At 64.6% G+C, this 114,865-nt stretch carries 102 protein-coding genes, 3 tRNA genes, 2 pseudogenes and 1 riboswitch (2 of these 108 cut by a window edge); of the genes and pseudogenes, 38 read left to right on the forward strand and 69 right to left on the reverse strand.

What is annotated here, in order from left to right; genetic code table 11:
• Nucleotides 1–54, forward strand: partial view of a PadR family transcriptional regulator gene (locus AC3ANQ_RS15785; RefSeq protein ID WP_488301906.1) — the end only. 267 nt of this gene lie to the left of the window's left edge; 54 of the gene's 321 nt are visible here — the last part of the coding sequence; its start codon lies off the left edge, out of view; it ends in the stop codon at nt 52–54.
• Nucleotides 51–908 carry a hypothetical protein gene (locus AC3ANQ_RS15790; RefSeq protein ID WP_488301907.1) on the forward strand — a complete coding sequence of 286 codons (858 nt, stop codon included), beginning with the start codon at nt 51–53 and terminating at the stop codon, nt 906–908. The genes AC3ANQ_RS15785 and AC3ANQ_RS15790 overlap by 4 nt, the downstream gene beginning before the upstream one ends.
• 98 nt (nt 909–1,006) lie before the next feature.
• Here AC3ANQ_RS15790 and AC3ANQ_RS15795 read toward each other — a convergent pair whose 3' ends face one another.
• The 15 genes from AC3ANQ_RS15795 to AC3ANQ_RS15865 all read right to left on the reverse strand — a co-directional run bounded on the left by AC3ANQ_RS15795 (nt 1,007) and on the right by AC3ANQ_RS15865 (nt 15,489).
• Nucleotides 1,007–1,534: a hypothetical protein gene (locus AC3ANQ_RS15795; RefSeq protein WP_488301908.1), complete on the reverse strand. Its 528-nt coding sequence runs from the start codon at nt 1,532–1,534 to the stop codon at nt 1,007–1,009.
• Between the two features lie 267 nt (nt 1,535–1,801).
• On the reverse strand, nt 1,802–2,737 hold the full coding sequence (gene ppk2 / locus AC3ANQ_RS15800; protein ID WP_488301909.1) for a polyphosphate kinase 2: 936 nt from the start codon (nt 2,735–2,737) through the stop codon (nt 1,802–1,804).
• Between the two features lie 130 nt (nt 2,738–2,867).
• The gene (locus AC3ANQ_RS15805; protein ID WP_488301910.1) at nt 2,868–3,017 is read right to left on the reverse strand and encodes a YegP family protein; all 150 of its coding nucleotides are present in this window, start codon (nt 3,015–3,017) and stop codon (nt 2,868–2,870) included.
• A gap of 132 nt (nt 3,018–3,149) precedes the next feature.
• The gene (locus AC3ANQ_RS15810; protein WP_488301911.1) at nt 3,150–4,844 is read right to left on the reverse strand and encodes a SulP family inorganic anion transporter; all 1,695 of its coding nucleotides are present in this window, start codon (nt 4,842–4,844) and stop codon (nt 3,150–3,152) included.
• A 351-nt stretch (nt 4,845–5,195) separates the two neighbouring features.
• Nucleotides 5,196–6,716 (reverse strand): CYTH and CHAD domain-containing protein, encoded by a 1,521-nt coding sequence (locus AC3ANQ_RS15815; RefSeq protein WP_488301912.1) that lies wholly within the window; start codon nt 6,714–6,716, stop codon nt 5,196–5,198.
• A 510-nt stretch (nt 6,717–7,226) separates the two neighbouring features.
• Nucleotides 7,227–8,675 carry a hypothetical protein gene (locus tag AC3ANQ_RS15820; protein WP_488301913.1) on the reverse strand — a complete coding sequence of 483 codons (1,449 nt, stop codon included), beginning with the start codon at nt 8,673–8,675 and terminating at the stop codon, nt 7,227–7,229.
• 21 nt (nt 8,676–8,696) lie between these two features.
• Nucleotides 8,697–10,151, reverse strand: coding sequence for a glycogen synthase (locus tag AC3ANQ_RS15825; RefSeq protein ID WP_488301914.1), 1,455 nt, complete (start codon nt 10,149–10,151; stop codon nt 8,697–8,699).
• A gap of 408 nt (nt 10,152–10,559) precedes the next feature.
• Nucleotides 10,560–10,778, reverse strand: coding sequence for a hypothetical protein (locus AC3ANQ_RS15830; protein WP_488301915.1), 219 nt, complete (start codon nt 10,776–10,778; stop codon nt 10,560–10,562).
• The gene (locus tag AC3ANQ_RS15835; protein WP_488301916.1) at nt 10,771–10,896 is read right to left on the reverse strand and encodes a hypothetical protein; all 126 of its coding nucleotides are present in this window, start codon (nt 10,894–10,896) and stop codon (nt 10,771–10,773) included. Before AC3ANQ_RS15835 ends, AC3ANQ_RS15830 begins: the two co-directional genes overlap by 8 nt.
• On the reverse strand, nt 10,893–11,213 hold the full coding sequence (locus AC3ANQ_RS15840) for a diguanylate cyclase domain-containing protein (RefSeq protein WP_488301917.1): 321 nt from the start codon (nt 11,211–11,213) through the stop codon (nt 10,893–10,895). Before AC3ANQ_RS15840 ends, AC3ANQ_RS15835 begins: the two co-directional genes overlap by 4 nt.
• A gap of 363 nt (nt 11,214–11,576) precedes the next feature.
• Nucleotides 11,577–11,650 (reverse strand) — tRNA-Ile (locus tag AC3ANQ_RS15845).
• 105 nt (nt 11,651–11,755) lie between these two features.
• Nucleotides 11,756–12,952, reverse strand: coding sequence for a glycosyltransferase (locus AC3ANQ_RS15850; RefSeq protein WP_488301918.1), 1,197 nt, complete (start codon nt 12,950–12,952; stop codon nt 11,756–11,758).
• A 110-nt stretch (nt 12,953–13,062) separates the two neighbouring features.
• Entirely contained in the window at nt 13,063–13,968 is a 906-nt protein-coding gene (locus AC3ANQ_RS15855; protein WP_488301919.1) for a DMT family transporter, read from the reverse strand.
• Complete coding sequence (locus AC3ANQ_RS15860; RefSeq protein ID WP_488301920.1) at nt 13,968–14,591, reverse strand: CDP-alcohol phosphatidyltransferase family protein; 624 nt, start codon at nt 14,589–14,591, stop codon at nt 13,968–13,970. The genes AC3ANQ_RS15855 and AC3ANQ_RS15860 overlap by 1 nt, the downstream gene beginning before the upstream one ends.
• Nucleotides 14,592–14,640: 49 nt before the next feature.
• The gene (locus AC3ANQ_RS15865) at nt 14,641–15,489 is read right to left on the reverse strand and encodes a phage holin family protein (RefSeq protein WP_488301921.1); all 849 of its coding nucleotides are present in this window, start codon (nt 15,487–15,489) and stop codon (nt 14,641–14,643) included.
• A gap of 175 nt (nt 15,490–15,664) precedes the next feature.
• On the opposite strand from AC3ANQ_RS15865, the gene AC3ANQ_RS15870 reads away from it, so the two are divergent.
• From AC3ANQ_RS15870 to AC3ANQ_RS15880, 3 genes are all read left to right on the forward strand, one after another.
• Entirely contained in the window at nt 15,665–16,894 is a 1,230-nt protein-coding gene (locus AC3ANQ_RS15870) for a multidrug effflux MFS transporter (RefSeq protein ID WP_488305344.1), read from the forward strand.
• 65 nt (nt 16,895–16,959) lie between these two features.
• On the forward strand, nt 16,960–17,139 hold the full coding sequence (locus AC3ANQ_RS15875; RefSeq protein ID WP_488301922.1) for a YMGG-like glycine zipper-containing protein: 180 nt from the start codon (nt 16,960–16,962) through the stop codon (nt 17,137–17,139).
• Between the two features lie 60 nt (nt 17,140–17,199).
• A complete protein-coding gene (locus tag AC3ANQ_RS15880) occupies nt 17,200–17,607 on the forward strand; it encodes a hypothetical protein (RefSeq protein ID WP_234750734.1) in 408 nt (135 codons plus the stop codon).
• 78 nt (nt 17,608–17,685) lie between these two features.
• Here the strand turns inward: AC3ANQ_RS15880 and AC3ANQ_RS15885 are convergent.
• A tRNA-Asn gene (locus tag AC3ANQ_RS15885) sits at nt 17,686–17,758 on the reverse strand.
• Between the two features lie 161 nt (nt 17,759–17,919).
• On the opposite strand from AC3ANQ_RS15885, the gene AC3ANQ_RS15890 reads away from it, so the two are divergent.
• Together AC3ANQ_RS15890 and AC3ANQ_RS15895 are read left to right on the forward strand one after the other, a co-directional pair.
• Nucleotides 17,920–18,690 (forward strand): MBL fold metallo-hydrolase, encoded by a 771-nt coding sequence (locus tag AC3ANQ_RS15890; protein WP_488301923.1) that lies wholly within the window; start codon nt 17,920–17,922, stop codon nt 18,688–18,690.
• A gap of 260 nt (nt 18,691–18,950) precedes the next feature.
• Nucleotides 18,951–22,157, forward strand: a complete 3,207-nt coding sequence (locus AC3ANQ_RS15895; RefSeq protein ID WP_488301924.1) for a fibronectin type III domain-containing protein — start codon at nt 18,951–18,953, stop codon at nt 22,155–22,157.
• Nucleotides 22,158–22,375: 218 nt separating this feature from the next.
• On the opposite strand, the gene AC3ANQ_RS15900 is transcribed toward AC3ANQ_RS15895, so the two are convergent.
• Nucleotides 22,376–22,939, reverse strand: a complete 564-nt coding sequence (locus tag AC3ANQ_RS15900) for a hypothetical protein (protein ID WP_488301925.1) — start codon at nt 22,937–22,939, stop codon at nt 22,376–22,378.
• A 204-nt stretch (nt 22,940–23,143) separates the two neighbouring features.
• Complete coding sequence (locus AC3ANQ_RS15905) at nt 23,144–25,654, reverse strand: ice-binding family protein (protein ID WP_488301926.1); 2,511 nt, start codon at nt 25,652–25,654, stop codon at nt 23,144–23,146.
• A 539-nt stretch (nt 25,655–26,193) separates the two neighbouring features.
• Between AC3ANQ_RS15905 and AC3ANQ_RS15910 the strand changes: the two genes are divergently transcribed.
• From AC3ANQ_RS15910 to AC3ANQ_RS15920, 3 genes are all read left to right on the forward strand, one after another.
• Nucleotides 26,194–26,709, forward strand: a complete 516-nt coding sequence (locus tag AC3ANQ_RS15910; protein WP_488301927.1) for a hypothetical protein — start codon at nt 26,194–26,196, stop codon at nt 26,707–26,709.
• Between the two features lie 118 nt (nt 26,710–26,827).
• Entirely contained in the window at nt 26,828–27,853 is a 1,026-nt protein-coding gene (locus AC3ANQ_RS15915) for a COG1361 family protein (protein ID WP_488301928.1), read from the forward strand.
• A 109-nt stretch (nt 27,854–27,962) separates the two neighbouring features.
• A complete protein-coding gene (locus AC3ANQ_RS15920) occupies nt 27,963–28,223 on the forward strand; it encodes a helix-turn-helix domain-containing protein (RefSeq protein WP_488305345.1) in 261 nt (86 codons plus the stop codon).
• A 457-nt stretch (nt 28,224–28,680) separates the two neighbouring features.
• On the opposite strand, the gene AC3ANQ_RS15925 is transcribed toward AC3ANQ_RS15920, so the two are convergent.
• From AC3ANQ_RS15925 to AC3ANQ_RS16005, 17 genes and pseudogenes are all read right to left on the reverse strand, one after another.
• A complete protein-coding gene (locus AC3ANQ_RS15925; protein WP_488301929.1) occupies nt 28,681–29,331 on the reverse strand; it encodes an acetate uptake transporter in 651 nt (216 codons plus the stop codon).
• Nucleotides 29,328–31,181: pseudogene (locus AC3ANQ_RS15930) on the reverse strand (acetate--CoA ligase). The gene AC3ANQ_RS15925 and the pseudogene AC3ANQ_RS15930 overlap by 4 nt, the downstream one beginning before the upstream one ends.
• Nucleotides 31,182–31,329: 148 nt before the next feature.
• Nucleotides 31,330–32,964: a malate synthase A gene (gene aceB / locus AC3ANQ_RS15935; RefSeq protein ID WP_488305346.1), complete on the reverse strand. Its 1,635-nt coding sequence runs from the start codon at nt 32,962–32,964 to the stop codon at nt 31,330–31,332.
• Nucleotides 32,965–33,086: 122 nt separating this feature from the next.
• Entirely contained in the window at nt 33,087–34,403 is a 1,317-nt protein-coding gene (gene aceA / locus AC3ANQ_RS15940; RefSeq protein WP_488301930.1) for an isocitrate lyase, read from the reverse strand.
• A 599-nt stretch (nt 34,404–35,002) separates the two neighbouring features.
• Nucleotides 35,003–35,075 (reverse strand) — tRNA-Asn (locus tag AC3ANQ_RS15945).
• Nucleotides 35,076–35,138: 63 nt separating this feature from the next.
• Nucleotides 35,139–37,061, reverse strand: a complete 1,923-nt coding sequence (gene dnaG, locus AC3ANQ_RS15950; RefSeq protein WP_488301931.1) for a DNA primase — start codon at nt 37,059–37,061, stop codon at nt 35,139–35,141.
• A gap of 57 nt (nt 37,062–37,118) precedes the next feature.
• Nucleotides 37,119–38,429, reverse strand: a complete 1,311-nt coding sequence (locus tag AC3ANQ_RS15955) for a deoxyguanosinetriphosphate triphosphohydrolase (protein WP_488301932.1) — start codon at nt 38,427–38,429, stop codon at nt 37,119–37,121.
• A gap of 114 nt (nt 38,430–38,543) precedes the next feature.
• Nucleotides 38,544–39,725: a tRNA dihydrouridine synthase DusB gene (gene dusB, locus AC3ANQ_RS15960; RefSeq protein WP_488301933.1), complete on the reverse strand. Its 1,182-nt coding sequence runs from the start codon at nt 39,723–39,725 to the stop codon at nt 38,544–38,546.
• A gap of 58 nt (nt 39,726–39,783) precedes the next feature.
• Nucleotides 39,784–40,395, reverse strand: a complete 612-nt coding sequence (locus tag AC3ANQ_RS15965) for a response regulator transcription factor (RefSeq protein WP_488301934.1) — start codon at nt 40,393–40,395, stop codon at nt 39,784–39,786.
• The gene (locus tag AC3ANQ_RS15970) at nt 40,392–41,546 is read right to left on the reverse strand and encodes a sensor histidine kinase (RefSeq protein ID WP_488301935.1); all 1,155 of its coding nucleotides are present in this window, start codon (nt 41,544–41,546) and stop codon (nt 40,392–40,394) included. Before AC3ANQ_RS15970 ends, AC3ANQ_RS15965 begins: the two co-directional genes overlap by 4 nt.
• Before the next feature lie 22 nt (nt 41,547–41,568).
• Nucleotides 41,569–42,345 (reverse strand): ABC transporter permease, encoded by a 777-nt coding sequence (locus AC3ANQ_RS15975; protein WP_488301936.1) that lies wholly within the window; start codon nt 42,343–42,345, stop codon nt 41,569–41,571.
• Complete coding sequence (locus tag AC3ANQ_RS15980) at nt 42,342–43,280, reverse strand: ABC transporter ATP-binding protein (RefSeq protein ID WP_488301937.1); 939 nt, start codon at nt 43,278–43,280, stop codon at nt 42,342–42,344. The genes AC3ANQ_RS15975 and AC3ANQ_RS15980 overlap by 4 nt, the downstream gene beginning before the upstream one ends.
• 106 nt (nt 43,281–43,386) lie before the next feature.
• On the reverse strand, nt 43,387–44,823 hold the full coding sequence (locus tag AC3ANQ_RS15985) for a YibE/F family protein (RefSeq protein WP_488301938.1): 1,437 nt from the start codon (nt 44,821–44,823) through the stop codon (nt 43,387–43,389).
• A 169-nt stretch (nt 44,824–44,992) separates the two neighbouring features.
• The gene (locus AC3ANQ_RS15990; protein WP_488301939.1) at nt 44,993–46,366 is read right to left on the reverse strand and encodes an FAD-binding oxidoreductase; all 1,374 of its coding nucleotides are present in this window, start codon (nt 46,364–46,366) and stop codon (nt 44,993–44,995) included.
• Between the two features lie 132 nt (nt 46,367–46,498).
• A complete protein-coding gene (locus AC3ANQ_RS15995) occupies nt 46,499–47,473 on the reverse strand; it encodes a GNAT family N-acetyltransferase (RefSeq protein WP_488301940.1) in 975 nt (324 codons plus the stop codon).
• Between the two features lie 2 nt (nt 47,474–47,475).
• A complete protein-coding gene (locus AC3ANQ_RS16000) occupies nt 47,476–48,861 on the reverse strand; it encodes a glycine--tRNA ligase (protein ID WP_488301941.1) in 1,386 nt (461 codons plus the stop codon).
• A gap of 82 nt (nt 48,862–48,943) precedes the next feature.
• Entirely contained in the window at nt 48,944–49,951 is a 1,008-nt protein-coding gene (locus AC3ANQ_RS16005) for a DMT family transporter (RefSeq protein ID WP_488301942.1), read from the reverse strand.
• 99 nt (nt 49,952–50,050) lie between these two features.
• On the opposite strand from AC3ANQ_RS16005, the gene AC3ANQ_RS16010 reads away from it, so the two are divergent.
• Nucleotides 50,051–50,281 (forward strand): RNA-binding S4 domain-containing protein, encoded by a 231-nt coding sequence (locus AC3ANQ_RS16010; protein WP_488301943.1) that lies wholly within the window; start codon nt 50,051–50,053, stop codon nt 50,279–50,281.
• Nucleotides 50,282–50,347: 66 nt separating this feature from the next.
• Here AC3ANQ_RS16010 and AC3ANQ_RS16015 read toward each other — a convergent pair whose 3' ends face one another.
• Nucleotides 50,348–51,001, reverse strand: a complete 654-nt coding sequence (locus tag AC3ANQ_RS16015) for an alpha/beta hydrolase (protein ID WP_488301944.1) — start codon at nt 50,999–51,001, stop codon at nt 50,348–50,350.
• 69 nt (nt 51,002–51,070) lie between these two features.
• Here AC3ANQ_RS16015 and AC3ANQ_RS16020 point away from each other — a divergent pair, with 69 nt between their 5' ends.
• Nucleotides 51,071–51,913, forward strand: coding sequence for an SGNH/GDSL hydrolase family protein (locus tag AC3ANQ_RS16020; RefSeq protein WP_488301945.1), 843 nt, complete (start codon nt 51,071–51,073; stop codon nt 51,911–51,913).
• A gap of 66 nt (nt 51,914–51,979) precedes the next feature.
• Entirely contained in the window at nt 51,980–52,375 is a 396-nt protein-coding gene (locus AC3ANQ_RS16025) for a hypothetical protein (RefSeq protein WP_488301946.1), read from the forward strand.
• A 21-nt stretch (nt 52,376–52,396) separates the two neighbouring features.
• Here AC3ANQ_RS16025 and metX read toward each other — a convergent pair whose 3' ends face one another.
• Nucleotides 52,397–53,518 (reverse strand): homoserine O-acetyltransferase MetX, encoded by a 1,122-nt coding sequence (gene metX / locus AC3ANQ_RS16030; protein ID WP_488301947.1) that lies wholly within the window; start codon nt 53,516–53,518, stop codon nt 52,397–52,399.
• Between the two features lie 13 nt (nt 53,519–53,531).
• Nucleotides 53,532–53,647: riboswitch (SAM riboswitch) on the reverse strand.
• Between the two features lie 274 nt (nt 53,648–53,921).
• Here metX and AC3ANQ_RS16035 point away from each other — a divergent pair.
• Nucleotides 53,922–56,345: a S8 family peptidase gene (locus AC3ANQ_RS16035; protein ID WP_488301948.1), complete on the forward strand. Its 2,424-nt coding sequence runs from the start codon at nt 53,922–53,924 to the stop codon at nt 56,343–56,345.
• 221 nt (nt 56,346–56,566) lie between these two features.
• Nucleotides 56,567–57,205, forward strand: a complete 639-nt coding sequence (locus AC3ANQ_RS16040) for a VOC family protein (RefSeq protein ID WP_028266517.1) — start codon at nt 56,567–56,569, stop codon at nt 57,203–57,205.
• Nucleotides 57,206–57,307: 102 nt separating this feature from the next.
• Here the strand turns inward: AC3ANQ_RS16040 and AC3ANQ_RS16045 are convergent, their stop codons facing one another.
• Complete coding sequence (locus tag AC3ANQ_RS16045) at nt 57,308–58,072, reverse strand: CPBP family intramembrane glutamic endopeptidase (RefSeq protein WP_488301949.1); 765 nt, start codon at nt 58,070–58,072, stop codon at nt 57,308–57,310.
• A 100-nt stretch (nt 58,073–58,172) separates the two neighbouring features.
• On the opposite strand from AC3ANQ_RS16045, the gene AC3ANQ_RS16050 reads away from it, so the two are divergent.
• Nucleotides 58,173–58,853, forward strand: coding sequence for a histidine phosphatase family protein (locus tag AC3ANQ_RS16050; RefSeq protein WP_488301950.1), 681 nt, complete (start codon nt 58,173–58,175; stop codon nt 58,851–58,853).
• 9 nt (nt 58,854–58,862) lie between these two features.
• On the opposite strand, the gene AC3ANQ_RS16055 is transcribed toward AC3ANQ_RS16050, so the two are convergent.
• The 11 genes from AC3ANQ_RS16055 to tdh form a co-directional block, all read right to left on the reverse strand.
• The gene (locus tag AC3ANQ_RS16055; RefSeq protein WP_488301951.1) at nt 58,863–59,654 is read right to left on the reverse strand and encodes a DeoR/GlpR family DNA-binding transcription regulator; all 792 of its coding nucleotides are present in this window, start codon (nt 59,652–59,654) and stop codon (nt 58,863–58,865) included.
• Between the two features lie 23 nt (nt 59,655–59,677).
• Nucleotides 59,678–60,517, reverse strand: coding sequence for a class II fructose-bisphosphate aldolase (locus tag AC3ANQ_RS16060; protein WP_488301952.1), 840 nt, complete (start codon nt 60,515–60,517; stop codon nt 59,678–59,680).
• Nucleotides 60,514–61,458 (reverse strand): 1-phosphofructokinase family hexose kinase, encoded by a 945-nt coding sequence (locus tag AC3ANQ_RS16065; RefSeq protein WP_488301953.1) that lies wholly within the window; start codon nt 61,456–61,458, stop codon nt 60,514–60,516. Before AC3ANQ_RS16065 ends, AC3ANQ_RS16060 begins: the two co-directional genes overlap by 4 nt.
• A complete protein-coding gene (locus AC3ANQ_RS16070; RefSeq protein WP_488301954.1) occupies nt 61,455–62,405 on the reverse strand; it encodes an ROK family protein in 951 nt (316 codons plus the stop codon). Before AC3ANQ_RS16070 ends, AC3ANQ_RS16065 begins: the two co-directional genes overlap by 4 nt.
• Nucleotides 62,406–62,413: 8 nt before the next feature.
• Entirely contained in the window at nt 62,414–63,346 is a 933-nt protein-coding gene (locus tag AC3ANQ_RS16075) for an SIS domain-containing protein (protein ID WP_488301955.1), read from the reverse strand.
• 192 nt (nt 63,347–63,538) lie between these two features.
• Complete coding sequence (hutI, locus tag AC3ANQ_RS16080) at nt 63,539–64,762, reverse strand: imidazolonepropionase (protein ID WP_488301956.1); 1,224 nt, start codon at nt 64,760–64,762, stop codon at nt 63,539–63,541.
• 11 nt (nt 64,763–64,773) lie between these two features.
• The gene (locus AC3ANQ_RS16085; protein ID WP_488301957.1) at nt 64,774–65,871 is read right to left on the reverse strand and encodes an NAD(P)/FAD-dependent oxidoreductase; all 1,098 of its coding nucleotides are present in this window, start codon (nt 65,869–65,871) and stop codon (nt 64,774–64,776) included.
• Nucleotides 65,872–65,948: 77 nt separating this feature from the next.
• The gene (locus tag AC3ANQ_RS16090; RefSeq protein ID WP_488301958.1) at nt 65,949–66,419 is read right to left on the reverse strand and encodes a pyridoxamine 5'-phosphate oxidase family protein; all 471 of its coding nucleotides are present in this window, start codon (nt 66,417–66,419) and stop codon (nt 65,949–65,951) included.
• 48 nt (nt 66,420–66,467) lie between these two features.
• A complete protein-coding gene (locus tag AC3ANQ_RS16095; protein ID WP_488301959.1) occupies nt 66,468–67,868 on the reverse strand; it encodes a 6-phospho-beta-glucosidase in 1,401 nt (466 codons plus the stop codon).
• A 6-nt stretch (nt 67,869–67,874) separates the two neighbouring features.
• Nucleotides 67,875–69,071: a glycine C-acetyltransferase gene (locus tag AC3ANQ_RS16100; protein ID WP_488301960.1), complete on the reverse strand. Its 1,197-nt coding sequence runs from the start codon at nt 69,069–69,071 to the stop codon at nt 67,875–67,877.
• Nucleotides 69,072–69,113: 42 nt separating this feature from the next.
• Nucleotides 69,114–70,160, reverse strand: coding sequence for an L-threonine 3-dehydrogenase (gene tdh / locus AC3ANQ_RS16105; protein WP_488301961.1), 1,047 nt, complete (start codon nt 70,158–70,160; stop codon nt 69,114–69,116).
• A gap of 114 nt (nt 70,161–70,274) precedes the next feature.
• Here tdh and AC3ANQ_RS16110 point away from each other — a divergent pair, with 114 nt between their 5' ends.
• Nucleotides 70,275–71,207 carry a LysR family transcriptional regulator gene (locus tag AC3ANQ_RS16110; RefSeq protein WP_488301962.1) on the forward strand — a complete coding sequence of 311 codons (933 nt, stop codon included), beginning with the start codon at nt 70,275–70,277 and terminating at the stop codon, nt 71,205–71,207.
• A 163-nt stretch (nt 71,208–71,370) separates the two neighbouring features.
• On the opposite strand, the gene AC3ANQ_RS16115 is transcribed toward AC3ANQ_RS16110, so the two are convergent.
• The 5 genes from AC3ANQ_RS16115 to AC3ANQ_RS16135 form a co-directional block, all read right to left on the reverse strand.
• The gene (locus AC3ANQ_RS16115) at nt 71,371–71,955 is read right to left on the reverse strand and encodes a DUF5666 domain-containing protein (protein ID WP_488301963.1); all 585 of its coding nucleotides are present in this window, start codon (nt 71,953–71,955) and stop codon (nt 71,371–71,373) included.
• Nucleotides 71,956–72,141: 186 nt separating this feature from the next.
• Entirely contained in the window at nt 72,142–73,650 is a 1,509-nt protein-coding gene (gene gatB, locus AC3ANQ_RS16120) for an Asp-tRNA(Asn)/Glu-tRNA(Gln) amidotransferase subunit GatB (protein WP_488301964.1), read from the reverse strand.
• Nucleotides 73,650–75,221: an Asp-tRNA(Asn)/Glu-tRNA(Gln) amidotransferase subunit GatA gene (gene gatA, locus AC3ANQ_RS16125; protein WP_488301965.1), complete on the reverse strand. Its 1,572-nt coding sequence runs from the start codon at nt 75,219–75,221 to the stop codon at nt 73,650–73,652. The genes gatB and gatA overlap by 1 nt, the downstream gene beginning before the upstream one ends.
• Nucleotides 75,222–75,225: 4 nt before the next feature.
• Nucleotides 75,226–75,522 (reverse strand): Asp-tRNA(Asn)/Glu-tRNA(Gln) amidotransferase subunit GatC, encoded by a 297-nt coding sequence (gene gatC / locus AC3ANQ_RS16130; RefSeq protein WP_078105822.1) that lies wholly within the window; start codon nt 75,520–75,522, stop codon nt 75,226–75,228.
• Nucleotides 75,523–75,658: 136 nt separating this feature from the next.
• Nucleotides 75,659–77,131 (reverse strand): CitMHS family transporter, encoded by a 1,473-nt coding sequence (locus AC3ANQ_RS16135; protein ID WP_488301966.1) that lies wholly within the window; start codon nt 77,129–77,131, stop codon nt 75,659–75,661.
• Nucleotides 77,132–77,357: 226 nt separating this feature from the next.
• Here AC3ANQ_RS16135 and AC3ANQ_RS16140 point away from each other — a divergent pair, with 226 nt between their 5' ends.
• Together AC3ANQ_RS16140 and AC3ANQ_RS16145 are read left to right on the forward strand one after the other, a co-directional pair.
• Nucleotides 77,358–79,175: a sensor histidine kinase gene (locus tag AC3ANQ_RS16140; protein WP_488301967.1), complete on the forward strand. Its 1,818-nt coding sequence runs from the start codon at nt 77,358–77,360 to the stop codon at nt 79,173–79,175.
• A complete protein-coding gene (locus AC3ANQ_RS16145; RefSeq protein WP_488301968.1) occupies nt 79,172–79,846 on the forward strand; it encodes a response regulator in 675 nt (224 codons plus the stop codon). The genes AC3ANQ_RS16140 and AC3ANQ_RS16145 overlap by 4 nt, the downstream gene beginning before the upstream one ends.
• A gap of 128 nt (nt 79,847–79,974) precedes the next feature.
• Here the strand turns inward: AC3ANQ_RS16145 and AC3ANQ_RS16150 are convergent, their stop codons facing one another.
• From AC3ANQ_RS16150 to AC3ANQ_RS16195, 10 genes are all read right to left on the reverse strand, one after another.
• Entirely contained in the window at nt 79,975–80,355 is a 381-nt protein-coding gene (locus AC3ANQ_RS16150) for a RidA family protein (RefSeq protein ID WP_488301969.1), read from the reverse strand.
• A gap of 57 nt (nt 80,356–80,412) precedes the next feature.
• Nucleotides 80,413–80,925, reverse strand: coding sequence for a GNAT family N-acetyltransferase (locus AC3ANQ_RS16155; RefSeq protein WP_488301970.1), 513 nt, complete (start codon nt 80,923–80,925; stop codon nt 80,413–80,415).
• Nucleotides 80,926–81,326: 401 nt separating this feature from the next.
• Nucleotides 81,327–82,154 (reverse strand): inositol monophosphatase family protein, encoded by an 828-nt coding sequence (locus AC3ANQ_RS16160; protein ID WP_488301971.1) that lies wholly within the window; start codon nt 82,152–82,154, stop codon nt 81,327–81,329.
• Nucleotides 82,151–84,439, reverse strand: coding sequence for an NAD-dependent DNA ligase LigA (gene ligA, locus AC3ANQ_RS16165; protein WP_488301972.1), 2,289 nt, complete (start codon nt 84,437–84,439; stop codon nt 82,151–82,153). Before ligA ends, AC3ANQ_RS16160 begins: the two co-directional genes overlap by 4 nt.
• 57 nt (nt 84,440–84,496) lie before the next feature.
• Nucleotides 84,497–85,096, reverse strand: coding sequence for a hypothetical protein (locus AC3ANQ_RS16170; RefSeq protein WP_488301973.1), 600 nt, complete (start codon nt 85,094–85,096; stop codon nt 84,497–84,499).
• 142 nt (nt 85,097–85,238) lie between these two features.
• Complete coding sequence (locus AC3ANQ_RS16175) at nt 85,239–85,997, reverse strand: PP2C family protein-serine/threonine phosphatase (protein ID WP_488301974.1); 759 nt, start codon at nt 85,995–85,997, stop codon at nt 85,239–85,241.
• Nucleotides 85,997–87,160, reverse strand: coding sequence for an adenylate/guanylate cyclase domain-containing protein (locus AC3ANQ_RS16180; RefSeq protein WP_488301975.1), 1,164 nt, complete (start codon nt 87,158–87,160; stop codon nt 85,997–85,999). Before AC3ANQ_RS16180 ends, AC3ANQ_RS16175 begins: the two co-directional genes overlap by 1 nt.
• On the reverse strand, nt 87,150–87,764 hold the full coding sequence (locus AC3ANQ_RS16185) for a PH domain-containing protein (RefSeq protein ID WP_488301976.1): 615 nt from the start codon (nt 87,762–87,764) through the stop codon (nt 87,150–87,152). The genes AC3ANQ_RS16180 and AC3ANQ_RS16185 overlap by 11 nt, the downstream gene beginning before the upstream one ends.
• A complete protein-coding gene (locus AC3ANQ_RS16190) occupies nt 87,757–88,665 on the reverse strand; it encodes a biotin--[acetyl-CoA-carboxylase] ligase (protein ID WP_488301977.1) in 909 nt (302 codons plus the stop codon). Before AC3ANQ_RS16190 ends, AC3ANQ_RS16185 begins: the two co-directional genes overlap by 8 nt.
• A 47-nt stretch (nt 88,666–88,712) precedes the next feature.
• Nucleotides 88,713–89,603: an SDR family oxidoreductase gene (locus tag AC3ANQ_RS16195; protein WP_488301978.1), complete on the reverse strand. Its 891-nt coding sequence runs from the start codon at nt 89,601–89,603 to the stop codon at nt 88,713–88,715.
• Nucleotides 89,604–89,814: 211 nt separating this feature from the next.
• Between AC3ANQ_RS16195 and AC3ANQ_RS16200 the strand changes: the two genes are divergently transcribed.
• The 9 genes from AC3ANQ_RS16200 (at nt 89,815) to AC3ANQ_RS16240 (ending at nt 100,538) form a co-directional block, all read left to right on the forward strand.
• Nucleotides 89,815–91,398, forward strand: coding sequence for an acyl-CoA carboxylase subunit beta (locus AC3ANQ_RS16200; protein WP_488301979.1), 1,584 nt, complete (start codon nt 89,815–89,817; stop codon nt 91,396–91,398).
• Nucleotides 91,395–91,637, forward strand: coding sequence for an acyl-CoA carboxylase epsilon subunit (locus AC3ANQ_RS16205; RefSeq protein ID WP_488301980.1), 243 nt, complete (start codon nt 91,395–91,397; stop codon nt 91,635–91,637). The genes AC3ANQ_RS16200 and AC3ANQ_RS16205 overlap by 4 nt, the downstream gene beginning before the upstream one ends.
• A gap of 136 nt (nt 91,638–91,773) precedes the next feature.
• Nucleotides 91,774–93,459, forward strand: coding sequence for a DUF885 domain-containing protein (locus AC3ANQ_RS16210; RefSeq protein WP_488301981.1), 1,686 nt, complete (start codon nt 91,774–91,776; stop codon nt 93,457–93,459).
• Between the two features lie 80 nt (nt 93,460–93,539).
• Complete coding sequence (locus tag AC3ANQ_RS16215; protein WP_488301982.1) at nt 93,540–93,719, forward strand: hypothetical protein; 180 nt, start codon at nt 93,540–93,542, stop codon at nt 93,717–93,719.
• A 36-nt stretch (nt 93,720–93,755) separates the two neighbouring features.
• Nucleotides 93,756–94,250: a YbjQ family protein gene (locus AC3ANQ_RS16220; RefSeq protein WP_488301983.1), complete on the forward strand. Its 495-nt coding sequence runs from the start codon at nt 93,756–93,758 to the stop codon at nt 94,248–94,250.
• Between the two features lie 104 nt (nt 94,251–94,354).
• Nucleotides 94,355–95,056: a TetR family transcriptional regulator gene (locus AC3ANQ_RS16225; RefSeq protein WP_488301984.1), complete on the forward strand. Its 702-nt coding sequence runs from the start codon at nt 94,355–94,357 to the stop codon at nt 95,054–95,056.
• Between the two features lie 26 nt (nt 95,057–95,082).
• Nucleotides 95,083–97,605 carry an MMPL family transporter gene (locus tag AC3ANQ_RS16230; protein WP_488301985.1) on the forward strand — a complete coding sequence of 841 codons (2,523 nt, stop codon included), beginning with the start codon at nt 95,083–95,085 and terminating at the stop codon, nt 97,603–97,605.
• 299 nt (nt 97,606–97,904) lie between these two features.
• A complete protein-coding gene (locus AC3ANQ_RS16235) occupies nt 97,905–98,582 on the forward strand; it encodes a Maf family protein (RefSeq protein ID WP_488301986.1) in 678 nt (225 codons plus the stop codon).
• A gap of 150 nt (nt 98,583–98,732) precedes the next feature.
• Nucleotides 98,733–100,538 (forward strand): acetyl/propionyl/methylcrotonyl-CoA carboxylase subunit alpha, encoded by a 1,806-nt coding sequence (locus AC3ANQ_RS16240; protein ID WP_488301987.1) that lies wholly within the window; start codon nt 98,733–98,735, stop codon nt 100,536–100,538.
• 78 nt (nt 100,539–100,616) lie between these two features.
• Here AC3ANQ_RS16240 and AC3ANQ_RS16245 read toward each other — a convergent pair.
• Nucleotides 100,617–100,766, reverse strand: a pseudogene (locus AC3ANQ_RS16245) (MFS transporter); the annotation flags it as partial.
• 260 nt (nt 100,767–101,026) lie between these two features.
• On the opposite strand from AC3ANQ_RS16245, the gene AC3ANQ_RS16250 reads away from it, so the two are divergent.
• The 3 genes from AC3ANQ_RS16250 to AC3ANQ_RS16260 are packed head-to-tail and all read left to right on the forward strand — an operon-like array spanning nt 101,027 to nt 106,210.
• A complete protein-coding gene (locus tag AC3ANQ_RS16250) occupies nt 101,027–102,433 on the forward strand; it encodes an MFS transporter (protein WP_488301988.1) in 1,407 nt (468 codons plus the stop codon).
• A 1-nt stretch (nt 102,434) separates the two neighbouring features.
• Entirely contained in the window at nt 102,435–104,651 is a 2,217-nt protein-coding gene (locus AC3ANQ_RS16255) for a molybdopterin oxidoreductase family protein (RefSeq protein WP_488301989.1), read from the forward strand.
• Nucleotides 104,648–106,210, forward strand: a complete 1,563-nt coding sequence (locus AC3ANQ_RS16260) for an FAD-dependent oxidoreductase (RefSeq protein WP_488301990.1) — start codon at nt 104,648–104,650, stop codon at nt 106,208–106,210. The genes AC3ANQ_RS16255 and AC3ANQ_RS16260 overlap by 4 nt, the downstream gene beginning before the upstream one ends.
• Before the next feature lie 17 nt (nt 106,211–106,227).
• Here AC3ANQ_RS16260 and AC3ANQ_RS16265 read toward each other — a convergent pair whose 3' ends face one another.
• Nucleotides 106,228–106,635, reverse strand: a complete 408-nt coding sequence (locus AC3ANQ_RS16265) for a GNAT family N-acetyltransferase (protein ID WP_488301991.1) — start codon at nt 106,633–106,635, stop codon at nt 106,228–106,230.
• Between the two features lie 49 nt (nt 106,636–106,684).
• Here AC3ANQ_RS16265 and AC3ANQ_RS16270 point away from each other — a divergent pair, with 49 nt between their 5' ends.
• Entirely contained in the window at nt 106,685–107,026 is a 342-nt protein-coding gene (locus AC3ANQ_RS16270; RefSeq protein ID WP_488301992.1) for a YciI family protein, read from the forward strand.
• 130 nt (nt 107,027–107,156) lie between these two features.
• On the opposite strand, the gene AC3ANQ_RS16275 is transcribed toward AC3ANQ_RS16270, so the two are convergent.
• A complete protein-coding gene (locus AC3ANQ_RS16275) occupies nt 107,157–107,357 on the reverse strand; it encodes a Rid family hydrolase (RefSeq protein ID WP_488305347.1) in 201 nt (66 codons plus the stop codon).
• Between the two features lie 294 nt (nt 107,358–107,651).
• A complete protein-coding gene (locus AC3ANQ_RS16280; protein WP_488301993.1) occupies nt 107,652–109,391 on the reverse strand; it encodes an HNH endonuclease signature motif containing protein in 1,740 nt (579 codons plus the stop codon).
• A 115-nt stretch (nt 109,392–109,506) separates the two neighbouring features.
• Here AC3ANQ_RS16280 and AC3ANQ_RS16285 point away from each other — a divergent pair, with 115 nt between their 5' ends.
• Nucleotides 109,507–109,773, forward strand: a complete 267-nt coding sequence (locus AC3ANQ_RS16285) for a type II toxin-antitoxin system Phd/YefM family antitoxin (RefSeq protein WP_488301994.1) — start codon at nt 109,507–109,509, stop codon at nt 109,771–109,773.
• On the forward strand, nt 109,770–110,027 hold the full coding sequence (locus AC3ANQ_RS16290) for a type II toxin-antitoxin system RelE family toxin (RefSeq protein WP_488301995.1): 258 nt from the start codon (nt 109,770–109,772) through the stop codon (nt 110,025–110,027). The genes AC3ANQ_RS16285 and AC3ANQ_RS16290 overlap by 4 nt, the downstream gene beginning before the upstream one ends.
• Before the next feature lie 69 nt (nt 110,028–110,096).
• Here AC3ANQ_RS16290 and AC3ANQ_RS16295 read toward each other — a convergent pair whose 3' ends face one another.
• A complete protein-coding gene (locus AC3ANQ_RS16295; protein WP_488301996.1) occupies nt 110,097–111,512 on the reverse strand; it encodes an NAD(P)H-quinone dehydrogenase in 1,416 nt (471 codons plus the stop codon).
• A 127-nt stretch (nt 111,513–111,639) separates the two neighbouring features.
• On the opposite strand from AC3ANQ_RS16295, the gene AC3ANQ_RS16300 reads away from it, so the two are divergent.
• The 4 genes from AC3ANQ_RS16300 to AC3ANQ_RS16315 all read left to right on the forward strand — a co-directional run.
• Entirely contained in the window at nt 111,640–112,458 is an 819-nt protein-coding gene (locus AC3ANQ_RS16300) for a purine-nucleoside phosphorylase (RefSeq protein ID WP_488301997.1), read from the forward strand.
• Nucleotides 112,459–112,614: 156 nt separating this feature from the next.
• The gene (locus AC3ANQ_RS16305) at nt 112,615–113,220 is read left to right on the forward strand and encodes a hypothetical protein (RefSeq protein ID WP_488301998.1); all 606 of its coding nucleotides are present in this window, start codon (nt 112,615–112,617) and stop codon (nt 113,218–113,220) included.
• A 117-nt stretch (nt 113,221–113,337) separates the two neighbouring features.
• A complete protein-coding gene (locus AC3ANQ_RS16310) occupies nt 113,338–114,072 on the forward strand; it encodes a YcnI family copper-binding membrane protein (RefSeq protein WP_488305348.1) in 735 nt (244 codons plus the stop codon).
• Nucleotides 114,073–114,201: 129 nt separating this feature from the next.
• A protein-coding gene (locus AC3ANQ_RS16315) for a glycoside hydrolase family 32 protein (RefSeq protein WP_488301999.1) crosses the window boundary here: on the forward strand, nt 114,202–114,865 show its 5' portion. Its footprint extends 185 nt past the window's final position; 664 of the gene's 849 nt are visible here — the first part of the coding sequence; its start codon is at nt 114,202–114,204; the stop codon falls past the right edge of the window.

The following is a 114,865-nucleotide window of genomic DNA, read 5'->3' on the forward strand; positions in this document are numbered from 1 at the left end:
ATGCGCAATTTGGCCACGCGAGGGCTTGCCAAGCTTCGGACGGCCAAGCCGTGAGCCGCTTGGCCCGGCGGGTGCTCCGGTGGTATCCGCCGTCGTTCCGCGTCCGCTACGGGGATGAGCTTGAAGCGCTGGTGGAAACCGTCCCAGTGACTCCATGGACCACGGCGGACCTGTTTTGGGGAGCTGTTCGGGCGTGGGTCAGGCCGGTCTTCCCAGGAGCGGACGGTTCGCGTCGACGGTTGCTGGCGAGCATCTCGACCACGTGGATCGCCTGGTGCGCCGGTTTCCTGATAGCGCCCGCAGCGAACAAGGCACTGCTGGGTCCGCCCGGGGCCGGCGCGGGCATGACCGTTCGAATTCTCCTCTCCTGCGGCTCCGCGCTCTTCGTGGTCGGATGGCTGCTTGCGCTTGCCGGCGCGATCCTCTTGCGCGTCCGCGCCGTCCTGCCGACAGTCCGGGCCCGGGCCTGGTTCGCCCTGAAACCGCTTGTGCCAGCCATGGTCTTGGGAGTCATCGAGGCAGCCGCCCTGCTCGCACTGGCGGTGATAGGCCATTCGAACGTCGTCACAGGGACTCAGCCAACAATGGTGTCCTCCATTGTCTTGGTGGCATGGCTCGTCGGTTTAGCGGCCTTCCTCGGCTGCGTTGGCATAGGGGCGGCAGTTTGCCTCCAACGTTTGGAGATCAAGGCATCGACGCTGCAAGTACCGGCGTTGCTTGCCGTACCGCTGGCCCTAGTCCTGGCAGCAATGAGCGCATGCGACATTGCTGCGGTGATCCTTGCGGGCGACGCAGCCTTGTTCAGCAGCATCGTTCCGGTCATCGCCGTGCTCGCAGTCGCTGGGACGGCATCAGTGGCCGCGCTGACCAGTTCCACCCGAGGGATTCACGCAATCCGTCACGCCTAAAATGCTCTGATCCATGGTCCCAACCAGGCCTTAGAACCTCAAAGTGAAAGAACCCGTGACCTGCGTTTCCGCAGGTCAGGGGATCTTTTCGGGTAGGGCTACTCGGACTTGAACCGAGGACTGGAAGTGCCCGGACGCGCGGCGGGAAGAACTCCTAAACTCGTGCGATGGAGCAGGGCCAATGCCCGCGTAACCGAGGTGTCCGCCCGGGCGACGAGCAGTGCTGTCAGCAGGGCGGCGGCGACATGCGTGTCCAGCATCAAATCCGGTGTGTGCGCTGACGAAACCAGGTGCGCCGCAGCGAGCTGCCCTGACTGCAACCCCGCCGCTGCATGCTGATGTTGGGCAGGCGCGACGCCGGCGAACGTCACGGAGAACCGGTCGAAGGCCATGTGCAGGACCTGCTGGGCCACGCCGCAGAGAACCAGCAACAACCAATTCGGGACATCCACGCGGGCGACAAGTGAGGCACACATGCTCAGAAGAGCGGTCAACGCCATCAGCACCGGAACCCCGGGAGATGTACTACCCGAGACCAGGTGGGCGACCAGGCCCAGTCCGACCGCCGCCGGTCCGAACTCCCAACCGGGGAAGTTCGAACGTCGACGCGATCTCTGCTCATCCACGCCGCTTCTCCCTCATCGTTGGACGGGTTCCCTCGAATCACCGTTCCCTCAGGCAATGCTCCGCTCCCCTTCATGGTGCCGCCGTTTCGCACCTGAAGGAACACTTGCCGGGAACTTGATGCTCGCGTGCTGTCTTCATGCTCATGGAGGCGGTGCCTGCCGGCGCTTTGGGTTCTACACTGGGTAGAAACCTTGTCGAGTGACTGAGGAGGACTGGGCGTGGATGCTAAACAACACCCCGATCGCGCTCAGCTCCGCGGCGGAAGTTCAGTCGCCCACAGCTATCCGGCCTCGGCGCACGATCAGCGGGTCCGGGTCGTGGACCACCGCGGTGTTTTTGCCGTCGTAGTCGAACTGGTTGAGGAAGTAGCGCATGGCGTTGATGCGTCCGCGCTTCTTGTCGTTGGATTTGACGGTGATCCAGGGCGCATGGTCTGTGTCGGTGCGGAGGAAGGTTTGTTCCTTCGCCTCGGTGTAGGCCTCCCACCGGTCGAGGGAGGCAAGGTCCACGGGCGAGAGTTTCCAGCGCCGGACAGGGTCGATCTGGCGGATGGCAAAGCGGGTGCGCTGCTCGTGGCGGGTCACCGAGAACCAGAACTTGTTCAGGTGGATCCCGGAATCCACCACCATCTTCTCGAACAAGGGCGCCTGCGCCATGAAGGCCTGGTATTCCTCGTCGGTGCAGAATCCCATGACGCGTTCGACGTTCGCGCGGTTGTACCAGGAGCGGTCGAACATCACGATTTCACCTGCCGTGGGCAAGTGCTGGATGTATCGCTGGAAGTACCATTGGCCCTGTTCACGGTCGGAGGGCTTGCCCAGGGCGACGGTCCGGGCGGAGCGGGGATCGAGGTGCTCGGTGAAGCGCTTGATCGTCCCCCCTTTGCCGGCCGCGTCGCGGCCCTCGAAAACGATCACGTTCTTGTAACCGTGGTCCTGGCCCCAGTACTGGAATTTGAGCAGTTCGATCTGCAGGAGGTATTTCTCCGCTTCGTACGCGTCGCGGGTCATCCGTTCGTCGTAGGGGTAGTCCTCCCGCCACGTCTCCACAGCCGAGCCTCCGGGGTCGATAAGCTCCGGGTCCTCGCCCTGCCCGCCGCGGACCGTGTATCCCAGCTCAACGAGGCGGTCGATGGCGGCGCGAAGATTGTCCCTGACCCACCAAGGGTCCTCGGGGGTCCACGGTTTCTCTGCCTCCACCATCCGGGCCTCCTCGTGGCGCCGCGACGTGTCGCCCGCAGTCTAGCAGGACAATAGGCATGCCAGGCAGGTTATTTTTTTCGGCCCGGCATGCCTGCCTGACATCCCGGTCAAGTCCACCGTGGTGGCGCTGTTAGCGTTGTTTTGACGGATTCGATTCCTTTGATGGCGGCAGCTTTGGTGCTGAGGCCCCTCCGGTGGCGATGACTTCGCCGTTGCCGGCCTTGTGGTGGAACCGGAGCCCTCCGGCCTTGACTTTGTACACTTCAAATTTACCTGCCATGTGCTCGTCCTCCTGCTGCGGATCGGACCAGCGGGAGCGGTTCCGTGAGGGAAACTGCTCCAACATCGGTCATGCGCGGCCGGATACCGTCCCGCCCGGAGGAAATGGTTGATGACTGTGATAACCGCTTCCCTACGCCTCCCCATCCTCCCGTTGGAACGCCCTTACTGCTGCGCTCACTGTTGGGTAGAAATGTTCGGAAGAGAAGCGGGCGTCCATGCCGTATTGCAACAATTTGTCTTTGACCGGGCCTTTGAGCTCGGCGAACACCAGGTCCACGCCGTGCCGGTCCAGCCATTCGTCAAGCTGCACCAACTCGTCCAGTGCAGTCGTGTCGATTCCTGTCACGGGCTCTGCTGCCAGCACCACACGTGCGATGCCGCCCGCTGCCTGGTCCAGTTCGTTGCGCACGAAGGACCCCAGCAAGGCCCCGTTGCCGAAGAACAGCGGTGCGTCGAAGCGCAGGATCAACAAGCCGGGGATGCGTTCCCCTTCCGGATGACGGCGCACGTCGTGGTACCCCGGTACCCCCGGCACGTCCACAAGTTCAGTACGGTAGGGGTCCCAAGCCCGCCGTAGGAAGTCCAGAATTGCCAAGCCGATGGCAACGGCGATGCCCGGGAGGACGCCCAGTATGGTGACCCCCAGAAATGCCGCGAGCATCACCAACGATTCACTGCGGCTCATTCCAATAAGCCGTCGCACCCCGGCCGGGTCGGCTATTCTTGCGGCTGCGGCGATGACAATGGCGGCAAGGGTTGCGGCGGGCAGGAACTCGGTGACACCGGGCGCCAGGAGCATGAATCCGAGCACCAGTACTGCGCCGACGGCCCCGGTGAGCTGGGATTTCGCCCCGGACTCGACTGCCACCGGCGTGCGGGACGTGCTGGCCGACACCGGGAAGCCACCTAGTAGCCCGCTGGCAGCGTTCGCCGCACCCAAGGCTGCCATTTCATGGTTGCCGGATACCCTGCCCCCCTCTGCGGCCGCCAGGGATTGGGACAGGGTTCCGGTATCCACGAAGACGATGAGGGCGATTGCGGCGGCGGCGGGCAAAAGTGCCAGGACGTCGGCCCAGCCAATTCCGCCCAGGGCCGGTGCGGGGAGCCCCTGCGGGAGGGCACCTGTGACTTTCAAACGCTCGTGGAGTCCCAACAGGGCCACTGCGATGCAGGCCACAACTACCGCAATGAGCACGCCCGGAACCTTCCATTTCAGCCAGCGAGGAACCCAGATGAGCGCCAGCGAGACCAAGCCGAGCAGCAGCGCCGTCAAATTGGGCTCGCCGGCAAAGACCTTCGGCACGGCGGCGAAGAGTTTTTCCCACGCTGTGCCGCCTTCCACGGACATCCCCAGGAGGGTGGGAAGCTGGGACACAGCTACCAGCAAGGCGATGCCGTTGAGATAGCCGAGCCTGATGGGCTTCGACAACAGTCCCGTGACGACTCCCAGGCTCAGTGCTGACCCGAGCAGCAAGATGCCGCCGATCAGTATGGCCAGGAGACCCGCCAGCGCAACGGATTTCTGCTCGTTATCCGCGGCCAGGGGAACCAACGCTGCAACGATCATCGGCGCGAGCGCAGAATCCGGCCCCAACACCAGCACACGCGATGGCCCGACCGCTGCGTAGACAATCAGAGGCACTACCGTCGCGTACAGGCCGGTCACCGGTGGAAGACCGGCGGCCTGGGCGTACGCCATGCCCGCGGGGACCAAGATCGCGAAGAGAGCAGCGCCGGCCACCAAGTCGTGGCGCAGCCACTCCCTCCGGTAACCACGCAAGGCTGGCGGGACCGCCCAGAATGGAGTCTTTCCGGATCGGCGCATATTCCGATCATGTCCCATCATGCCCCTGCTCGCCATCCATAATCGGGCGAACCCAGGGCCATGGCCGGTCTGCATCTACGGGAACAGCTGCGGCCAGGATCAATGGCGCAGCCGGAGGCCGTGGGCCTTCTTCCGGGCTTTGGAAATGGCGGGCGTAGCCCAGATGGAATCCTCGCACTGCGTTCTGAGATGGCTTCAACATGGCCTGGTCTATATCCGGGCCCCGGCCAGGCTCTTATGACTCGGTTTGCCAAGCACCCGAGGAGTCAGCCGGGCGTGCCGGCAGCGGTGCGTTCGAAGCGGCCGCCGGCGTGCCGGCAGATCCGGGAGGAGCAAGAAACTCCGGAGCATTTACTTCCTGTGCAGGGCTTTGGGCCGGAACTGTGCCCAGGCGAGGAGGAACTGTGCCCGGGAGTCGGATCCGCGCTGTTGTTCGATGGCGTGCAGGCGTCCGTAGCTGAATCCGTTCGCCCCTTCGGAATGGGCCCTCGTGCCCAGGTCCCGGAGCAGCTCGCGGGTGACCAGGCTGTCCTGGTGCTCGCCGAGGACCTGCTGGATGTGCTCGGCGGCCCGTCCCAGCCGGCGGGCCCGCTTCCCGTGGATCGCGGCCGCCGCCTCGGCCGCGTACCGGAGCCGTTTCGCGGACTTGCGTACCTCGTGGAGGGCGGCATCGGCAGCAGCCCCGTCCGGCGCGTCGTCGACGGCCTCGACGGCCCGTTTCAGGCGGGCACGGTCGGCGGCTACCCGGTCAGCGACGCACGTCCCGGCCGGGTTGCGGGCCAGGTCCGAAAGCGGCGGGTCGGTGACGAAGGAGTCGAGGGTATCGAGCAGCCGGAAGTACCTGTCGCTGTCAAGGGCTGCCAGTCCGGCGGCCCGTGCGTCGTGGGCTCTGGCGCCGAGGTGTTCCTCGATCCGCTGTTGGACCGGGCCCACGAGAAGCTCCGCCGGCTCGCTGCCGATCATGTCCCTGAGCCGCTGGAGGATGACCTCCGTGTCGCGGGCCGCGCCCACGGCGCCTGCCAGCCACTTCAGTTCTTCCCGCAGACTCCGGGCGATCGCGGGGTCGGTGAGTTTGCGGTAGGTGGCCAGTGCCGAGCGCATGCTGCGGGCGGCGACCCGAAGCTGGTGCACCGCGTCCGGCAGGTCTTCGCGCACGCCGGGATCATGTGTTTTCAGGGCCTGCACCATGGCGTGCATGTAGGCCAGAAGCACCGCCGAGGCCGGGCCCTTGCGCCTCGGTTTCGGCGGGGGTGCGGGCTTGTCAGGGTAGGTGGCGCCCAGGGCACGTGCAAGCTTGTTGGGCAGCGCCGCCGGGTGCCGGCCGGAGGCCGCCAGAAGCGTGTCTGCCGCCTCAAGCAGGTCACGGCGCCCGTGGACAAGTTCGATCTCCCACTCCCGCCAGCTGCTGGATTCGTCCCTGCCAAGGAGCGTGCGGGCGTCCACCCGGTCATCGCAGAATTCGGCCAGGACCGTGTTGGCCGGCCCGTGCAGGGACAGAACCGTGCGCCGTGTGCTCAGGCGTGCGACGGGGACCAGGGCGCGGTCGCGTGTGTGAACGAGCACGAGCCGCCGCAGGCGTTCCGGTGCGGTGTCGGGGTCGCTTCCCACGGGCTCGGTCACCTCGCGACGTTCACCAGCCCCGAGAGGCAGTTTCAGGTGCCAGCCGGCGTCGTCGCCGCCGCTGCGCCGCCGCAGCGTGATTCCGTGAGTGGCCAGTGCCAGATCCCCGGTATCAAAATAGACGGCATCCAGGTTTTGTTCTTCCGGTGACCCGACCCGGTCCACCCCGGCGAGCATGGCCAGTTCCGGCAACGGGACACCCTGCTCGACTTCGTACTTTCGTTCCACCTCTACGGTGTCTTGCCCGGTCATGATCAAGTTTAAGTCCGCGGACCCGTCCATAACCGGGCCAAGAGACCCGACTTTGGCCCAACGGAACTTGAGATCAATCGCGAACGGATCACCGCCAGGGTCAGTCACCAAAACCCCGGGAAACGGGGCGCTGGCCGTGCCGGGTGCGACGCGGAGCAAGAAAGTCAGCCGAACAATGCAAAAGAAGGAAATGCGGAATATCCGGAGGGCGAGGGCGGTGGGCCAGCTCGAGGCCGGGGTCGGACGGCAAGTGCCAAAGCAGCGACCCGCAGTCCACGATCCCATACACGCGGGACTCGAAGGCCGGATCCGCAAGCGTGGCGAGCAGGGTGCCTGAGATCGACAAGTGGACCCGGTCGATGTCTTCATATGGTCAGAGGGACCTTGGGACGCGGTCGAGGGCGTAGAGGATCTCCCGCGCGGCCCACGGGTCGGCCTTGAGCAGGTTCTCGAGGTTGCCGGCGGGCTGGTGCAGGTTGAGCCCCAGCGCGAAGTCTATCCGCCCGGCAATCAGGAGGCCTCGCAGGCTTCGATGGCGCGGCGGGCGAGCTCGGCGCCATAGTCGGTCCAGATTCCCTGACCCCAGTAGCGGTAGCAGCTGGTCTCACACGCCAGCAGGTAAAACAGCGCCCGGCGGTAGGCGGGATCGCTGCTAGGCACCCCGGCGGTGAGGAATCGCTGGTTGAAAAGGGCGCTGGCCCGCTGCATCGGGGCAAGGACGCTGTCATAGCCGGACACCCAGGAGACGTTGTTGGTCCAACTGCCGCCGTCCATGTGGAACCTGCCGTCCTTACCGGAGAGCTTGTCGATCACTTCTTCGAGCCGCTCGGGTCCCTCGCCCGGGTCAAGCCGATCCCACACCCGGTGCTGGCCCGCCGGCTGGATCGGCGGCAGGTCCGCCGGGTCGACACCGAAGGCAGTGAGGGCTTCAAGATACTCCGAAACGTTCAGAGCGGGGCTGGGCGAGCCGGAAGACTCGGCGATGGCATCAAAATATTTGGGGGGAAACTCGTTCATCATCACGCCCCCGTTCTCGCCGTCCGCGATCTGGGTCACCAGCGGCGGGACCATCCGGCCGGCCAACTGCACGGGTGCGAGATCCCTGGCCTCGTAGTAGGGCTGCATCTGGCCGACCAGTTTGGTGTCGCTGCCTTGTGTTTTGACGATCGCGGTGATCGAGGCGGTCTCACCCCTCGAGCTGGTGCAGGTGAGCCGATGCGGCAGGTGCGGACGGTCTAAGGGACGGCCGTCCGGGCGTTCGACGGTGTGCTCTTGGACCAGAACCCAGCTATAGCCGCACTCAACCAGCGTGCGCACGAACTCATAGGCGACATCAGGCTGGTTCGGCAGAGCCATCTCGGCCGGGGAGAAACCCCGAACTCTGCTAAGCGCCTCGGTGCCGAAGATGGCGGCGAAGTGGTGCTGCCAGGCGCGCACATGCAGACGGAAGTCCTGGACGGGGGTGGAGGGGGCCACCGCGTGCCCCCAGGTCGATCCCAGCCACTCCACCGCACCCCGCCAGGGGTCTTCGCAGGTGATCCGGGCCAGCGCGTCGAACACGTCATTGAGCCCCATCTGGCGCATACCGTGCAGCAGGGTACCTGAGTAGTCCAGCATCACGCGGGGTGCCAGTCCCCGCTCCAGGAGTTGCGGGATGAACTCGCCCATCCGCTTGTAGCACCACGCGAAGGTCGGGGCGTTGTGGTTGTCGCCCTGGTCGGGGTGGTCCATCATCCACGCAAGGTTCGAGATCACCTCCGCGCTTTGCAGGTCCTGCCCGCCGGCGGGTATCAACGGCTGGTGCATGTGCAACGCCACGGCGAAGCCGCTGCCCAGCCGGGCGAGGTCCATCTCGTTGAACGCTCGCTGTTCCCGGCCGGCTGCGATCGCCTGGGCGATCATGGTCTCCTCCCCGCAGATATTCGGCAGGCCGTCCACGTACTCGTCCATGATGTCCATCGGATTCCTTCCCCCGTGCGGCTACCGGCGGATGTGGTCGTAGATATTGAGATAGTCCTGGCCCGGGCCGGCCCAGGAGTAGTCGCTGCGCATCGCGTTGAGCATCAACTGGCGGAACTCGCCGGGGAAGTCGGACCACAACCCGAACGCCCGTTCCAGTGCCGACTCGATGGCCATGTTGTCGGTCTGGTGGAACACGTATCCGTTGCGCTGCCAGTCCGGACGGTCCGAGAAGTCCCGGTCGAAGACCGTGTCGACCATGCCGCCCACCGCCCGCACCACCGGGATGGTCCCGTAGCGCATGGCGATCATAGGGGTCAGCCCGCACGGCTCGAACATTGACGGCACCACCACCATATCCGCCCCTGCGTAGATCAGGTGCGCCAGCTCCTCGCTGTATCCGATCTCCAGGTGGCAGTCCGGGTTGTCGTTGAGGAAGTGCTTGAGATGCCGGAAGTGTCCGTTGATCCCGTTGTGCAGGCCGTCACCCAAGAGCACGAACTGAGCCCCCCTCTGAAGGGCGTAGAACAGGGCGTGATGCACCAGGTGCATCCCCTTCTGGTCGTCGAGGCGTCCCACATAGGCGACGATCGGGCTGAAGGTGTCCCGCATCCAGAACCGTTCCCGCAGCCGTCTCTTCGACTCGTACTTGCCCTCCATCCGCTCCGCCGAATAGTGGGCGGGGAGGAAAGGGTCGATCTCGGGGTTCCAGGTCTCGTAGTCCACGCCGTTGAGCACACCGCCGAACTTGTCCTGATGTGTCGACAAGGTGTGTCCCAGCCCGTCCCCGCCGTCGCCGTGGCGGGCCTCGTCGGCATGGTTGGGCGAGACCGTGGTGGTGAAATTCGAATAGACCACCCCGCCCTTCATCAGATTCACCGCGCCGAACCGATGGTCGTCACCGAGGCGGACACGGTCCAGGAAATAGTCGGGCCGGCCCAGCTGCGTGCTCCAAAGCTCCTGCGCACCGGTCAGACCCTGGTGGCGGAAGTTGTGGATTGTGTAGCACACCCGCTGGTCGGGCATCACATGCCCGTACTGCTCATACAAGAGCACCGGGACCAGTCCGGTCTGCCAGTCGTGGCAGTGGATCACGTCCGGCCGTTTCCCCACCTTGTACAGGTATTCCATGGCGGCCTTGGAGAAGAACGTGAAGCGGTCCACGTCGTCGGGGTAGCCGTACATCAGCTCCCGGTCGAAGAATCCCTCGTCCGAGTGCGGCTCGATGAAAAAGCACTTCCGCCCGTGCACGTAGCCGAACCACACGCTGCAACGGACCGCAGCCCCGTGCCACGGCACCCATAGGTCGTGGTAGTCGATCGTCAACCCCCACACATCCTCATACCGCATGCCCGCATACTTGGGCAGCACGATCTCCACCTCGTGCCCCCGGATCTCAAGCTCACGGCTCAGCCCGAAAACCACATCGCCCAGACCGCCGGCCTTGGCCACCGGCGCGCACTCGCTCGCCACCATCACCACATACATGCCCGCACCCCCGCCGTGATCCAGCCGCGCTCCACGCCACGTGCAAACGAGGCGTGAAGCGTCGGCGCTCTTCCAATGTGAACCGTACCGCGTATCGAGCAGCGGGTGCCCGTTAGGACCCCGTCCGTGGCTGCGCTGCTCCAAAGCTTTCATTGCCGTTAACTTCACCGCCATTAAGTTTCATCGCCATCGCCATTGCGTTTCACCGCCATTAAGAACGATGTGGAAGTGGCTGGCGATGATTCCGCCGCGACGACATCGTCCTCTTCTGGGAGGAAGGTTGCCCACCACGGCCCGCCATGCGGCCAGGAAAGGCCCATTGAGCCTCTCGATCTCTTCATCCCCCGCCGCGACCCGCAGTAGCAGGGACGTCGGGGGAAGCGACCGGGGACGAGATCAGGGGATTTCGATTTCCAGCAGCCCTGCCAGGATCCCATGCAGCTCCAGCGCGCCCATAATGTCGGTATCCAGCGTTCCTGCCGCCAATTGCACCGGAGAGACATTCACCGCGATCTTCAACGGCGTTCCCGCATCGTCCCACGACCGCGCCTGCGCACAGGCCCGGTCAATGACCCAGGCGCCGATCCTGAGGATCTCTCCGGTGTGTTCAGCCACGGGGACGAATTCCGCCGGCGGGACCCCCGAGTTCGACGTCGATCCAGCGCAACAGCGCCTCGACGCCGTGGTCCACCCCGGTGGCCAGGTCCCGGAGCGGCTGGTAATGCAAGGTCAACGCGCCGTCCGCAAGGGCATGGGGAAGCCGGCGGCGGATGAGCGCATCCCGAACGAAAGACGACTGCGCCCGGCCGCGGCGGATCCGGCCGACACGGCGCTTGCCGGAGAGGCACGGTGGCCGTAAGTGTCATTGACGCCTTTGAAATCGTCCAGATCGATGAAAAGGATCCCGATCCGAGACAGGTCGGTGTCCCTCGTCAGGGCCGCGGCCTTCGCCTCGAGCATTCGCCTGTTGGGCAGGCCTGTCAGCGGATCATGCATGGACGTGTGCCGGAAGACGTCCGACAGACCCTCGAAGACCTCCGAGACGGGCACGATACGGGGACTGCCTGCGGCGAGAACGAGAATGTCTTGGTAACGGGTCGCTTCTGGTCGTTCCAGGATGGCCGCAACCGCTTCCGACCCCGAGCCTGCCCAGGATCAGGACATCCTGCGGGCTGTACGGCATCGCAACACTTTCGGTGTTCGTCACGGACAGTTCCTATCAGACCAAAACAACCAACGGCCACAACCAAGGCCGTGTCCCCATGAACAACAGGTAGCGTCCCGGCAACGCGGCCGTGTACACGACATCGCCAGAGCGGGAAGCCCGTCCAGTATGTGTGCCCGTGGACATCCCTGTTCCAAAATGAAAGAGCCCCTGACCTACGTTTCCGCAGCTCAGGGGCTCTTTTCGGGTAGGGCTACTCGGACTTGAACCGAGGACCTTAGGATTATGAGTCCCGCGCTCTAACCAGCTGAGCTATAGCCCCGAGTCGGCAAGGGGCCGCTTTGTCAGCGTCCTTCCCGGCCAAAACACTCTAGCAAAACAATTCGGCTCCTGATGCCAAGCGGGAAACCAAGCCGGAGCCAGATGACTAGACGACCTTGCCCTCATAGGACGCGCCGCGGTACAGGTCTTCGAAAGTCTGCAACGTGCCCTGGATGCTGTGGGGCTCCACCATGGCGCGGCTGGCCTTGCCCATGGCATCGAGCTCTCCGGCTGGCAGCCGCAGGAGCTCGGTGATCCGGGCTGCCAACTCGTTGCTGTCGCCCGGCGTAAACAGGTGCCCGTTCTCACCTTCGCGCACCAGATGCGGCAGCGCCATCGCGTTGGCCAGGAGGACCGGCGTCGACGCCGACATCGCCTCAAGCGTCACGAGGGACTGCAGTTCGGCAGTTCCGGGCATGCAGAACAGGTGGGCGCGAATGTACGCCTTCCTCAGGTCCTCATCGCTCGCCAAGCCCAGGAACTTGACGCGCTCCCCCAAACCGAGCCGCTTGGCCTGGGCCTCCAGTGCCTGGCGGACCTCGCCGCCGCCCACGATCTCGAGGTGCACATTGAGTTCGGCGGGCGTCTTGGAAATGGCGTCGATCAGCACGTCCACGTGCTTTTCTTCTGCCAGGCGGCCTACGAAGAGAACGGTGGGGTTGGCATGCGGCTCAATTTCCTCCCCCGGCTTCAACTCGTAGGCAGCGGCGTCAATACCGTTGGAGAGCGGCAGGACCTTGCGAAGGAACGCGTGCTGGTGCATTGCCTTGGCTGCAAGCGGCGTAGGCGTGGTGACGACGTCGGCCTGGCCCATGACCTTGCCCATGTCCTTCCACGAGACACGCCCGATGATGTCCTTGAACCACTGTGGGAACGGGAGGAACGGGTTCAGGTTTTCCGGCATGAAGTGGTTGGTGGCAATGATTCGGATGCCGCGCTTCTTTGCCTCGTAGAGAACGTGCTCACCGATCATGTAGTGGCTCTGGATGTGCACGACGTCGGGCTGCACCTTGTCGAAGAGCAGTCGAATATCGTTCTTGATTTCCCAGGGGTAGCAGATGCGAAAGTACTCATGCGTAAAGACTCCGTGGGACTTCAAGCGGTGCACCGTGCCTTCATCCCCGAACTCGGTGAAGCTCTTGCCGTTGTCTGCCCGGCAGGCCAGTACGTGGACGTCGTGCCCCCGTGCCTTCATGCCTTTGGCGAGCCGGTACCCGAACTGAGCAGCACCGTTGACCTGCGGGCGATAGGTCTCCGCCGCAATCAGGATGGTGAGGGGTTTGTTGGTTTCGGGAACGGTCACGTGGAGAACTCCTGATGGTCACGGTGCGAACATCGCAAAACGTCTGGCCCTGCGGTGTCTTCGCCGGTTGCCTGCCGCGGGTGTGCGGGGCACGGTTGTCGAACTTTGCCCTAAGCCTTCCGGCTTGCTGCCGCCTTCGCGTCACGTTTCCGCTTGGTGACCTCGGGATGGTGCCGGCTCAGGGCAATAACCCCCACGATAGCAAGGGAAGCGGCCACAGCCATGCCGATTGCGAGCACGGCGTGGACATCGGGACGAAGCTCACCCAAAATGGCGATCCCGATGGCGATCCCGACAATGGGGTCCACCACAGTGAGGCCCGCGATCACCAAATCCGGCGGCCCACCGGAGTAGGCACTTTGCACGAACCAGGAACCGAGCCCGCCGGCCGCGGCGATGGCCACCACCGTGTACCACTGGACGTTGAGCAGAAAGTGCCCGTTGGGATCCAGAAGGTGCCTGCCAATGATGCGCGTCAATACGGCGACGAATCCGAACAACACACCGGCACCCAGGATGTACACAAAGGCGCTCAAGCGGTGCCGGAACATGAAAGCCAAAGTTCCAAAGACCCCGACGGCGAGCGCCAGCAGGAGCACGATGGTTATTTCGTCCTCGCCGCTGACGTGGTGGTTCTCCTGGGTGGCGTTGACCGCCAGCAGGACGAACAGCGCCGAGCCGGTCACGCAGGCCGAGATCGCCACCACGGTGCCGCGATTGATGCTAAGGCCTTGGTCCTTGGCGTTGACCACCGTGGTGATCACCAAAGCGATGGCTCCAATGGGCTGAACCACGGTCAAGGGAGCTGACACCAAGGCGATGGCGTTCATGCCCATGCCCAAGGCAAGCAACAGCAGGCCCAATACCCAGCGTGGATTCCTGAGAAGTCTCAAGAATCCGCGGGAACTCAAGGCGAGTCCACCGGTATCGGCCTTGACCGCACTGCCCTGGCGCTGGGCACCGATGGCAAGGCAGAAGGCGCCAAGCACTGCAAGAAGGACCGCAAACCAGACCATCAACTACGACCGCCGTCGTTGGCTTTGAGCTCTTTGCCCTTGCGGAGGATCGCCCAGAAATAGTTGTACGCGGCCACCCAGTGGCCCACAAGGCCCAAACCCAGGCATACCCAAGCGATCACGAAGTAGACACCCGTGAAGGGAATCGCAAGCTTGGAAAGGACCAGAAGCGGCGTGCCCAGAAGCAGAAACGCCGTCCGGATCTTGCCGATCCGGCTTACGGGGAGGTCGGGGTGGCTGTGGAAATAGAACAACGAGGCGGTGGCTAGTACGGCGTCGGGCACCACAAGGGCCGCCAGGTACCACCAGTCCACCACTCCAGCGATGGCGAGCGTGACAGCGACGGTGATGAGTGCCAGGCGGTCCGCCACCGGATCGAGGATGCGGCCCAGCCTGGAGGCTTGGTTGAAGCGCCGGGCGACGTAACCATCTACCCAGTCGGTGCCGCCCATGATGGCAAGAACCAACACGGCGAAACCGTATTCCCTCTGCCACAGCACCAGCCACACAAACACCGGAACACCCATGAAGCGCAGGACTGTCAGGAAATTGGGGACGGTGAAGATGAGATCGTGGTCGATCTGCGGCTGCCCCGGGCGGGCGCCTGCACCGATGAACTTCATCTGTCCCCCTTTCCGTGGTCCGCGGCTGATGTGGTTGCTTACGTTCCGATTACTTCTTGAACAGCTTCCGTAGTCCCACTGCAGCCACGGTGGCGGACGCGGCAAAGAGCAGTAGCTCCTTCCAGCGTGCGGCGAGCCGCTCCGGCAGCCCGGACGGAACTTTCTCAGCGAGATCTGCAAGCTTGTCCGCCGCAGACTGGCGTCCGGCGTCGAGCTTGTGACCGGCAACGTCCAGGAGGACCTTCCCTTGGGTCCTGACATCGAGCTCGACGCCGAGCTGATCGCGAACGTCCGCGAGGTGTTCGCGGCGCTGTTCCAGACGACGGAGCAGTTCGGCCTCGCTTGGGGCGGGGGGCAGCTCGGCCTTGTGTGCCTCTTCCTTGGCGGCTTTCTCGGCCTTGGCCTTCTCGGCTGCAGCCGCTTTCGCTGCTTCCGCAGCCTTATACGCCTCCGACGACGGGTCCAGGATGCTAGCGTCGAACGACGTCCCCTCTTTGACGATGCCGAGATCGTGCTTGATACCGCGGATGGTCTTCTCGGGTACAAGAGGCATGGCCCTCTTGAAGGCGAGGAATGCCACGAGGCCGCCCACAAGAATGATCAGGAGGAACACTGCCGCAACCACAAGCGCAGCCAACCAGGCTGGCATGACCGTGGCCAGACCCAGGATGGCGGCAACTACCAAGGCGATGATGAGCAAAGAGAGGAAGATCAGGGCGACTCCGACGAATGCACCGGCAATCCCCAGATCCTTGCCTTTGCCCCTGAGCTCAAGCTTGGCCATGCTGATTTCGTCATTGAGCTGCCGCGGCGCAAGCCGGGCGGCAAGTTTGAGGGTGTTCGGCAATGCCGAAATGCCCGGGCGTCGGCTAGCCCGGCCGCTGTGACGTCCACTCATTGGTTCCGCCTCACTGCTTCCTACTTGCTCCTACCCGGGACTGGCACGGGGCGGAACAACCGCCCACGCGCACCTGTCCACAAAACTACCATTCAGCTTCAGCCTCAACTTCCGGGACAGTCCTGCGGCGCGCCCCGCCATCCCTGATAAATCTGATCTGTCGCACATAGGATTGATAATCGTGAACACTCCCCCTGTACCGGGCGATTCCCTCAACCGACGAGAAAAACTCCTCTACATCCTGCTACTTGGCGCATTGACCGCCCTGGGTCCGTTTACGGTGGACCTCTATCTACCGGCATTCCCCGCGCTGGAACACCACTTCGACGTGTCGGCGGCCGCGATCCAACTCACATTGACCGGTACAACGGTGGGCTTCGCCGTGGGGCAGTTGGTGGTGGGGCCGTTCAGCGACAAATTCGGGCGGCGGATCCCGTTGATCCTGGCGACGGCCCTGCATATCGGCTCCTCCCTCGGCGCCGCACTGTCCACGGACATCAACACACTCGCCCTGTTCCGCGTCCTCATGGGCGTCGGTGCGGCCGGCGGCGGCGTGGTGGCCATGGCCATGGTCAGGGACCTCTTCGCGGGCTACGCCATGGTGCGGATGTTCTCCCGGATGTCACTGGTCAATGGCCTCGCACCGATCCTGGCCCCGATCATCGGCTCCCAACTGTTGCTGGTGATGCCGTGGCCCGGCATCTTTTACTTCCTGGCGAGCTACGGAATCCTTGTGTTCATTGCCGCGGTGTTCCTGATCCGGGAAACGTATCCCGCCGCACTCCGCAGGCAGACCACATCGACGGCGGGCCAGCGCTACAAAGCCGTGTTCGCCGACCGGATTTTCGTCGGGATGCTGCTGGTGGGCGGGTTCAACTTCGGCGGGCTGTTTGCGTACCTGTCGGCATCGACTTTCCTGTTCCAGCAGGTCTACGACTTCTCCCCGCAGCAATACGGCCTGTTGTTCGGCATCAACTCCCTCGGCATCGTCGCTGGCGTCCAGATCAGCTCCAGGGTCATCAAACGTGTGCCACCCCAATGGATCTTGGCGTTCGCCACAGCCTGGATGCTGCTGATGGCGATGCTGATTGTGGTGTTCGATCTCCTGCACTTCGGACTGTGGGGAGTCATGGTCCCGTTGTGGTTCTACATCCTTGCCACCGGGTTCATGTTCCCGTGCGTCCAGGTGATTGCCCTGGCCAACCACGGCGCGCAGGCTGGAACCGCGGCCTCCCTTCTGGGTGCGTCGAACTTCCTGATGGCCGGTATCGTTCCGCCGGTGGTCGGTTGGTTGGGCGTTGGCTCGGCTGTGCCCATGGGAGCCGTCCAGGCGGTGTGCCTCGGGTCCTCAGTTGCGGCCCTTTGGCTCGTTGTGCGGCCCCGCACTGTCCCATCCATCCACTGACGCGGGCAAGTCCCTCCGCTGATGCCCGAAGACCGCACCCTCCGGCGGGCAAGTAGGCTCAACCCATGACGCGCAAACCGCACCGCAACGGCCGGGGCCTTTTCCTCGGGGCGGTGCTGGGCGCCGTCGTCGGCTTCTTGCTGAGCCGCGGCGCCGGCAACCCCGTGTTCGGAGCCCTGCTGGGCGCCGTCGTCGGCTCTGCGATTCTTTACCGGATCAATCCCGGGCCCTGGAAGCGAGACTAAGCGGGCCGAGGGGCGGGTCGAGACCTGTTGCAGGGCATGGCCCGGCGATAAAGTTGAGATGTGCCCCGTTGGCAGGAACTGCAACCTATTCCAGCCCCATGGCAGCGCAGGGATGACGGCATCCTGCCGCTGTGGTGGGATCGCCTGTGCACCGTAACCAGCCCCCAGTCTGCAGCCCTCTACGCGGCCGGACTCTTCACGGAAGACCGGCGACGCCCGATTGCCCAATGGTTCAATCCAACCAATGGCGCGGCCTTGCTTGTGGCTCCGGAAACCTCGCCCGAATGGCCGGTCCAACGCTTCGGAATCTTCTACGCACCCCCTGGCGGCGGATTCACACGCGTTCACTCCGCTGCCCACGAATGGCATCCGAGGGAACCGAGGACGCCGCCCACCGAGGATGACGCCTTCCAGTCCGCAGTGGCCGAAGCGGCCAGATTCTTGCAAGTGGAGATGGATTTCGTCTGAACGGTCGCTCGAAATCCGAACAAATCGAAGCAAAAAAGTAGGCCCCGCACCGATCGAAACCGGTGCGGGGCCTTCGCGCTCCTCCGACTGGACTTGAACCAGTAACCCTTCGATTAACAGTCGAATGCTCTGCCAATTGAGCTACGGAGGAATGAAGCGGTTATGACTTTAGCAAAGGTTTTGGCGCAAGTGAAATCGACCCAAGATCACTGTGGGCAGGCGGCAAGATACCCCTCCCGGGTATCGCCCGCGCCTCAGACGTGGCGCGCCTGCGGAGGTAGGATGGTCCGGCTCCTACGATGGGAAGGAAACATGTCGAAGAAGTGGTCCTCTGAGGACAATGTGAAGGAAGTTGCCGAGGACGTCTTCTTCGTCGAAGGCCCCGCAGTCAACTGGACCATCCTCAAGCGTGACAGGGAATTCACCCTCATTGACACGGGATATCCAGGGAACTGGCCATTGCTCCAATCAAGCATCAATTTCCTTGGGCTGGCCATCGAAAATGCCGCCGCAGTTCTCTTGACGCACGGCCACTCCGATCACATTGGCAATGCCGCAAGAATTTCCGCAATGGGCATCCCCGTATTTGCGCACCATGCGGAATTGCCAAATGTCCGCCGGGATATCCTCGAACAGGTCTCCGTCAAGGATCTCGGTTTGCGCGTCCTCCGTCCCAGAGTGGGCGCCTGGGCCGTACATGCCGTCCGATCCGGAGGTTTGTCCGACGTCGCGGTCCCGGAGGTGGCAGCAATGGCCCAGGGTACTTTGGACGCCCTCCCGGGACGTCCCCAAATCATTGTTACTAGCGGTCACACCAGCGGGCACGTGTCCTTCTTGATTCCTTCGGCCAGGGCAGTCGTCACAGGGGATGCACTCATCACAGGCCATGCCGTCAGCCCGGTCTGCGGGCCGCAGATGCTACCCGCGGTCTTCCATCACCACCCCGCTGAGACCTGGGCCAGCTTGGAGGTCCTCAGGCAGCTGGGCGCGGAGACCATCCTGCCGGGCCATGGCCCGATTGTGTCTCCAGCCCAGGGGATCATCGAACTCGTCTCGGATGGCTCCTACTCCCCTTTCGGTTGAGTCGCCGGCCTGCCGGTCCAGTACGCGCATCGGAGCCTGAGTGGAGAGACCGGAAGCCGACCCAAAACAGGTACCGCCCACTCTTAACCCGTGCAGTGCCGAGCCCATAGGCTCCGGACCTGGGGATACTGATCCGGTCTGTTCAGCCAAAGGGGAAGCCGATGCGGCTCCTGACCATACTGTTCCGGCGGCCCATATCGTTCCGACAGCCCAGTTTGTTGTTCCGACAGCTGCGGCGCGCTTCGGCTGGGAACGAGAAGATGCCTGGCCTCCGCAACACATGGTTCCGCTGGGCAACTGCCGCGTCCGTCCTGTTGTTGTTTGGCTACTCCATGGTCTACATCGGAGCACCGGCCCGGGCGCTGCCGAAGACAATCATCAGCCTGACCTTCGACGACGGCAACGACGATCAACTCGCGGCCGAACAGGTGCTGAAGTCCCATGGACTGCACGGGACCTTCTTCATTACGACCAGCTGGATCGATAATCCGTCATGGCTTACCCGGGCCAACCTGAACAGCATTGCCGCGGACGGCAACGAGATCGGCGGCCACACCATCACCCACCCGGACCTCACCACCCTGTCCACCTCGGCAGCCACTAACGAGATTTGCGGCGGCCGGACCACCCTTGCCAGTTGGGGGTTCAACGCCACCAACTTTGCCTATCCGTTCGCCGCCGAAAACTCTTCGGTCGAGCAAATCGTGAAGAATTGCGGTTTTGCCAGTGCGCGCAATTTGGGTGACATCCGTTCCCCTGCCAGTTGCTCGGGTTGTCCCTTCGCGGAGACCCTTCCCCCGGCCAATCCCTACAACACAGCGGCGCCGGATGAAGTGGACAGCACCTGGACGCTGCAGAACCTCGAGGACCTGGTCACCAATGCAGAACCGGGCGGCGGATGGGTGCAACTGACCTTCCACCATATTGGCGTCGGGACAGACCCCACCCTGACCATCAGCCCTACCCTTTTCAGCACCTTCATTACGTGGCTCGCGGCGAGAACGGCCAACGGGACAACGTCCGTACAAACAGTTGCCCAGGCCCTGGGAAATACACCGAACCAGCCGCCGACCGCCGCCTTCACCTCCTCGACGTCAGGGTTGACGGCGACGTTTGACGGCTCAGCTTCGACCGATCCGAACGGGACTGTTGCCTCTTACAGCTGGGATTTCGGCGACGGGTCATCGGCAGGAACCGGCGTGAAGCCGTCGCATACCTACACCGCAGCGGGAACCTACCAGGCGAAGCTGACGGTGACTGATAACGGCGGCCTGACAGGGACGGTCACGCACCCGGTAACCGTCACTGCCGCCGCGACGGTGCCCGCGGCACCAAGCGGGGTGACCGCGACGGCGGGCAACGCCTCCGCAACCGTGTCCTGGACAGCGCCGGCTAACGGCGGCTCCGCGATCACCTCGTATGCGGTGACGCCTTCTGCCGGTGGCACGGCCCTGCCCCCGGTCACCGTCACCGGCGCTCCCCCGGCGACCAGTACCACTGTGACAGGGCTCAGCAACGGCACGGCTTATACGTTCACCGTCACGGCGACGAACGCCGTCGGAAGGTCCGCGCCGTCCGCCGCCTCACCACCCGTCACCCCGACGGCCCCAACGGTCCCGGGGGCTCCCACGGGGGTGAGCGCGACGGCGGGGAACGCGTCCGCGGTGGTGTCGTGGACGGCGCCGGCTAACGGCGGTTCTCCGCTTACCTCGTATGCCGTGACGCCTTCGTCTGGTGGCACGGTCTTGGCTCCGGTGACGGTTTCCGGAAGTCCGCCCTCAACTGCGGCGACCGTCACTGGGTTGACCAACGGCACGGCGTATACGTTTACCGTGACGGCGACGAACGCTGTCGGAACGTCCACGGCGTCCGCGGCATCGGCCCCCGTCACGCCGACAGCGCCCGTTCCCGGCGTCACCAACGGCGGCTTCGAATCCGGACTCACGTCCTGGTCCACCGGCGGAGTCAAAGCACCCGTGGCCTCCACCACCGCCCACGCCGGCACCGGCTCGGCGCTTCTGGGCCTGGCGTCCGGGGCGGAGCCTTTGGGCGACAGCTCTTTGTCCCAGACCATCACCGTGCCTGCCGCGGGGACGTCCACGCTGTCCTTCTGGTACCAGCCGCACACGAACGATGACACCTGCAGCGGAACCACGTGCCGGTACGACTGGATGGAGGCCCAGGTCCGGAACACGAGCGGCGCCACGCTCGCCAGCCTCTTCAAACTCAGCAGCAACTCCGGTGCCTGGACCCAGCTCAGCGCCGACCTCTCCGCCTACGCCGGGCAGAGCATCGTGCTCTGGTTCAACGTCCACCTGGACGGGTCCAGCCCGGCGGATGACACCTGGATGTACCTCGACGACGTCAACCTCAGCAACAGCCAGACGACCGCGACGGCGCCTGCCGCGCCCGCCGGGGTGAGCGCGACGGCGGGCAACGCCTCGGCCACGGTGTCCTGGACCGCGCCGGCCAACGGCGGCTCTCCGATCACCTCCTACGCGGTCACCCCGCATGCCGGTGCCACCGCCCTTGCCCCGGTGACGGTGTCCGGTAACCCGCCGGCGACGACCGCGAGCATCACGGGTCTGACGAACGGCACCGCCTACACGTTCACGGTCACGGCCACCAACGCGATCGGCACCTCCCCGGCCTCGGCGGCGTCGGCACCGGTCACCCCGACAGCGGCGGCGACGGCGCCTGCCGCACCCGCCGGGGTGAGCGCGACCGCCGGCAACGCCTCCGCCACCGTGTCCTGGACCGCCCCGGCCAACGGCGGCTCTCCGATCACCTCCTACGCCGTGACCCCGCACGCGGGTGCCACCGCCCTGGCACCGGTCACGGTCACCGGTAACCCGCCGGCGACGACCGCGACTGTCACGGGCCTGAGCAACGGCACCGCCTACACCTTCACCGTCACCGCCACCAACGCAATCGGCACCTCCCCGGCGTCGGCGGCGTCGACACCGGTCACCCCCACCGCAACAACCACGTCAGGCATCGCCAACGGCGGCTTCGAATCCGGGCTGAACTCCTGGACCACCGGCGGCGTCAGGGCACCCGTAGCCTCCACCACCACCCACACCGGCACCGGCTCGGCGCTCCTGGGCGCGGCATCGGGAACGGAGCCCTTGGGTGACAGCACCCTGTCCCAGACCATCACCGTCCCCGCCACCGGAACCACCACACTGTCCTTCTGGTACCAGCCCCACAGCGCAGAAGACCCCTGCACCGGCAACGCCTGCCCCTACGACTGGATGGAAGCCCAAGTCCGCTCCACCAGCGGCACGGTCCTGGCCAGCCTGCTCAAACTCTGCAACAACAACGGCACCTGGACCCAGTTCACCGCCGACCTCTCCGCGTACAAAGGCCAGACCATCACCCTCTGGTTCAACGTCCACCTCGACGGCTCCACCCCCGCGGATGACACCTGGATGTACCTCGACGACGTCACCCTCACCACGGGGTAAAGAATCAGACGCCAAAAATCCCCGCCTTCAGATTGAGGACCGGGATTTCGGGTAAAACCCCTCCATGACGAGTGACTGAGTGATGTTGCGAGGGTGCTCGTCCATGGCTCTGCCCACCGAAGATGATCTGCCTCGGTTCCCGTGCGGAATGTCAATGACACCGGGCAAGGTACGTTAGCTGCGTCCAGGACCCAGCTGAGGCCCGGCTGTCGGCTTGGTCAGGAAATGGAGTATGTCAGCGTTGCGGTATAGGTGTCCACCACGGCGTCGTTTGGCACCGGAACGGTGAGTCCTGCGTTCCAGGTTGCCGTGTTGTTGCCGGACACGCCGGTAGCGGTCTGAACAATCCTGGGCGTGGTCGGATCGGTTGCCGTGGCCGCTGTCACGGCAACGGTGCCGGTTGTGGTGGCCACCGTCGGGGTGTAAGTGGCTCCGGCGGTGGAAAGAGCGGCTCCGATCGCGTCACCTGTGATGTCCGTGAGGATCACGGAGGCGCTCCAGCCGGACGTTCCGGCACGGCTGTCGCTCACCTGAATGCCGTACAGGGTGATGGAGGCGGCGGAGCCCGGATTGACCAGGCCGAGAGAGGCAGACGTGGGGGCAGAACTGAAGCCAAGCGAACCTGACGAAACAACGAAAGTGGTCAGGGTGTCCGCGGCAGAAGCAGGCAGTGCCATCGCCAAGGCCATGGCCGCCGAGCAGGCCAAGGCAAGCGCCGCCTGGGTCATCCTTGTGGCCGACCCTGCAGCGGCCCGCACGGATGATCCAACGTGTGCTTCCATGAGGGCCCCCAAATTTGGTGAAACCAGAGCTGGCAGCGCCAGACCGAGTGCTTCACAGGTTTTTCATCTGCGGACTCTGGTAGTTAGACCTATGGAGACCGATGGCCTCAGGCTGTCATGCGGGAATCTGCCGCGACAACAGGTGCCGGTACCCGTCTTTCACCCAAATTGCCCCGCTAAGATACTTGGATTTCAGGCCGGTACCTAGAGAACGGAGTGGGTAATCGTCGCGGAATAGACGCCGGCGACGGCGCTGGCCGGGATGGCCACGGTGATCACCGGGTTCCAGATAGCGGAGTTATCCCCGGTGATCCCGGTGGCTGTAACGGCAGGAACACCTCCGGTCAGATCGCCCGGATCATTCGCCGTGTAGGTGGCGGTGCCTGTTTTCGTGATTGGTCCCGCGGCGTACCTGACAGCGCTAGCAGGGATGACGGCTCCGGTCTGCGTGGTGAAGGGGGTGGAAGTAACGCTTGCGACCCAGCCTGAACCGGCAGCTGCATGGCGCGTGTCACTCACTTGCACTTGCCCCAATGCGCCGCTGATGATCCCGCCACCAACAGTGGGGGGACCGGAGCCAAGGTTTCCGGCGTCTGTGGGCACGGTGATCGAAAGGACCCCTCCCAAGATGGTGAGGGTTTGGGTTGCGGTGCCGGTGTTGCCGGCCGGGTCCGTTACCGAGGCCGTGACGGTGTGCGGGCCCTCCGTCAGTGTTGCCGCTGTGACGGCCCAGGTGCCGCCGGTTTGGACCGTCGTGGTGAGTGTCTGTCCGGCAAGCGTCACTGTCACGGTGGTCCCGGCGGGGGCGTCGGTGGTGCCGGTGATGGTGGGGGTTGCGTCGTTGGTGGAGGCCGTCGCGCCGCCGGTGATGGTCACGGCGGGGTCCGTGAGGGTGGTGATCGTGTTGCCGGCCAGGGTGACCTGGTCGCGGGAGAGCGCACGGCCGGCCAGGGTGGCGCCGGCGCCGATCGTGATTGCCCCGGCTGCCATGATCGTCCCGGAGAAGGAAGATGATGCGCCCGTTCCTGCGGCGCCGAGGACCTGCCAGAAGATGTGGGGGGCCTTGGCGCCGTTGATCAGGCTGATCTGGCTGGCGGCGGCGGTGTTGAGGGCGGCGTCGACCTGGAAGATGAAGACCGCGTTCGGGTCGCCCTGGCCGTCCAGGGTCATGGTCCCGGTCAGGGCGAACGCGGCGGCGGTGTGGTAGATGCCGGGGGTGTAGATCCGGCCGTTGTTGTCTCCGGCGAAGCTGGCCGTCGGGGTGCGGGCGGCGGCATCGTTGTAGGCGGCCAGCAGGTCGGTCTGTGCCGGGGCTGCCTGGTCGCCGGTGCGTGTGGCTCCGGCGACGATGCCCGGCGGGAACCCGACGACGGCGGTGCCCGGGCTCACGCCAAGGTCACCGCTGACGGTGGTCGCGCCGGTGCTGGTCACCATCGTTGCGGCCAGCACCGAGTACGTCCCCGCAGCACCCAAACCCACCGGAGTGATGGTCGTATCCACGGTGAGGGTCTGGGTTGCGGTGCCGGTGTTGCCGGCCGGGTCCGTTACTGAGGCCGTGACGGTGTGGGGGCCATCGGACAGTGTTGCCGCGGTGACGGCCCAGGTTCCGCCGGATCGGACCGTTGTGGTCAGGGTCTGCCCTGCAACCGTGACCGACACCATCGTCCCGACGATCGCATCCGTGGTCCCCGCGATCGTGGGCGTCCCGGTGTTTGTGGTCGCCGTCGCGCCGCCGGTGATCGCCACGGCCGGGACTGTTGTATCGATGGTGAGGGTTTGGGTTGCGGTGCCGGTGTTGCCGGCCGGGTCCGTTACCGAGGCCGTGACGGTGTGCGGGCCCTCCGTCAGTGTTGCCGCTGTGAGGGCCCAGGTTCCGCCGGTTTGGACTGTTGTGGTGAGCGTCTGTCCGGCAAGCGTCACTGTCACGGTGGTCCCGGCGGGGGCGTCGGTGGTGCCCGTGATGGTGGGGGTTGCGTCGTTGGTGGAGGCCGTCGCGCCGCCGGTGATGGTCACGGCGGGGTCCGTGAGGGTGGTGATGGTGTTGCCGGCCAGGGTGACCTGGTCGCGGGAGAGCGCACGGCCGGCCAGGGTGGCGCCGGCGCCGATCGTGATTGCCCCGGCTGCCATGATCGTGCCGGAGAAGGAAGATGAGGCGCCCGTTCCTGCGGCGCCGAGGACCTGCCAGAAGATGTGGGGGGCCTTGGCGCCGTTGATCAGGCTGATCTGGCTGGCGGCGGCGGTGTTGAGGGCGGCGTCGACCTGGAAGATGAAGACCGCGTTCGGGTCGCCCTGGCCGTCCAGGGTCATGGTCCCGGTCAGGGCGAACGCGGCGGCGGTGTGGTAGATGCCGGGGGTGTAGGTCCGGCCGTTGTTGTCTCCGGCGAAGCTGGCCGTCGGGGTGCGGGCGGCTGCATCGTTGTAGGCGGCCAGCAGGTCGGTCTGTGCCTGGGCTGCCTGGTCGCCGGTGCGTGTGGCTCCGGCGACGATGCCCGGCGGGAACCCGACGACGGCGGTGCCCGGGCTCACGCCAAGGTCACCGCTGACGGTGGTCGCGCCGGTGCTGGTCACCATCGTTGCGGCCAGCACCGAGTACGTCCCCGCAGCACCCAAACCCACCGGGGCCGCGGCAAAAGCCTGGGAAGGATTCGACAGCATGCTTCCGAGCAGCAGGGCGCTCGTCAACGCCGCGGTCCTCACGACGGCCTTCCACCGCACGCGGGCGGATCCTGCGACAGGCCTGGCCCCGGCTGAATGTTTACGCAACAGGCGCCGGGCCACGGCGACCAACACCCCGGCGGGGCCTCAAAGCCCGGGGAACCATCTGACCGGGTTTTTCACTGTTTTCGGCTGCCTTCCACGATTAAATGTCGGAAGGCGCCCATAAAGAGCAGAGAACCGTCCCCCAAGGAGGAACCTAGCCCTTTATCCCAGCCTCTGCAATGTCCACGGGTGGCCCGGGAGCCACCACTCCGGTAAACGTGCACGATGAATCTATTGTGACTGGACTAATTGACTTTCAGCCGGAAGAGGCACACAGTGGCGCCATGCACCACGTCGTTGGTGATATCCGTTCATGGTGGGGGCTACAGCACGGATTTCTTATTGCTCTCATGCGATGAGTCGATCAGCAGGCCAGAAGCGGGCAACCAGCGGGGCGCCGGATCCTCCTTCTACCCCAGAGACTGTCGACAGACGCGTCCAGCGCTTCACCCTGGTCCAACACTCATTTTTTTCCAGCTATTGGGGTCTCACTCATGCGTTCAATCACCCGCACCGCACTCGTTCTAGCCTGCTCCGCCGCCCTCGCCGGAGGCATGGCACTGCCGGCCTCCGCCGCGGTCACGCCTACCACTGTCACCATCACCGCCGGTACTCTTTCGGTGACTGCACCTGGAAACGCCGTTCTCTCGACCGGGACGCCGGGCGCAAACTCCACGGTCACGATTGGGGACACCACAGTGACCGATGCCCGTGCCGGAACCGTTAACTGGACAGCCACGGTCAGCCTGCCAGCACTGACGGCTTCTGGTCAGACCATCCCCACTACTGCGGCCACCTACCTGGCGTCCACGGCAGGTCTTACCGGAAGTCCGACGCTCGACGCCCCCGCAACCCGGATCGATCTGTCCACAACCCCCCAAGTTTCCCAGACCACCTCGGCCGTCAGCGGCAACAACACTGCGATCTGGACCGCGCTCCTCACGGTGCCGATCCCGGCCCAGGTGTTGGCTGGCGTGTACTCAGGGACTTTGACGCAGTCCGTCTCCTAAGCAACCCGGAACAACTGTGGGGTGGCCCGGCGGGCCACCCCACAGCCGGCGTCGGCCATCATTTTCTTCACTCGGACAGCGGGTGCCACAAAAACAGGAGTCCTAGGTTTTGCGTTCTGTGATCACAGCATTTTGTCTGCTCGTCCTGGCCCTGGTACCGGCATCTCCGGGGTCGGCGGATGTCCTGCCCGAATCCCGCCTTTCGTCCGCCAGCAGCCCGCCCTTGCCCCCGCCCTCAGGGATCGGCATACGGCTGCTGGATATTCCGGCCGCCACCCAGCAGGATCCCCGGGCCCGGTCCTATATCGTGGACCGGCTGGCGCCGGGCACCGGTATCCACCGCCGAATCCAAGTGCAGAACGATTCGGCCTCCGCTCAGTCGGTGCGGATCTACCCAGGGGCGGCCCGGATCCAGGAGGGCTCTTTCGTCGGCGACAATGACCCGGCCGTGAACGAGCTGACCACATGGACTTCAGTGGATCATCCTCAACTGGAACTGCTCCCGGGGAACGCGGCCAACGTCCTGGTGACCATCAATGTTCCCAAGGATGCGGCCGAGAACGAACAGTACGCCACCGTTTGGGCCGAGGTCCGGAGCACACCGGGCGAAGGGACGAACATCGTCCAGGCCAGTAGAGTAGGGATCCGCATTTACCTTTCGGTAGGCCCCGGTAACGGAGCGCCGGCTGACTTCCGCATCACCTCCCTCACCGCTGCCCGGGACGCCCAGGGCAACCCACAGGTATCTGCCGTTGCGACCAACACAGGCGGCAGGGCGCTGGACATCACCGGCGAACTGACACTCTCCAAAGGCCCCGGCGGGATCTCAGCCGGTCCTTTCGCAGCGCAAAAGGCGACCACCATCGCTCCTGGAAGCAGCGGGACCGTTCTCACCACACTCTCCCCGGGACTGCCCAACGGGCCCTGGAATGCCCAGCTGCATCTCAAAAGCGGGCTGGTTGAACACGAAGCCGCGGCCAACATCACCTTCCCGGACGCTGGCCAGGGCGTGACGGTTGAACCTGCCCAGGAGGCTGGCTTCCCCTGGATCGCTCTGGGTGCCGGGGCGGCAGTCCTGTTCATCGCTGCCGCACTGCTGTGGTGGTGGCTGCACCGCCGGAACACGGCCGACATACAGGCCTGAAACAAGCAGTTCTTCCCCGTGGATGCTGCCGCTATGGCACTGTCCCTCAAGGTATGGTCTCCTCGCGGCCGGACATTTAGCCCGGCACCAGGCTTGAACCGAGACTCGGATCGGTGCCTGGCTTGCGCGGAAGGACTACCAACAAAAGGACTTGGCTGCAGTACTTGGACTAACGCAGAGTTCCGCGTCGCTCCGGCTAAGCGGTAAGGTCCCCTTCACCCTCGACGATCTAGGAATCATCGCAACGTGGTTGGAGCTTTCCCTCGCGGAACTGCTCGGTTCGCAAACCGTCACAACGAAAAATCCCCGCCAGCACACGGCTGACGGGGATTCCGACTCGAGGCTCCTCCGACTGGACTTGAACCAGTAACCCTTCGATTATTGGTCCGGAATGCTCCGTTCTTACGCGCTTGCCCCCGAGCCGCGCCTTCGCGAAGGCCATTCCCTCGCGGGGCGCATCCGGATCAGGTCGGCTTCGAACTCGTTTCGCAAAATAGCGTCTTCATTCATAGGCGGCCATGTGGTCAAGTATCGGGCCGGGGTCCGGGACTGCTGCTCTTCATCAGCCTATCGTCGCGCACGGCGATCAAAGATTGGCTGGACATCGTGAATCAGTTCGAGCGCGGGGAACGTTTATCCAGTTGGCGGGCCTCAACCTCCGCAGCGCATTCTCCCACCCGAATAGGGACTCTTCGATAGTCAGCGATACGGCGCGTCCGGCATTGGCCAGTTCCCGATCAATCGCCCAGGAAGTCTTCTGAGACTGAGCGATTAAGCCCTCTGCGCCTGATGAGTCCCGGTCGAAACCGGGAACGGAGGCGGCAGGGTCACTTCGGCCAGACGGGGAGCACGGTCCGCTTGTAGGTGGAGTTGGCCACGACCGCGAAGGAGGCATACCACGCGATGAGGGCTGTCACAATGCCCAGCCACCCGCCGAGCCGCATCACACCAACGACGCCCGAGTAGGCGCCGGCTGCCAGCACAAAGAATGTCGGGGTCAGGAAGACAAAGACCAGGAAGACGGCAAGGTTTGTCCGGCGTGCGGCAAAGGTCATGTACAGAGTGAAAATTCCCCAGGCCAGCAGGAAAACGCCCACGCCCTTGGCAGCATCTGCGCCGGCGGCGGACATGTCGGTGAACCGGGCGAGGAACCAGAAAGACATCCAGAAGGCGCCGTAGGAGCAGAAGGCCGTTGCGCCGAAGGTGTTTTTGTTCGCGAACTCCCAAACCCCGGCCGCAAACTGGGCGAGGCCGCCGTAGAACAAGGCGAGGCCGAAGACGACTGGTTCAACACTCCCGGGCAACAACCCGGCATTGATGACGCTAAGGACGAATGTGGTGAGGGCGAAGGCGCCAAGGCCCAATGCAGCGGGATCGGCGAAAGGCGGAGTGGCGCCGGCTCCGGCCGGCCCAACAGTGGAGGTGGGGTCCGGAGACTGTGGTGTTCCGCCCGACGTTGAGGCTGAATCACGGCTCATGGCTGAATTCCTTCTTTGAGTGAATCGGCGATGGTTTGCATGATGCCGGCGTCGGCGAGGGTTGAGGCGTCCCCGAACTCACGGCCCTCGGCGATGTCTTTGAGCAGGCGGCGCATGATCTTGCCGGAACGTGTCTTGGGCAGTTCGGGTACCACGAGGATTTGCTTGGGCTTGGCGATGGGTCCGATCTCCCTGCCCACACGATTGCGGAGAGTCTGGACTATATCCTTGTCCGCCACTGCCGAGGCACGAAGGATCACGAAGGCGACGATGGCCTGCCCTGTAATTTCGTCGGTGGCACCGACGACGGCAGCCTCGGCGACGGACGGGTGGGACACGAGCGCAGACTCGATTTCCGTCGTCGAGAGCCGGTGGCCGGAAATATTCATCACATCATCCACCCTGCCAATCAGCCAGATGTCGCCGTCCTCGTCCTTCTTGGCACCGTCGCCGGCGAAGTACATGGTCTCGAATCGGGACCAGTAAGTTTCCTTGAACCGTTCCGGGTCGCCCCAGATGCCGCGCAGCATCGCCGGCCACGGTTCACGGATCACCAGGTAGCCGCCGGAGCCGTTGGGCACGGGCTCGCCCGTTTCATCGACGACGTCGGCCTCGATGCCCGGCAGCGGCACCTGAGCCGAGCCTGGCTTTGTGGCTGTAATGCCGGGCAGCGGCGCAATCATGATGGCTCCGGTTTCGGTCTGCCACCACGTGTCCACGATGGGGCAGCTGTTCGCGCCAATGACCTCGCGCTACCACATCCAAGCCTCGGGATTAATCGGCTCGCCGACGGATCCGAGCACGCGGAGCGAAGACAGGTCAAACCGTGCGGGGATCTCCCGGCCCCACTTCATGAAGGTGCGGATCGCCGTCGGAGCCGTGTACAGGATGGAGACCTTGTACTTCTCCACTAGCTCCCACCAACGGCCCTGATGCGGGCTGTCCGGCGTGCCCTCATACAGCAGCTGCTGGCCCCGTTGATCAGCGGCGCATAGACGATATAGCTGTGCCCGGTGACCCAGCCGACGTCGGCGGTGCACCAGAAGACGTCCGTTTCCGGGTGCAGGTCAAACACGGCCTTGTGCGTGAAAGCGGTCTGGGTCAGGTACCCGCCGGTGGTGTGCAGGATGCCCTTGGGCTTGCCCGTCGTTCCCGACGGAATGGCCTACGGCGGCCAAGGCCTCATCCACGGCGGGCTTGAGTGCGCTTGGTTTGCCGCGGCGGTAGGTGCCGTCGGCGGTGACCACGAGTTTAGCCTCGGCAGCATCAATCCTGGAGCGAAGCGCGTCAGCGGAGAAGCCGCCGAACACCACCGAGTGCGCCGCCCCGATCCGGGCGCAGGCCAGCAGCGTGATCACGGCCTCGGGGATCATCGGCAGATACACCGCCACCCGGTCGCCCTTGCGCACACCGAGCGACTCGAAGGCGTTGGCGGCCTTCTTGACCTCTTCGAAGAGCTGGGCGTACGTGTAGGTGCGGGTGTCGCCCGGTTCGCCCTCGAAGTAAACGGCCACGCGCTCGCCCAGGCCGTTCTCGACGTGCCGGTCCAGGGCGTTGTACGCGGCGTTGACCTCGCCTCCGACGAACCACTTGGCGAAAGGCGGCTTGGACCAGTCCAGTGCCTGAGTGAAGTCCTTGCTCCAGGTCAGGAGCTCGCGGGCCTGCTTGGCCCAGAAGGCGGGCCGGTCAGCGTCGGCTTCGGCATAGATGCCAGTCTTCGCCACGGCGCCGGCGGCAAATTCCTCGGACGGTGGGAACCTGCGGTTCTCGCGGAGCAGGTTCTCCAAGGCATCGCCTTGCTGTTGTGACTCTGTGGTTGCAGCGGTTTCTGCGGCGTGATCCTGGGACATCTAAGAACCCTTTGGTTTCCTTCAGTATCCTCCGTGCATTCATCGCCGCCCGGGTCGCGGTCCCGACGGCGGCGGAACGGGGATGCGAATGTGCTCGGGATCCGGAACGCATGGTTGCCGGCGCTCTGCCGGCGCCTCAGACGGCGGCTCATTCCGTGGTGTCAGGTGCCGCGCTTTCGTCCAGGTAACGGGCGTAGGCCGGGACGGTGAGGAAGGCGGGGAACTCCTCGCCCAGGGCGACCTCTTCAAAGACTTCCCGAGCATCGTCGAACCTGTCCCCGTCAAAGCGGTCAAGCCTGTTGAATTCCTCTTCGAGCATGTCCTGGACCCTGCCTGACGTAACGATTTCGCCAGCGTCTGTGATGGCGTTGGCATAGACCCACTGCCAGATCTGCGAGCGGGAGATCTCAGCGGTCGCGGCGTCCTCCATCAGGTTGTTGATCGCGGCAGCCCCATTGCCGCGCAGCCAGGATTCGATGTAGCGGATGCCGACCTCGATGTTGGTACGGATGCCGGTTTCTGTGATGGTGCCGTGCAAGCCGGCGATGTTCAGCAGGGCCTTGTCGTCCGGGATGACGTCCTCGCGGGTGCGGTCGAGCTGGTTGGGGCGGCTGCCGAGCACGGCGTCGAACACTTCGCGGCACACCGGAACCAGGTCCGGGTGTGCCACCCAGGAGCCGTCGAAGCCGTCGTTGGCTTCACGGTTCTTGTCTGCCCGGACTTTTTCGAAGGCGATGGCGTTGGCGGCTTCGTCCCTGCGGTTGGGGATGGCTGCGGCCATGCCGCCGATGGCCATGGCACCGCGGCGGTGGCAGGCGCGGACCAGTTGTTCGGTGTAGGCGCGCATGAACGGCGCGGTCATGGTGACCTGGTCACGGTCCGGTAGGACGAACCCGGGCCCGCGGGTCCGGAAGTTCTTGATAATGGAGAAGATGTAGTCCCAGCGCCCGGCGTTCAGGCCGGACGCATGCCCGCGCAGTTCGTAGAGGATCTCCTCCATCTCGAACGCGGCCGTGATCGTCTCGATCAGGACGGTTGCGCGGATGGTGCCCTGCGGGATGCCCAGCAGGTCCTGGGCCAGGACGAAAACGTCGTTCCAGAGCCGGGCCTCGACGTGGTTCTCGATCTTCGGCAAGTAGAAGTACGGGCCTTTGCCCTGAGCCAGGAGGCGGCGGGCGTTATGGAAGAAGTACAACCCGAAGTCCACGATGCCGCCGGCAACCGGCTTGTCATTGATCAGCATGTGCTTCTCGGCCAGGTGCCAGCCGCGGGGCCGGACCACTATCGTGGGCAGTGTCCCGTCCGGGCCCAGTTTGTATTCCTTGCCCTCCGGGGAAGTGAAATCGATGCGGCGTTCCAGCGCGTCGATCAGGTTGAGCTGGCCCTGGATGACGTTGCGCCATGTCGGGGTGGAGGAGTCTTCCATGTCCGCCAGCCACACCTTCGCCCCGGAGTTCAGCGCGTTGATGGTCATCTTCTTATCAACAGGTCCCGTGATTTCCACGCGGCGGTCCTCCAGCCCGGGGGCGGGTGGGGCAACCCGCCAGCCGCCGTCGTCGCGGATGTGCGCCGTCTCGGGCAGAAACATAGGGTCCTGGCCGTTGGAAATCTGCACCCGCCGATGCAGCCGGGCCTGCAGGAGCTCCTGGCGACGTCCCGCGGTCGCCTCGTGCAACGTTGTGATGAAATCGAGCGCCTGCGTCGTCAGAATCTCCTCCTGACGATGAACCGGCGCAGCGGTCAGGGTGATGCCATTAAGCGTGATGCCGCTGGACCTTTGCATGCTGTTCATCGGAATTCCCCTGTATCTGCGGTAACGGGCGGTAGTGGAGGAATGTATCGGACCGAAGGGCCTCCATACCGTCCACCTCTGGTTCGTGCCCTGCTGCTTGACCGCAAAGTTCTTTAGTGGAACTGATCTGCTTCGGTGGAACCGTCCAGGGCCAGGGTGGATGCGTTCGGGTTGAGCGCAGTAGCAATGTCGTCGAAGTAGCCGGTGCCGACTTCGCGCTGGTGCTTGGTTGCGGTGTAGCCGCGGGACTCGGAGGCGAATTCCTTTTCCTGGAGTTCGACGTAGGCGCTCATGCCTTCACGGGCGTAGCCGTGGGCGAGATCGAACATCGAGTAGTTCAGGGCGTGGAAGCCGGCCAGGGTGATGAACTGGAACGTGAAGCCCATGGCGCCGAGTTCACGCTGGAACTTCGCGATGGTGGCGTCGTCCAGGTGCTTGCGCCAGTTGAATGACGGCGAGCAGTTGTAGGAGAGCATCTGGTCCGGGAAGTCGGCCTTGACGGACTCGGCGAACTTGCGGGCCAGCTCCAGGTCCGGGGTGCCCGTTTCCATCCAGATGAGGTCCGAATACGGGGCGTAGGCCTTGGCGCGGGCGATGCAGGGTTCGATGCCGTTGCGGACCTTGTAGAAGCCCTCAGCCGTACGTTCGCCGGTGACGAATTCCTGGTCGCGGGGATCGACGTCGGAGGTGATCAGGGTTGCTGCCTCGGCGTCGGTACGGGCGATGATCACCGAAGGGGTGCCGGCGACGTCGGCCGCGAGTCGGGCGGCGTTCAGGGTCCGGACGTGCTGCTGGGTGGGGATGAGCACCTTGCCGCCGAGGTGGCCGCACTTCTTTTCGGACGCGAGCTGGTCTTCCCAGTGCACGCCCGAGGCGCCGGCCTGGATCATGGATTTCATGAGTTCGTAGGCGTTCAGCGGGCCACCGAAACCGGCTTCGGCGTCGGCAATGATCGGGACCAGCCAGTCCTCGACCGTCTGGATGCCCTCGGCGTATTCGATCTGGTCGGCCCGGAGCAGGGCGTTGTTGATGCGGCGGACCACGGTGGGAACCGAGTTGGCCGGGTAGAGCGACTGGTCCGGGTAGGTGTGGCCGGAGTTGTTGGCGTCGGCGGCTACCTGCCAGCCGGAAAGGTAGATGGCCCGCAGCCCGGCCTTGACCTGCTGCACGGCCTGGTTGCCGGTCAGTGCACCCAGTGCGTTGGTGTACTTGCCTTCCTTGTGCTCTTCCGTGAGCTGCTTCCACAGCTTCTCCGAGCCGCGCCTGGCCAAGGTGTGTTCTTCGGAGACGCGGCCGCGGAGGCGGACGACGTCGGTGGCCTTGTAGTCCCGGGTGACACCTTCCCAACGCGGGTCGGATGCCCACTCGAGCTCAAGGGCCTGAGCAGCCTGAGCTGCGGCGTAGTGGCCGGTGTCTGCTGACTGCGTCATCGAAATGCCTTCCGGGGTGCTTAGTCTTTCGTGATTATGGAGAGTGCTGTGGACATCCTGAGTTCCACGGTACGCTTGGTAACGCCCCCCGGCGAGAGTCTCCCCGTGCGGCGTTACCGGCCCGCAGGTTTAGGCCTGCTCAGTACCTGATGACGACCCGGCCGTCGATCTCGCCGTGCTTCATCTCGTCCGGGACAGCGTTGAACTCGCCCAGGTCCTTGGTCGAAACCGTTTGGTGGATATGGCCGCGGACATAGAAGACCCAGTACTCCTATAGCTGTCCCCACCCGACAAGTAACTGGTGAGTAACTTGTGCTGGGGATGGTGGGAGCCGTTGGCCCTGGACGCTGATCCAGTGTTGCGCTTCGATCCCTTCGATGCCCCGGTACAGGGTCTTGGACATGCCCAGATCACGTGCCACTGAGTTGCCGATTCGCTGCCTGCGATGAGGCGACGGGCGTTTTCAATCTGGCTGTTGGTGAACCGTTCCCGGCGTCCGCCCGTCCAATGTGTTGATGACCAGGGCGTCGCCCGCCCTCACGCGGAGGACGGAGAAAAATCCCCGCCAGCACGCGGCTGACGGGGATTCCGACTCGAAGCTCCTCCGACTGGACTTGAACCAGTAACCCTTCGATTAACAGTCGAATGCTCTGCCAATTGAGCTACGGAGGAATGAAGCGTGTACCAGCCTAACAAAGGGCCGCCGGGAAACGAAATCGGCGCCGCGAAAGGCCCTCAGCTATCCATCCGGAGAGCACGGCGCTGCATTTCCAGCTCCATGAGTTCCCGGTTGAGGCGTTGGAATTCCTCCGGCTGGGCCGAGGCATCCAGGCGCTGCAACTGGCCCATCTTGTCCGCCTTGACTCGGGTGATCTGGAGTTCGAACAGCCGGGCCAGGATGTCGCGGCAGTACCGCTGGAGAGCTTCGGGCGTGCTGGCCGGCAGCGGAACCACAGCAAGCTCGGAGACCAAGCCTTGGAGCGGTTCCGGAACCTCCCGGCGGATCCCTTCCACCCAGGCCACAGGGTCGCCCACGTGAGCCAGCCCGGCGGCCCGAACCGCCATGTGTACCGCAGAGTAGGCCGGAGTGACGAAGTGGCAGGCCTCAAACCGTCCCCAGGCTTCGCCTCCAAGGACGGCAGGGTTCTGGATGACCACTTCGAGGGCCTGCCGCTCCATCGCGGCAATGGGATCACGAGGATCCGGGCGCATGAAGGCGATCGGAGCGTCCGACGGCGGTGCTGCCGCCGGCTGACCGGCCTGGCCCGGCGCTGTTCCGGAACCGGTCCCTGGAGTTCCTGCAGTGCCCGTAGTGGGAGCACCGGACGCGGCGCGCTTGGCCGCCAGCCCCACTGCCCGGCTGACTTCCTCAATAGGCATGCCAAGCCAGCCTGCCAACTCGCGGACATAGGCCGGGCGGATCCCGGAATCGCGGATCTGCGCCACCACGGGGGCCGACTCACGCAGCGCGGCCACTCGGCCTTCCACGGTGTCCAAGTTGTGGCGTTTGAGTGAGGCCCGGATGGCGAATTCGAAGAGCGGCTTGCGGGTGTTGATCAAGTCGCGGACAGCCGCGTCCCCCTTGAGCTGGCGCAAATCGCAGGGATCGGCTCCGGTGGGCTCCACTGCCACGTAGGTCTGGGCGACGAAACGCTGGTCCTCCTCGAAGGCGCGCAGTGCCGCTTTCTGCCCGGCGGCGTCGCCGTCGAAGGTGAAGATGACCTCTCCCCCGGTGCCGTCGTCGGACAGCAAGCGGCGGGCGATCTTGATGTGGTCCGTGCCGAATGCGGTACCGCAGGTGGCCACAGCGGTACCGACGCCGGCCAGGTGACAGGCCATGACGTCCGTGTAGCCCTCCACCACCACCAATTGGCGGTCCTTGGCGATGTTCCGCTTGGCAAGGTCGATGCCGTAGAGGACCTGTGATTTCTTGTAGAGCACGGTCTCCGGGGTGTTCAGGTATTTAGGGCCTTGATCGTCCTCGTAGAGCTTGCGGGCACCGAAGCCGATGGTGTCTCCGGCGATGTCCCTGATGGGCCAGATGAGCCGCCCGCGGAAGCGATCGTAGATACCCCTGTTGCCTTCGGAGAACATGCCCGTCAGCTTCAGTTCAGCATCCGTGAACCCGCGGCCGCGCAGGTGTTTCAGGAGCGAGTCCCACCCCTGTGGCGCATAGCCGACCCCAAACTGTTCGGCCGCGGCCCGATCGAAACCGCGGCCATGGAGGAAGTTGCGGCCCTCGGCGGCACCTGCCGTGAGCAGTTGGGCGCGGAAGAACTCGTCGGCGATCTTGTGGGCGTCGAGCAGCCGTTGGCGCTTGCCGACCTCTTCGCGGTTGGGGCCCGTGCCACCGTCTTCATAACGCAGCTCGTAGCCGATCCGGGCTGCAAGCTTTTCCACGGCTTCGTGGAAGGAGCTGTGGTCCATCTTTTGAACGAAGGAGATGGCATCGCCGTCTTCGCCACAGCCGAAGCAGTGGTACCGGCCTACTTGGGGACGGACAGTGAACGACGGCGAGCGCTCGTCGTGGAACGGACAGAGACCTTTGAAGGTGCCTAGGCCACCACCCTTGAGGGTGACGTAGCCGTCCACCACTTCCTTGATATCGGTGCGCTGGCGTACTTCGTCGATATCTTCACGTTTGATCAGGCCAGCCACGTCACCATCCTAGTCGCTCCGCACGGTCGGGCCCGGGGCCAGGGATTACCCGCGCGGCTACCAGAGCGACGGCAAACTGCCCACCAGCCGTTCGTACATCGCCAACGCAGAAGCGTCCGTCAAGGACGCCACTTGGTCAATGACGACGCGAAGCCGGGCGGCGTCGTCGGGGGCGTCCCGCCAGTCCGCAGCGAACATCGGTTCCAGATGCCGGTCTCCGCTCGCATTGAGCACGCCGACCAGGGCGTGCAAGACTTCCCGTTGGCGTTCATAGACGGGTTGCCGGTGGTCGGTGGAGATCACAAATGTCGTGGCAAGGCCCTTCATGGCCGCGATCTCGGTGACGGTCCCTTCCGGAACCATGAGTTCCGCGCCGTACCGGGTGAGGTGGTCCGGGCCGAAGTGGGCCCGAGTGGTCTCCAAGGCGCTCTGGCAAAAGCGGCCGATCAGCTGGCTTGTCATGTCCTTCAGCGCTGCCATCGACTTGCGGCTGCCGTCAGCCTCGCGAACCCAGACGCTGGTGGCTTCGAGGCGGGCGAGGGCGGCATCGATTTCCGCGGGGTCGTTGTGGGGCAGGTACCACTGCTTGGTGTACCCCACCACGCGTGCGCGGTGATCCGGGTTGTCCAGCCACTTCAGCTGGAAGTGACCAGCAACGATGGCGTCTTCCACGTCGTGGACCGAGTAGGAGATATCGTCGGCGAGGTCCATCACTTGGGCCTCGATGCAGGAGCGGTTCCCGGGTGCGCCGTCCCGGAGCCAGGTAAACACCGGCAGATCGTCTTCGTACGCGCCGAACTTGCTGCTCCGCTGTCCGTGGATGACCGGGGCGTCGACGGCGGACCACGGGTATTTGGAGGCCGCATCAAGGCTGGCGCGGGTCAGGTTCAACCCGGCAGGCTGGCCGTCGGCGGCAAGGACCTTGGGCTCAAGCCGGGTCAGCAGGCGCAGGGTCTGCGCGTTGCCTTCGAAGCCACCGATTCCGTGCGCCACCTCGTTGAGGGCGGATTCCCCGTTGTGGCCGAAGGGCGGGTGGCCAAGATCATGGCTCAAGCACGCCGTGTCCACAACATCCGGATCGCAACCGAGCGCGCGGCCCAACTCGCGGCCTACCTGGGCCACTTCAAGGCTGTGCGTCAGGCGGGTGCGGACGAAATCGTCGGTATCCGGGGCAACCACTTGGGTCTTCGCCCCGAGGCGCCGCAGGGCGGAAGAATGCAGCACCCGTGCCCGGTCCCGCTCGAAATCCGAACGGTAGGTGTTCTTCCGAGGCTCCTGGACCCAGCGTGCCGAGTCAGCCTCCACATAGCCTGGAATGCCCGCTCCGTTTTCGGCAGTGCGTGCCGCAGACATCGCTTCAGTTCCCATGGGTATCCGCCTCCTCCGCTTGCCGTCCACCAGCGTCTCTTCAGCCAGTGCCTATGCAGCCAGTTTTCCACGACTCGGGCCGTGCGTGTGCACGGGTAGCGGCCAGGCCGCGCTTTAGCCGCCTGAGACGTCGAGTTCTGCCGCGGCGATGTCGCGGGTTTGGTCCGCGTCCATTTGCCGGCTGAGGAGCCAATCCTTGGGCAAGGCCGGCTTCTTGGGTGAACCTGCACGGCCGCGCGGGCCCTCCGAGTCGATGCCCGGATACGGCAGGTCCATGTCCAGTTGGTCCAGTAGTTCGCGCAGGACCTCGAGGGTGGGCACGGTGGCCAGTTTGGCGCGCAGTTCTCCGCCCACCACGTAGCCCTTGAAGTACCAGGCCATGTGCTTGCGGATTTCGCGCAGGGCCTTGTATTCATCGTTGCCGAAGGTTTCGATCATGAGTTCGGCGTGGCGGTACACACCGTCGGCTACTTCGCGCAGGCCCGGGCGGTGGCGCTGATCGCTGCCTTCAAAGGCCGCCTGGAGGTCACCGAAGAGCCATGGGCGTCCTTGGCAGCCGCGGCCCACCACGACGCCGTCGATCCCGGTTTCTCGCACCATGCGCACTGCGTCTTCGGCGGACCAGATATCGCCGTTGCCGAGGACGGGAATGTCCGGAAGGGCCTCACGCAAGCGGGCGATGGCGGACCAGTCGGCCTGGCCGGAGTAGAACTGGGCGGCAGTGCGGCCGTGGAGGGCGACGGCGGCAACACCGGAATCGCGGGCGATCCGGCCGGCGTCGAGGTACGTAAGGTGGTCCTCGTCGATGCCTTTGCGCATCTTGATGGTCAGCGGAACATCGCCTTTGGAGGCTTCCCTCACCGCTGTCTGGACGATGGCGGTGAAGAGGTCGATCTTCCACGGCAGGGCGGAACCCCCGCCGCGCCGGGTGACCTTGGGCACGGGGCAGCCGAAGTTGAGGTCGATGTGGTCCGCGCGGTCTTCTTCGACAAGCATGCGTACGGCCTGGCCCACGGTGACGGGATCCACGCCGTACAGCTGCACGGACCGGACCTTTTCGTCGTCGTCGTGGGAAATGATGCGCAACGATTCCGGGGTGCGCTCCACCAGGGCACGGGAGGTCACCATCTCGGCGACGTACAGTCCGCCGCCGTATTCACGGCACAGTCTGCGGAACGCCGAGTTGGTGATTCCGGCCATCGGGGCCAGGATCACTGGAGTGTCCACGGTGATCCGGCCAAGCTGCAACGGGGGCAGCTCGAGCTTGGGCGAAGGGGGTGTTGCTACTACAGTCACCCGTCCATTGTCTCAAAGCGGGGCAAATCGACTGGAGCGCCGTTCTCAAACCGGGACGCTAGAGCAGCCAGCCGTTGTCCTCGGCGATGCGCACGGCCTCGGCACGGGTCCGCCCGCCGGTCTTGGACATGGCCGCGGACAGGTAGTTGCGGACGGTCCCTTCCGAAAGCATCGCCGACTTCGCGATATCGGCGACCGTTCCGCCGTCGGACGCCGCTTTGAGCACCTCCCCCTCACGTTCGGTCAAAGGACTGTCTCCGGCGGTCAAGGATTCCGCGGCGAGCACTGGGTCCACCACCCTAAGGCCCTGGTGGACACGGCGTACGGCTTCGGCCAGTTGCCGCGCCGGGGTGTCCTTGACGACGAACCCGGACGCTCCTGCCTGCATGGCGCGCTTGAGGTAGCCGGGCCGTCCAAAGGTGGTGACCATGAGGACCCGGCACGATGGCGCGGCCTGCCGCACGGCCGCTGCCGCGCTGATGCCGTCCAGGCCGGGCATCTCGACGTCCAGCATTGCCACATCGGCGGAGTGCTCGACGACGGCGGCCGCCACCCCGGTCCCGTCGCCCAGTTCTGCGACCACCTCGATGTCCGGCTCAAGACCCAGCAAAGCTGCCAGTGCTCCGCGCACCAGCGCCTGATCGTCTGCGATCACCAATCGGATGCTCATACCTCAACCGCCAATCTGAACCCTCCCAGGTCACTCGGGCCAGTGCTGACCGTTCCCCCGGCGGCGCCCACGCGTTCGCGGATCCCGGCCAGTCCATTCCCCGAGCGGCCTCCGGATGCCGGGCCGACGCCGTCGTCCTCCACTAGAACGCTCGACGCCGTCAACCGGACGCGGCAGCGCGCGGCGCCGGAGTGCCGCACAACGTTGGTGATCCCTTCGCGCAGCACCCAGCCGAAGAGTTCCCGGTGCCTCGCTGGAACTTGTTCAACGGTTCCCGGCAATTCGGCGTCGATCCCGGCCGATTCCAGTGCGGTCCGGGCGACTGCGAGCTCCGCCAGGACGTTGACGCCACGGTAACCGGCCACCGTGGCGCGGACGTCGGCGAGCGCGCCACGGGCCAGGTCCTGCACCGCGGCGATCTCGGCAGCGGCCCTGTCCCGGGCAGGGTCGCCGGAGACCGCGTCCAGCATCCGCCCGGCCAACTCGGCCTTGACGGCGATCACCGTCAGGGAATGCCCCAGGATGTCGTGCATGTCCCGGGCCACGCGGCTGCGCTCTGCGGCGACGGCTGCGTCGGCCAATTCAGTCTGTGCTTCGCGGAGCCGTGCCGTCTGCCTGATGAGGCGCGCAAAGGCGGACATCATGAGGCCGAGGGACAGGATGAGCCCGGACTGGAGCAAGGCCTGCTCCCCGTTGCCCGTCAGCAGCTGGGTGGAGAGGGAGGCAAGTGACAAGGTGACGATGAGGAAGAAGTCCGCGCGCGGCGGAAGGGAAGTCATGGCTATGGCACAGGCAAGGAACGTCCAGGTCCACAAGGCATCCCTGCCGATGAAGAAGATGACCACCCCGTTCAGGGCCAGCAGGATGCAGACGGACACGATGCCTGCCCGGACGCCAAGGCACCAACTGATCAGGGGCAGGAAAGCGTAGGCAGCGAAAAACACGACCAGGGACGCCGACGCCGCCACTTTCCAGGCCAAAGGCTCGTCCACGGACCACACGATGTTCCACGTCGGCCAGGCCCAGAGCAGGATTGAGAGTCCCGCACCGATGAACCAGCCCCGTGGCCCAGGACCGCGGAACATGGTGCCGCTGAACACGTTACCGGTGAACACATCCCTGAAGGAGGTTCCGCCTGCGTTGCTGGTCATGGTGCCTACCCTAGCGGCCTGTTCAGACACGCTTCGTGTCGCGGCGGAAAGCCATCGCAGCCCCGGCCACGAAGATCACGAGCCAGATGAGTACGTTGACGATCCACGCCCAGTCGAACTCGCCGGTGATCGGGCTCCGGGCCAATTGCCCGATCCCGTACGCAGGGGTGAACTTGGCGATGTTCCCGAAGGTCTCCCCCATGATCTCGATCGGCATGAACAACCCGCCGAGCATGGCAAGGATGGCCAGGGCCGGGCCGAGGATCTGCATGACGTTCTGGCTCGGCATGAGGTATCCGACGAACAAACCGAGGGCCGCGAAGACCAGGGAGCCCAGCCAGGCTACCAACCCCGCTGTCAGCCAGGTCTGGGCGTCCATGGTGACACCCGCCAAGGCACCGATGGCGAACTGGGCCACGACGGCAACGAGGGAAAGCGTCAGGGCGGCCAGCGCCTTCACCGCGATGTATGCGCCGGGCAGGAGGGGCGTGAGGCGAAGCTGGCGGCTCCAGCCTTGGGCACGTTCCACTGCCACTTGGCTGCCCGCGCCCGTGGCTGCGGTCATGGCCGCATACACCGTCAGGCTGATGAGGATGTACTGGCCGTAGCTGTGCCCGTTGGGCAGTAGCTTGTCCTTGTTGGACAGGCCGAAAATGAAGAAGAAGACGGCCGGCATGAACACCGTGAAAATGATGGTCCGGCGGTTCCGGAGCATCCGCTTGATCTCGATCCAGAGGAACGTGCGGTTGACCCCGCCGGTGGACGGCTTCCGTTCCTGGACGACGGTTGCGGTGCTCATACGAGGTCTCCTTCAAAAGTGATGCTCGTGGATTCCGGCACGGCATCGTCTCCGGTGAGGGCCACGAAGGCCTCCTCGAGGTTGTTGGCCGCCACCTCGACGTCGTGCGCCCCGGTGTTGTTGAGCAAGTAGCGGACGACGGCGTCCGAGTCGCCGGTGCGGACGGTGAGGCGCCCGCCGTCGAAATCCATGCTTTCCACCGGTGGCATCCCGGCGAGCAATCCGCGCTCCGCTGCCGGAAGCGACGCTTTGACGGTGCGGCCGGAGGCCAGGTTCTTGATCTGGGCCGCAGTACCGTCGGCAACGATGCTGCCCTGCCGGACCAGGACAATCCTGTCCGCGTAGGCGTCGGCTTCTTCGAGGTAATGGGTGGCGAAGATGACGGTCCGTCCGCGCAGTGCGTCGGCCCTGATGGCGCTCCAGAAGTCGCGCCGCCCGGCGACGTCCATGCCTGTAGTGGGCTCGTCCAGGATGAGCAATCCGGGATCGGAGACGAGCGCCATGGCGAAGCGCAGCCGCTGCTGCTGACCGCCGGAGCATTTTTCCACCTTGCGGTCCGCAATCTCCAGGATGCCGGCGCGCGCCAGGACTTCGTCCACAGGGCGGGAGGAATCGAACATTGCGGCGTTGAGCTGCACGGTCTCACGGACGCTGATGTCCCGCAGCAGGCCGCCGGTCTGCATCACAGCTGCCACCTGGCCGCGGGCGATCGCTCCCCGGGGGGTGTGCCCGAAGATGGAAACGCTTCCCTGGTCCGGGGCGCTCAATCCGAGGATCATGTCGATGGTAGTGGTCTTGCCCGCGCCGTTGGGCCCGAGGAACGCCACCACCTCTCCCGGCTGCACTGTCAAGTCCAGGCCGCGGACGGCGTGGACCTTCCCGAAGCTCTTGTGCAGTCCGGCTGCGTGGACGGCCGGCACACTCGTTGTTGTCATGACGCTCCTTGGCTGATGGTTTGCTCCACTACCCATCAAAGCCGAGATCCGCGTCCGGCGCCCGGGCGTGTGTCACCAATGAGGGATGACAAATGTCATCGAGAGGCTAGCGACGTTCTGCTTCCCTGCGTGCCCGCCTGGTCATGACGACGGCGGCGAGCTCGCCGGTGTCGAATGATTCGAAGGCGTCCGCCGATTCAGCGGATTCAAGCTCACGGACGTTGCCGTCGTCGTCGGCCACTGGCGGACCCGCAGCGTCGGCTGCAGCGAGCCGCCTGGCACCAGTCGCCTTGACTATCAGGACCGCGATCAACGTGGTCACGGGGATGGCCAACACCAGGCCAATTGAGCCCACCAGCGTCCGGATGACTTCCTCGGACAACTCCGCACTGGTGAGCGCATCTACCAGCGGGCGGTCGTACAGCATGACAATGATCAGGATAGGAAGCGCGGCGCCAGCGTAGGCAAAGGCGATGGTGTAGACCGTGGAGGCGATGTGGTCACGGCCAATCCTCATGGCGGACGAGAACAGCGTGCGGGCACTCGTCTCAGGCGCGAGTTCATAGAGTTCCCACACGGCCGAAGACTGGGTGATGGTGACATCGTTCAGGACGCCTAGACCGGAGATGATGAGCCCGCACAAGATGATTCCGGAAATGGAGATCTTGTCCGACATGTTCACCAGCGCAGCGGCGTCGTGGCTGCCCACTCCGGTCAGGTTGGCCGCGTCTGTGGCCCAGGCTGCCAGCAGCGCCGTGATGCTGAGGCCGAAGATGGTGCCCAGCAAGGCGGTGGATGTCCTGGCCGAGAAGCCGTGGGCGAAATAGAGCACCCCCATCATGATGGCGGTGGAGCCAACCAACGCCACCAGCAGTGGCGGCTTGCCTTCCACCAGTCCCGGAAGCATGAAGCTGACCAGCACCACGTAGGCTCCGGCCAGTCCAAGGAGCGCCCTGAAGCCGCGCCAGCGCGCGACGGCGATGACCACCACCGCGTACAGGATCGCCAAGAGGGCCATGGGCACGGTCCGCACGAAATCCAGGAAAACGTACGACGGCGAGCCGTTGCCTACCGCTGCGCCCTGCACGCCGGAGAGGTTCAGGTAACGGATGCTGTCCCCCACCTTGACGCCGTGGGACTTCGCGACGTCAGGGTTGATGACCACCTTGACGGGACTGCCGCCATTGTCCGGCTGCGTGGCCGCGAAGGTGCACTGGGAACCTTGCTGTTGCGCACCGTTGCTTTGGTCCGTCCCCGGAGCTTGGGCACCTTGGGCTTGGGCACCCTGGGAGCAGTTCTCCTGCGTGACGGCTTGGATCTTGCCGGTATCGAACGTCACGCCCGGGGCAGCCTGGTAGGGGCTTGCGAGGGATATGCCCGCCTTGCTCCCTGACGGCCACATGACGAGCATGGCGACGATCGTGAGCACGGCGAGCGGCGCCAGCACGGCTACGAGGAGCCAGTTGGCCCGTTTCCGCGCCGCGAGCGCCCGTGGGCTTGGCTCCAAGTGTTCCGTGTGACCGTGTGAATGACCGTGACCCATTAGCTGCAAAACCTCATGCCTACAACCCTACGTGGGCCAGCGCAACGGTATGCGATCCTGACACCCGGAGATCCCGGAATCCCGCCCAACTGGCTCGCATTTAATGTCGTTTTGACGCCTCATAACGGCATTAACTGCGAGTCAGTTGGGCGTCACTCGGACGAGGTGTTCAGGCGGGTTTGATGTTCTGGTTCACGTGGAAGAGGTTTCCGGGATCGTACTTGCCTTTGATGGCCTGGAGTCGCTCGTAGTTGACACCGTAGTTCTCGGCAACACGGTTCTGGTCTTCCGCATCCATGAAGTTGATGTAGCCACTGGCAGCAGAATGCGGACGGAGGGCCTCTGCGTAGCTGCGGGCCCAGGCAATGTTGGCTTTGTTGTCTGCGGGGTCCGGCCATTGTGCCGCGATCACGGGGGCGAACTTCATCCCGCGGTTCGCGAAAGCCGTGTCTTGGGCCCCGACGCGGGCCGCCGCGCCGTCGATCGGATAGACGTGGACCGAGGTGTTGACGCTTGTGACCGTGGAACCAAACTCCGCGTGCGCACCAATGACGCCATCATTCAATTCACTGATGAAGTTGGCTTTCCAGTACCCCTGCAGGCCTTTGGGATTGAGTCCGTCAAACGCCACGTTGAGTGCCGGATAGGGCATCGGGGTGACAAGGGATCCGGCCACGGGTGCGACGTCGAGGAACGGCTGCCACCGAGACTCGCCCGCTGCCATGTCCCCCGTCCACATTCCGACCACAACGCAAACAGGTTTCCCATGCCATTCCTCGGGAAGGAACGGCACCGGCGGCCCTTGGTGGAATCCGAGGAACGCCCCGAACTCTTCAGGGGCAGAGTCCATGTAATCCCGGTAGAACTTGGCGACGGTCTCGGTGTGCTCTGCTCCGTAGATGACAATGCCCACGTAGACCATGTCCACCGGGTGCAGTTTGTATTCAAGCGACGTCACCACGCCGAAGTTGCCTCCGCCTCCCCGCAACGCCCAGAAGAGGTCCTCGTTCCGGGTTTCGCTCGCAGTGAGGAATTTGCCGTCTGCCGTCACGACGTCCGCCGATATCAAGTTGTCACAAGACAGGCCGTGCTTGCGGGCGAGATAGCCGATGCCGCCGCCCAGGGTCAGGCCGGCGATACCGGTGGATCCAACGATGCCGCCGGTGGTGGCAAGGCCAAATGCGTGGGTGGCATGGTTGAAGTCTGCCCAGGTCGCTCCTGCCTCGGCACGGGCCGTGCCGGCTTCGGGGTCAACACGGACACCGGTGCGGTTGACGAAATCGAGGACCAGGGCATCGTCCCAGGTCCCGAAGCCGGGGGCGCTGTGGCCGCCGCCGCGAATCGCCAAGGGCAGGGCGTTGTCCCGGGCGAAGTTAACGCCCGCAATGACGTCCGCCACCTGCGCCACCCGGACGACCCCTGCGGGGCGCTTGTCGATCATCCCGTTGAAGACGGCGCGGGCGGAATCATAGTCAGGATCGCTTGGCGTGATGAGTTGCCCGCGGAGCTGTTCGCGCAGTCCGTCGAGGGCTGTTCCGTTCATGGGTGTTACCGCCGATTCTCTTCAGGAGACCGGATTCGTTCCACCCGCCGCTGCCCCACCAGACCAACGACTGGGGCTTACCTCGTCATGCCTACACCCAGGGCAGCGGTGTCGTCAAGGGTTCGGCTGGGGCTAGTCGCTGACTATCAAGGTGTCCGCACCCCGGAGTTTCGCTTTGCCCAGCTCAAGCAGCGGATCCACGACTGCGCGCACAGCCGTCATGGAATCGTCCACTTCGAGGAGCACCGGATGCTGGTAGGCAATGAGCGCCAGCAAATCACGGACTGCCTCGCGGGCCTCGCCATCCTGCAAACGCGGTTCGTGGCCCAGGAACACTTCCGAGGGTTCATCCGAGCTGCCCTGGGCATAGCTGATGGCGAAGGCCTGCAACTTGCCCTTGCGGGTGGCCGGAACGCCCGAACCAAAAGCACTGGCCTTCGGAGCGCGCAGTACGAGGGCACCATGCGCCCCCGTCAGCTCGTCAAGGAACAGCCGCTGCACCGTGGGGATGCCCAGTTCGCCCGGGCTGTCCCAGTGGTGGACTGCGGTGTAGTACCGGCCGACGACGTCGCTCAGTTCCACGGATCCCGTGGCGAGGTCTTCAACCTGCTCGGAAGCCGCTTCCTCGGAACCGTCACCAAACACCGGAAGCCTCAGCGGCTCCGGATCCACCACCACAAGTTGTGAGCGCTGGATGGGCGCGAGCCCTGCCCACTCGGCGAAGGCGGCCCCGGAGGTGCCGGGCTCCACCTTGCTGCGCAGCTTGTTAACCCCCGACGGCGACTGTTCGGCTTCGCGTCGCAGCGTGGTGAGGAGCGTGGCCCCTATCCCGCTCCGGCGGTGATCCTTGGCAACCTCGATGTAGGCCCAGAGACGTTCCGGGTGCAGGGAAGCTTCGTGGACCACGCCGGCAGCCACCGGGATGCCGATGCCGTCAACAACGTCTTCTGCCACGATGCACCGGCGCCAAGGCTGGCCTTGGCCGCCGTTGCCCGATGGCGCCAGTGCCGCCCGGAACTGCTGGGCCGGCAGGGTTTCTGGCCCACCCCACATTTCCAGGAGCGCCAGGTCGTCGCCATCACGCCATTCGCGGTACTCGATTGACACGCTTAAGCGCCGATCAGTCGTGCGGCCAAGTAGCCTTCAACCTTGTCGAGCGAGACGCGTTCCTGGCTCATGGTGTCGCGCTCACGGATCGTGACCGCCTGGTCGTCAAGGGTGTCAAAGTCCACGGTGATGCAGAACGGAGTACCGATCTCGTCCTGGCGACGGTAGCGGCGGCCGATGGCGCCGGCGTCGTCGAAGTCGATGTTCCAGTTCTTACGCAGTTGGGCGCCCAAGTCCTTCGCCTTCGGGGACAGGTCCTCGTTGCGGCTCAGGGGAAGCACGGCTGCCTTGACGGGAGCCAGGCGCGGGTCAAGCCTCAGGACAGTGCGGACGTCGACACCACCCTTTGTGTTGGGGGCCTCGTCCTCTGTGTAGGCGTCGATCAAGAAGGCCATGAAGGAACGGGTCAGGCCGGCCGCGGGCTCGATCACGTACGGGGTGTAGCGCTCATCGGTGGCCTGGTTGAAGTAGCTCAGATCCTGGCCTGATGCTTTCGAGTGAGTGGTGAGGTCGAAGTCGGTCCGGTTTGCGATGCCCTCGAGCTCGCCCCACTCGGAGCCCTGGAAACCGAAGCGGTATTCGATGTCCGTGGTGCCCTTGGAGTAGTGGCTGAGCTTGTCCAGCGGGTGCTCGAAGAAGCGCAAGTTCTCTGGCCGGATGCCCAGATCGGTGTACCAGGACATACGTTCCTTCATCCAGTACTGGTGCCATTCTTCGTCCGTGCCGGGCTCGACGAAGAATTCCATTTCCATCTGTTCGAACTCGCGGGTGCGGAAGATGAAGTTGCCCGGCGTGATCTCGTTGCGGAAGGACTTGCCGATTTGGCCGATGCCGAAGGGCGGCTTCTTGCGCGACGTGGTGAGCACGTTGCTGAAGTTCACAAAGATGCCCTGCGCGGTTTCCGGGCGCAGGTAGTGCAGGCCTTCTTCGCTGGTCACCGGCCCGAGGTAGGTCTTGAGCAGGCCGGAGAACTCCTGAGGTTCGGTCCATTCTCCACGGGTGCCGCAGTTGGCGCACGCAATGTCCTTGAGGCCGTTCTCAGCGGGACGGCCCTTCTTTTCCTCGTACTCTTCTTCGAGGTGGTCCGCGCGGTAGCGCTTGTGGCAGGAAAGGCACTCGACCAAGGGGTCCGAGAACACCTCGACGTGGCCGGAAGCTTCCCATACCTGGCGCGGCAGGATCACGGAAGAATCCAAGCCCACCACATCCTCGCGGCCACGGACCACGCTCTGCCACCATTGGCGCTTGATGTTTTCCTTCAGCTCGGCACCCAGGGGGCCGTAGTCCCACGCTGAGCGGGAGCCACCATAGATTTCACCGGCCTGGAACACGAAGCCCCTCCGCTTGGAGAGGGAAATGACCTGGTCGAGGACGGATTTTGCTGCCATGGGTACTCCAATGTTCTACAGGGCCGCTGGGTGCGGTCCGCGGTTGTGCGCGAAGTTAGTGCTGTGCAGGAAGCTGCGTGTCCTAGCCTACCGGCCTTTGGCCGCTGTCCTTCTTCCGGAGCTGGCCGGCCTGCCCCCGGACGGAACCGCGGGAAGCGAGGGCACCCTTCGGCCAAGGCAAAGTGGCCACGATGATGGCGGACAGCGTCAACAAGGTGCCAAGGACCGTGGGCAAGGCCACAACCGTTCCGGGTGCCGGGAAGACCAGGTCCAGCGCGAGTGATCCGAGCAACTGCCCGGCGATCATCCCCAGCCCCGTCACCAAGACACCCAGGCTGCGGACCAGCAAGGCCGCGAGCCCGATGAAGACGCAGCCAATGGGTCCGCCCAGGTAGTACCACCATTCAGCAGGCAGGGCGTGACCGGGGCCGCCCAGCAGCAGTTTGACGAGCCAGGCGACCCATAGGATGACTGCTCCGGCGACGAAGTTGACCAGCGTGGCGGCGATGGGGCTGCCGTAGTGCACGGTTGCGGTGCCGTTCATGGCTTGCTGGAAACTCATGAGGCAGCCCGCCACGACCGGCAACAGGATGGGGAGCAACAAGGATCCGACGTCGGTGGCCGCCCCGAGGCGCGGCGAGACGGCCCAGACGACGGCGGCAATCGTCAGGACGCTACCAAGGATCCGGACCCCGGTGATCGAGCGTTTGCCGCCGGGGGCGATGCCGAGCCGGTCCACGAAAAGGCCGCTCACGGTCTGCCCGGTGATCACGGCTACCGTGAACAACGCGACGCCAAGCAGGCCAATGGTGAACGATTGGGCAATCACGTAGAGGGCGCCGATCCCGCCGGCCACCACATAGAACCGCGGAAAGCTGCGCTCCTTGACGGCAGGCACTATCCGGCGCAAACCTGCGCGGCCTTTCGGTAGTGCAAGGCCGATCACGGCGATCAGTACCAGCCCGGTAGTGAAGCTTACGCCGGCGGCCGCGACGCCGTCGTCGAGCCTGGCCCCCAGCGCACTGTTGATCCGGCCTTGGACCGGAAGCAGGATACCGTTGGCCACCGCAAGCAGCAGCCCGGTGAGCACGGGAAGGGAAGTTCTGGAGGTACTTCCAGAAGTACTTCGGGAGGCTGGGCGGGACGTTGGCGGCACTTTCACCACCCTACTTCAGGCATCATTGCTTGTATGAGCAACCCGCAAATTCAAGAAATCCCCATCCGCGACGACATGATCCGCCTCGGCCAGCTCCTGAAGCTCGCCAACCTGGTGGAGGACGGCGTGGAGGCCACCGAGCTCATCAAAAACGGGCTGGTCAAAGTCAACGGAGAGATCGACGATCGGCGCGGCCGCCAGCTCCATGCAGGCGACACCGTGACCGTCAACGGACAAACCGTGCGGATCACCAAGGAGTCCTAGCAACGCGGGGTCACTTATGGCCCATTACGTGCCTCAGAATGGGCCATAAGTGACCCCGCATTGCTTTCAGACGGACGTGAGGACCTTGTGCTCCAGGAATTCGCCCACGTGGCCGATTTCCTGCTGGTTGATGCCGTGCCACATGCCTGTGTAGAGCACCTTGGTAAGGTCCGTGTGCTTTCGGACCCACCCCATGGTGTATTCGATCTTGTCCGGGGTAATGACTGGATCCTGCTGGTCCCGTCCCCAGAAGAGCGGCACGGAACCGTCCAGTTCGGCGTCCCGGAACGTGGGGTCGGCATCGGCGTCGACGGCGAAGCCTGAAAGCCCGACGACGGCGGCAAAGTCCGCCGGCCGCTGCCGGAGCAGCGAGGTGGCCATGGCCATGCCCATGGAGAACCCGAGGAGCGTCACCGAGCTGTGGTTGGACTTGAAGGAGTCCAACCAGGAAAACACATACTCGGCCGCGGCCTTGACGGCGTCGAGCGAGTAGTCGATGGACGCAGTGAGCGGGAACCACGTGAAGCCCGGGCCGGTGGCGATCGGGGCGCGGAGCGAGGCGACGACGAACTCCTGGGGCAGCAGGCTTGCCAGGCTAAAAAGGTCTTGCTCGTTGGATCCATAACCGTGCAACAGGACCAGCAACGGCTTTCCACCCCGTTCCTCCTCTTCGTGGGACCACAAAACGACCGGGGCGGGAAAGGCGGAAGCTTGACTCATGGGACTATTCTTACAGTTACCCATGAGTAACAAGCTACGGGCGCGTAGCGTTGCAGCAAAAGGCAGGATATGGACGTGAGTGGCACTGATTCCCCGGTGGAGCACGGCGCGGATGAGCGGATTCATCCGTGGACCCGCTACGTGGCTTTGGGTGATTCGTTTACCGAGGGCATCGGCGACCCCGAGCCCAACAGTCCGGGCGGACATCGCGGCTGGGCCGATCGGGTGGCCGAGGAGCTGAGCCGCGGTCACAGGGATTTCGCCTACGCCAACCTGGCGATCCGGGGGCGCCTGCTCCAACAGATCGTGGACGAACAACTCGGCCCGTGCATGGACCTTAAGCCGGACCTCGTAAGCATCTCCGCGGGCGGCAACGACCTCATCCGCCCCGGCGGCGATCCCGATGCCCTGGCCGAGAAACTCGATGCCACGGTACAGACCCTGACCTCAGAAGGCGCCACCGTGGTTCTCTTCAACGGCCCGGACACCGCGTCGTCGGTTCTTGGGCGGATCCGCGGCAAGGTTGCCATCTACAACGAAAACCTGCGGACTGTAGCCGCCCGCCATGACGCAGTGGTGGCGGATATGTGGTCCCTGCGGCAACTTTCCAACTCGCAGATGTGGGATGAAGACCGCCTGCATTTCTCGCCACTCGGCCACCACACGATCGCCACCATGGTCCTCGATTCCCTCAACGTTCCGCATAATCTCGAGCCGCTCCAGCCCAAGCCACTCCCGCACCGCAGCTGGCGGGAAGCGCGCTCCGGCGATCTCGTGTGGGCACGCGAGTATTTTGTCCCGTGGGTCATCCGCCGGATCCGGCACCAGTCCTCCGGCGACGGGATCTTGCCAAAACGCCCGACGCCGGGACCCGTCTTCGGTCCGGCCGACTCCGTTTTGCCCCGAAGGTGACGGAGGACCACGACGCTTGCCACACGGGCCGGGCTAAGCTGGAGAAAGACCTAGGAGGCCTCTATCGTGAACAATTTGATCTTCTGGATCATCGTCTGCTCTTGGCTGATTCCCATGGGGATCCGTATGTTCAACCGTTCGCGCCAACGCAGGATCAGGGACTTCCCTCCGCAGAATTACCCGGGCCAGAATTATCCAGGCCAGAATTTCCCCGGTCCTCCGCAGAACTACCCCGACGGATACCCGGCGCAACCACCGGTAATCATTCCGGCTGAGCCACCGCCCCCGGTGGCGACGCCCGCACCACAGGCTGCTCCGCCGTCGTCGACCGTTCCCCTGCCGGACACCGCACCCCATGGCTACCGGGCCCGGAAACTTGCCGAACTGGACCAGCAGTACAGCGACGGGAAAATCGCCATGGAGGACTACATGAAGCTCCGCCAAGAGATCATGAACGGCTGATTCAGGCGAAGAAAGCCTGGGTCAGCCAAAGAAAGCGTCGCGCAACTGGGGGCCCAGCTGGCCGATCTCAGTGAGGAAACCGTCGTGCCCGATGGGTGCTTCGATGACGTGCACTGAGACCTCGCCGGGCAGCGCCTTGGCAAGTTCGTGGGATTGCTCCGGAAAGTAGAGCCGGTCCGAGTCCACCGCGGCAACAAAGAATGTGGCTGTGGCCACGGACAGCGCGTCCTCCAATGAGCCCCGGCCACGGGTGATGTCGTGGCTCATGAGGGCCTCGGTGATGGCGATGTAGCTGTTGGCGTCGAAGCGCTGGACCAGTTTGCTTCCCTGATGGTCGAGGTAACTCTCCACCTGGTAACGGCCCCGGTCTCCCAACGCGGCAGCCTGAAGGGGTGCCTCGCCGCCCTGGGCATTCCGGCCGAAGCGGAAATCCAGTTCTTCCGCTGAACGGTAGGTGATGTGGGCGATCCGCCGGGCCAGGGCCAATCCTGCCTCGGGCGCGCGCTGGCCATAGTAGTCACCACCGTTGAAATCGGCGTCCTGCCGGATGGCGAGCGTCTGGGCCTGCGCGAACGCGATCTGCTCGGCAGTGCTGCATGCCCCGATTGAAATCACGGCACATCGCTTCACGCGGTCCGGATAGCTGACCGCCCATTCCAGGGCACGCGCACCGCCCATGGATCCGCCTACCACCGTGTGCCAGCTGTGGATCCCCAAGGCGTCGGCCAGCCGGGCTTCCGCCGCGGTGCTGTCCCGCAGCGTCACCAGCGGAAACCGGGAACCCCACGGCTTGCTATCGGGCGCGCTCGACGACGGCCCTGTGCTGCCGTAGCAGCCTCCCACGATGTTGACGGAGACGACGAAGTAGTGGTTTGTGTCAATGGTCGCCCCGGGTCCAACGAGTTGCTCCCACCAGCCCTCTTCGTCGCTTTCGCCACGGGCCACGTGCGTGCTGCCCGTCAGGGCATGTTCCACGAGCACGGCGTTTGAAGCATCGGCGTTGAGCCGTCCCCACGTCTCGTACGCAAGGACGACGTCCGGGAGAAGACCTCCGGCCTCCAGTTCGAGTCCACCCACGGAGACATACTTGAGCGTTCCGTCCCGGGTGCCGGAAAGGGGTATGGCTGTTGCAGCAATTGTCATTCGTTGACACCTCACATCGCGCTTGCCCGCCGCCAAAAAAGCGAAGGGCCAGGTCTTCACCCGGGGCACCCCACCGCGAGAGGAGGGTTGCCGGCCAGCAAGCCGGGGCTGTCACTGGCACTCATGACCTAATACGAAGAGTCTAGGAAAACCGGACCCCTTCTGACGAAGATTATGACATCTATGTGACACTCGGCCGTGTCTTGTTCATGCAAGGGGGCGGAGAGGCCGTTACCGAAGGGGAGCATGATGCGCGTGTGACTCGATAGAATCAGGCACAGCAGTCCGGCTCCCGAGCTCCAGACGGAGGCAGCGGAATCCCAATTCTTGTCAGCACCTCGTGAAAGTCCACATGCAGTCCATGCCAACAACCCGCAAGGCAATTTCAATCTCAGGAGGATCCATGCGCTTTGCCCAGCGCCTGGCCATAGCTACAGCGACGCTCCTGATGGTGCCTCTGGGTTTGGTACCACCAGCTGTGGCCCAGGCCGCACCTGGCCAGCAGGCCAGCGTGGAAACGAGACCGTCAGGCGACGTCAGCGTGGACTCATTCGAGCCCGACACGACCGCCGGCGAAGCGCGCTACATTGTGCGGTACACCGACGGGTCCGATGTTGCGGGACAAACGGCATCTTTACAGGCTCAAGGTGTCCGTGTTGGGAAGACGTTCTCGCATGCAGTCAAGGGCGCAGTAGTGGCAGCCACCCCCCAGAAGGCCGCAGAATTGTCCGGGTCCGCCGGCGTTGCTGCCGTCGAACGCGACACAACGGTGAAAATTGATGCCACCCAGGACGGCGCCCCTTGGGGTCTGGATCGAAGCGATCAGCGCACCCTTCCCTTGTCCGGAACCTATACGCCCCCCGCGAGCGGCGCAGGCGTCGCCGTCTATGTGGTTGATACCGGCGTGCTGGGCACGCACGTGGATTTCGGTGGACGAGTGACGGCAGGATGGAGCGCGTTCGCCGGGAAACCCGCCACGGATCCGTGCACCAGCGCTCCAACGCCGGAGGCTGGTCACGGAACTCATGTGGCCGGAATCGCGGCGGGAAGTACCTATGGGATGGCCAAGTCGGCAACCATCGTCCCGGTTCGAGTCCTCGACTGCAATGGCAGCGGAAATGCCTCGGACGTCATCGCGGGCCTGAACTGGATGGTACAGGATCACCAGGCGCACCCCGGGCAGCCTGCCGTCGCCAACCTCAGCCTGTCGGGCGACGCGAACCAGAGCCTGGACGCCGCTGTGCAGAACGCCATCGACAATGGCATCACCGTGACCTTGGCCGCGGGTAATTCGAGCGTCGACGCCTGCACCCTGTCCCCAAGTCGTGTGCCGGCGGCCATCACAGTGGCCGCCACCGATGCGTTTGACCGGCAGGCTTCCTTTTCCAATTTTGGGTCCTGTGTCGATTTGTACGCGCCAGGGGTTCAGATCACCTCCGACTGGAACACGACAACGACAGCCACGGCAATCCTCAATGGCACGTCAATGGCCTCTCCCCATGTGGCGGGAGCGGCCGCCATGCTTCTCTTCATGCACCCGGCGTGGACCCCTGCGCAGGTAGCTGCGACTTTGACTGCGGGGGCAACCTTCGGAGTCATCCAGTCAGCCGGAAACTGCACGCCCAACCGGCTGCTGTACGTCAGCAGCGCACTCTTTTCGGCAGCGCAGTATCCCTCAGGCGGCTTCGTCGCGGCAGCGCCGTGCAGGCAATTGGACACCCGTGACGGTACCGGCGGAGTCACCGGGCCTGTCGGGCCCGGACAGACCATCAACGTCAAAGTCACAGGCCGCGGTGGAATCCCCGCCACGGGGGTCTCCGCCGTCGCGATGAACATCACGGTCGCCAACACCACGTCGAACGGCTTCATCACCGCCTACGCCGCTGGAACCCCGCAACCAAACACCTCGAACGTGAACTACGGGCCAGGGCAGATCGTCCCCAACTTCGCCATCACCCCCGTCTCCGCTGACGGAACCATCTCCTTCACCAACACCTCCTCCGGCACGGTCCAACTCATCGCCGACACCTCCGGCTACTACCTTGCCGGCGCCGCGTCTACTCCCGGGGCGTTTTCCGCCCAGGCACCGTTCCGGCAATTGGATACCCGCATCGGAACCGGCGCACCCAAACAAGCCGTCGCCCCCGGACAGACCATCAACGTCAAAGTCACCGGCCGCGGTGGACTCCCTGCCACGGGGGTCTCCGCCGTCGCGATGAACATCACCGTCGCCGACACCACGTCCAACGGCTTCATCACCGCCTACGCCGGAGGAACTCCGCAACCAAACGCCTCGAACGTCAACTACGGGCCAGGGCAGATCGTCCCCAACTTCGCAATCACCCCCGTCTCCGCTGATGGAACCATCTCCTTCACGAACACCTCCGCTGGTACCGTCCAGCTCATCGCCGACACCTCGGGCTACTTCCTTGGTGGTGCGGCTACTGATCCTGGAGCGTTTTCGGCCCAAATACCATTCCGGCAATTGGATACCCGCATCGGAACCGGCGCACCCAAACAAGCCGTCGCCCCCGGACAGACCATCAACGTCAAAGTCACAGGCCGCGGTGGCGTCCCGGCGTCGGGGGTTTCCGCCGTCGCGATGAACATCACCGTCGCCGACACCACGTCGAACGGCTTCATTACCGCCTACGCCGGAGGAACCCCCCAGCCGGGCACCTCGAACGTGAACTACGGGCCAGGGCAGATCCTCGCCAACTTCGCCATAACCCCGGTCGGCACCGACGGAACGATTTCTTTCACCAACAACTCGAGTGGCACCGTACAACTGATCGCTGACACTTCGGGCTACTACGTCTCCGGCTGAGGCATGGCCTCGCGTCGGGGCGCTTCCTCGATGCGGGGCTCAACGGGCCCACCCTGCCGGTCCAGGACCGTTCTCCGCTGGCTCCGGAAGCTTTGTGACGAACGCGTAGTTTTCCGTCATGGCCCGTCCCGAAGTGACCCTGAGCCGGCATTTCGATTCATCCCACCTTGGTTAGGCTTGACTTAGCTGAGAGCTCCATCACAAAGTGCCAAGATGAAGCCATGCGCATGGATCACGTCTCTTACGCTTGTGAACGAGATGGCCTCTTGGCCACCACCGAGCGGATTTCCGCAGCATTGGGAGTGGACGCAGTCCGGGGCGGAGTGCACCCGCGCTTCGGTACCCGGAACATGATCATTCCCCTTGCTGACCACAAATACCTGGAAGTTGTCGAGGTCCTTGACCACCCGGCATCCGACAAGGCACCCTTTGGACAAGCCGTCCGTGCACGCTCCGCCGCAGGAGGTGGTTGGATGGGCTGGTGCGTCGCTGTGGACGACCTGAGCCCGTTCGAACAACGTCTCGGACGCGCCGCTGTCCCCGGCAACCGCAAGTTCCCGGATGGCCGCGAACTCGTCTGGTCGCAAATCGGCATCCTGGGACTGATCGCCGATCCCCAGGTCCCGTACTTGCTCCGTTGGGAAGGCGACCCCGCGCTTCACCCGTCCCTCGTCTACCCAAGCGACGTCAAGATGTCCAGCCTCACCATTGCTGGTTCGGCGGAGCGGGTCACCGAGTGGCTCGGGGAACCCGTGGAGAAGCCCCTTGAGGACGTTGCAGTCCAATGGATGGCTCCCCACGGAACGCCTGGAATCATGTCGGTAACGTTCGAAACTGCCAACGGAGCCGTCACCATCTGACGGACCATCCGGCTAGGAAGGCCCGGAAAACTTCGGCCGCCATGGGCGGGTGCCAATGACGTCACCCGCGATGGCGGCCGAAACCCTTTAACCGCGTTGTTCCTACCCCAGCCCGATCGCCTTGCCGAAGACGCTGAAACCGACGAATGCCACGATGTCCAGGAGTGCATGCGCCACCACGAGTGGCATGACCCGTTTGGTCCTGGTGTAGATCCAACCGAATACCAAACCCATGACCGCATTGCCGATGAAGGGCCCAAAGCCTTGGTACAGGTGGTAGCTGCCGCGCAGGAGCGCGCTGAGCCCGACCGCCAGCGGCGTGCTCCATCCGAACTTCCCAAAACGGTCCAGGAGGTAGCCCACCACAATGACTTCTTCGACGACGGCGTGCCGCACCGCGGACAGGACCAGCACAGGCACTGTCCACCAGTAGGAGTCCAGGCCGCTGGGGATGATCGCGGTCGTGATCCCCAAGGCGCGGCCGGCCGCATAGAGGCCCAGCGACGGGATTCCGATCAGCGCGGCGAGACCCAGTCCCTGGAGCCCGTCGCGGCCCGGGCGGGCGAAGTTGAAGCCTAGACGCGTAAATCCCGAAGGGCTCTCTGCCGTTAGGCGGTGCACCGACAGGAAGTAGAACACCAGCACCACAGGGACCAGGGCGAAGGCAATATCGAGCAGCTGGTACGTGAGATCGAAGTACTCACGGGTGTTCTGCGAACGATTGAGGGTGGACGTTGCCTGGGACAGGGGCGCCCGAGTCATCTTGTCCAACAACTGCACCACGGAGTACACGGCCGATTGGCCCAGGGACAGGCCAAGGACTATCAGCACTTCGGCGCGCAGCCGGCGCGTTGAGGCAAGGAGCATGCTTCTATCTTGCCCGCATTTGGCTGAAGTTTACCCGGGAGTTCATTCTCCGGGGGTCGCCTGCACATCAAGGGCGGCAGCGGACCCTATGCTTGGTGGGATGAGCGCGCCAGCACGAATCTTCATGATCCGGCACGGCCAGTCCGCCGCCAACGCCGATACTTCCATCTACAACCGTGTCCCCGACTACCGCATCCCGTTGACGGAGCTCGGGGTCGAGCAGGCAAGGGCCGCTGGTGAGGATCTGCGCAAGAAGCTCGACGGCGAGCCTGTGTGCGTCTACGTCTCGCCGTACCTCCGGGCATACCAAACTCTTGAGGCACTGAATCTGGGCAACCTCACGGAAAGGGTGATCGAGGAACCCCGGCTGCGTGAACAGGACTGGGCCAACTTCCAGATCGCCGGAGACATCGGGGACCAAAAGGAGCTTCGCAACCTCTACGGCCACTTCTTCTACCGGTTCCGCGAGGGCGAATCAGGTTCGGATGTCTACGACCGCATTTCGTCCTTCATGGAAACCCTGTACCGGCACTGGGAAAAACCCGATTACGCGCCCAACACCCTGCTGGTTACCCACGGCCTCACGATGCGCCTTTTCTGCATGCGGTGGTTCCACTGGTCCGTGGAGTACTTCGAGTCCCTCAACAACCCGGGCAACGCGGCACTACGGACCCTCATCCTCAACGATCAGGGCAAGTACGATCTCGACACACCGTTCAGCCAATGGGTGCAGCGCAGCACGGACGAAACCGTGCTGAACGCTCCCCCGATGGATTTCTGACGGGCACAGCTACGCGTCCTTCGCCACGATCACTTCGGTGCCGCTGGCTTCGAACGCAGCCTTGTCCTCGGCTGTGATCCCGGAATCGGTGATGAGCCGGCGGAAATCGTACCCGGCCATCGCCGCGAACGCGCGCTTGCCGATCTTCGTGGAATCGGCCAGGACGTAGGAATCCGTGGCACGGCGCGCCATGACAGTATTCACCATCGCCTCGCCCTCGTCCGTGATGGTGGGGCCGATCTTCGGATCAACCCCGTTGACGCCGATGAAGGCGATGTCCAAGGCAACCTTCTGCATGATGACATCGGTGTATGGCCCCACAAGTTCGTACGAACGCGGGTTCAGGATGCCACCAGTGACCATGATCTTAATGTTGGGGCGCACGGCAAGCTGGGCGGCGATATTGATGGCGTTGGTGACCACCGTCAGCATGGGCCGGTTGGAGGGTGCGTTCAAGTCTTCGCGGGTGGACAGGACTTGGGCCAGGGCCGTGTTGGTGGTCCCGCCGCTGAGTCCGATCACGGCCCCGGGCATGATGAGTTCCGAAGCGGCCAGGGCAATCTGCTGCTTCGCCTCCGCGTGGTCATCCCTGTTGTAACGCCCAGGGAGCTCGTAGGACACTGATCCCGTGGTTGCACCGCCGCGGGTACGGCTCAGGAGCCGTTGCTTTGCGAGGCTGTCGAGATCACGGCGCGCCGTTGCCGGTGAGACGCCCAGGCGGGTCACGATATCCTCGACCTCAACATGCCCTGACTCGGCGAGGAGATCAAGGATGGCTGTCAGTCGATCGTTGCGGGTCATCACGAACCTTCCGGAAATTGAGGCTAATTCACTTTCGCGAACAGCGTCAGCAAACGTGCGGTTTCCAACACCAGGGCATCCCGTCCGGCCTTGATGTACTTGCGGGAGTCCACCACGGAGGGGTTGGCATCCAGGTACTCACGGACGGCGCGGGTGAAGAACCCGTTCAAGTGTGTGGATACGTTGATCTTAGTCATGCCGGCCCGGATTGCCGCCACCAGGGTCTCATCTGCTACGCCCGAGGAACCATGAAGGACGAGCGGCAGCTGGACGGCCTGCTTCAGCCGCGTGATCAACGCCAAGTCCAGAGTGGCACTCCGTTCGGTCATGGCGTGCGATGAACCGACCGCGACGGCGAGGGCATCGACGCCGGTGGCGTCCACGAAGGAGCGGGCCTCGGCCGGATCCGTCCGGACTCCTGAAGCGTGGGCGCCGTCCTTGCCTCCGATCTTTCCGAGTTCGGCCTCAGCGTAGACGCCGTGTTCCTGGGCGTATCGGGCGACCCGTCGCGTGACTTCAACGTTCCAGTCATAAGGCAAGTGCGCGCCGTCGTACATCACGGAACCGAAGCCGAGGTCTACGGCTTGCAGGGCCAGCTCTTCGGATTCGGCGTGGTCCAGGTGCAAGGCCACGGGAACTGAAGCATCCCGGGCAATCGACATTGCACCGCGGGCAATCGGCACGAGTCCGCCGTGGAAGCGGGCGCAATTCTCCGAGATTTGCAGGATCAACGGGACCCCGGCGGCCTCCGCTCCGGCCACCAGGCCCTCTGCGGTTTCGAGGTGAATGACGTTGAAGGCGCCTTGGCCGATGCCATTGGCCGCGGCGGCGTCCATGAGTTCCCGTGTGCTGACGAAGGTCACAGGGTCTCCTTCCAGCTGAGAATGAGTTGATTTTCGAGGTCCGCGTAGAGCGGCGAGATCTCGCCGGCGGCGGGCATGAGCACCGCGGCGGCGGACCAGGCTGTGGCCCTGCGCAGGATCGTGGGAATGTCGGAGACTCCGCTCGCGAGCGCGACGGCGGCCGCCGCCACTCCGGCGTCGCCGGCTCCGGTGGGGTTGCCCCTGAGTGGCTCCGGGAGCCGTGCGCACCAGTAGCCGCCCGGGGCCAAATGGTGGAAGGCAAGCATGCCTTCGGCGCCGGCACTGACCAAGACCGTCTTGGCACCCAAGGAGATCAATTGCCGTGCGGCAGCTTCCAGGCTGCCCTCACCTGTTGCATCGAGGAGTTCGTGGTTGTTGGGCTTAAGCAAATCCGCCCCGGCCCGCGCGGCGGCGATGATTCCGGGACCGGAGGTATCGACGACGGCGGGAATCCCGGCGTCGTGCGCCAGACGCACCAACGCGGGGTAGAAGTCCGCCGGCGCGCCCGGCGGCAAGCTGCCGGAGCCGACAAGCACTCCGGCGCCTTGCCCGTCGAGGGCCTCGACGACGGCGGCAGCCAGCGCCTGCCATTCGGACGGTTGGAGGGGACTCCCCTCTTCATTGAAGATGGAGGTTTCGCCGCCCACCGTGTCCACGAGGGCGATGCTGCGTCGAGTTTCCGCGGCAACCGGAACCAGACGATGGGGCACACCACTGCTGCGGAGTTCAGCGGCGAATTCCGCACCGGCGGCGCCGCCGGAGGGAGCGAGGGCCAGCACGGGATGGCCCAGCTGGTGCGCCACCCGGGCAACGTTAAGGCCTTTTCCCCCCGCGCGGCTAAGGGGCGCGGCTACGCGATGGCTTGCGCCGGGAGTTATCCCGGCAACGTGGTAGCTGAGGTCGATGGCCGGATTGGGCGTAACCGTGATAACCCGCTTCATGGCCTGTATCCCGTGACGGAGGCGGCCTTCGCCGCAGGGAGCAGGGCCCGGGCCCTCATCGCAGCACCGAGCAACCCTGCATCCTGGCCAAGTTGGGCGCGCGTGATAATCGGCCGGCGTTGGAAATCGAGCAGCTCGTCAAGGCGCGAGCGCAGCGGCTGCAGGAGTCCCTCCCCTGCTTCGGCAAGACCGCCGCCCACCACCACGGCTTCCGTGCCGATGATGCTCACGCACTGGCTGAGGCTGAAGGCTAGGGCGTCCACGGCGTCAGCCCAGATCTTGGCTGCGAGCGCATCGCCCGCTTTGGCACGCTCCAGAACTTCACGGGCGCCCGCGCGCGGGGTTCCGGCCTTGTCGCTGTAGCGCCGGGCGATCGCTCCAGCGGAGCCGACCCCTTCGAGGATCGTGGTCCCGGGACCGTCGGGGTCCGGAACAAGGGCGTGGCCCAGCTCCCCGGCGAAGCCACCTGCGCGCACGGGGTAGCCATCGGAGATGACAGCGGCGGCGATCCCCGTGCCAACCACCATCACCACGACGTTTCGAAAATCCCGGGCAGCTCCGAATCGGAATTCGGCCTCGGCCGCCGTGCTGACATCGTGGCCGAAGGAAACCGGGAGACCCAAGCGCTGCGTGGCTTTTTCGCCGAAGGGAAAATTACGCCAGCCCAGGTTCGCCGAGTAGATCCCCACTCCCGTGTCAGAGTCCACGATTCCTGGAACAACAATGCAGGCTGCCTTTGCCGGGTGGCCAGGGAATTCGGCGGCAAACCCAGCAGCCAGTGCGGCGACGGCGTCCAGGATCGCATCGCCCGGCCGCAAGGCATCACGCGGCGTTGCGACGCGGCGCAAGCCGAGGACATTCCCGGCCGCGTCGACGAGACCTGCTTTCAGGTCCGTTCCGCCGACGTCGAAGGCCAGGACCGCGGATTCGGCGGCTCCGAGAACCATGGGAAGACCTAGGCCGTGGTGTTCAGGACGACCGAGCGCGTGAGGTTGCGCGGCAGATCCGGGTTGAGGCCGCGCACGCGCGCCCGCTCCAAAGTGACCTTGTGGACGCGTGCCAGTTCCGCGAGCGGGTGCTTGCCGGTGTTGACGTACAGGGCGCCAGTCCGGGCCATATCGGCATCCAATCCCTCAGGCTGCGCGCCGAAGAGCCACGTGACCCGGCCAGGGGCAGCGATGGAAATGGGGCCGTGCCGGTATTCCATCGCCGGATAGGACTCGGTCCAGCCCTGCACTGCCTCGCGCATCTTGAGCCCGGCTTCGTGGGCCAGGCCAACCGTCCAGCCGGTGCCGAGGAAGGTGAACTGTTCGGCGTCGAGCAACTCCTGGGAAACGGGATCCGTCACCGCGGTGCGGGCGTGCTCGATGGCGGTGCCGAGTTCGATGCCCAGGCTCGTGAGAAGGTACACCAGCGCGGTGGTGGCGAAGCGGGTCTGGACCACGGACTTCTCGTCGGCGTAGGGAAGTCCGATCACGGCGTCGGCCAGGGCGGTGATGGGTGAATTCACGTCGCCGATCACCGCAACCGTCCTGGGTTTTCCGCCTACGGCCATTCCGCGCAAGGCTTCCAGCAGCTCCAGTACCTCGGTGGTGGTGCCCGAGCGGGTGATGGCGATGACGGCGTCGTACTGGCGATCCGCGCTGTTGTGATTAAGGAAGGCTTCCGACGCCGCGAATGCGTCTGTGACGCCCTTGCCCGCGGCTTCGCGGGCAGCCGCATAGCTTTGTGCCATGAACCAGGAGGTACCGCAACCGACGACGGCGATCCGCTCGCCATCGGCAGGCAGCAAGTGTTCCGCCTTCGATTGCCCGATGGCCCGCTGCCAGACCTCGGGCTGCGAAACAAGCTCTTCTTCCATGAAGGCCCCGAGGGTGTTGTTACTCATCGCACTTACCATTCCTGTCCGCGCTTCTTCGACGCACTTTTCGAACTCAACGCTTTGACGTTTTATGATCTATAGAAACACTAAACGATCATATTCAATCGCACAAGGATCGCGGAGAGCTGTGGGCTCGTCGAAAGAAAAAGCAGGGCCCCTCAATGTGGAGAGGCCCTGCTTGGTGTTGCGGAGATGGCTTTACAGCGCGCGGACTCCGGCCCGCCATACCGCGAAGGTCAGCGGGATACCAGGGCGGTAGGCCAGGTGGGTGGCCGACGGCGCCTTGAGCATGTGAAGGTCCGCACGGTGCCCGACGGCGATCGAGCCCACCGCCCGCTCGCCGTCGACGTCGTTGCCGGACTCCCTGCCGAGCGCCAGCGCACCGCCGTATGTTGCGGCCCGGACGGCCTCGTGCACGCTCAAGTGCATCTGCAACACGGCCGTGGTGACGCAGAAGGCCATCGAGCTTGTATAGGAGGTGCCGGGGTTGCAGTTCGCAGCCAAGGCAATCTGCACTCCGGCGTCGATCAGCGCACGGCCCGGGGCGAGCGGCTGGCGGGTGGAGAGATCGCAAGCAGGCAGGCAGGTAGCCACGGTGCCGCGGGTGCCCGTTCCGGTCGCAGCGTCCCAGCCGCTCCACGTCCCCGCGAGCGCCTGGATATCGGCCTCGGAAAGGTAGTTGACGTGGTCGACGCTGGCCGCACCGAACTCCACAGCCAACTGGACACCGGGTCCTTCACCCAACTGGTTGCCGTGGACGCGCAGGCCCAGGCCGGCATCCCGGCAGGCCGACAGCACGCGGCGCGACTGTTCCTCGGTAAAGGCGCCTCGCTCGCAGAAAACATCGGCCCAGCCCACGTAGGGGCGGACGGCCTCGAGCATCGGGCCGCAGACGAGGTCCGTGTACTCCTCGGCATCGGTTCCGGCCGGGACCAGGTGGGCGCCCAGGTAGGTGACTTCGTCCACGGTGGCGGCGGCGATGCGGGCGCTGCGGGCCTCGTTCTCTAGGTCCAGTCCGTAACCGGTCTTGCTCTCCAGGTAGGTGGTGCCTTGGGAGACGGCTTCGGCCACGCGTCCGGCGGCGAGGCGGGTCAGTTCCTCATCGCTTGCGGCGCGAGTGGCACTGGTAGTGACGGCGATTCCACCGGCGCTGTAGCTCTGGCCGGCCATCCTGGCCTCGAATTCGGCGGTGCGGTCTCCGGCGAAAATCAGGTGCGAATGCGAATCCACCCAGCCCGGAAGCACGGCGCGGCCCTCAGCGTCCACGCGCTCGTCGGCGGCGGGAGCCTCGGATGCGGGGCCGATCCAGGAGATCCGTTCACCCTCGATCACCACGGCCGCGTCTTTGAGGACGCGATGCTCCACGTCCTGGGTCATCAATTCGCCGATGTTGCTGATCAGTGTGCTCGTCTGCCCGCTCATGAACCTATTGTTCAACGGCGGATGGACCAACGGGCGGCCGCGAGCTCCCTCGGTGTCCGGGATACCGGACCAATGCCGGATACGGAGCCCAGGATCTCGGCGGCCGCCAGTTCGGCAATGGCGGAGGAGGTCTGGAAACCATAGCCCCCTTGGCCCGCGAGCCAGAAGAAGCCGGGAGCCTCGGCGTCGAATCCCACCACCGGGACGCCGTCGGCAGCTTCCGTGCGCAACCCGGTCCAGGCCTTGGCCACGGAGCGGATGCCCATTGACGTCAGCGAGTTCAGCCGGGCCACGAGCGCCTCCACATCCCCCGGCCGCGGCCGCGCGTCCTCCGGGCCGCTCGGCACGGTCTCCGACGGCGAAATGAGCACTTGCCCGCCCTCGGGCCGGAAGTAGTAGGAATCATCCGCTGCCGCCACCATGGGGCTTCCCGGCGGAAGGGGGCGTTCGACGTCGACAATCGCCGCCGTGCGGCGGAACGGCTGCAAGCCCAGCTTCTCCACCCCGCTGAGCACCGCGAGTTCGTCCGCCCAGGCACCGGCGGCGTTGACGACCACGGCGGACTGGAAGCCTTCCAGCCCGGCGCCCAGTTGCCAGCCAGAGCCCAGGCGTTGCGCCGAATGGACCCGGGCGCCGGTGATGATGTCCACTCCCCCGGCTTCGGCACGCTGCCGATGATCCTCCAGCAACACGGGCGCATTGCAGGCGAATGACCCGGTATCCAGACCTGCGGCAGTAAAGGACTCCGGGTTGAGGGCCGGGCACAGTTCAAGGGCTTCGGCGTGCGTGATGGGATGCATATGGCCACTGGCTTCTGCCTTGACCGTTGCCTCATCGCCCACCAACATGAACGAGCGCGGTGCCAGCACCGGCACCGGCAACCCGGCGTCGCGCGCTGCCAACAGTTCCAGAGTTCGGACGGTGAGTTCCTGCACGACCGCGGGTCCGTAACTCGGGATCAGCTGCCGGGCCGAGCGGGATGACGTGTGGTAGGCCAGCGTTTGTTCGGCCTCCACGAGGGCCACCGAACAGTGGCCGGCCAGCGCCGAGGCCAGGGACAATCCGGCGATGCCGCCGCCGACAATTACCACGTCATAGTTTGCAGCCATCCCTCCATCCTGTCAGCGCGGACGCTCGGGCGCGAGGGGGCCGGTTGCGAGGGGAGCATTGCGGGCGTCCAGCGGCACTATTCCACCGCGGACGGCTTAGTCCCGCTGTACGGCGTCCACCAAGTCAGTGGCTCCGTGACTGTGAAGCGCCGTCCCGAGATCGAGTCCGCCGGAATCCGGACGAAGTGGTCCTTCCGGCCGGCTTCCCAGGGAAACAGGGGCAGCGAGAACGAGTTGACGACGTCGTCGATCTGTTTGACGGGCGCTGCTTTGCCATGGAGCACAACGCTCCATGCGACCCCGGTGTTTGCATCGACGCCGTCCACCTCCATGGCCACCGGGAATTCGCCCATGGCCGCGGTGAGCTTTGTGCCCGCCCCGGTTCTGAAGACGACCGTCCCCTGGTCCACGGCGTAGTTGATGGGGAAAATGTCGGGGTGGTCTCCGAGCCACACCGCCAGCCTGCCGACGGACACGCCCCTCAAGAGACTCCAGCATTGCTGGGAATCCAACACCTCGGTGCGAGGTTGTGCTGCATCTTTGTCCATGCTGCCGATCCTAGGCCTCTGACCCTTCCCGGGACAGGGCTTAGGGGTTCAGCGCAGGTATTGGAGCTGACTGAAGTGGCTGATGTAGCTATCCAAAAGCTCTTGCGCCACTCTGACCGAGTCCACCAAGGGGTTCATGGCCAGCGCCTTGTAGGCGGAGCGCCTGGAACCAGTGAGCGCAGCGTCGATTGTGGCGCGTTCCACGGCCTTTGCGTTGATGACGAGTCCCCGGGCGTAGTCCGGCAAGGCCTTCGCCGGGAGCAAGCGGACACCACCCGCATCCACCAAGCAGGGTGCCTCGATGACGGCGCCGGCGTCGAGCTCAGCCAAGGTGCCGTTATTGGGGACGTTCAGGATCAGGCGGGCAGTCTCCCCCTGGCTGATGGCCCGCATGATGCCCAGGGCAACGGTCTCGTAGCCGCCGGACACCAGGTCCGCGGCGTCGCGTTCGAAGGTACCGGCCGCGTCCCTGTTGCTCTGCATGTACGTCTCTTCGCGATCCAGCTTGGTCTTTTCCCAGAGCCGCAGGGCAGCCTTCGCGGAAGGCGGCCGCAGTGCGGGCTCCGCACCGCCGTCGTTCGCTCCCCCGAGTCCGCCGTAAAAGGACGATTGCTGCCGCGCCAAATAGGCGCCGCGGCTGCTCGCGGCGCGCCGATCGGCGTCGAGCGCTTCGCGCGTGAAGTAGTAGTAGTGCAGATACTCGTTGGGAACCGCGCCAAGTGCCTGGATCCACGAAGCGCCGAACAACCGGCCCTCTTCAAAGGACTCGATGGCGTCCGGGTTGGCCAGGAGGCGCGGCAGGACGTCCTCACCGTGAACCACCAGCCCACGCAGCCAGCCCAGGTGGTTCAGCCCGATGTAGTCGATCTCCACGGATCCGTCGCGGAAGGCCGCGGCACCGCGGTGGATTCCGGCTGCGCTCAAGGCGCGCCGGGCCAGCCCCACCGGCGAATCGCAGATCCCCACCACCTTGCTGCCAAGGACTCTTGTCATGACCTCGGTGATGACGCCCGCCGGATTGGTGAAGTTGATGAACCAGGCCTCTGGAGCATGCTTCCTCACCGCCTTGGCGATGTCCAGGACAACCGGAATGGTCCGCAGGGCGTAGGAAATTCCCCCCGCGCCCACGGTCTCCTGCCCGATGACTCCATGCTCGAGGGCAATCCGCTCATCGGCGGCGCGTCCCTCCAACCCACCCACGCGAATGGCGGAGAAAATGAAGTCCGTGCCCGGCAGCGCCTCCGACAACTCCGTGAACCTGCGGACGGCCGGCGCATCGGGCACCCCCTCGGCCATGTCGGCGAGGACCCTGGCCACCACGCCTAGGCGCGCGGCGTCGGCGTCGAACAGCCTGAGTTCCGTGACGCGGCCCGGTTCATGGTCCGCCAGCAATGCTGAATAGACCAAGGGAACCCGGAATCCCCCGCCGCCCAGGATGGTGAGGATCATCGCAACTCAGAGCCCCGCGGCGGCGCGGCTCTTCACGAAGGCCTGGACACACGCCTCGACGTCCTCGGAGCTGTGCGCTGCCGAGAGCTGCACACGGATCCGGGCGGCTCCCTTGGGTACCACCGGGTAGCTGAACGCCGTGACGAAGACTCCGTGGTGGAGCATCTCGTCGGCTACCTTCGCGGCCACCACGGCGTCGCCGAACATCACCGGAATGATGGCATGTTCGCCGTCGAGCAGTTCGAAGCCTTCCTCGCTCATGCGGCGGCGGAACAGGGCTGCGTTCTCAAAGAGCCTGGAGCGGAGCTCGCCGGAGCCCTGGACGAGTTCGATCGCCTTGACGGTCGCTGCGACGATTGCCGGAGCCAAAGAGTTGGAAAACAGGTACGGGCGGGCCTTCTGACGCAGCACGGCGACGATTTCGCGGCGGCCGGAAACGTAACCGCCGGAAGCGCCGCCGAGGGCCTTGCCGAACGTGCCGGTGTAAATATCGACCCTGTCGGAGACTCCTGCGTGTTCCGGGGTTCCGGCGCCGGTAGCTCCCATGAAGCCGACCGCGTGGGAGTCGTCCACCATGACCAGCGCGTCGTGCTTTTCCGCGAGATCGCAGATGGCCGCAAGCGGGGCGAGGTAGCCGTCCATGGAGAAGACGCCGTCCGTCACGATGATCTTGCGGCGGGAACCCGTGGCTTCTACGAGTTTGGCTTCGAGATCGGCCATGTCCCGGTTGGCGTAGCGGAAGCGCTTGGCCTTGCTGAGGCGGATGCCGTCGATGATGGAGGCGTGGTTCAGGGAATCCGAGATGATGGCGTCCTCAGGCCCGAACAGGGACTCGAACACTCCCCCGTTGGCGTCGAAACAGCTGGAGAACAGGATGGTGTCCTCGGTTCCCAGGAACTCTGAGACCCGGGCTTCGAGCTCAAGGTGCAGGTCCTGGGTGCCACAGATGAAACGGACGGATGCCATGCCGAAGCCGCGCTCGTCCATGGCGGCCTTGGCAGCGGCAATGATGTCCGGGTGGTCCGCCAGTCCAAGGTAGTTGTTGGCGCAGAAGTTCAAGACTCTATTGGCGGGCTGGCCGAGCTGGCCGGCCGAGATGTGGCTGGCCTGCGGCGAGTCAATGTGGCGTTCGGTCTTGAAGAGTCCTGCGGTGCGGATCTCTTCCAGCTCGCCCTGCAGCTGGTCTTTGATGCTTGAGTACATTGGTGCTCCTGGTACTGGGTCTTGGGGAGGACTTTACGGCGTCTAGATTTCGGTCCAGTCGAGGACAACCTTGCCGCCTGAGCCGGCACGGGCAATCTCGAAGCCCTTTTCCCAGTCGGTAGCGGACATCTTGTCCGTGACAACGGCGGAAACGTTGCGGTGCAGCATGGGATTGGAGGACAGCATGGCGCTCATGGCATACCAGGTCTCGTACATCTCGCGGCCGTAGATGCCCTTGAGGGTCAGCATGTGGGTGACCACTTTGCCCCAGTCGATGTCGATGGACTGGCTAGGCAGGCCAAGCATGGCGATGCGTCCGCCGTGGTTCATGTTGTTGATCATCTCAGGCAGTGCCGTGGGATGCCCGGACATTTCCAGGCCAATGTCGAATCCTTCGCGCATGCCGAGCTCCCGCTGGGCATCCTTGACGCGCATTTTGGAGACATCGACGGCGAGGTCAACGCCCATCTTCCGGGCCAGCTCAAGCCGCGGGGCGGACACGTCCGTGATGGCGATCTTGCGGGCACCGGCGTGGCGCGCGACGGCGATTGCCATGAGTCCGATGGGCCCCGCACCCGTGATGAGCACGTCCTCGCCGACCAGCGGGAAACTCAGGGCGGTGTGGACGGCGTTGCCGAAGGGGTCGAAGATGGCGCCGAGCTCCGGGGTGACGGAGGGATCGTGGTGGACCCAGACGTTGGTCTCCGGGATGACCACGTATTCGGCGAAGGCGCCATCGCGCTGCACGCCGACGGACACCGTGTGAATGCACATCTGCCGGCGGCCGGCGCGGCAATTGCGGCAGATTCCGCAGACCACGTGGCCTTCACCGGAGACGCGGTCGCCGACCTTGACGTCGCGGACGTCCTCGCCGACGGCCACCACTTCACCGTAGAACTCGTGGCCCGCAATCAGCGGCGCCTCGATGATGCCCCGTGCCCAGGCGTCCCAGGACTGGATGTGCAGGTCCGTTCCGCAAATACCGGTGGTCATGACACGGATCTTGACGTCGCTGGGACCGGCCTCCGGCTCGGGACGTTCGACGAGTTCAAAACCGGCGTGTGCACCGGACTTGTAGAGAGCCTTCATGGGTCTTCCTAACTCAGGGGGTGGGCCGTTTGTGTGCCGTTTCACTTCATTGAAGCCCCACGAACGGTTTAGCACAACTAGGTTTTTCTCAATCAACGATTTAGCATTTACTAAATGGAAGTACACCAGCTCCAGATGCTCAGGGAACTAGGAGATCTCGGCAGTGTCAAGGCCGTAGCAGAGACCCTCATGGTCACACCGTCCGCCGTCTCCCAGCAGCTCGCGCTCCTGCAGAAATCCGTCGACGTGCCCCTGACGCGCAAGGAAGGCCGCGCCCTGGTGCTCACGGATGCGGGGAGGGTCCTCGCCGACGCTGGAGCCGCCGTCGTCAATGCGCTCGCCGACGCGCGGGCAGCGATCGGCGCTTACCACGACTCCCCTGGTTCCACCGTGACCGTGAGCGCCTTCCACAGCGCGGGGCAGGCCCTGTTCGCTCCGCTTGCGGCATTGCTGACCACTGCCGGCAGCGCGGGTGCGGAACGCGGCGTCCCCCGCTTGAAACTCGCCGACGAGGACGTCGCCCAGGAGGACTTTCCCGGACTCGCGGCGCGGTACGACCTCGTGCTCGCGCATCGGATGGAGAACAGTCCGGAGTGGCCCACCGACAAGGTGGCTGTGATCCCGCTCGCCGACGAGCCGCTCGACGTCGCGTTGCCTGCCGGGCACCCGCTCGCGGCCCGCCGCGAACTCAGGCCGGCCGACGTCGTCGGGCAGACTTGGGTTACCAGCCGCGCAGGCTACTCCCCCGCAGACGTGCTGGCCGCCGTCGTCGCTGTCAGCGGGCGCCCCGCGGACGTCCTCCACCGCATCAACGACTACTCGACTGTGGCCTCGCTCGTGGCGGCCGGTGGGGCGATTGGTTTGCTCCCGCGGTTCACTGCCCGGCGCGTGCTGGATGCGGGCGTGGTCCTGCGTCCGCTGGCGGGGGTCAATTCGGTGCGGAAAATCGACATCCTGGCCAGGCCGGAAACCCTGAAGCGGAAGTCGGTCATGACGGTCTGCGAAGCGCTGCAGACCGTCATGACCGAACTTTCCGGGGTTACTTAGCCCAACTCGCGTTTGTAGAGTTATTTGGGCACCAAGGCAGGCTGGCCGGCTTCGAAATACTCCACGAGGTCCTGCGGCAGGGCCGGAACTTCGCGGGCGGAACGTGGAAAGTTGCTGCAAACTTGGCGCGCACGCATGGTGGAGTGCTCGCGGCGGCCGCTTCCTAGGCGATGCCTCCGTAGCCCAGCCGACGTCCTCCGCCATCAAGCATCACCGGCACGGTACCTGCAATGATACGGTTGGCGGTCACTGTGGTGCCGCTCTTCGTACCGGAGATTGCAACGGTGTCGCCCGCCTTCAGGTCAGTAGCCTTGATGGTCTGAACCGATGGACGACGGCCGGGCGTGCCCGTTCCCGCCGCAGCGAACTTGACGATGCTGGTTGACGATGTGATCGCGTAGCTCTGCGTGAAGCCGTCATCGCTCTTCACGGAAATGTTCGAATCGCTGACCGACTGCACGGCGCCGCGCTGCGTCACCCTGGTTGTGAACGTCCCGTCTTTGTTCTTGACCGTGAACTCACCGTGGATTTCCGGGCCCACGAAGCTGCGCGGCAACACGGGGAACGGCCTGGCATTGCCGGGCGACGTTGTTCCGGGCGAAGCCGTGCTGGTAGGCGTCGCGCTCAACACGTACGAAGGGATGATCTGGCCGGCAGCCCAGACTGCGGCCACACCACCGCCGCTCAGTACGACGGCGATGCCGCCGGCGATGAGGGCCTTACGAAGGCCCGGAGTCATGGTGGACATGGCCGAATCCTTTCTCCGCTCCTCCCGAACCGGTAAGGGGCGGGCAGCAAAGAACTGATGACTCCATAATGTGGCTTAAAGCTGTGTGCCTGCTGTGGATCCAGACACAACTAGGTCGCAGTTGGTGTCGTTTTGACGGCGCATAACGACATTAACTGCGACCTAGTTGGGTGAGGCGCGTGTGCGCTAGCCTTCGACGCCGAGCCTCTCCAGGATCAGCTCGCGCACGCGGGCGGCGTCGGCCTGACCGCGGGTGGCCTTCATGACTCCGCCGACGATCGCACCGATGGCCTGAAGCTTGCCGCCGCGGATCTTCTCTGCGACGTCGGGCTGGGCCGCCAGTGCGGCGTCGATCGCTTCCAGCAGAGGGCCGTCGTCGGACACGACGGCGAGGCCGCGCTTCTCGACGATCTCGGCCGGGGTGCCCTCGCCGGCGAGAACGCCGTCGAGCACCTGGGAAGCCATCTTGTTGTTGATCTTGCCGCTCTCGACGAGCTTGTTGAGCTCCACGATGGTCTCCGGGGTGACACCGAGCTCGGAGGGATCGACGTCGGCCGTCTTGGCACGTCCGACGATCTCGCCCATCCACCACTTGCGGGCAACGGAGGCGCTGGACCCGGCCGCGATGGTTTCCTCAATGGAGTCCATGACGCCGGCGTTCACGACGTCGCGGAACTCCAGATCCGAATAGCCCCAGTCAGCCTGGAGCCGCTTGCGGCGGGCCGCGGGCGGCTCGGGCAGCGTGGCGCGGAGTTCCTCCACCCATTCACGGGACGCGAGGACCGGAACGAGGTCCGGCTCGGGGAAGTAACGGTAGTCGTCGGCGTCGGACTTTGCCCGGCCCGACGTCGTCGTGCGCGTGTCCTCGTGCCAGTGGCGAGTTTCCTGGATGACCGGCTCGCCGGAGTCCAGGACGGCGGCGTGGCGCTGGATTTCGTAACGGACGGCGTGCTCGACGGCGCGCAGCGAGTTCACGTTCTTCGTCTCCGAACGGATACCGAAGCGTTCGCGGCCGTGCGGGCGCAACGAAACGTTCGCGTCGCAACGGACGTTGCCGCGTTCCATCTTGGCGTCGGAAACCCCAAGGTTCTTGACGATCTCGCGGACAGCGGCAACGTAGGCCTTGGCGAGCTCGGGTGCGCGGCTGCCGGCGCCCTCGATCGGCTTGGTGACGATTTCAACCAGCGGAACACCCGAACGGTTGTAGTCCACCAGCGAGTAGTCGGCACCCTGGATGCGGCCCGTCGCGCCGCCCATGTGGGTGAGCTTGCCGGCGTCTTCCTCCATGTGCGCGCGCTCGATCTCGACGCGGAACACGGTGCCGTCCGAGAGCTCGATGTCCAGGTAGCCGTCGTACGCGATGGGCTCGTCGTACTGGGACGTCTGGAAGTTCTTGGGGGTGTCCGGGTAGAAGTAGTTCTTCCGGGCGAAGCGGCAGTACTCGGCGATCTTGCAGTTCAGGGCAAGGCCGATCTTGATGGAAGATTCCACTGCCGTCTTGTTCAACACAGGCAAAACGCCGGGCATGCCAAGGTCAACCTCGTTGACGTTGGTGTTCGGCTCGTCGCCGAAGACGTTCGGCGCGGAGGAGAACATCTTCGTCTTGGTGTTGAGCTCCACGTGGACCTCGAAACCAAGGACGGGATCGTACTTCTCCATGGCCTCTTCGAAGCTGAGGATGGCGTCGGTAGACATCAGTTGGAACCTCCGGCGATGTTGGAGCTGGAACCGAGAACGGGGGCCTGTAGTACGGGGGCCCGGTCAAGCAGCGGGCCACCCCACTTCTCTTCGAGCAAGGATTCAAGGACGGCACCCACGCGGTACAGGCGGGCGTCCTCGCGGGCAGGAGCCAGCAGCTGGATGCCTACCGGCAACCCGTCTTCGTCAGCCAGGCCGCCCGGCAGGGACAAGCCCGGGATACCGGCCATGTTCGCGGGGATGGTGGCGACGTCGTTGAGGTACATGGCCAGCGGATCGTCCAGCTTCTCCCCCAGCTTGAAGGCCGTGGTGGGAGCCGTGGGCGAAATCAGGACGTCCGCCTGGGCGAACGCGGCGTCGAAGTCACGCTGGATGAGCGTACGGACCTTCTGGGCCGAGCCGTAGTAGGCGTCGTAATAGCCGGCGCTCAGGGCGTAGGTGCCGAGGATGATGCGGCGCTTGACCTCATCGCCGAATCCGGCGGCCCGGGTGGCGCCCATGACGCGTTCGATCGTCATGGGACCGTCCTTGGGCAGAACCCGCAGACCGTAGCGAACGCCGTCGAACTTGGCCAGGTTGCTGGAGACCTCGGACGGCATGATCAGGTAGTAGGCGCCCAACGCGTACTTGAAGTTGGGGCAGGAAACCTCGACGATTTCCGCGCCGGCCCCCTTGAGCAGCTCAAGGGACTCGTTGAAACGGGTCTCGACGCCGGCCTGGTAGCCCTCGCCGTGGAGTTCCTTGATGATGCCGATCTTCATGCCCGTGACGTTGCCGGTCTTGGCCGCGGCAACAAGGGTGTCGAAAGGATCCGTCAGGGATGTCGAGTCGAAGGGGTCGTGCCCGCCGATGACTTCCTGCAGGAGTGCAGAGTCCAGCACGGTCCGCGAAACGGGGCCGATCTGGTCCAGTGACGACGCCATGGCGATGGCTCCGTAGCGGGAAACCGCGCCGTACGTGGGCTTCATCCCAACCGTGCCGGTGACGGCGCCTGGCTGGCGGATGGATCCGCCGGTGTCAGTGCCGAGGGCCAGCGGAGCTTCGAAAGCTGCGACGGCGGCCGCGGAGCCGCCGCCCGAGCCACCGGGAATGCGGTCCAGGTCCCAGGGGTTGCGGGTGGGGCCGTACGCCGAGTGTTCCGTGGAGGAACCCATGGCGAATTCGTCCAGGTTGGTTTTACCGAGGATGGGCATCTTCGCTGCGCGCAGCTTCTTGATGACGGTGGCGTCGTAGGGGCTATGCCAGCCCTCAAGGATCTTGGAACCGGCCGTGGTGGGCTGGCCAATGGTGACGATGAGGTCCTTGACGGCGATGGGTACGCCTGCGAGTTCGTGCAACGCCTCCGCCTCGGCACCGCCGGCGGCGCGGATCGCGTCAACCTCGGCGGCGACGGCGAGCGCTTCTTCACTGTTGACGTGCAGGAAGGCGTTGACCTGCCCGTCAACGTCGGCGATGCGGTCCAGGTAGGCCTGTGTGACCTCGACGGACGTGACCTCGCGCGCGGCCAACTTGGCGGCCAGTTGCGCTGCGGATAGGCGGATGAGTTCGGTGCTGTTCAATTCAGTCATTCGCTTAGTCCTCATCCAGGATTGCCGGAACCTTGAAGCGGCCTTCGAAGGAATCCGGAGCCCCGGACAACGCCTGCTCAGCGGTAAACGTGTGGCCCACAACATCCTCGCGGAACACGTTGCTCAACGGAATCGGGTGGGACGTAGCCGGGACATCGTCTCCGGCCGCTTCACTGACGGACTTCACCGAATCCACGATGACGGCAAGTTCTCCGGCCATCCTGTCCAGCTCTTCGGCACTCATTTCAATGTGAGCCAGACGCGCAAGATGCGCGACGTCGTCACGGTTGATCGCAGCCATGGATCTCCCCTGCAAAGTTCAAATGGTTTTCCGGACTAGTCTACGTGGGTTGGACGACGAACAACGCGGGGTCACTTACGGCCCATCCGGAGGTCCGGAATGGGCCGTAAGTGACCCCGCGTTGCTGATTGGTTTGTTACCCGATGCCGATGGCTCCTGTCAGCATGCCTACTGCGAGCATGACGATCGAAATGACGGCTGTGCGCCACAGGACCTTCTTGTGGTGGTCCCCGAGTTCTACCTTGGCCAGGGAGACGAGGAGCAGGATCGCGGGGACCAGGGGGCTCTGCAGGTGGAAGGGCTGGCCGGTAATGGAGGCCCGCGCCATTTCTGCGCCGCTGATGCCGTAGTGCGCGGCGGTTTCGCTCAGGACCGGGAGGACGCCGAAGTAGAAGGCGTCATTGCTCATGAAGAACGTCATCGGAATGCTGAGCAGGCCGGTGATGACGGCCATGAACGGACCCATCTCGGCAGGGATGATGTGGACCAGCCACGCGGACATTTCCTTGACCATGCCGGTGCCGTTGAGGACACCCGTGAGGACGGCCGCCGCCATGACCATGCTGACCACGGCAACAATGGACGGTGCGTGGGCCACCAACTGTGCGCCTTGTTCCTTGACCTTGGGGAAGTTCACCAACAGGGCGATGGCAGAGCCCACCATGAAGACGTAGGGCAGCGGCACCAGGTTGGCCACGAGCATGACCATCACGGCGACGGTGAGGCCGAGGTTGAACCAGAAGAGCTTGGGGCGCAGGGTCTTGCGGTTGGGATCGAGGGCGGTGTCGGTCAAGCCGGTATCGGCGAGGTCCACGAGGGTTTCGGTGCTTTCCAGGAGTCCGACGGCGGCGCCTCCGCCGGTGCCAGGCTTAGTTGCGGTGGGGGTCGAGTTGGAACCGCGGCCCGATGATCCGGTGCCGGTACCGCCGCGGCGCGTGCCGCCGTCGAACACGTCCCCTGCGTTGGCGACGTCGCCCCAGATCTCGGGAGCGGTGGCGCGGAGGCGGTTGCGTTCCTGCAGGCCCAAGAGCCAGGAGAACACGAAGACCACGACGAGGCCCGCGATGAGGGATGGGACCATCGGAACAAACACGTCGTTGACGTCGATCTTGAGGGCAGTGGCTGCGCGGGCTGTGGGGCCACCCCAGGGCAGGATGTTCATGGTGCCATTGGCTAGGCCGGCAACACAGGTCAGGACTACGGGGCTCATCTTCAAGCGGAGGTAGACGGGCAGCATAGCCGCGGTGGTCAGGATGAAGGTGGTGGAGCCGTCGCCGTCGAGCGATACCGCGGCAGCAAGAATGGCGGTGCCCAGGACCACCTTTGCGGGGTCGTTGCCCAGCTTGCGGAGGATGAACTTAACCAGTGGGTCGAAGAGTCCGACGTCGATCATGAGTCCGAAGTACACGATCGCGAACATCAGGAGTGCGGCCGTGGATGTCATGGACTTCATCGATTCCATCACCATGCTTCCGATGCCAAGACCGGCACCGGCAAACAAACCGAAGATGGTGGGAACGATGATCAGCGCCAGAACTGGCGTCAACTTCTTTGTCATGATCAGGACCATGAACACCGCAATCATTGCGAATCCAAGCAATACCAGCACAGCCGGCTCCTTACTACAGTGAACGGCATCACGTCGATGTGATGCGCGATACAGAACGTATAGTGGCGACGCTCATAGCCAGGCGTTTGTGGGATTTGATGGACATACTGCTGATTGAGAGCATTTTGCTCATTGTGCTCAATGCTTCAATGGAGAGGTAGACCTAGACGTACAGCGCCGCTGCTGCCCCGCTCCAGCCGGCCAGTCCCCGCCGGAAGGAGGCAGGATGCCCAGGTTTGCCCTGCGGTTCTCGACGCAGACCCTGCTCCTGCAGCTCGGCGTCGTCCTCTTGGTGGTGCTGCTAAGCGGCACCGTCCATGCGTGGCTCGTCTACGGGCGGATCGGCACGGAGGCGGAGAACCAGGCGCTGACTTTGGCGCGCACTGTGGCCTCGGATCCCGTGATCCGATCCCAGGTCCAAGCCATCAGTAACGAGCCGGGAACCCCGCCTCCTGCGGTGCTTGCGACCGGCCCCATCCAGGAAGCCGCCGAGGCTGCCAGGAGCCGCACGGGTGCTTTGTTCGTCGTCGTCACGGACGAGACCGGCTTGCGGCTGGCCCACCCGGACCTGGTCCGGCTCGGCGAACGGGTCAGCACGGATCCCTCGGATGCCCTGTCCGGAAAGGAAGTCACCACCCGGAACACCGGCACCCTGGGACCATCCGCGGGCGCCAAGGTCCCGGTCTTCGCGCCGGGTTCCGCCACGACTGTGGTGGGCGAAGTCAGCGTGGGCTATTCCATGGAGACTCTCGGCCAAAGCCTTGCCGAGGACATTGTCCCGATTGCCCTGACCGCGGCGGGCTCCCTGGTTGCCGGCGTCCTCGCCTCCTTCCTCCTCCGTCGCCGATTGCAACGCCTTACCCTGGGCCTCGAACCCGAAGAAATCAGCACGCTGGTACATGACCAGGTGGCCGTGCTACAGGGTGTGGACGACGGCGTGATCGGCATTTCCGCCGATGGCCGCATCACGGTCTTCAATGCTGCGGCGAGGCGGTTGCTGGGCCTGCCGGAAGGACCGGAAACGCCTGGCTCGCCTCCCAAAACCGGCGCCACCGATGGACATGTCCTCACGGGCACCGACTGGACAGGCACCGACTGGGCTAAAGCCGCAGTCCCGGCACAGCTGAAGGCTCTCACCCAACCGTCGGCACACGACGCCGAAGCCGTGGAAATTGTCGCCGGGGGCCGGGTCCTTGTTGCCAATGCCCGCAAGGCGCTGCACCGCAAAGAGGATCTCGGCTGGGTTGTCATGCTCAGGGACCGCACCGAGCTGCAGCAGCTGACGCGCCAGCTCGACGCCGTCGGCACCATGTCCGCCGCGCTACGGGCCCAGCGCCACGAGTTCGCGAACCAGCTCCACACGATCGCCGGCTTCATGAGCATCGGCCAACACGGCCAAGCTGAGGACTACCTAGCCAGGATCTCCGCCACCGGGCCGCTGAAGTTTCCTGTGCAGCAAGCCGAGCTCCTGCAGGATCCTTATTTGCAGGCGTTCGTCGGCGCGAAAGGCGTGGAGGCTGATGAGCGAGGTGTGGCCTTGCGTATCGGTCCCGAAACCCTTGTGCGGGGCCACGTCACCGAGCCGCAAGACGTCACCACGGTTCTAGGCAACCTGATCGACAACGCCGTCAACGCCGCCGTCGCCGGCTCTTCGACGCAACGCTGGGTGGAGCTTGAGCTGCTCGACGAACCGGGGCCCGACGGCGGCACGCTGCACATCGTCGTCGCGGACTCCGGCGACGGTCTGGGCGATGTCGAGCCCGAGAGGGTGTTCGTGGAAGGATTCACGACGGCGGAGCCCACCGAAGGAGGGATCGGCAAGTCGGGTGGGCAAGGACTCGGACTCGCATTGGTCCGGCAGCTCGTGCGGCGTCGCGAAGGCGATGTGCGCGTCCTGGAGCCCGGCTCTCCCGGCGGCCCGGGCGCAGTCTTCATGGCCACCATGCCCGGGGTTACGGGCACACCCGGCGATACCTCACCAGCCGAACCCACCAAAGCAACCGAAACACCGGCAGCAGCCGAACCCAAGGAAGGACACGAATGAGCGAAGACTTCAGGGTGTTGATTGTGGATGACGACTTCCACGTCGCCAAGCTCCACGCCGCCTACGTGGATTCCGTGGCCGGTTTCCTGGCCTTGGCTCCGGTGGGGTCCACGGCTCGGGCGCTGCAGGCCGTGCACAGTCTCCGGCCGGACCTCCTGCTGCTGGATGTCTACCTGCCGGACGGTTCGGGCCTGGACCTCCTGGGGCAACTCGATGTGGATGCCATGATGCTCACCGCGGCTTCCGACGCCGTGTCCATCAGGACAGCCCTACGCCGCGGGGCCCTGGCCTATCTGTTGAAACCGTTCACCGCCGAATCACTGTCACAGCAACTGCGTTCCTTTGCCCGATACCGGCGGATCCTCGGCCAGCAGCACGCTGTGGACCAGGAGACCATCGAACGGGCCAAGCGGGCACTCATCGCCGGCGACGTGGCGCCGTCGGGAAAGCCGCGCTCAGCGACGGAAGCGTCCGTGCTGGAGTCCTTGGCGCCGGGGGAACAATATTCCGCGGCAGAGGTTGCGCAACGAGTGGGAGTCTCACGCGCCACGGCGCAACGGTACCTGTCCTCGCTGGCCGACGACGGCGCCGTCGAAATCCAGTTGCGTTACGGCACCACCGGCCGCCCGGAACATCGCTACGGCGTCCCCGCGCGAACCTCACCCAAGTAGTCCCCACCGCCACCCTCGCCTCGCAAGCTCGGCCAGGGAACCCTGGCGGCGTGGGCCCCCGCAGTAGATGCCGTTACGAGGCGTCATAACGGCATCTACTGCTGTGAGGATTGTGTCGGCTGGGCTTCCTAGGCGCTCTTCTGGGCTACCAGTTCGATTTCGACCAGCATTTCCGGGTCGAGGAACGGCAGGACATGGACCAGGGAGAGAGTGGGGCGGATCTCGCCGAAGACCTCGCCGTGCGCACGGCCTGCTTCTTCCCACTTGCTGATGTCCGTCAGGTACAGCTTGGACTGTACGACGTCCGCGTAGGAGAACCCAGCGTCGGCCAGGACCGCACCCAGCTTTTCGAGGATGTATTTGGTCTGCGAGTAGAAATCATCGCCCACGATGCCTTCAGGCCCGGACGCGGCCGTGGCCGAAATGAAGAGGGTGTTGTCCACCTGGACCGCACGTGAGTATCCAAGGGTCTGTTCCCAGACCGAACCCGTGCCGAATGTCTTGCGCATGCCGCGCCTTTCTCAGTTTCCGCACCCGGCCCGATAGCCAGGGTTTACGAGGAAACTTTATGGCTGGCGGACATCCTGCCGGTAAACGAACAGCTTTATGTCGGTCCCCGGCACGAACCAATCGCGTTCGGGCTCGCGCTCGAAACCGGTCTTGGCGTAGAGCGCGTTGGCACTTTCCCACGTGGCGCCCGTGGTGAGGGAAACGGCTCTGATGCCTTCCATAGACCGTGCCTGGTCAACAACTGCCTGCACAAGTGCCCGCCCGGCTCCGGAACGCTGCATTTCGGGGTCAACCACCAAAGTGCGCATTTCGAGTTCGTCCGGGAACCCGATGTCCGAAAAGTCGCCGCCTGCCTTGGCCGAGGTGACAGAGCCGATAACTTGGCCGTCGCGCTCGGCGACGAAAACATCCGCGTGCCGGACACGGCCTGCCACATCGCGGAGCTTCTGCAGATACGGGTGGTCCGGGCTGCCGTAGTAACCGGCGGTCACGTACGAGGCCATCGTGATGCGGGCCACGGCGTCGTAGTCTTCGGGCAGGGCGGGGCGGACAGTAATCTGCGAATGCACTGATCCATGGTAGTCGCGACCGAGGTGCTGCGGGTGCCAAAGCGGCGTTTCCGTGACGGAACTATCACCAGGGTTTCGATTTCGGTTGCGGCGTCCAATCCCCCGACGCTCGTGCAGATATGCGCCCCACCCCAATCCCCCGACGCTCCTGCAGATATGCGCCCCACCCCAATCCCCCGACGCTCCTGCAGATATGCGCCCCACCCCAATCCCCCGACGCTCGTGCAGATATGCGCCCCACCCCAATCCCCCGGCGCTCCTGCAGATATGCGCCCCACCCCCCAGACGCTCGCTCAGATACATGTGAGCGTTCAGGGAATACCCCACAAAAGTGGAGGAGCGTTCAGGGAATACCCCACACACGTGAGCGAGCGTTGGGAAAAGCTCGCCAGGGCCCGGAGCTAGAGCGGGAACTTGCCCGAGAGTTCCAAGGTTCCAGCGCAAGTCCAGGCCTCCAAACGGTCGGCGTCCGTGGGTCCGCCGTCCAGCGGGCTGGTCAACCGGGGGCGGCGGACCCAGCAACCGGCTTCCTCGGCAATCAGGGCACCCGCCGCGTAGTCATGTTCGTTGAGCCCGCGTTCCCCGAAGGCATCGTGGGTTCCATCGGCCACGAGACAGAGATCCAGCGCGGCGGAGCCGAGCCGGCGGAGATCGGCGAAGCCTTCCATGAGGGTCCCAAGTCCGGCGAACTGCTCGGCCCTCGTGGCGGGATCGTAGCTGAACCCGGAGGCCACGATCAGCCCGGTCCGGCCCAGTAACGGCCCGCTCAGCTGGGTGCGTTGGCCGCGTTCCTCAAGCCACGCTCCGTGGCCGCGTGCGGCCGAGTAAATGCGTCCCAGTGCCGGGGCGTTGACTACCCCGGCCAGCCAAACGCCGTCGGCATCAGCAACGGCCACGGACGTTGCGTAGTAGACGATGTTCCGGATGAAGTTGGTGGTGCCGTCCAGAGGGTCGATGGACCATCGGTAGCCACTGGGCTGCTCGGGCCGTGTGGTCCCGTGTTCTTCGCCCGTGATGGCGTCGTGCGGGCGGGCCGCGGTAATGGCGTCCCGCACTGCGTTCTCTGCTGCGACGTCGAAGGCGGTCACCCAGTCGCCGGCGTCGCCCTTGTTGACGACGCCGAGACTCCCCGCCGAGTTGCTGCCGGCCGGCCGGCGGGCAAGCACCTCCGCTCCTGCCTCAGCTGCTGCGCGGGCGACGGCGAGAAGCTCCAAAACGTCGGCCGTCATGCGGAAGCTTCCGTGTCCGACGCGGACGCCATTTCGGCTGCGGCGGCATTTTCCATCGCGGCAAGGGCTGAATCTTCTGCGTATTCGTCATCCGTCTCCCCGCCGCCGGCAGGTTCCAGCACACCGTCGAGCAATGCCTTGAATCCGTCCTCGTCCAGTACGCGGATGCCGAGCTGTTCGGCCTTGTCCAGCTTGGAGCCGGCGTTCTCGCCCGCAACCACGTAGCTGGTGTTTTTGGATACCGAACCGGCGGCCTTGCCGCCCCTGATGATGATGGCTTCCTTGGCTTCGTCGCGGCTCAGCGTGGGCAGCGATCCCGTCACCACGATGGTGAGGCCCTCCAGGTTCCGCTGGACGCCGGCGTCGCGTTCGTCAACCATGCGAACCCCGGCGGCTGCCCAGCTGTCAACGATTTCCTGGTGCCAGTCCACGGCAAACCATTCCTTGAGTGCAGCGGCGATGGTGGGGCCGACACCGTCAACATTGGCCAACTCTTCTTCTGACGCCGCCCGGATGGCTTCCATGCTCCCAAGGGCCGTAGCCAGCGCCCGCGAAGCCGTGGGACCCACGTGCCGAATGGACAGGGCAACCAGGACGCGCCAGAGGGGTTGGGTCTTGGCTTTCTCGAGTTCCTTGAACAGCTTGTCCGTGGTGGCCGTGGGTTTCGAGGGGGTCTTCGCAGTGGCCTTGGAATAGAAGTAGGGCACCAGTTCGAAGGTTCCCGTGCCTACTCCCTTGGAGCGCTTCTCACGTTGGATGCGTACCTCGGCGAGGTCCTCCGCTTTGAGGCTGAACAAGGCCGCCTCGCTACGGAGGGGCGGGGTTTCCGGCTCCGCTGGCTGGGTGAGCGCGATGGCTGCTTCCCACCCCAAAGCCTCAATGTCGAAGGCGCCGCGGCTCGCCACGTGGAAAACACGCTCGCGCAGCTGGGATGGGCAGGACTTGGCGTTGGGGCAGCGGATGTCCACGTCCCCTTCCTTGGCCGGAGCCAGGGGCGTGTGGCAGGACGGGCATTCGGTCGGCATCACGAACTCGCGCACTGGAGGATCCTGCTGATCCCGCAGCGCCAGGACCGGACCGACAATCTCAGGAATAACATCGCCGGCCTTGCGGAGCACCACGATGTCGCCGATCATGACGCCCTTGGCCTTGACCACATCTTGGTTGTGCAGGGTGGCCATCTCCACGGTGGAGCCGGCAACCTTGACCGGCACCATCACCCCGTAGGGCGTCACGCGGCCAGTGCGGCCAACGTTGACCTGGATGTCCAGCAGCTTGGTGTGGACTTCCTCCGGCGGGTATTTGTAGGCCACGGCCCAACGAGGCACCCGGGAGGTGTAGCCGAGGGCACGCTGCGTGGCGAAGTCGTCGATCTTGACCACGATGCCGTCGATCTCATGCAGGAGGTCATGCCGATGTTCACCGAAGTGCTTGATGAAGTCCAAGACCTCCTCGAAGGAGTCCAGCACCTTCAGGTACGGGCTGACCGGCAGGCCCCACTCCTCCAGCAGCTTGTACGTTTCAGACTGGCTGGTGGAGTCGAGGCCTTCGCGCGCCCCGATGCCGTGGACGAACATCCGCAACGGACGCTTGGCTGTTTCCGCGGGGTCCTTCTGCCGCAACGAACCGGCCGCGGCATTGCGGGGATTGGCCAGCGGCGCCTTGCCGGCCTCGATCAGGGCCTCGTTGAACTCCGCGAAAGCCTTGGACGGAATAAAGACTTCCCCGCGGATTTCCACCTCGGAGGGATATCCGCTGCCGCTGAGCTGGCGCGGGATCTCCTTGATGGTCAGCACGTTGTGGGTGATGTCCTCGCCCGTGGTGCCGTCTCCGCGGGTGGCGGCACGAACCAGTTTGCCGTCGCGGTAGAGCAGGTTCACTGCCAGGCCGTCGATCTTCAGCTCGGTCAGCCACGCAATGCGGGAAGCCGTCGTACCCAGCTTCTCGACCGACGCCTCGGCCTTGCGGACCCACGCTTCGAGCTCGTCCAGCGAGAAGACATCCTCCAGGCTGTACATCCTCTGGAGGTGCTCGACGGCGGCGAACGCGGCCGACACTTCGCCGCCCACTTCCTGCGTGGGGGAATCGTTGGAGACGAGCTCGGGGTGCAGTGCCTCGAGTTCCTCAAGGCGGCGGTACAGGGAGTCGAACTCGGCATCCGAGACCGTCGGCGCGTCTTCCTGGTAGTACGCGTAGCGGTATTTGCGGACGAGGTCTGCCAGGTTTTCGTACTCTTCCCGCACGGATACGGCCGGAACTGCGGTTTCGCTCTCTGCTGTGCTCACGTACCTATCTTGCCGTAAAGCCGCGACAAAATAAGGCCGCTGGACGACAAGCAGGAATCAGTGGGAGAACCGGTTCCGGCTCCACAGAGCGAAGGCTATGCCGCCTGCCGCCACCAAAACCACACCGCCCATGATTGCAATGACGCCGAACATGTCCGAACCCGGGCCCTTGGCGCCACTGACCGCAGCCGCCTGGGTGGCCTTGAGTCCCTCCTGGATAGGAGTATCCCAATTGGACGACGCCGACGGCGAGGCGCTGCCCGTCGTCGGGCTTGCCGATGGGGTCGCAGAGCTGGAAACCGCTGGGGCCGACGACGGCGCGACGCTGGGTTCCGGTTCGACGGTCACCTGCGTCATGGGAGCCGGCGCGGGTGCGGGTGTCACCGGAGCGGGCGCCGGCGCGACGACGGGCGGCTTGGAGGGCGTGGGATCCACCACCTTCGGCTGGGTCGGCGTGGGCTCAGTTGGTACAGGTGCTGGGGACGTGGGCAAAACCTGTCCCTGGCCGGGAGCCACGACGGTCTCGGCGTGGGCCGAAAGCAATGGGAAAGCGCACATCACCATGGCCATGGCAATGCCCGCGAGGACAACGGAAAACGGGCGTCGCACAGCGGCACGGGTCGCGCCGCCAGAGTGCGCGGAGGAGCGTTGGGTCATGTTTACCTCTGCAGGACGACGCAGGCCGCCCGGAGTTGGGGTGGTATTGACGGGAATCTTCCTACAAAGTCCGGGCGTGTCGCAAATTCCGCCCCCAAAAGCGTTGCCGGGCTGAGCGATTACCTGCACCTCCGGCGTCGTTCTATGTAATCCTGGCATCCACCACGATCGCGGTGACGTTGTCCCGTCCGCCGCTGCGCAACGCCTCCTGGATGAGGGCATCCACCGCCTCCTGCGGCTGCTCCACGGTGCTCAGGATCCGGAACATATGCTCGTCGCTCAGTTCCCCCGTGAGTCCGTCCGAGCAGATCAGGATCCGGTCCCCTTCCTGGACGGGCAGCAACCAGAAATCCGCGTCGTTTTCGCCGCCCGTGCCTAGGGCCCGGGTCACCACATGGCGGCGCGGATGCACAGTGGCCTCTTCACGCGTGATACTGCCTGCGTCGACGAGTTCCTGGACTTCCGAATGGTCCACGCTGATCTGCCTGAAATCGCCCCGGCTCAGGCGATAAGTCCGCGAGTCACCGATGTTCATGACTAGCCAATAAAGGACGCCCATATGCTCGGCGACGACGACTCCGGACAGCGTGGTTCCGGCCCGCCCACCCGTGGCTTTGCGGATCTGGGAGTCGGCGGCAAGGATACATTCTTGCAGGGCGACGGCCGTCGCTGATCGGACGCCCGCCGCCAATTGCGGCATGCTGGCAAGTGTACGCACGCATAATGCGCTGGCAATCTCGCCTGCCTCATGCCCGCCCATGCCGTCAGCCACCGCGAAGACCGGATCCACCGCAATGAGCGAATCTTCGTTGATTTCCCGAATGAGTCCACGGTCCGTCCCGTAGCCATAGCTCAGCGTGAATCCTGGCTCAAGGGCGGTCGCTGCGGACTGTGAATTCATCAGTCGAGAACCAGCCCTTTGCCAAGCCCGCGTGCAAGCCGGACGGGGAGGATTTCCCCGAAGCCGCGAACGTTTTCAGCGGTCTGGGGAACCAGGACGAAACGTTCGTCCTGGCCCAGGGCCGCCGCCGTCATCTCATCAACCAAGACCGTGCCCGGTTCCGCCAACGCGGTGAGGCGGGCTGCCAGGTTGACGGTAGGGCCGTAAATGTCGCCGAGCCTGGAAAGGATGCGTCCCCAGACCATGGCCACGCGGGCTTCCGGCAGGATTTCGTCTTCGGTGAAGGCTTGGGCGAGCGCCAAGGAGATTTCAGCGCCCGCGGTGGGCGTCTCGGCAATGTAGAGGACTTCGTCGCCGACCGTTTTCACGAGGCGTCCGCCGCCGATGGAAATGATCTCCGCGCACTTGTTCTCGAAGCGCTGGACCAACTGGGCCAGGGTCTTCTCGTTCATGCGGCGGGAGAGGCTCGTATAGGAGACAAGGTCGGCAAAGCCCACGGCGCGCGCCAGCGGCAGCGGGGCATCGTCTTCATCGCCCTCGCGGCCCGCCTCGCTGGCCTGCAAGCCGGCTTCGGCGCGGACGGCCAAGCGCTGCACACCGGCGTTCATCTGGCGGCGCCACGAGTACAGGAGGATCTCCTCCATGGCATCCACGAGGTTGGGTAGTTCATTGACCAACTGTTTGCGTGCAACGGCGTCGGGAATGCCTTGCTGCATCACCATGTCTTCGATCAGTGCCTCGACTTGCCACACCACCATGCGGTCAGTCATCTGGCCGATGGCACGGGTCACGGAAATGGCGGCTTCCTCGGTGAGCTTTCCGGCACGGACAAGGTCAAGAATGGTGGACAGTGCGGCGAGGTCGCGCTTAGTGAACGCTACGTCCTGGTCTCCGAAGTTGGGGAAACCCAGGGCACGCCACAGTTTGCGGGCGGACAGCAGGGAGACACCTGCGCCGGCCGCCACTTCACGTCGCCGGAGTTTGCGTTCGCCGCCCAGTAGCCTGCTTTCAAGCGCCTTGATGGCCAGCCGCTCGGATGACAGGGCCCCGGTGGGCGGGGACACGACGGGGAGGACCCCCGTAGGTGCGGGGTCCACGGAAGGTTCGGGCACGGCGTCGGGCTCGTGGTCCATGTACTCAGGCTCCTGCTCGTCAACGCTCATCTCTTCCACCTTCTCTCACATCCCAGGGCAACGCTTCATTCGGGTAACCGCCAGGCCCATCAAAATCGCCGGCTCCGTCACCGAACCTGACACTCGCCGGAAGCTCGGCCATGGCTTCCAGGATGAAACTCCTGAATTTGCCGACCTCCGGGACATCCGCGAGGACGGCGTCACCGGGGTGCCCGGTATCCAAGGATATATTCCCGGAGCGCAATATCCGTTGGAGCAGCGATTGTTTGATCCCCACGCTGCGCACTGCGGCCAGCGGCACCTGCCAGTCGCCCCGGCGAAGCATTCCGAAACGGGCAACTATCCGTCCGCTGGTCAGGATGTACCGAATGCCACGCCAGCGGATGAACGCGGGGAGGCTATAACCAAGCAGCACGATCGCCACAATGGCCAGGCATGCGCCCAGCAGCCATTGGGTCCAGTCACTCGTGATGAGGGGAAGCACCTTGCCCGGTCCACCCTTGACTATCCAGGCACACGCGAACGCCGCCGCAGCCGGGACGAGTATGAATGCCAGGACGGGACCAAAGAGCATCCTTGGCTGCTGCCGCGTGATCACGATGACTTGCTCCCCACGCAGGAGCTCTCTACGCATAACCGCTTTCTGTAGCCCTCAGGTGGACGACGTCGCCGGCGGTCACCACGTGCTCGCGGCCGCTATGGTCCACCACCAGAAGGGAACCATACTCATCCAACCTGGACGCATGCCCCACCAATTCGTGGTCGCCCGGCAGATGAGCTTTCACTTCGCGTCCCAAGGTGACCATGACGGCTTCCACGCGTTTGTGCAGCGACGAACCGCCGGCCAGTCCGGCAGTGGGATCGCCGTCGGCATTGCAGAAACTGCGGTACAGGGCTGCGAAGCGGGAAAGGTAGCTCCGGAGAAGGACGGTGCGGTCCGTGGTGATTGCCCCCTCGAGCAGGAGGGACGTCGCCGTGGGGACAGGCAATTCATCCTCGCCGAGCGTCACGTTGAGGCCGGTTCCCAGGATCACGGCGGGAACCGATCCGTCCCCCATCGGCCCCATCTGGGCCAGGATGCCGGCGATCTTCTTGCCCCGGACCAGGACATCGTTGGGCCATTTGATCTCGGCGGGAAGTCCAGCCGTTTCCAGGAGTGTCTCCCGCAAGGCGAGCGCCCCCAGCAGGGAGAGCCAGGAGTAGCTCTGGGTCGCCACGGGCAGGCCTTGGGCATTGACGGGACGCAGGACGATCGAAACGGAAATCGCCGAGCGGGCCGGAGACTCCCAGTGGCGGTCGAGCCTGCCCCGCCCTGCTGTCTGGTGCTCTGCGGTGAGGACTGCGAGGTCGGCCCACTCCTTGGGTTCCGTGGTGACGGCACGCAGCAGATCGGCATTGGTGGAGCCTGTGGTCTCGACAATCTTCAGTTGCGAAATACCAGCGGCCGCGAGGAAGTCAGGATGAAGCAGGGCATCGCGGTCCAGGCCCAAGCGCGGGTCACGTGGTTCGCTGCTTACAGGCTGTTCGACGTCCATAGACAGAATCCTATCCAGCCAAGCTGGTCCCGGAAGAAGAAGTCCGCTCAGAGGAAGATGTCGGCCACGAGCTTCTCCTCCGGGGCACCCAGGCTGTAGGGCCTGAAGTCCGTGACCCCCGCGGCCCTCAGTACCTGTTCGTCGGTGTAGAAGTTGCCGGATTTGCTCGTTGAACCGTCGCCCAGGTTTGCACCGGTGAGCACAGCGTGGGCGGCGTCGGCCATGATGTCCGAGCCTCGGGCGGCTTGCACGATCTGTTCCCCGCCAGGCATGTTTCGGATGGCGGCGGTGTCAATCAGCGTGCAAGGCCACAGCGAGTTGACCGCCACGCCGTCGTTCTTGAGTTCCTCGGCGAGACCCAGCGTGGTGAGGCTCATGCCGTATTTCGCCATGGTGTACGCCAAGTGCATGCCGGCCCACTTCGGGTCGAGGTTCAGCGGCGGGGAAAGGGTCAGGATGTGGGCGTTGGTCGATTTCCGCAGGGCTGGAAGCGCGAGCTTGGACAGCAGGAAGGTGCCGCGGACGTTGATGTCCTGCATGAGGTCGTAGCGTTTCATGTCAATCGCGTCAGTGCGGGAGAGGTCAATCGCCGAGGCGTTGTTGACCACGACGTCGATCCCGCCGAAGCGCTCGACGGCGGCGGCAACTGCGGCGGCAACGTCGCCGTCGTTGCGGACATCCCCGACGAGCGGCAGCGCTTGGCCACCGGCTGCTTCCAGCTGGTCGGCAGCCGTGAAGACCGTGCCCTCCAGCTTGGGGTGGGGCTCTCCGGTCTTGGCCATGAGGACGATGTTGGCGCCGTCGCGGGCCGCGCGGGTGGCGATTGCCAAGCCAATGCCTCGGCTACCGCCGGACATCAGGATGGTGCGGCCCCTCAGTGATCCACGTGCCTGATAGGGAAGGGCAGGGTTTGCAGAAGCGTCGTTGCTTGAGGTCATGAGGACACTGTAGCCCACCTATGTTACCGGCGAGTAACATTGCTTGATGCTCGACTTGAAGTCGGAAAATTGTAGGGTTTCTACAGCGGTCTGTGGCTTTTGCGTCATTAGACTTGCCAACAGGGCCCGCACTTTGTACGGATGCTACTTAAGAGCGCATGCCTAACGAAGCAGTGCCAGCGTAAATCAGCTACAGAGCCGGAGACATTTGATGAGCCACGATCTGACAACGACAGCGGGAAAGATTGCCGACTTCCGCGACCGCCAGGCCCGTGCAGAACAACCATCCGGCCCCGAAGCCATCGAGAAGCAGCATGCGCGCGGCAAGAACACAGCCCGCGAGCGCATCGACATGCTCCTCGACGAGGGCTCGTTCGTAGAGTTCGACGCGTTGGCCGTACACCGCTCCACAGCTTTCGGCATGGAGAAGAAGAAGCCACTGGGTGACGGAGTCGTCTCCGGCTACGGCACCGTTGATGGCCGCCTGGTCGCCATCTACAGCCAGGAGTTCAGCGTCTACGGCGGCTCCCTCAGCCAGGTCAACGGCGAGAAGATCGTCAAGGTCCAGGAATTCGCCCTCCGCAATGGCTGCCCGATGGTAGGCATCAACGACGGCGGCGGGGCGCGCATCCAGGAAGGCGTCGCCTCGCTTGCCATGTTCGCCGACATCTTCCGGAACAACGTCCACTCCTCCGGCGTCGTCCCCCAGATTTCCCTCATCATGGGCCCTTGCGCCGGCGGCGCGGCCTACTCCCCCGCCCTCACCGACTACGTGGTGATGGTGGACAAGACCTCCCACATGTTCATCACGGGCCCGGACGTCATCAAGACCGTCACCGGCGAAGACGTGGACATGGAAACCCTCGGCGGGGCGCGCCAGCACAACGCCACCACCGGCACCTCCACGTACCTTGCCAGCGACGAAGCCGACGCGATCGAATTCGTCCGCGAACTCCTGGACTTCCTGCCGTCCAACAACCTGTCCGAGGCCCCCGTCCTGGAGCACGAGCAAGAACTAGAGCTCGACGACGACGACCTCGCCTTGGACACGCTCATCCCGGACTCGGCCAACCAGCCCTACGACATCCGCAAGGTCATCGAACAGATCGTGGATGACGCCCATTTCCTTGAAATGCAGTCGCTCTACGCCCCCAACGTGATCATCGGCTACGGCCGCGTTGAAGGCCACACCGTTGGCATCGTCGCCAACCAGCCCATGCAGTTCGCCGGCACGCTGGACATCTCCGCTTCGGAAAAGGCCGCCCGCTTTGTCCGCCACTGCGATGCCTTCAATGTTCCCATCATCACGTTGGTGGACGTCCCCGGCTTCCTGCCAGGCAAGGACCAGGAATTCCAGGGCATCATCCGCCGCGGAGCCAAGCTGCTTTACGCCTACGCCGAAGCCACCGTGCCCAAGCTGACGGTCATCACCCGCAAGGCCTACGGCGGAGCGTACATCGTGATGGGTTCCAAGAAGCTCGGCGCCGACCTCAACCTGGCCTGGCCCACGGCACAGATCGGCGTCATGGGCGCCCAGGGTGCCGTCAACATCCTCTACCGCCGCGATCTTGCCGCCGTCGCCGAAGCCGGCGGCGACGTCGAAGACAAGCGTGCCGAGATCATCCGCCAGTACGAGGAAGAACTCCTCAACCCCTACCAGGCAGCCGAACTGGGTTACGTGGATGCCGTCATCGCGCCGTCGGAGACCCGCCTGCAAATCATCAAGGGCCTCCGCGCCCTTCGCGACAAGCGCGCCAGCCTTCCCACCAAAAAGCACGGAAACATCCCCCTGTGAGCGCGGAACAGAACCTTCCAGACACCACGGACACGGCACCGGCCGAGCCCTTGCTTTCAGTGGTCAAGGGAAACCCGACGCCGGAAGAGCTCGCGGCGCTTGCCGCCGTCGTCGCCTCCCTCGAAGCGCCGCAGGAAGCCGAAACCGCACCGCCCAGCACGCGGCACTGGTTGCGGCGGCAGCAACTGCGCCTGGACCCCACGCCGGGGCCGGGCGCCTGGAAGCGCAGCCGGGGCTAAGTTCCGTGGTGACCCAACTGGGTCGCATTTAATGTCGTTTTGAAGGCTCAAAACGACATTAAATGCCAGCCAGTTGGGTTGGCCAAAGAGTGCAACAACCCTTTCACAAGAGTCTTGTCGCGGTTAGGCTCTTGGGGTGACTACTGAAAACACCACTCCGGTACGTTCCCAGACCGCCATCGACGCCGTAGCTGACGCGTACACCGACACGCTTCTGGCATTGAACCCGAGCCTCGCCACCACCCTCGGCCTGCCCGGACACGAAACCGAATACCAGGATTTCTCGCCCGCGGGCGCGGCTGCATTCGCCAAGGCAGCACGCGATACCCTCGACGAACTGGCCACGCTCGAACCCACGGACGCTTCCGACGTCGTTACCCTTGACGCGATGCGCGAGCGGCTCGGCCTGGCGCTCGAGATCCATGAGACCGGCTGGGACGCCGCGGACCTCAACAACATCGAATCCCCGGCCCAAACCATCCGTGCGATCTTCGACCTCATGCCCACCGATACTGCCGAACACTGGGAGCACATCGCGGGCCGCACAGCCAGTGTCCCGAAAGCGATCGACGGATACATGGCGTCACTTCGTTCCGCGAGGGACGCAGGGAAGGTCTCCGCCGTCCGCCAAGTCAAGATCGTCATCGAACAAACCAGCAAGTACGCGGCCGAGGACGGCTTCTTCGCAAAGCTAGCCTCCGAAGCCGCCATCGACGGCCAGCCGCTGCCCGCACAACTGCAGGAAATGCTCGACGCCGGTGCCGCCGTCGCGCGTTCCGCATACGCGCGTCTGGCAGCCTTCCTCGAAGCGGAGCTTCTCCCCTTTGCTCCCGAAAAGGACGCGGTGGGCCGCGAGCGCTATGCCCTGGCCTCACGTTCCTTCCTCGGCGCAACCGTGGACTTGGAGGAAACGTACAACTGGGGCGTGCAGGAACTCGACAGGCTCATCTCCGAGCAGGAACGAGTGGCCGAGCAAATCAAGCCCGGCGCTTCCATCGAGGAGGCCAAAGCCATCCTCAACAACGATCGAGCCCGGCAGATCAAAGGCACTGATGCACTCAAGGCCTGGATGCAGGAGCTCTCCGACCGCGCGGTGTCCGAACTGGCCGATGTCCACTTCGACATCCCGGACATCATGAAGACGCTCGAGTGCCGCATCGCGCCCACCGACGAAGGCGGCATCTACTACACCGGCCCCTCGGACGATTTCTCCCGGCCCGGCCGCATGTGGTGGTCCGTCCCCGCAGGCGAAGACACCTTCACCACCTGGGCCGAAACCACCACTGTGTTCCACGAGGGGGTGCCGGGCCATCACCTCCAGGTAGCCACCGCCGTCTACCGCCGCGAGCTCCTCAACAACTGGCGGCGCAATGTCTGCTGGGTCTCCGGACACGGCGAAGGCTGGGCCCTCTACGCCGAGAAGCTCATGCTGGAGCTCGGCTATCTCAAGGATCCGGGCGACCACATGGGCATGCTGGACATGCAGCGCATGCGTGCGGCCCGCGTCGTGTTCGATATCGGCGTCCACCTTGAGCTGCAAGTACCGGAACGTTGGGGCAGCGGCACATGGACCTCGGAAAAGGGCTTCGAATTCCTCAAGGCCAACCTTCCCATCAGCATGGGCCAGCTCCAGTTCGAATTCACCCGGTACCTCGGCTGGCCAGGGCAGGCTCCGTCGTACAAGGTGGGGCAGCGGCTGTGGGAGGAGATCCGCGCCGAACTCGAGCGCCGCGACGGGTTCGACCTGAAGTCCTTCCACACGGAGGCGCTGAACATCGGCTCTGTTGGGCTGGATACGCTTCGCCGGGCGCTGCTGGGCTAAGCCAACTGGCTCGCATTTGTTGTCGTTTTGAGGGCTCATAACGACAACAAATGCGAGCTAGATGGCACTAGTTTGTTCCGGTGAGCAATTCATCCAACACCTCGACTTCCGCCGGAAAGACTGCGTCCCGGCTTCCCAAGTGGGCAACGTCCTTCGGCGTCCAGATCATCGCGGCCCTCGTGATCGGCTTGGCCACCATCGCTCACCACCATCGCACGGACGAATCCCCGGCGAATGCCCAGGGGATTCGTCTTTTTTAACGGTGAGAAGTGGCGAATTCTGGATAGGCTCTGTCCATGCTGATAGTCACCTCAAACAAGATTCCGGGCCACAGGATCGACGCCGTCTTTGGCGAAGTCATGGGCCTCACCGTCCGCTCACGGGATATCGGCTCCCAGATGTTGGCCGGTTTCCGCTCCCTCGGCGGCGGCGAGCTCCCTGAAATGACCAAGGCACTCTATGAAAGCCGCCAGGAAGTCATGGCCCGCATGGTCAACGAGGCGCAGCAGCGTGGTGCCAACGCGATCGTGGCCATGCGCTTCGACACGTCCGAGATGGGCGGCAACTGGACCGAAGTCTGCGCCTATGGCACGGCGGTCTTCGCCATTCCCCTGGGTGAAGGCGAGCCCGGCGCCACAGGCCAATCGATCTACCTGACCAGTGCCGCAGGTCAGCAATCAGCACAACAGCCCGCGACGCCGGGAGCACCTCCTGGACAAACGCCGCCGCCGGCGCCCGGACAGTACCAGCAGCCCGCTCCGCACTCTCCCCAGCAACCTTTCCAGCAGTAGGGCAGTCAGCAACGGCCGGCAACGCATAAGCGTGCCGGCCGTTTGGATTTGGTGAGTCAAGATTTAACTTGCTCAGGGTGCAAAGTTGCACTTAGTGTAAATAAGTGACAACTTCCGAAACTACCGCCATCCCTTCGCGCCGGGAACAAAACAAGGTGGCCACCCGCCAAGCGATCGCGGACGCAGCCCTCGCCGTGTTGCGCAGCAGGGGCGTTGGCAATTTCACGGTGGAAGACATCGCGGAAGCGGCCGGCGTATCCCGGCGTACTTTCTTCAACTACTTCCCCAGCCTCGAAGCCGCTTTGGCGTCGGTGACTGAAGGCTTCCTGGACCATGCCCTGGAACAATTCCGCCTGCGCCCTTCCGACGAACCCATCCTCGACTCCGCCCGGGCCGCCCTCATGGCGCTGGCTGACCCCATGACGGTCTCCCCCATGGCCGAGCTCTTCAGCCTCACGCACGACAACCGCGCCCTGGTACGTTCCGAACTCGAAGCCTGGGACCACTGCACCACGCAGATCATCGACGCCGCCCGCCGTCGCCTCGGCCCTGATGTCAACGAGCTCTATTTGCGGGCCCTGGCCGGATCCATCATTTCGTGCGGCAAGGCAGCCATGAGCGTCTGGTTCGAGCAATGCGGCCCGGATCTTTCCGCCGAATCCTTGGCGAGCCTGCGGCAGCACTTGATCGACGCCATCGGCCTGCTCGGTTCAGGCTTCACCGCATCCGCCCCCCAAGGCCCGGCGTCCCAGAGCCCTGCCTCCCACGCCACTCAGCCCCCGGCTGACCCCCAACACTCGGCATAACCACACACCGACAGATCGGTTCCGATATGGCACTCCTGCTCTACCGTCTTGGTAAGTTCTCCTACCGTCACCGTTGGCTGGTGATCTCCCTCTGGCTGGCCGTGCTCGTCGCCGTCGGCGGCTCCGCAGCTGCCTTCCACGGCACCATGTCCAACAACTTCCAGATCCCCGGCACCGAGACCCAGCAGATGCTGGACAAACTCAAGAAGGAACTTCCGGCCTCCTCCGGTGGTTCCGCGGGGATCGTCTTTGAAGCCGGCGACGCCGGATTCAACCAAGCCGGCAAGGACGCCATTGCATCGGCCCTCTCCAAGCTGGAAAAACTGCCGGATGTGCAGTCCACTGTCAATCCCTTCACAACTCAAGCCACGTTGGACAAGGCACCGTCCGATCTTGCTGCCGGCGAACAGAAAGCCGCCGCCGGGCAGGCTGAGTTGGACAAGGCGCGGGCAACCCTCGATGATGGCGATGCCCAGATCAAGGCCGCAGAGCAGCAAATGACCGCTGCGGGTATGCCTGCCGCACAGATCCAGGCCCAACTTGCCCCACAGAAGGCCGAGCTGCTGGCCGGACGCCAAAAGCTTGAAGCAGGCCAGAAACAAGCCGCTGATGGTGCCGCCGCCCTTGCCCTGGCCAAGCGCCAGGTCGCTGCATCCCAAGGCGTGCGATTCGTCTCCGCAGACGGCAAGGCGGCGATCGCCCAGGTCCAGTTCAAGACCTCCATTAACGGCTTGACCCCTGCCGTCCGGCAACAAGTCCAGGACATCGTCCACGGAGTCTCGTCAGCAGGTGTCACAGCACTGGCAAGCAAGGAAATCACCGAGGACGTCTCACAGTTGTTCGGTGTCTCGGAAATCATCGGCATCGCAGTGGCGGCCATCGCCCTCATCGTGATGCTTGGGACGCTTGTCGCCGCAGGCTTGCCCCTCCTCATGGCGATCATCGGCGTGGCCGTGGGCGTCGGCGGAACGTTTGCCCTTACCGGCGTCATCGACATGAGCTCCATTTCCCCGATGCTCGCCCTCATGCTGGGCCTCGCCGTCGGGATTGACTACTCCCTCTTCATCGTCAACCGCCACCGCGGGCAATTGCTTTCCGGGATGGATGCTGAAGAATCAGTGGCACTTGCCACGGGCACCTCAGGCAACGCCGTCCTTTTTGCCGGCCTCACTGTCGTCATCGCCCTTGCCGCATTGGTGGTTCCGGGGCTTCCGTTCCTCGCCGTCATGGGCCTGTCTGCCGCCGCGACCGTGGCAGTCGCCGTCGTCGTCTCCCTCACACTGACCCCCGCAGTCCTCTCGCTGGTCGGCCGGAAGCTGATCTCCAAGCGGGCCTGGGCCAAAGCCGAGCGCCACAACGCAGAGCCGGACCACGCCTCGGCAGATCGCGCCCAGGACCAGCGCCGGAGCAGCCGCGGTTGGGGCGGCCTCGTGACCCGCCACCCGGTGGCCTCGCTGCTTGCCGGAGTGGTGCTCCTCGGGGTGCTGGCCCTCCCGGCTTCCCAGTTGCGCCTCGCATTGCCCGACGGCGGTTCGGAACCGGTCGATTCGCAAGCGTTCAAGGCCTATGACCTCACCCGCCAGAGCTTCGGCGAGGGCATGACCGGACCCATCGTGGTTGTCGGCACGTTCCCGTCAGGACTCAGCGACGACCAGGCGAAGACCAACCCGTTCGACGTCGCGGACAAGCTGCGCAGCGTCGACAACGTCGTGGCAGCCGTGCCGGTAGCCCTCAGCCAAGATCACCGCACCGCCGTTTTCCAGGTCATCCCCAAGGATGGGCCCGCCAGTGCCAGTACCGTTCAGGTGGTCTCGGAACTGCGCGCCAAGGGTTCCGAAATCCAGCAGGCTACCGGAGCCACCATTGGGCTGACGGGGCAGACGGCCGGCAACATCGACGTCTCCGCGAAGCTCGGCGCCGCGTTGCCCCCATACTTGGCGATCGTCGTCGGGCTCTCGCTGATCCTTCTCCTGCTGGTGTTCCGTTCCATCGTGGTCCCGCTGCTAGCCACGGGAGGCTTCCTGCTCTCGCTCGCGGCAGCGTTCGGCGCCGTAGTGGCCGTGTACCAGTGGGGTTGGCTGGGCACCGTGTTCGACGTCCCCAACCCCGGAGCCGTGCTCAGCTTCCTGCCGATCATCCTGATTGGCGTGCTGTTCGGCTTGGCCATGGACTACCAGGTGTTCATCACGTCCGGCATGCGCGAATCGTTCATGCACGGCGAAAACGCGAGGCAAGCCGTCCGGAGCGGCTTCAGCCATGCCGCCGCCGTCGTTACGGCCGCCGCCATCATCATGGTCAGCGTGTTCGCCGGCTTCATCTTCAGCCACCTGACCATGGTCCGGCCGCTCGGTTTCGCCATGGCGTTCGGCGTGCTCGTGGATGCATTCGTTGTGCGGATGACCATCGTTCCGGCCGTGATGTACCTGTTGGGCGATAAAGCCTGGTGGCTGCCGCGGTGGCTGTCCAGGATCCTGCCCGACGTCGACGTTGAAGGCGCCAAGCTGCAGCGAACGACGGCGGCAGGCAGCGCCAAGGAGCTGGTCCACTAAGCGTCAGGTCGGGTCTAAGCGGGCGTCGGTTCTGTGTTCAGAAGCGACGCCCGCTCACCTTTAGCGCCCTTTTCCAAAACCCTCGCTCACCTTTAGCGCCCTTTTCCGAAACCCTCGCTCACCTATAACGCGCCTTTCCAAAACCCTCGCTCACCTAGGTTCAAGGAACATGTCCACCCTGGGGTCATATCAGAAGGAGCGTTGACCGGATGGGCGGCATAGGTGAGCGAGCGTCCGGCCAAACACCCACACACGTGAGCGAGCGTCCGGGTGGGGGCGCCGCGTACTACGCTTGAGCCGTGACCCGATTGATCCTGGCTTCCCAGTCCCCCGCCCGCGCCAAGCTCCTCACGGAGGCCGGCATCCAGCACGAGGTACTCGTCTCGGACGTGGACGAGGACGCCGTGCAAGCCCGATATGGGGTGACCGACGCGCACGACACTGCGCTCCTCCTGGCCCGTGCCAAGGCCGAGGCCGTCGCTTCCCTGCCCGACGCCGAGGGGGCCTTGGTGATCGGTTGCGATTCCGTGTTCGAGTTCGACGGCGAATCGCACGGGAAGCCGTACACGGTGGACGTGGCCAGGGAACGGATGCTGCGCATGAGTGGGTCCAAGGGCGTGCTCCACACCGGGCACTGGCTGGTGGACTGTCGCGATACCGCAGCGGACTTGGACGACGACGGCGGGACGGCGGACGGCACAGGCGCAACGGTCGGCGCGGTATCCAGTGCAGAAGTCCACTTTGTGGAGATGAGCGAGGAGGACGTCGACGCCTACATCGCGACGGGCGAGCCCTTGCACTGTGCGGGTTCGTTCACGATCGATGGCATGGGCGGGGCGTTCATTCGCAAGATCGACGGCGACCCGCACGCCGTCGTCGGGCTCTCCATCTCGACCCTCCGCGATCTGCTGGGGCAAGCGAACGTTGGAATCACCGAACTTTGGACTCAGAACGGCTCCGGGGCGATCAGCGAATAGAAGCCGGTCTTGGTCGCCGGCCCCGCCGCCGATTTCCTGCCTTTGTAGCAACCCTACAAAGACAGGCCCTCTCACACACGGAATCCCCCATCAATATGGGCGGAACCCTCAAAATCACGCTAGGCTCCCTGAAGGACAGAAGGAGTCAACTTGTCAGCTAATCCGGCGCAGCCCATTTCCAGCCCTCTCACCAAGGTCTTGATTGCCAACCGAGGCGAAATCGCGGTCCGCATTATCCGCGCAGCCCGGGACGAAGGCATCGCCTCCGTGGCCGTCTACGCAGACCCCGATCGCGACGCCCTGCACGTCCGGCTGGCAGATGAGGCGTACGCGCTGGGCGGCAACACGGCTGCTGAGTCGTACCTCGTGATGGACAAGTTGATCGAGGTCGCCAAGCAGTCCGGTGCGGACGCCATCCACCCCGGCTATGGCTTCCTCGCTGAAAACGCCGAGTTCGCCAGCAGAGTCATCGACGCCGGCATCACCTGGATCGGCCCGTCCCCGGAGGCCATCTCAGCGCTCGGCGACAAGGTGCAGGCACGCCACATCGCCGAGAAGGTTGGCGCCCCCTTGGTCCCCGGTACTGCCGACCCTGTGGAATCCGCTGACGAGATCCTGGCCTTCGCCAAGGAGTTCGGCCTTCCGGTCGCCATCAAGGCTGCCTACGGTGGCGGCGGCCGCGGGATCAAGGTTGCCCGGACCATCGAGGAAATCCCTGAGCTTTTCGAGTCCGCAGTGCGCGAGGCGGTTGCCGCCTTCGGTCGCGGCGAGTGCTTCATTGAGCGTTTCCTTGATTCTCCGCGCCACGTCGAGACCCAGTGCCTGGCCGACGCCTACGGAAACGTTGTGGTGGTCTCCACCCGCGACTGCTCCCTCCAGCGCCGCAACCAGAAACTCGTTGAGGAGGCTCCGGCACCGTTCCTGAGCGCCGAGCAGAACGAGCGCCTGTACGAGTCCTCCAAAGCCATCCTGAAAGAAGCCGGCTACCTGGGCGCGGGAACCTGCGAGTTCCTGGTGGGCCAGGACGGCATAATCTCGTTCCTCGAAGTCAACACCCGCCTCCAGGTGGAGCACTGTGTTTCCGAGGAAGTCACGGGCATCGACTTGGTTCGTGAGCAGTTCCGCATCGCCCGCGGCGAAAAGCTCGGCTATGGCGATCCTGTGGTCCGCGGCCACTCCTTTGAATTCCGGATCACCGGCGAAGACCCGGGCCGTAACTTCATGCCTGCACCGGGAACCATTAGCACCCTTAAGAACCCGACGGGTCCGGGCGTCCGCATCGACTCCGGCGTCGAGCAGGGCGACGTCATCAGCGGAAACTTCGATTCCATGCTGTCAAAGCTGATCGTCACCGGCGCCAGCCGCGAACAAGCCCTCCAGCGTTCCCGCCGTGCCCTTGAGGAAATGGTGGTTGAAGGCATCCCCACCGTCATCCCCTTCGACCTCGCGGTGGTAACCGATCCTGCGTTCGCTCCGGCCGAAGGCCCGTTCACGGTGCACACGCGCTGGATCGAGACCGAGTTCGTCAACAACATCCCCGCGTGGACGCCCACTGGAGGCGGAACAGAAGCCGCCGACGCCGGTGAGCGCCAGCGCGTCGTCGTCGAGGTTGGCGGCAAGCGGCTGGAAGTTGTCCTTCCGGCGACGCTGGGCTCTGTCTCCTCGGTTGCCAGCACGGGCGCCAAGGGCGCGAAGATCAAGAAGCGTTCCCGTTCCGCGGGAGCCACCGCCGTGGCGGGCGGCAACGCTCTTACCTCGCCGATGCAGGGAACGATCGTCAAGGTGGCAGTGGCCGCCGGCGACGTCGTTGCCGAAGGCGATCTGATCGTGGTTCTCGAAGCCATGAAGATGGAGCAGCCCCTTACCGCCCACAAGGCCGGCACCATCCACGGGTTGGTGGCCAAGGCAGGCGAAACCGTCTCCGCAGGCGCCGTCATCGCGACGATCGAAGACTAAGCAACGGCTTAAGCGGCTCCGGCCCCGCACCACTGGTGCGGGGCCGGAGCCGTTTAACGCGAGTCAGTTAAGACAGGGTCAGGCCACGTTGTTCTCGTAGTCCGTGTCCTTGGTTTCCTTGGACAGGAACAAGGCCACGAGCGTCAGCACTGCCATGGCGCTGAGGTAGACGCTCACCAGGAACGTGCTGCCCTCGGCCGATTCCCAAAGCCAAACCGCGATGAAGGGATCCTGAGCCTGCCGGCAAAGATTATCTGAGAGTTCAATAACAGTTCCCTGTATCCAACAAATGGACAATCAAGTCCAAGATGCGGACGCCCCGAAAAGTCTCATTCTGTGGTCCACGACACAGCAACCTCACCGCCATCTCACGCAATGGTGACCCCCTCCGATAGGCAAATGTCACAGCACGTTTACAAACCGCGACGGTCCGCGAAACGCGCCGTCCCTATCGTTGAGATACAACGTCCCCACAAAGGAGGCACTCCGTGACAGTTGACCGAAGCACCGAAATCCTCACCAACGAGCAGGCGCCCACCGCCCTCGTCCCCGAGCTCGAACACCGCCCTGGCCGCTGGATTGCCAACTGGGATGCAGAGAACAAGGAGCAGTGGGAAGATGCTGGCCGTTCCATCGCCAAGCGCAACCTCTACTGGTCCATCTTCGCCGAGTTCCTGGGCTTCGTCGTCTGGCAGCTCTGGTCGATCGTCGTCGTCCAGCTCCCGGCCGCCGGCTTCAAGTTCGACACGAACCAGATCTTCTGGCTGATCTCTATCCCCAGCCTGGTTGGTGCCACGCTGCGCATCCCCTACACCTTCATGGTCCCGAAGTTCGGCGGCCGCAACTGGACCATCGTCTCGGCCCTCCTGCTGCTGATCCCCACAGCCGGCCTCGCGCTTTGCGTCTCCAACCCCGCGACCCCGTTCGGCGTCATGCTGCTGGTAGCGGGACTCGCAGGCTTCGGCGGCGGCAACTTCGCCAGCTCGATGGCAAACATCACCTTCTTCTACCCTGCCCGTGAAAAGGGCTGGGCGCTCGGCCTGAACGCCGCGGGCGGAAACCTCGGTGCCGCCGTCGCGCAGCTCGTTGTCCCGATCGCCGTCACCCTCCTGGCCGCCGGCACCGTCAACCTGCCCATGGCCGGACTCGTCTGGATCCCGCTGATCCTTGTCGCCGCATTCGGCGCCTGGAAGTACATGAACAACCTCACCAGCGCCAAAGGTGACGTGGCAGGCTCCATCGCCGCGTTGAAGGAGCCGCATCTGTGGATCATGGCTTTCCTCTACATCGGCACGTTCGGCTCGTTCATCGGCTTCTCCGGCGTTTTCCCCAAGCTCATCAAGGACTACTTCCCGGCTTTCTCTTCCATGCACCTCGGCGCGGTGGCTCTCTCGCTCGCCTTCCTCGGACCGCTGGTCGGTTCGCTGGCCCGCCCCTACGGTGGACGCATGGCTGACCGCATGGGCGGAGCCCGGATGACCGTCACGGCCTTCGCAGCGATGGCGATCATCACCTTGACCATGATCTGGACCCTTCCGCTCAAGAACTTCTGGCTCTTCCTGGTCCTCTTCCTGTTCCTCTTCACGGCAAGCGGCTTTGGAAACGGCGCCACCTACCGCATGATTCCGATCATCTTCGCCACCTCCAGCCGGGCCGCGCGTTCCGGGGCCAGCGCCGCTAGCACGGCACGCCTGGCTTCGTCCTCCCTCGGCTTGATCTCGGCGATCGGTGCCTACGGCGGATTCGTCATCCCCCAGGTGCTCAACGCATCCAGTGCTTCCGGCTCCTACACTCCCGCGTTCTACGGCTTCGTCGGCGCCTACGTGCTGATGCTGGCCGTCTGCTGGGTCTGCTACCTCCGGAAGGCCAACCGTAACGCGATGGGACACATCTAATATGCCCAATGGCGCCAACACCCACTGCCCGTATTGTGCGCTGCAGTGCGCCATGACTCTGACCCCGGCGGCGCCCTCGGCGCAGCCGGGGTCAGACCCCGCTCCCGCGGCAAAGGCACTTCCACTACTGGAAGTATCCGGCCGCGACTTCCCCACCAACCGGGGCGGGCTGTGCCGCAAGGGCTGGACATCGGCGTCGTTGTTGAACCACACCGGACGAGTTACGGAACCCATGCTCAAAGGGTCCGACGGCGTCCACCGGCCGGTCACGTGGGACCAGGCGCTCATGCTGGTCACGGCAGCCGTCAAACAGACCCGCGAACAGTACGGAGCCGACGCAGTCGGCGTGTTCGGCGGCGGCGGACTCACCAATGAGAAGGCCTACCAGTTGGGCAAGTTCGCCCGCCTGGCGCTGGGAACTTCGCGCATCGACTACAACGGCCGCTTCTGCATGTCCTCCGCTGCGGCAGCCGGAAACCGCGCGTTCGGCGTGGACCGCGGCCTTCCGTTCCCCGTGGAGGACCTTGATTCAGCAAACGTCATCTTCCTCCTCGGTTCCAATGTTGCCGAGACCATGCCGCCGTTCGTCCAGCACCTGCAGGGCGCGCGCGATTCCGGCGGGTTGATCGTGGCCGATCCCCGCCGTTCCGCGACTGCCGCATTCACCGGCGACGGCGGCGGCATCCACTTGCAGCCGACCCCCGGCACGGACCTTGCCTTACTCCTGGGTATCTCCCACGTGGTTGTCCACGAAGGCCTCGCCGACGCCGAATACCTCCAGAGCCGCACCACCGGGTACCCGGCGATCGTCCGCAGCCTCGCAGCTTTCTGGCCCGAGCGGGTTCAATCGATCACGGGCGTGCCCGCCACGCTCATCCGCGAGACCGCGCGTCGCCTCGCCGACGGCGCCCGGCGCGGTGGCAGCTACATCTTGACCGGCCGCGGAGTCGAGCAGCACGTCGACGGCACGGACACCGCCACGGCCGCGATCAACCTCAGCCTCCTCCTCGGCCTGCCGGGTTCTTCCCGCAGCGGCTACGGCACGCTGACCGGCCAAGGCAATGGCCAGGGCGGCCGCGAGCACGGCCAGAAAGCCGACCAGCTCCCCGGGTACCGCAAGATCACCGATCCCGCCGCCCGCGCCCACGTTGCCAAGGTTTGGGGCGTGGACGAATCCATCATCCCCGGCCCCGGGCTGCCAGCCGTGGAACTGTTGAAGTCTTTGGGACAGCCCGACGGCGTCCGTTGCCTTTTCGTGCACGGCGCCAATGTGGCGGTATCCGCCCCGGACGCCAGCGCCGTGATCGAGGGCTTGCGCAGCCTGGACTTCCTGGTGGTCTGCGATTTCTTCATGTCCGAGACCGCGCTTGAGGCCGACCTCGTCCTCCCCGTCACGCAGTGGGCCGAAGAAGAAGGCACCCTGACCAACCTCGAGGGCCGCGTGCTCCGCCGTCGGAAAGCCCTCACCCCTCCCCCGGGCGTCCGCAGCGAATTGTGGCTCATGGCCCGGCTCGCCGAATCCCTCGACGCTCCGTCCACGTTCAGCGACGATCCCGAGACCGTCTTTGAGGAACTGAGGCTCGCCTCCGCTGGCGGACTGGCCGACTACTCCGGGATCGATTACGCCATGCTGGATCGCGGAGAAGCTGCGTACTGGCCCTATCCCACCGGCAGCTCGGGAACGCCGCGACTCTTCCTCGACAGCTTCGCGCACGCCGACGGACTCGCGGTGATGGTCCCGGTGGCACCCCGGAAGCGTTCCCAGCGCTCCGCCGTCGTCGGCTCCGATCCTGATCCGCTGACCCTCGTCACCGGTCGGCTGCTGGAGCACTACCAGTCGGGCGCCCAGACCCGCCGTGTGGCCGAACTCGCGGCTGCCCAGCCGGAGGCGCTCCTGCAGATGCACCCCGCGACGGCGGTGGTCAGGGACGTCTCCGACGGCGACTTTGTCCGGGTCTCCAACGAGCGTGGCGAAGTCCTGTGCAGGGTGGAGCTCAGCAACTCCATCCGCACGGACACCGTCTTCCTTCCTTTCCATTTCCCTGGACTGGGCAGCGCGAACCGGCTCACTGAGGCGGTCACGGATCCTATTTCCGGCATGCCGGAGTTCAAGACCAGCACGGTCTGGGTCCGGAAGGCGGCACTACCAGAGGTCGAACCGGAGTTGGCTGTCCTAGCGGCGGCCGGCTTGTCAATGCACGTCAAGGAGGCATCGTGAGCGAGCGAATTGTGGTGGTCGGATTCGGGCCGGTGGCGGCCCGGCTGGTGGACGACTTGTTGCCTGCCGTGCGCAGCGGCCTTGTCCAGCTGCTCGTCGTCGGGCAGGAAGCCGAAGCCGCGTACAACCGCGTCATGGTGACCGAACTCGGCGTCGGCCGGACCACCGCGGAGGCTCTCGCGATGGCGGACGCTACCGATTTGGCGACCGACGGCGTCGAGGTCCGGCTGGGGGTCACGGTCAAACGCATCGACCGCGCCCGCCAGCAGGTAGTCCTCTCGGACGGAACCACTCCAGGCTACGATCGCTTGGTGTTTGCCACGGGCTCGCGGCCCGTCATTCCCAACCTCACCGGAATCAACCCCGATCCTTCGCACCCGGTGCTCCCGTTGGGCGTGACCGCCCTCCGGGATCTCCGTGATGCCGCACAACTGCGCGACGCCGTGACTACCGGCAAGCGCGTGATCGTCCTCGGCGGCGGCGTGCTGGGCCTTGAAACGGCCCTCGCAGCGGCGGAAGAAGGCGCCCTGACCACGGTTGTGCACAACGGTTCCTTCCCGTTGGGACGCAATATCGACCGCGGCGGCGGCGCTGTTCTTGCGGCAAGCCTGCGCAACAGCGGGATCACCATGGTGGGCAACGCCCGTTCCACGGCCGTCGAGCACAATGGCCCCGACGGCATGTTCTCCGCCCTGGTGCTCAACGACGGATCGAGGATCGAGGGCGACCTCTTGGTCCTCTCCTGTGGTGTCCGTCCACGGATCGAATTGGCCGAAGGCTGCGGGCTGCCAGCGGCCACCGGCATCCTGGTGGATCACCACCTGCGCACGTACCGCGAGCCGCACATGTTCGCGATCGGCGACTGTGCCGAAGTCCGTTGTGCCGACGCCGAATGCCCTGAGTGCCGCACCGCGCCGGGCCCATCCGGCCTGGTAGGTCCGGGCTGGCGCCAAGCCGAGTGGCTTGCCGAGTACCTGATCCTCCTTGCCGAGGGCGGCCAGGACGCTGCCGACACCTTGGCACCCCTGCCACAGGAAAAGCCCGGCGTCGTGGTCCTGAAGGCACGAGGCATCAATCTGGCGGTCGCTGGTGACAATAGCGCCGAACCGTGGGATGACGAGCTCCTCTGCGCTGGGGTTGCCGACGGCAGGGCGCGGCGCCAAGTGGCCCAATGGGCCGATCCGGAACACGGCCGCTACGTCAAGATGACCACGCGGGGCGGCGCGCTCGAAGGCCTAGTGACCGTGGGCATGCCGCGCACGGCCGCAGAGCTCGTGATGCTGTTCGAACGCGGATCCGAACTGCCGGCCGACCGTTCACTCCTGCTCCGCCTGGACGGCCCCGACCAGCTGGATTCCGCCGGCGCCAACACCGACCCCCAGCGCACGGTGTGCCGCTGCGCAGGTGTCAGCGGTGCGAGCATCGAGGAAGCCGTGCTGGATGGCTGCTCTTCCGTGCCGGAGGTTTCCAAGGCGACCCGTGCGGGGACGGGTTGCGGCGGCTGCCATGGGGACATCAAGGGGATTATTGAGAAGCACTTCCAGGGGGTTGCGGCGTAGGGAGTTTGGGCGTCTTCCTACAGTTGCAGCAACAGGGTGTCCGAACCGCCGTTCCGGCCGACCCGAACGAACCCGAGCCGCTCGTATAGATCCCGGGCGCGGTTGCCGTCCTCCACGCTGAGGCTGATACCTCGCAGTCCGCGGGAGCGTCCTACGGCGATCAGCGCAGTCATGAGCGCCGTACCGGTACCCGCTCCGCGAAGCCCGGGCGCGACGCCGATAGTTAGTTCCGGTATGTCCGTCGCCACGAAGCCGTACCCGGCGTCGTCGGCGGCGAAGGTGCGGCACCATGCGGCACCGATTCCAAGGCAGCGCGGCTTTGAAACGAGCTCCCAGACGGTACCGCACGAGCAGGTGCTGCGGGTCGGTCCCGACGCTCTACCCTGACCACATGTGGGGCGCCGGGACCATAATTGGGCTGGCAACAGAGCGGTGCCGCAGAGGATAGCGCCGCCGGAGCAGAGGAGTCCTCAAATGACCAAGTACCTGATCTCGTTCCCCGGTGAAGCCATGGTGTTCCCCGAGGAGGACTTCGAGGCGGTGGTTGACGCCGCGCATGCCGTCATTGACGAGGCCAAGGCCGCCGGCGTGTACGTCTTCGCCGGCGGGATCGATGAGGACGTGGACACGGTGCTTGTGGCCGGTGACGGCACTGTCACCAAGGGCACGCACCCAGGCCATAATGTGCCCAACGGCGGCTACACCGTTCTCGAGCTGCCGTCGCGGGGGGCTGCACTCGAGTGGGCCGCGAAGATCGCCGTCGCCTGCCGCTGCGCGCAAGAGGTCCGGCAGTTCCAGTACGACCCGGCCAGCTGACGAGGGCAACCTCAGCCCGGGTCGGTCGTGCGTCGCGCCCAAGTCGCGCGCCCAAGTCGCGCGCCCTCAATGAAAGGCGAACAGCAGCGCATAGGGCGGTGACGTCAACCGACAGCAGAGTGGGATCTGACTAACGCGTTCCACCCCCAAAAGCCACTACGGTGTCTATTTGCACCTTGGCGCCCAGGGGCAGAGCTGCTACCTGAATCGTCGTGCGGACTGGGAAAGGTTCGGTCAGGCATCTGGCATAAACCGAGTTGATAACGTCGAAGTCCTCGTAATCTGTCAAATAGACCGTGGTTCTCACAAGATCCGAAAGTCCCAGTCCCAGCTCTTGCCCGCAGTGAAACCGCTACCGGCGTGTTCGACAAAGTGCGAAAAGGGCGCAGAAGACTGATAAAGACGTCTACTGAAGTAATGGTTTGGCATCAGCGCATCCGCTCTCTTGCTGTGAGTTCATCGACGAAGCCCTCTCGGAATCGAATCTCCATCCCCATACTCTTGCACAGCCATTGAGGACGACTACCGCGCAGCACATCACTGCGCGCGACCGTTGCCCATGTTTCGGCTCGATGGTCCCGACCAGCAGCTGGAATCGGCCGGAGGCAACAACGACCGAACTTCGTCACACCTGGAAGTAGTGGTTCTTGCGTGGTTGTTGGCGTGGGTCGATGTGGGGTGGCGGGATGAACCAGGGCACGCCTGCTTGGACCTGGATGTGCCACTCCTCCTTGTGAATCAGATGGTGGTGGTGGCTGCAGAGGAGCGTGCCGTTCTCGACACTGCTTGGTCCACCCCTGGACCAATAGGTGATGTGGTGGGCTTCGCACCACGGGGCCGGCATCGCGCACGACGGAAACGCGCAGCCTTTGTCCCTGGCAGTAATGGCTTTGCGGATGTGGGCCGGGAAAATCCGGGATGCCCGGCCGATGTCCAGCACCTGGCCCTTCCCGCCAAGGACGACCGGGATGATGTCGGCGTCGCAGGCGATCTTCCGCAACGTAACCGCTGGGACCGGACCGGTGAAGGTAAAGCTCCCCGTGCCCGGTTGCGGCTGCGAGTGCCCGGTTTCTTTAAGTGACGCAAGGAGGTCCCGGTAGTCGATGGTGGCCATGATCTGGGGGCGCTGGCCCCCGGCCGCGGGCAATGACCCTGTGGCGAGGGCAATCTTGCAGGCGCCCAGCAACCCGTCCAGGAGTCTCTGCGCCCTCGTGCGGCGGTCCAGGGACGCGGCATCATCGCGTGAACCACCTGGCGGATCGTTTGTCAGCCCGTTCGTCAGCCCGCTCTCGCCGCCCGCATCCACCTGCTCGTCTCCGGGTCCGGACTCCTGGGCTGTGCGAGTCCGGGGGTTGGTGGCCGTGTTCATGACCGTGAGCAGGTGTTCGTATTGGTCCTGGGTGGCGAAGATCTCCAGATGCTGGAGCCCGTGTTTGGGTCGTCGGAGGAAGGCGCCTTGGAGGTGCCGCAGGGACTCTTCGCTGGGTTCGGTACCGTCCTGGTCGATGGCTTCGGTCCAGCGGCGGGCGATCCTAGCCAGGAAGTCGGCATCGTTCTCGCCTGCTGTCGTAGTCAGCGCGTGTTCGATGTCCACGGCCGCTTCGGGGCTGCACAGGGGCCGGACGCGTTCCAGGGCCATGGTGATGGTGGTGGCCGGGCGGGAAGCAATGCTCCCGCAGGCGAAGGCCGCGGCCACTTCCCCGTATCGCGGCTGTATCGTTTGGCCCGCCAGTGAGCGGCCGGGAAGCAGATTCTCCGCAAGCGTAAGGCGGCGGCGGGCTTCGGCAGCGCTGATCCGCAGGAGCGAGCGCATGTGCTCACCGGTGTTCCTGAACTCCCGGAACCCGACGTGGGCGGCCCGCTCACCGAGGCCGCCGTCTTCGACATCGGCACAGGTACCGGCCGCCTCAACATCCCGTCCGGGGTTGCCAGCACCGACTCTGGAACCGCCCGCCCCGGCCTCGGCTCCCCAGCCTGTCATCCAGCCCGTCGGGCTGGCCGGCTCCTGCTGCCGCACCCGGTTCAGCTGCCCCGCGGCGACGACCTGCAAATAATCCAAGGTGCGGGACAGCTCCTCCACGCCTGAGGCAAACGCAGCGGAGTCCTGCAACCCCAGCGACCCGACGTCGTCGACCGCCGTCCGCGCCAGTGACCGCAATGCCGCAAGAGTACTCTCCAGAACCCGCTCCGGACCACCGCGATCGCCGGGGCGATCCTCGCGCGGATCCAGCAGAACGAGTCGGCGCAGCTCCGGCGCTTGACGAGCCGCAGCCACCATCCGCGGTTCCCGCACCCTATGGGACACGACGAACCGGCCACTAGGCGCAGCGCCCCGGCCGGTGGTGAGGTGTCCGATCGCTTCCATGGAAAACACTCTGCCAGCAGGCTCTGACAAAATAGGCCGCCCACCGTCGCACTCACGTTATCGGTGGCTCTGTACGCTACGTACATTTTGCCGCATTTGCCGTAGCATCGAGTGCATGACCGACATAGCCATCACCGAAGCCCGGAACCATCTGGCAACTATTGTGGACACCGCACATCGCGATCACGAACCGGTATTCCTCACGCGCCGCGGAATTCGGGTCGCCGCAGTGATTGATTCCGCCGAACTGGAGCGCCTCCGTGAAGCCGCGGAAGAACTTGAAGACATCCGGGCCGTCGACTTGGCATGGGAAGAGATGGAACAGACCGGTCAGACGCCGATTCCGTGGGAGGACGTCAAGCGCGACCTGGGTCTGACGTGAGATACAACGTCGTGGTCCTGCCGGCGGCCCTTCGGCAGTTGCGCAAGCTTCCGCCCGAGGCCCGTCGACGGATCCAAGCAGCCATCGAGTTGCTGGCCGAGACACCACGCCCCCCTGGCGCCAAAAAGCTAACAGGACGGGTCGAGTGGCGGGTTCGTACGGGAGACTATCGGGTGCTCTACCGGATCGACGACGGCCGACTCGTCATCGTCGTCGTTCAGGCCGGTCATCGCCGCGAAATCTACCGGGAGTGAGTCCAGTTACAGATTTCGCCCTGGTCATTCGGCTTGCTACTGGAAGCGACCAATCAGCCACCCACCGGGCTACATATGAACGTGCAACCGGCGCGCCGCTTCCGAAATGGACCCGGTCAGCGAGGGGTACACCGTAAAGGTGCTCGCGATGTCGTCGACGTGCAGTTTTTGCTTCACGGCAACAGCGATCGGGAAGATCAGCTCCGAAGCGTTCGGCCCGACGACGACGCCGCCGATCACAGTGCCCGAACCCTTGCGCGCGATGATCTTGACGAAGCCGTCCTTGGTGTTTCGCATCTTGGCGCGGGCGTTGCTCAGCAGGGAGAGCGTGACAACGTCGCCCTGGTACTTGCCCGATTCGAGGTCAGCCTCGGAGACGCCTACGGAGGCGATTTCCGGTGAGGTGAAAATGTTGGACGCTACTTGGTGGAGCTTGATCGGCATGACGGCGTCGCCCAGGAAGTGCGCAACCGCAATGCGGCCCTGCATGGCCGCGACAGAGGCGAGGGCCAAGATCCCGGTGCAGTCGCCAGCAGCGTAGATGTTCGGCGCCGTGGTGCGGGAAACACCGTCCACCTTGATGTGGCCGGACTCCGTGACAGCCACACCTGCCTCTTCCAATCCGATTCCGACGGTGTTGGGGATCGAACCCACGCAGACGAGGCAGTGGCTGCCCGTCACCACGGAACCGTCGCCCAAGGTGACCTGGACACCGGTTTCGGTCCTTTCCACGGCCTCAGCGCGCGAACGGGACAGAACGCGCACGCCGCGGCGCTTGAAGACGCCTTCGAGGACCTGGGCGGCGTCGGTGTCAGAGCCGGGTAGCACCTGGTCGCGGCTCGAAATGAGGGTGACGTTGGAACCAAGGCCGTTGTAGGCAGAAGCGAACTCGGCGCCGGTGACGCCGGAACCAACTACGATCAGGTTTTCCGGAAGTTCCTCAAGGTTGTAGATCTGCGCCCAGTTGAGGATGCGCTCTCCGTCGGGTTTGGCCGTGGGCAGTTCGCGGGGATGCGCACCGACGGCCAGGAGGATGGCGTCGGCCGTGATCGTCCTGGTGCCGTCCGAGGTGATGACCTCGATGGTGTGGTTGTCCAAGAGCCTTCCCGAGCCCATCAGGATTTCCACGTCAAGGTGCTCGAGGCCCACGCGGATGTCGTCGGACTGCTCCCTCGCGAGGTGCAGGACGCGGTCATTTATGTGGCCCAGATCCGCGCGCATGCCTGGCGCTACATCGCTGCCGTCGACGGCGAACTTGACTCCCAGCTCCCCCGCCTCTCCGACGCGGGTCATCAGATCAGCCGTCGCGATCAGGGTTTTGGAAGGCACGACGTCGGTAAGCACGGCGGAGCCGCCGAGCCCGGCGCGTTCGATGAGGGTGACCCGCGCTCCCAGGTGCGCTGCGACCATTGCCGCTTCATATCCGCCTGGACCTCCGCCTAGGATCGCGATTCGTGGTGAGCTGAAGTCAGGATGCATGGTCACAATGGTCAATTCTTACTTAATGCCAGCGGACCTGCCACTAAGCCCCACCTGAGAACGCCTGCAGGGCAGTTTGCCCCGCCCAACAGCGCCCTGTTCAACAGCGCGCGCGGCACTGTAGTTTGTACCAGTGAGTAACACAGAGCTGATCAACACAGACCCATTCGAGGCCGCCAAAGCTGCGGCCGACTACATCGCGGCGGAGACCGGCGTCGAATCCCACGACGTCGCGCTCGTGCTCGGCTCAGGCTGGGGCGCGGCTGCGGATCTCATAGGCGAAACGACGGCGACCCTGACGGCGTCGGAGGTTCCCGGATTCCACGCTCCCGCCGTTGAGGGCCATGTGGGCACCATCCGCTCGGTCCTGACGAAAGAGGGCAAGCGGGCCCTCGTCCTGGGCGCGCGTACCCACTACTACGAAGGCAAAGGCGTTCGCGCGGTAGTCCACGGCGTGCGCACAGCTGCGGCCGCAGGATGCAAGACCCTGGTGGTGACCAACGGCTGCGGCGGCTTGAACGAAGCCTGGACCCCAGGCACCCCCGTGCTAATCAGTGACCACATCAACCTGACGGCGGCTTCTCCCCTCGAAGGCGCCACGTTCGTCGACCTCACGGACCTTTATTCCTCGCGCATCCGAGGCCTGGCCCGGGAAGTGGATCCCACGCTCGACGAAGGCGTCTACGCCCAATTCACCGGCCCGCACTACGAAACTCCAGCCGAGGTCCAGTACGCCAAGCGAATCGGCGCGGACCTGGTGGGCATGTCCACTGCTTTGGAGGCCATCGCCGGCCGGCACGCTGGCATGGAGGTCTTCGGCATTTCCCTGGTGACCAATCTGGCCGCAGGCATCAGCCCGGTACCGCTGAGCCACCAGGAAGTGATCGAGGCAGGCCAGACTGCAGGCGCGCGCATTTCCCGGCTCCTGGCGGACATCATCGCCAAGCTCTGATCCAGTAGCTCAGCGTTAGGGAGCAGATACCGCGACTAGAGCCGAACGCCGTCGAGCAGTAACCCTGCTCGACGGCGTTCGGCGCCAGCGGCAGGCGGCGGCCAGTAGAATCTGTGTAACTCTCCTCCATTGCGCCAAGAACCGGAAGGAACGCAGATGATCACATCCGCATCTTTCCGGCTCCTCCGAACGGGCCTGATCGGTTCAATCATTCTGGGATTGGCCGCCGGCGGGCACCTGGCCGGTGGCGGCAAGCTACCCGAGCCCGCCATCCTCACGGCTCTGTGCGCACTGACGATACTCCCGGTAGCCATACTCACGCGGTTCCGCCTTTCCGTGCCGGTCATCGCAGGACTCTTGGGCGCCGGGCAGTTCTGGCTTCATTGGGCTTTCTGTGCCCTGTCGCCCGGGGTTTCGTCCGCGGCACCACTGCAGTCCGGGCATTCAGGACACGTCCCGGCCCTGCTCCCCGGGACGCTAATTTCCGCGCCGCCTGCCCATACCGCCGCAAGCGATTGGCAAATGTTCGCTGCCCATGCTGTGGCGACCCTTGGCACCACCTTGCTACTGGCTCCCGGGGAACAGGCACTTTGGGCGCTGGCGGCATGGCTGCGCCCCCTGGTCCAACTACCCGCCCCAACACCCATCCAGCCATCCCGCGGCCCCGCCCCCTGTGCGGTTCCTGACGTGCTTCCCGATGGTCTTCGCGGACTTCGACTTCCTTCCCGGCGCGGTCCGCCAGCCCTGGTTCCTGCCGCCTGAGTCCACCCCTTTCGCATACGGGCTTGGGACCCTGCGGCACATTGCTGCTTTCACCGGCCGGACAGACATCCGGCCCGTTCCAGTCCCAGAATTTCCCTTGTGAAAGGCACCATTGCCATGAAGACCTCCCACCGCCGTACCCTCAAGACCGCCTGCGCAGCCACGATGGCCGCCGGGCTCCTCGCATTCGGCGTTTCAGCCGCTTCTGCACACGTTCACGTTGACCCCGACGACCCGGCAGCCGGTGGCTACACCCACCTGACCTTCAATGTCCCCAACGAATCACCCACGGCAAAAACCGACAAACTCGAAGTGTCCCTCCCCACCGACATTCCGTTCAACTCGGTGTCCGTGAAACCCATCGAGGGTTGGAAAGCCGAACTCATCACGTCCACTCTGCCCAAACCGGTCACGGTCGCGGGAGCAACGGTCACCAAGGCCGTCACGTCCGTGGTGTGGACCGCTGACGCGACACACCAGATCGGGCAGGACGAATACCAGGCGTTCTCAATCTCGGTAGGTGTCCTGCCGGATGCCGGCACCACCATCACGCTGCCCGCAACCCAGACGTACACGGACGGCACCGTTGTGAAGTGGGACGAGAAGACCGTCCAAGGCCAGTCTGAGCCCGAACACCCCGCTCCCTCGTTCGTGACCACCGCCAGTGACTCCTCCGCACCGGCGGCGCCCACGTCCTCTCCCTCCGCGACGCCCGCACCGGTGGCTGCTGCAACGACCATGTCGAGTGACTCTGGTTCCACGGTCGGCTGGTTCGGCCTAGCAGCGGGCCTGATTGGCCTGGCGGCAGGCGTCACCGCTCTAGCGCGAACCCGTTCCACCAAAGCCAACTAGCCGACCCGCCAGGAACAAAGGAACTGCCCGCGCGGGACCCCGGCGCGGGCAGTTCTGCGTCACGGTCCCTGGTCAGATCACCCCGCCTCCAAATATTGGGTCATGACCACGGTGGTAACCGACGCGTAGGTGGTGAAACTCTTCAAGTCCACGGACCTGCTGCACTGGAACTTCCTCAGCGATTTCACGGGAGTGGGCGCCCAGGGCGGACTCTGGGAAGTTCCGGAGCTGCTCCAGATGGACGTCGACGGCGGCAGCGGCCTGAAAAAATGGGTCATGATCCTGAGCATCAACCCAGGAGGCATTGCGGGAGGCTCCGGGATGCAGTACTTCGTGGGCGAGTTCGACGGCACTCGGTTCACGGCGGCGCACGCCGCAAAACCCGGAGACCCGCTGACGGACTCGCAATGGCTGGACCACGGAGCCGACTTCTACGCCGCCAACACCATCACCTCTGCCCCTGGCGGCAAGCCGGTACTGCTCGGCTGGATGGGGAATTGGGACTATGCGCCGTCCGTACCGAGCACCCCGTGGCGCGGATCCATGGCCATCCCGCGCCAGCTCAGCCTCGTAGCCGCAGGCAACCGTTTCGAGCTCCATTCGACTATCGCCCCCGCCGCGGTGGACGCGCTCACGGACGCCAAGAGCAGTGAAGTACATGGCAAAAACCTCACCGTCACCGATTCCACGGACTCCCTCGGCACCGACTTTGGTCTCAAAGTGGACCGTTCGGCGGCCGGCACTTCCAACTTCTCGCCGAAATTCAGCCTTTACCACCAAGCCTCCGTGCCCA

This window comes from Arthrobacter sp. DMZ02-1R (assembly GCF_057747935.1).

Excerpts from the sequence above, each read along its gene's own strand:
- AC3ANQ_RS16145 (WP_488301968.1), top strand. The coding sequence starts at position 79,172 with ATGAGCGAAGACTTCAGGGTGTTGATTGTGGATGACGACTTCCACGTC.
- AC3ANQ_RS16190 (WP_488301977.1), bottom strand. The coding sequence starts at position 88,665 with ATGGACGTCGAACAGCCTGTAAGCAGCGAACCACGTGACCCGCGCTTG.
- gatC (WP_078105822.1), bottom strand. The coding sequence starts at position 75,522 with ATGGCTGCGATCAACCGTGACGACGTCGCGCATCTTGCGCGTCTGGCT.
- AC3ANQ_RS16195 (WP_488301978.1), bottom strand. The coding sequence starts at position 89,603 with ATGACCTCAAGCAACGACGCTTCTGCAAACCCTGCCCTTCCCTATCAG.
- ppk2 (WP_488301909.1), bottom strand. The coding sequence starts at position 2,737 with ATGGTGGAGGCAGAGAAACCGTGGACCCCCGAGGACCCTTGGTGGGTC.
- AC3ANQ_RS16110 (WP_488301962.1), top strand. The coding sequence starts at position 70,275 with ATGGAAGTACACCAGCTCCAGATGCTCAGGGAACTAGGAGATCTCGGC.
- AC3ANQ_RS16285 (WP_488301994.1), top strand. The coding sequence starts at position 109,507 with ATGACCGACATAGCCATCACCGAAGCCCGGAACCATCTGGCAACTATT.
- AC3ANQ_RS16180 (WP_488301975.1), bottom strand. The coding sequence starts at position 87,160 with ATGAGCGTTGACGAGCAGGAGCCTGAGTACATGGACCACGAGCCCGAC.
- AC3ANQ_RS16000 (WP_488301941.1), bottom strand. The coding sequence starts at position 48,861 with ATGGCAGCAAAATCCGTCCTCGACCAGGTCATTTCCCTCTCCAAGCGG.
- AC3ANQ_RS15970 (WP_488301935.1), bottom strand. The coding sequence starts at position 41,546 with ATGACCAGCAACGCAGGCGGAACCTCCTTCAGGGATGTGTTCACCGGT.
- AC3ANQ_RS16200 (WP_488301979.1), top strand. The coding sequence starts at position 89,815 with ATGAGCCACGATCTGACAACGACAGCGGGAAAGATTGCCGACTTCCGC.
- AC3ANQ_RS16085 (WP_488301957.1), bottom strand. The coding sequence starts at position 65,871 with ATGGCTGCAAACTATGACGTGGTAATTGTCGGCGGCGGCATCGCCGGA.
- AC3ANQ_RS16150 (WP_488301969.1), bottom strand. The coding sequence starts at position 80,355 with ATGCGCAAGACATTCGGCACGGGTTCGGTCTGGGAACAGACCCTTGGA.
- AC3ANQ_RS16310 (WP_488305348.1), top strand. The coding sequence starts at position 113,338 with ATGAAGACCTCCCACCGCCGTACCCTCAAGACCGCCTGCGCAGCCACG.
- AC3ANQ_RS16255 (WP_488301989.1), top strand. The coding sequence starts at position 102,435 with ATGCCCAATGGCGCCAACACCCACTGCCCGTATTGTGCGCTGCAGTGC.
- AC3ANQ_RS15805 (WP_488301910.1), bottom strand. The coding sequence starts at position 3,017 with ATGGCAGGTAAATTTGAAGTGTACAAAGTCAAGGCCGGAGGGCTCCGG.
- AC3ANQ_RS15855 (WP_488301919.1), bottom strand. The coding sequence starts at position 13,968 with ATGGTCTGGTTTGCGGTCCTTCTTGCAGTGCTTGGCGCCTTCTGCCTT.
- AC3ANQ_RS15990 (WP_488301939.1), bottom strand. The coding sequence starts at position 46,366 with ATGAACGGAACAGCCCTCGACGGACTGCGCGAACAGCTCCGCGGGCAA.
- AC3ANQ_RS16230 (WP_488301985.1), top strand. The coding sequence starts at position 95,083 with ATGGCACTCCTGCTCTACCGTCTTGGTAAGTTCTCCTACCGTCACCGT.
- AC3ANQ_RS16035 (WP_488301948.1), top strand. The coding sequence starts at position 53,922 with ATGCGCTTTGCCCAGCGCCTGGCCATAGCTACAGCGACGCTCCTGATG.
- gatB (WP_488301964.1), bottom strand. The coding sequence starts at position 73,650 with ATGTCTACCGACGCCATCCTCAGCTTCGAAGAGGCCATGGAGAAGTAC.
- AC3ANQ_RS16040 (WP_028266517.1), top strand. The coding sequence starts at position 56,567 with ATGCGCATGGATCACGTCTCTTACGCTTGTGAACGAGATGGCCTCTTG.
- AC3ANQ_RS16050 (WP_488301950.1), top strand. The coding sequence starts at position 58,173 with ATGAGCGCGCCAGCACGAATCTTCATGATCCGGCACGGCCAGTCCGCC.
- AC3ANQ_RS15825 (WP_488301914.1), bottom strand. The coding sequence starts at position 10,151 with ATGGTGGCGAGCGAGTGCGCGCCGGTGGCCAAGGCCGGCGGTCTGGGC.
- AC3ANQ_RS15890 (WP_488301923.1), top strand. The coding sequence starts at position 17,920 with ATGTCGAAGAAGTGGTCCTCTGAGGACAATGTGAAGGAAGTTGCCGAG.
- AC3ANQ_RS15895 (WP_488301924.1), top strand. The coding sequence starts at position 18,951 with ATGCCTGGCCTCCGCAACACATGGTTCCGCTGGGCAACTGCCGCGTCC.
- aceB (WP_488305346.1), bottom strand. The coding sequence starts at position 32,964 with ATGCAAAGGTCCAGCGGCATCACGCTTAATGGCATCACCCTGACCGCT.
- AC3ANQ_RS16170 (WP_488301973.1), bottom strand. The coding sequence starts at position 85,096 with ATGACCCAACGCTCCTCCGCGCACTCTGGCGGCGCGACCCGTGCCGCT.
- AC3ANQ_RS15955 (WP_488301932.1), bottom strand. The coding sequence starts at position 38,429 with ATGGGAACTGAAGCGATGTCTGCGGCACGCACTGCCGAAAACGGAGCG.
- hutI (WP_488301956.1), bottom strand. The coding sequence starts at position 64,762 with ATGAGCGGGCAGACGAGCACACTGATCAGCAACATCGGCGAATTGATG.
- AC3ANQ_RS16160 (WP_488301971.1), bottom strand. The coding sequence starts at position 82,154 with ATGACGGCCGACGTTTTGGAGCTTCTCGCCGTCGCCCGCGCAGCAGCT.
- AC3ANQ_RS16090 (WP_488301958.1), bottom strand. The coding sequence starts at position 66,419 with ATGGACAAAGATGCAGCACAACCTCGCACCGAGGTGTTGGATTCCCAG.
- AC3ANQ_RS16280 (WP_488301993.1), bottom strand. The coding sequence starts at position 109,391 with ATGGAAGCGATCGGACACCTCACCACCGGCCGGGGCGCTGCGCCTAGT.
- AC3ANQ_RS15875 (WP_488301922.1), top strand. The coding sequence starts at position 16,960 with ATGACGCGCAAACCGCACCGCAACGGCCGGGGCCTTTTCCTCGGGGCG.
- AC3ANQ_RS16175 (WP_488301974.1), bottom strand. The coding sequence starts at position 85,997 with ATGAATTCACAGTCCGCAGCGACCGCCCTTGAGCCAGGATTCACGCTG.
- AC3ANQ_RS16270 (WP_488301992.1), top strand. The coding sequence starts at position 106,685 with ATGACCAAGTACCTGATCTCGTTCCCCGGTGAAGCCATGGTGTTCCCC.
- metX (WP_488301947.1), bottom strand. The coding sequence starts at position 53,518 with ATGACAATTGCTGCAACAGCCATACCCCTTTCCGGCACCCGGGACGGA.
- AC3ANQ_RS15865 (WP_488301921.1), bottom strand. The coding sequence starts at position 15,489 with ATGAGTGGACGTCACAGCGGCCGGGCTAGCCGACGCCCGGGCATTTCG.
- AC3ANQ_RS16220 (WP_488301983.1), top strand. The coding sequence starts at position 93,756 with ATGCTGATAGTCACCTCAAACAAGATTCCGGGCCACAGGATCGACGCC.
- tdh (WP_488301961.1), bottom strand. The coding sequence starts at position 70,160 with ATGAAGGCTCTCTACAAGTCCGGTGCACACGCCGGTTTTGAACTCGTC.
- aceA (WP_488301930.1), bottom strand. The coding sequence starts at position 34,403 with ATGACGCAGTCAGCAGACACCGGCCACTACGCCGCAGCTCAGGCTGCT.
- AC3ANQ_RS15810 (WP_488301911.1), bottom strand. The coding sequence starts at position 4,844 with ATGCGCCGATCCGGAAAGACTCCATTCTGGGCGGTCCCGCCAGCCTTG.
- AC3ANQ_RS15900 (WP_488301925.1), bottom strand. The coding sequence starts at position 22,939 with ATGGAAGCACACGTTGGATCATCCGTGCGGGCCGCTGCAGGGTCGGCC.
- AC3ANQ_RS16065 (WP_488301953.1), bottom strand. The coding sequence starts at position 61,458 with ATGAAGCGGGTTATCACGGTTACGCCCAATCCGGCCATCGACCTCAGC.
- AC3ANQ_RS16020 (WP_488301945.1), top strand. The coding sequence starts at position 51,071 with ATGGACGTGAGTGGCACTGATTCCCCGGTGGAGCACGGCGCGGATGAG.
- AC3ANQ_RS15820 (WP_488301913.1), bottom strand. The coding sequence starts at position 8,675 with ATGGACATCATGGACGAGTACGTGGACGGCCTGCCGAATATCTGCGGG.
- AC3ANQ_RS15910 (WP_488301927.1), top strand. The coding sequence starts at position 26,194 with ATGCGTTCAATCACCCGCACCGCACTCGTTCTAGCCTGCTCCGCCGCC.
- AC3ANQ_RS15985 (WP_488301938.1), bottom strand. The coding sequence starts at position 44,823 with ATGGGTCACGGTCATTCACACGGTCACACGGAACACTTGGAGCCAAGC.
- AC3ANQ_RS16055 (WP_488301951.1), bottom strand. The coding sequence starts at position 59,654 with ATGACCCGCAACGATCGACTGACAGCCATCCTTGATCTCCTCGCCGAG.
- AC3ANQ_RS16100 (WP_488301960.1), bottom strand. The coding sequence starts at position 69,071 with ATGTACTCAAGCATCAAAGACCAGCTGCAGGGCGAGCTGGAAGAGATC.
- AC3ANQ_RS15975 (WP_488301936.1), bottom strand. The coding sequence starts at position 42,345 with ATGAGCACCGCAACCGTCGTCCAGGAACGGAAGCCGTCCACCGGCGGG.
- AC3ANQ_RS15815 (WP_488301912.1), bottom strand. The coding sequence starts at position 6,716 with ATGACCGGGCAAGACACCGTAGAGGTGGAACGAAAGTACGAAGTCGAG.
- AC3ANQ_RS16185 (WP_488301976.1), bottom strand. The coding sequence starts at position 87,764 with ATGCGTAGAGAGCTCCTGCGTGGGGAGCAAGTCATCGTGATCACGCGG.
- AC3ANQ_RS16095 (WP_488301959.1), bottom strand. The coding sequence starts at position 67,868 with ATGATCCTCACCATCCTGGGCGGCGGGGGATTCCGGGTTCCCTTGGTC.
- gatA (WP_488301965.1), bottom strand. The coding sequence starts at position 75,221 with ATGACTGAATTGAACAGCACCGAACTCATCCGCCTATCCGCAGCGCAA.
- AC3ANQ_RS16045 (WP_488301949.1), bottom strand. The coding sequence starts at position 58,072 with ATGCTCCTTGCCTCAACGCGCCGGCTGCGCGCCGAAGTGCTGATAGTC.
- AC3ANQ_RS15860 (WP_488301920.1), bottom strand. The coding sequence starts at position 14,591 with ATGAAGTTCATCGGTGCAGGCGCCCGCCCGGGGCAGCCGCAGATCGAC.
- AC3ANQ_RS16070 (WP_488301954.1), bottom strand. The coding sequence starts at position 62,405 with ATGGTTCTCGGAGCCGCCGAATCCGCGGTCCTGGCCTTCGACGTCGGC.
- AC3ANQ_RS16010 (WP_488301943.1), top strand. The coding sequence starts at position 50,051 with ATGAGCAACCCGCAAATTCAAGAAATCCCCATCCGCGACGACATGATC.
- AC3ANQ_RS15980 (WP_488301937.1), bottom strand. The coding sequence starts at position 43,280 with ATGACAACAACGAGTGTGCCGGCCGTCCACGCAGCCGGACTGCACAAG.
- AC3ANQ_RS15965 (WP_488301934.1), bottom strand. The coding sequence starts at position 40,395 with ATGAGCATCCGATTGGTGATCGCAGACGATCAGGCGCTGGTGCGCGGA.
- AC3ANQ_RS16015 (WP_488301944.1), bottom strand. The coding sequence starts at position 51,001 with ATGAGTCAAGCTTCCGCCTTTCCCGCCCCGGTCGTTTTGTGGTCCCAC.
- AC3ANQ_RS16305 (WP_488301998.1), top strand. The coding sequence starts at position 112,615 with ATGATCACATCCGCATCTTTCCGGCTCCTCCGAACGGGCCTGATCGGT.
- AC3ANQ_RS16140 (WP_488301967.1), top strand. The coding sequence starts at position 77,358 with ATGCCCAGGTTTGCCCTGCGGTTCTCGACGCAGACCCTGCTCCTGCAG.
- AC3ANQ_RS15925 (WP_488301929.1), bottom strand. The coding sequence starts at position 29,331 with ATGAGCCGTGATTCAGCCTCAACGTCGGGCGGAACACCACAGTCTCCG.
- AC3ANQ_RS16075 (WP_488301955.1), bottom strand. The coding sequence starts at position 63,346 with ATGAGTAACAACACCCTCGGGGCCTTCATGGAAGAAGAGCTTGTTTCG.
- AC3ANQ_RS16115 (WP_488301963.1), bottom strand. The coding sequence starts at position 71,955 with ATGTCCACCATGACTCCGGGCCTTCGTAAGGCCCTCATCGCCGGCGGC.